The 115,343-nt window shown below is 30.0% G+C and carries 115 protein-coding genes, 1 tRNA gene and 1 pseudogene (1 of these 117 only partly in view); 76 read left to right on the top strand and 41 right to left on the bottom strand.

Annotation, left to right across the window (positions count from 1 at the left end):
• The first annotated feature begins 453 nt into the window (after positions 1-453).
• Genes ACKGJI_RS03550 through ACKGJI_RS03575 form a run of 6 tightly spaced genes read left to right on the top strand, consistent with a single transcriptional unit; the run spans position 454 to position 7,120 of the window.
• A complete protein-coding gene (locus ACKGJI_RS03550) occupies positions 454-2,340 on the top strand; it encodes a proton-conducting transporter transmembrane domain-containing protein (protein WP_458701186.1) in 1,887 nt (628 codons plus the stop codon).
• The gene (locus ACKGJI_RS03555) at positions 2,337-3,257 is read left to right on the top strand and encodes a respiratory chain complex I subunit 1 family protein (RefSeq protein ID WP_458701187.1); all 921 of its coding nucleotides are present in this window, start codon (positions 2,337-2,339) and stop codon (positions 3,255-3,257) included. The genes ACKGJI_RS03550 and ACKGJI_RS03555 overlap by 4 nt, the downstream gene beginning before the upstream one ends.
• A complete protein-coding gene (locus ACKGJI_RS03560; RefSeq protein WP_458701188.1) occupies positions 3,258-3,848 on the top strand; it encodes a hydrogenase in 591 nt (196 codons plus the stop codon).
• Complete coding sequence (locus ACKGJI_RS03565; protein WP_458701190.1) at positions 3,845-5,263, top strand: proton-conducting transporter transmembrane domain-containing protein; 1,419 nt, start codon at positions 3,845-3,847, stop codon at positions 5,261-5,263. The genes ACKGJI_RS03560 and ACKGJI_RS03565 overlap by 4 nt, the downstream gene beginning before the upstream one ends.
• The gene (locus ACKGJI_RS03570) at positions 5,256-6,614 is read left to right on the top strand and encodes a hydrogenase large subunit (protein ID WP_458701191.1); all 1,359 of its coding nucleotides are present in this window, start codon (positions 5,256-5,258) and stop codon (positions 6,612-6,614) included. The genes ACKGJI_RS03565 and ACKGJI_RS03570 overlap by 8 nt, the downstream gene beginning before the upstream one ends.
• Entirely contained in the window at positions 6,611-7,120 is a 510-nt protein-coding gene (locus tag ACKGJI_RS03575) for an NADH-quinone oxidoreductase subunit B family protein (protein ID WP_458701192.1), read from the top strand. The genes ACKGJI_RS03570 and ACKGJI_RS03575 overlap by 4 nt, the downstream gene beginning before the upstream one ends.
• Here ACKGJI_RS03575 and ACKGJI_RS03580 read toward each other — a convergent pair.
• Genes ACKGJI_RS03580 through ACKGJI_RS03590 form a run of 3 tightly spaced genes read right to left on the bottom strand, consistent with a single transcriptional unit; the run spans position 7,117 to position 10,341 of the window.
• Positions 7,117-8,559: a TrkH family potassium uptake protein gene (locus ACKGJI_RS03580; RefSeq protein ID WP_458701193.1), complete on the bottom strand. Its 1,443-nt coding sequence runs from the start codon at positions 8,557-8,559 to the stop codon at positions 7,117-7,119. The two genes, ACKGJI_RS03575 and ACKGJI_RS03580, sit on opposite strands and share 4 nt — an antisense overlap.
• Positions 8,552-9,895, bottom strand: coding sequence for an NAD-binding protein (locus ACKGJI_RS03585; protein WP_458701194.1), 1,344 nt, complete (start codon positions 9,893-9,895; stop codon positions 8,552-8,554). Before ACKGJI_RS03585 ends, ACKGJI_RS03580 begins: the two co-directional genes overlap by 8 nt.
• The gene (locus ACKGJI_RS03590; protein ID WP_458701195.1) at positions 9,892-10,341 is read right to left on the bottom strand and encodes a hypothetical protein; all 450 of its coding nucleotides are present in this window, start codon (positions 10,339-10,341) and stop codon (positions 9,892-9,894) included. Before ACKGJI_RS03590 ends, ACKGJI_RS03585 begins: the two co-directional genes overlap by 4 nt.
• 77 nt (positions 10,342-10,418) lie before the next feature.
• On the opposite strand from ACKGJI_RS03590, the gene ACKGJI_RS03595 reads away from it, so the two are divergent.
• Genes ACKGJI_RS03595 through ACKGJI_RS03605 form a run of 3 tightly spaced genes read left to right on the top strand, consistent with a single transcriptional unit; the run spans position 10,419 to position 14,617 of the window.
• Positions 10,419-11,111: an SIR2 family NAD-dependent protein deacylase gene (locus ACKGJI_RS03595; RefSeq protein ID WP_458701196.1), complete on the top strand. Its 693-nt coding sequence runs from the start codon at positions 10,419-10,421 to the stop codon at positions 11,109-11,111.
• Between the two features lie 45 nt (positions 11,112-11,156).
• Positions 11,157-13,109 carry a sensor histidine kinase gene (locus ACKGJI_RS03600; protein WP_458701197.1) on the top strand — a complete coding sequence of 651 codons (1,953 nt, stop codon included), beginning with the start codon at positions 11,157-11,159 and terminating at the stop codon, positions 13,107-13,109.
• Between the two features lie 11 nt (positions 13,110-13,120).
• Entirely contained in the window at positions 13,121-14,617 is a 1,497-nt protein-coding gene (locus ACKGJI_RS03605; RefSeq protein ID WP_458701198.1) for a GGDEF/HDGYP domain-containing response regulator, read from the top strand.
• 4 nt (positions 14,618-14,621) lie between these two features.
• Here ACKGJI_RS03605 and ACKGJI_RS03610 read toward each other — a convergent pair.
• Both ACKGJI_RS03610 and ACKGJI_RS03615 read right to left on the bottom strand, forming a co-directional pair.
• Positions 14,622-14,698 (bottom strand) — tRNA-Ile (locus tag ACKGJI_RS03610).
• 63 nt (positions 14,699-14,761) lie between these two features.
• On the bottom strand, positions 14,762-15,871 hold the full coding sequence (locus ACKGJI_RS03615) for an FtsW/RodA/SpoVE family cell cycle protein (protein ID WP_458701200.1): 1,110 nt from the start codon (positions 15,869-15,871) through the stop codon (positions 14,762-14,764).
• 49 nt (positions 15,872-15,920) lie between these two features.
• Here ACKGJI_RS03615 and ACKGJI_RS03620 point away from each other — a divergent pair, with 49 nt between their 5' ends.
• From ACKGJI_RS03620 to ACKGJI_RS03685, 14 genes are all read left to right on the top strand, one after another.
• Positions 15,921-16,880 (top strand): RluA family pseudouridine synthase, encoded by a 960-nt coding sequence (locus ACKGJI_RS03620; RefSeq protein ID WP_458701201.1) that lies wholly within the window; start codon positions 15,921-15,923, stop codon positions 16,878-16,880.
• On the top strand, positions 16,828-18,066 hold the full coding sequence (locus ACKGJI_RS03625; RefSeq protein WP_458701202.1) for a fibronectin type III domain-containing protein: 1,239 nt from the start codon (positions 16,828-16,830) through the stop codon (positions 18,064-18,066). The genes ACKGJI_RS03620 and ACKGJI_RS03625 overlap by 53 nt, the downstream gene beginning before the upstream one ends.
• An 8-nt stretch (positions 18,067-18,074) precedes the next feature.
• The gene (gene trmB, locus ACKGJI_RS03630; protein ID WP_458701203.1) at positions 18,075-19,244 is read left to right on the top strand and encodes a tRNA (guanosine(46)-N7)-methyltransferase TrmB; all 1,170 of its coding nucleotides are present in this window, start codon (positions 18,075-18,077) and stop codon (positions 19,242-19,244) included.
• Entirely contained in the window at positions 19,232-19,903 is a 672-nt protein-coding gene (locus ACKGJI_RS03635) for a cell division ATP-binding protein FtsE (protein WP_458701204.1), read from the top strand. Before trmB ends, ACKGJI_RS03635 begins: the two co-directional genes overlap by 13 nt.
• Positions 19,890-20,696: an FtsX-like permease family protein gene (locus ACKGJI_RS03640; protein ID WP_458701205.1), complete on the top strand. Its 807-nt coding sequence runs from the start codon at positions 19,890-19,892 to the stop codon at positions 20,694-20,696. The genes ACKGJI_RS03635 and ACKGJI_RS03640 overlap by 14 nt, the downstream gene beginning before the upstream one ends.
• Positions 20,696-21,919, top strand: a complete 1,224-nt coding sequence (locus ACKGJI_RS03645) for a murein hydrolase activator EnvC family protein (protein WP_458701206.1) — start codon at positions 20,696-20,698, stop codon at positions 21,917-21,919. Before ACKGJI_RS03640 ends, ACKGJI_RS03645 begins: the two co-directional genes overlap by 1 nt.
• Positions 21,920-21,972: 53 nt before the next feature.
• Positions 21,973-22,692, top strand: coding sequence for a UMP kinase (pyrH, locus tag ACKGJI_RS03650; protein ID WP_458701207.1), 720 nt, complete (start codon positions 21,973-21,975; stop codon positions 22,690-22,692).
• Positions 22,693-22,793: 101 nt separating this feature from the next.
• A complete protein-coding gene (locus ACKGJI_RS03655; RefSeq protein ID WP_458701208.1) occupies positions 22,794-23,009 on the top strand; it encodes a DNA-directed RNA polymerase subunit omega in 216 nt (71 codons plus the stop codon).
• Positions 23,009-25,162 (top strand): RelA/SpoT family protein, encoded by a 2,154-nt coding sequence (locus tag ACKGJI_RS03660; RefSeq protein ID WP_458701209.1) that lies wholly within the window; start codon positions 23,009-23,011, stop codon positions 25,160-25,162. Before ACKGJI_RS03655 ends, ACKGJI_RS03660 begins: the two co-directional genes overlap by 1 nt.
• 20 nt (positions 25,163-25,182) lie before the next feature.
• Positions 25,183-26,382, top strand: coding sequence for a tyrosine--tRNA ligase (tyrS, locus tag ACKGJI_RS03665; protein ID WP_458701210.1), 1,200 nt, complete (start codon positions 25,183-25,185; stop codon positions 26,380-26,382).
• A gap of 1 nt (position 26,383) precedes the next feature.
• Positions 26,384-27,481 (top strand): nitronate monooxygenase, encoded by a 1,098-nt coding sequence (locus tag ACKGJI_RS03670; RefSeq protein ID WP_458701211.1) that lies wholly within the window; start codon positions 26,384-26,386, stop codon positions 27,479-27,481.
• Positions 27,465-28,880, top strand: coding sequence for an N-acetylmuramoyl-L-alanine amidase family protein (locus ACKGJI_RS03675; protein ID WP_458701212.1), 1,416 nt, complete (start codon positions 27,465-27,467; stop codon positions 28,878-28,880). Before ACKGJI_RS03670 ends, ACKGJI_RS03675 begins: the two co-directional genes overlap by 17 nt.
• Before the next feature lie 192 nt (positions 28,881-29,072).
• Complete coding sequence (locus tag ACKGJI_RS03680; RefSeq protein WP_458701213.1) at positions 29,073-30,278, top strand: rhodanese-like domain-containing protein; 1,206 nt, start codon at positions 29,073-29,075, stop codon at positions 30,276-30,278.
• Positions 30,279-30,329: 51 nt separating this feature from the next.
• Positions 30,330-30,830, top strand: coding sequence for a rhodanese-like domain-containing protein (locus ACKGJI_RS03685; protein WP_458701214.1), 501 nt, complete (start codon positions 30,330-30,332; stop codon positions 30,828-30,830).
• A gap of 41 nt (positions 30,831-30,871) precedes the next feature.
• On the opposite strand, the gene ACKGJI_RS03690 is transcribed toward ACKGJI_RS03685, so the two are convergent.
• Both ACKGJI_RS03690 and aspS read right to left on the bottom strand, forming a co-directional pair.
• Positions 30,872-31,435, bottom strand: a complete 564-nt coding sequence (locus ACKGJI_RS03690; protein ID WP_458701215.1) for an adenylate kinase — start codon at positions 31,433-31,435, stop codon at positions 30,872-30,874.
• A complete protein-coding gene (gene aspS / locus ACKGJI_RS03695; protein ID WP_458701216.1) occupies positions 31,428-33,176 on the bottom strand; it encodes an aspartate--tRNA ligase in 1,749 nt (582 codons plus the stop codon). The genes ACKGJI_RS03690 and aspS overlap by 8 nt, the downstream gene beginning before the upstream one ends.
• Before the next feature lie 145 nt (positions 33,177-33,321).
• On the opposite strand from aspS, the gene ACKGJI_RS03700 reads away from it, so the two are divergent.
• From ACKGJI_RS03700 to mrdA, 15 genes are all read left to right on the top strand, one after another.
• A complete protein-coding gene (locus ACKGJI_RS03700; RefSeq protein WP_458701217.1) occupies positions 33,322-33,966 on the top strand; it encodes a c-type cytochrome in 645 nt (214 codons plus the stop codon).
• Between the two features lie 71 nt (positions 33,967-34,037).
• Positions 34,038-34,919, top strand: coding sequence for an NAD(+) kinase (locus ACKGJI_RS03705; protein ID WP_458701218.1), 882 nt, complete (start codon positions 34,038-34,040; stop codon positions 34,917-34,919).
• Positions 34,913-36,436, top strand: a complete 1,524-nt coding sequence (locus ACKGJI_RS03710; protein WP_458701219.1) for an AAA family ATPase — start codon at positions 34,913-34,915, stop codon at positions 36,434-36,436. The genes ACKGJI_RS03705 and ACKGJI_RS03710 overlap by 7 nt, the downstream gene beginning before the upstream one ends.
• Before the next feature lie 15 nt (positions 36,437-36,451).
• Positions 36,452-37,699 (top strand): GGDEF domain-containing response regulator, encoded by a 1,248-nt coding sequence (locus ACKGJI_RS03715; protein WP_458701220.1) that lies wholly within the window; start codon positions 36,452-36,454, stop codon positions 37,697-37,699.
• Complete coding sequence (locus ACKGJI_RS03720; protein WP_458701221.1) at positions 37,696-38,484, top strand: TatD family hydrolase; 789 nt, start codon at positions 37,696-37,698, stop codon at positions 38,482-38,484. Before ACKGJI_RS03715 ends, ACKGJI_RS03720 begins: the two co-directional genes overlap by 4 nt.
• Before the next feature lie 36 nt (positions 38,485-38,520).
• A complete protein-coding gene (locus ACKGJI_RS03725; protein ID WP_458701223.1) occupies positions 38,521-39,735 on the top strand; it encodes a lytic transglycosylase domain-containing protein in 1,215 nt (404 codons plus the stop codon).
• Positions 39,713-40,489 (top strand): septal ring lytic transglycosylase RlpA family protein, encoded by a 777-nt coding sequence (locus ACKGJI_RS03730; protein WP_458701224.1) that lies wholly within the window; start codon positions 39,713-39,715, stop codon positions 40,487-40,489. The genes ACKGJI_RS03725 and ACKGJI_RS03730 overlap by 23 nt, the downstream gene beginning before the upstream one ends.
• Before the next feature lie 3 nt (positions 40,490-40,492).
• Entirely contained in the window at positions 40,493-41,065 is a 573-nt protein-coding gene (gene hisB / locus ACKGJI_RS03735; protein ID WP_458701225.1) for an imidazoleglycerol-phosphate dehydratase HisB, read from the top strand.
• Positions 41,062-41,556, top strand: a complete 495-nt coding sequence (locus tag ACKGJI_RS03740; RefSeq protein WP_458701226.1) for a KdsC family phosphatase — start codon at positions 41,062-41,064, stop codon at positions 41,554-41,556. The genes hisB and ACKGJI_RS03740 overlap by 4 nt, the downstream gene beginning before the upstream one ends.
• The gene (gene lptC, locus ACKGJI_RS03745) at positions 41,547-42,074 is read left to right on the top strand and encodes an LPS export ABC transporter periplasmic protein LptC (protein WP_458701227.1); all 528 of its coding nucleotides are present in this window, start codon (positions 41,547-41,549) and stop codon (positions 42,072-42,074) included. The genes ACKGJI_RS03740 and lptC overlap by 10 nt, the downstream gene beginning before the upstream one ends.
• On the top strand, positions 42,071-42,541 hold the full coding sequence (lptA, locus tag ACKGJI_RS03750; protein WP_458701228.1) for a lipopolysaccharide transport periplasmic protein LptA: 471 nt from the start codon (positions 42,071-42,073) through the stop codon (positions 42,539-42,541). The genes lptC and lptA overlap by 4 nt, the downstream gene beginning before the upstream one ends.
• On the top strand, positions 42,541-43,143 hold the full coding sequence (gene yihA / locus ACKGJI_RS03755) for a ribosome biogenesis GTP-binding protein YihA/YsxC (protein WP_458701229.1): 603 nt from the start codon (positions 42,541-42,543) through the stop codon (positions 43,141-43,143). The genes lptA and yihA overlap by 1 nt, the downstream gene beginning before the upstream one ends.
• Positions 43,140-43,604 carry an N-acetyltransferase gene (locus ACKGJI_RS03760; RefSeq protein ID WP_458701230.1) on the top strand — a complete coding sequence of 155 codons (465 nt, stop codon included), beginning with the start codon at positions 43,140-43,142 and terminating at the stop codon, positions 43,602-43,604. Before yihA ends, ACKGJI_RS03760 begins: the two co-directional genes overlap by 4 nt.
• 44 nt (positions 43,605-43,648) lie before the next feature.
• Entirely contained in the window at positions 43,649-44,035 is a 387-nt protein-coding gene (locus tag ACKGJI_RS03765) for a hypothetical protein (RefSeq protein ID WP_458701231.1), read from the top strand.
• A complete protein-coding gene (gene mrdA / locus ACKGJI_RS03770; RefSeq protein ID WP_458701232.1) occupies positions 44,032-45,819 on the top strand; it encodes a penicillin-binding protein 2 in 1,788 nt (595 codons plus the stop codon). Before ACKGJI_RS03765 ends, mrdA begins: the two co-directional genes overlap by 4 nt.
• A 1-nt stretch (position 45,820) precedes the next feature.
• On the opposite strand, the gene ACKGJI_RS03775 is transcribed toward mrdA, so the two are convergent.
• The 7 genes from ACKGJI_RS03775 to mobB are packed head-to-tail and all read right to left on the bottom strand — an operon-like array spanning position 45,821 to position 51,625.
• Positions 45,821-46,759: a calcium/sodium antiporter gene (locus tag ACKGJI_RS03775; protein ID WP_458701233.1), complete on the bottom strand. Its 939-nt coding sequence runs from the start codon at positions 46,757-46,759 to the stop codon at positions 45,821-45,823.
• A gap of 1 nt (position 46,760) precedes the next feature.
• Entirely contained in the window at positions 46,761-47,177 is a 417-nt protein-coding gene (gene ybeY, locus ACKGJI_RS03780; RefSeq protein WP_458701234.1) for an rRNA maturation RNase YbeY, read from the bottom strand.
• A gap of 7 nt (positions 47,178-47,184) precedes the next feature.
• Positions 47,185-48,186, bottom strand: a complete 1,002-nt coding sequence (locus ACKGJI_RS03785; protein ID WP_458701235.1) for a hypothetical protein — start codon at positions 48,184-48,186, stop codon at positions 47,185-47,187.
• Positions 48,183-50,099 (bottom strand): methionine--tRNA ligase, encoded by a 1,917-nt coding sequence (gene metG, locus ACKGJI_RS03790; protein ID WP_458701236.1) that lies wholly within the window; start codon positions 50,097-50,099, stop codon positions 48,183-48,185. The genes ACKGJI_RS03785 and metG overlap by 4 nt, the downstream gene beginning before the upstream one ends.
• A gap of 13 nt (positions 50,100-50,112) precedes the next feature.
• Complete coding sequence (locus ACKGJI_RS03795) at positions 50,113-50,295, bottom strand: hypothetical protein (protein ID WP_458701237.1); 183 nt, start codon at positions 50,293-50,295, stop codon at positions 50,113-50,115.
• The gene (locus ACKGJI_RS03800) at positions 50,288-51,124 is read right to left on the bottom strand and encodes a class 1 fructose-bisphosphatase (RefSeq protein WP_458701238.1); all 837 of its coding nucleotides are present in this window, start codon (positions 51,122-51,124) and stop codon (positions 50,288-50,290) included. Before ACKGJI_RS03800 ends, ACKGJI_RS03795 begins: the two co-directional genes overlap by 8 nt.
• A 3-nt stretch (positions 51,125-51,127) precedes the next feature.
• Positions 51,128-51,625 (bottom strand): molybdopterin-guanine dinucleotide biosynthesis protein B, encoded by a 498-nt coding sequence (gene mobB, locus ACKGJI_RS03805; RefSeq protein ID WP_458701239.1) that lies wholly within the window; start codon positions 51,623-51,625, stop codon positions 51,128-51,130.
• 115 nt (positions 51,626-51,740) lie between these two features.
• Between mobB and ACKGJI_RS03810 the strand changes: the two genes are divergently transcribed.
• Positions 51,741-52,247, top strand: coding sequence for a hypothetical protein (locus ACKGJI_RS03810; protein ID WP_458701240.1), 507 nt, complete (start codon positions 51,741-51,743; stop codon positions 52,245-52,247).
• Here ACKGJI_RS03810 and ACKGJI_RS03815 read toward each other — a convergent pair.
• From ACKGJI_RS03815 to ACKGJI_RS03845, 7 genes are all read right to left on the bottom strand, one after another.
• Positions 52,237-53,868: a lytic transglycosylase domain-containing protein gene (locus tag ACKGJI_RS03815; RefSeq protein ID WP_458701241.1), complete on the bottom strand. Its 1,632-nt coding sequence runs from the start codon at positions 53,866-53,868 to the stop codon at positions 52,237-52,239. The two genes, ACKGJI_RS03810 and ACKGJI_RS03815, sit on opposite strands and share 11 nt — an antisense overlap.
• The gene (locus tag ACKGJI_RS03820) at positions 53,858-54,154 is read right to left on the bottom strand and encodes a YggT family protein (RefSeq protein ID WP_458701242.1); all 297 of its coding nucleotides are present in this window, start codon (positions 54,152-54,154) and stop codon (positions 53,858-53,860) included. Before ACKGJI_RS03820 ends, ACKGJI_RS03815 begins: the two co-directional genes overlap by 11 nt.
• Complete coding sequence (locus tag ACKGJI_RS03825) at positions 54,151-55,389, bottom strand: glutamate--tRNA ligase (RefSeq protein ID WP_458701243.1); 1,239 nt, start codon at positions 55,387-55,389, stop codon at positions 54,151-54,153. Before ACKGJI_RS03825 ends, ACKGJI_RS03820 begins: the two co-directional genes overlap by 4 nt.
• 18 nt (positions 55,390-55,407) lie before the next feature.
• Positions 55,408-55,650: a DUF2442 domain-containing protein gene (locus ACKGJI_RS03830; protein WP_458701244.1), complete on the bottom strand. Its 243-nt coding sequence runs from the start codon at positions 55,648-55,650 to the stop codon at positions 55,408-55,410.
• Positions 55,631-55,864 (bottom strand): DUF4160 domain-containing protein, encoded by a 234-nt coding sequence (locus ACKGJI_RS03835; protein WP_458701245.1) that lies wholly within the window; start codon positions 55,862-55,864, stop codon positions 55,631-55,633. The genes ACKGJI_RS03830 and ACKGJI_RS03835 overlap by 20 nt, the downstream gene beginning before the upstream one ends.
• Positions 55,865-55,878: 14 nt before the next feature.
• A complete protein-coding gene (locus ACKGJI_RS03840; RefSeq protein WP_458701246.1) occupies positions 55,879-58,137 on the bottom strand; it encodes a glutamine--tRNA ligase/YqeY domain fusion protein in 2,259 nt (752 codons plus the stop codon).
• A 69-nt stretch (positions 58,138-58,206) separates the two neighbouring features.
• The gene (locus ACKGJI_RS03845) at positions 58,207-58,620 is read right to left on the bottom strand and encodes an RrF2 family transcriptional regulator (protein WP_458701247.1); all 414 of its coding nucleotides are present in this window, start codon (positions 58,618-58,620) and stop codon (positions 58,207-58,209) included.
• 172 nt (positions 58,621-58,792) lie between these two features.
• Here ACKGJI_RS03845 and ACKGJI_RS03850 point away from each other — a divergent pair, with 172 nt between their 5' ends.
• The 16 genes and pseudogenes from ACKGJI_RS03850 to ACKGJI_RS03925 all read left to right on the top strand — a co-directional run bounded on the left by ACKGJI_RS03850 (position 58,793) and on the right by ACKGJI_RS03925 (position 79,102).
• A complete protein-coding gene (locus tag ACKGJI_RS03850; RefSeq protein ID WP_458701248.1) occupies positions 58,793-61,009 on the top strand; it encodes a cbb3-type cytochrome c oxidase subunit I in 2,217 nt (738 codons plus the stop codon).
• A 109-nt stretch (positions 61,010-61,118) separates the two neighbouring features.
• Complete coding sequence (locus ACKGJI_RS03855; RefSeq protein WP_458701249.1) at positions 61,119-61,760, top strand: Crp/Fnr family transcriptional regulator; 642 nt, start codon at positions 61,119-61,121, stop codon at positions 61,758-61,760.
• A 64-nt stretch (positions 61,761-61,824) separates the two neighbouring features.
• Positions 61,825-66,633 carry a WD40/YVTN/BNR-like repeat-containing protein gene (locus ACKGJI_RS03860; protein WP_458701250.1) on the top strand — a complete coding sequence of 1,603 codons (4,809 nt, stop codon included), beginning with the start codon at positions 61,825-61,827 and terminating at the stop codon, positions 66,631-66,633.
• 238 nt (positions 66,634-66,871) lie between these two features.
• A complete protein-coding gene (locus ACKGJI_RS03865) occupies positions 66,872-67,420 on the top strand; it encodes a cytochrome c3 family protein (RefSeq protein ID WP_458701251.1) in 549 nt (182 codons plus the stop codon).
• 27 nt (positions 67,421-67,447) lie between these two features.
• Positions 67,448-68,800 carry a multiheme c-type cytochrome gene (locus ACKGJI_RS03870; RefSeq protein WP_458701252.1) on the top strand — a complete coding sequence of 451 codons (1,353 nt, stop codon included), beginning with the start codon at positions 67,448-67,450 and terminating at the stop codon, positions 68,798-68,800.
• 81 nt (positions 68,801-68,881) lie between these two features.
• Positions 68,882-69,772 (top strand): peptidylprolyl isomerase, encoded by an 891-nt coding sequence (locus ACKGJI_RS03875; protein ID WP_458701253.1) that lies wholly within the window; start codon positions 68,882-68,884, stop codon positions 69,770-69,772.
• An 84-nt stretch (positions 69,773-69,856) separates the two neighbouring features.
• Entirely contained in the window at positions 69,857-70,513 is a 657-nt protein-coding gene (locus ACKGJI_RS03880; RefSeq protein ID WP_458701254.1) for a Crp/Fnr family transcriptional regulator, read from the top strand.
• Between the two features lie 8 nt (positions 70,514-70,521).
• On the top strand, positions 70,522-71,880 hold the full coding sequence (locus ACKGJI_RS03885) for a type IV pili methyl-accepting chemotaxis transducer N-terminal domain-containing protein (protein ID WP_458701255.1): 1,359 nt from the start codon (positions 70,522-70,524) through the stop codon (positions 71,878-71,880).
• 130 nt (positions 71,881-72,010) lie between these two features.
• Positions 72,011-74,562: pseudogene (locus ACKGJI_RS03890) on the top strand (molybdopterin-dependent oxidoreductase).
• A gap of 18 nt (positions 74,563-74,580) precedes the next feature.
• A complete protein-coding gene (napG, locus tag ACKGJI_RS03895; RefSeq protein ID WP_458701256.1) occupies positions 74,581-75,402 on the top strand; it encodes a ferredoxin-type protein NapG in 822 nt (273 codons plus the stop codon).
• Entirely contained in the window at positions 75,395-76,213 is an 819-nt protein-coding gene (gene napH, locus ACKGJI_RS03900) for a quinol dehydrogenase ferredoxin subunit NapH (RefSeq protein WP_458701258.1), read from the top strand. Before napG ends, napH begins: the two co-directional genes overlap by 8 nt.
• A gap of 10 nt (positions 76,214-76,223) precedes the next feature.
• A complete protein-coding gene (locus ACKGJI_RS03905) occupies positions 76,224-76,748 on the top strand; it encodes a nitrate reductase cytochrome c-type subunit (protein ID WP_458701259.1) in 525 nt (174 codons plus the stop codon).
• Positions 76,749-76,750: 2 nt separating this feature from the next.
• A complete protein-coding gene (locus tag ACKGJI_RS03910; RefSeq protein WP_458701260.1) occupies positions 76,751-77,239 on the top strand; it encodes a 4Fe-4S binding protein in 489 nt (162 codons plus the stop codon).
• A gap of 14 nt (positions 77,240-77,253) precedes the next feature.
• Positions 77,254-78,201 carry a WD40 repeat domain-containing protein gene (locus ACKGJI_RS03915; RefSeq protein WP_458701261.1) on the top strand — a complete coding sequence of 316 codons (948 nt, stop codon included), beginning with the start codon at positions 77,254-77,256 and terminating at the stop codon, positions 78,199-78,201.
• Positions 78,198-78,548 (top strand): chaperone NapD, encoded by a 351-nt coding sequence (locus ACKGJI_RS03920; RefSeq protein WP_458701262.1) that lies wholly within the window; start codon positions 78,198-78,200, stop codon positions 78,546-78,548. The genes ACKGJI_RS03915 and ACKGJI_RS03920 overlap by 4 nt, the downstream gene beginning before the upstream one ends.
• Before the next feature lie 17 nt (positions 78,549-78,565).
• Positions 78,566-79,102, top strand: coding sequence for a PAS domain-containing protein (locus tag ACKGJI_RS03925; protein WP_458701263.1), 537 nt, complete (start codon positions 78,566-78,568; stop codon positions 79,100-79,102).
• Between the two features lies 1 nt (position 79,103).
• On the opposite strand, the gene ACKGJI_RS03930 is transcribed toward ACKGJI_RS03925, so the two are convergent.
• Positions 79,104-80,414, bottom strand: coding sequence for a DEAD/DEAH box helicase (locus ACKGJI_RS03930; protein WP_458701264.1), 1,311 nt, complete (start codon positions 80,412-80,414; stop codon positions 79,104-79,106).
• A 62-nt stretch (positions 80,415-80,476) separates the two neighbouring features.
• On the opposite strand from ACKGJI_RS03930, the gene ACKGJI_RS03935 reads away from it, so the two are divergent.
• Positions 80,477-81,304 (top strand): phosphatidylserine decarboxylase, encoded by an 828-nt coding sequence (locus ACKGJI_RS03935; RefSeq protein WP_458701265.1) that lies wholly within the window; start codon positions 80,477-80,479, stop codon positions 81,302-81,304.
• 28 nt (positions 81,305-81,332) lie between these two features.
• Here ACKGJI_RS03935 and ACKGJI_RS03940 read toward each other — a convergent pair whose 3' ends face one another.
• The 12 genes from ACKGJI_RS03940 to folD all read right to left on the bottom strand — a co-directional run bounded on the left by ACKGJI_RS03940 (position 81,333) and on the right by folD (position 91,975).
• A complete protein-coding gene (locus tag ACKGJI_RS03940; protein ID WP_458701266.1) occupies positions 81,333-81,911 on the bottom strand; it encodes a DJ-1/PfpI family protein in 579 nt (192 codons plus the stop codon).
• A 53-nt stretch (positions 81,912-81,964) separates the two neighbouring features.
• Positions 81,965-83,020 carry an SO_0444 family Cu/Zn efflux transporter gene (locus ACKGJI_RS03945; protein ID WP_458701267.1) on the bottom strand — a complete coding sequence of 352 codons (1,056 nt, stop codon included), beginning with the start codon at positions 83,018-83,020 and terminating at the stop codon, positions 81,965-81,967.
• 52 nt (positions 83,021-83,072) lie between these two features.
• Entirely contained in the window at positions 83,073-84,404 is a 1,332-nt protein-coding gene (locus ACKGJI_RS03950) for an MATE family efflux transporter (RefSeq protein ID WP_458701268.1), read from the bottom strand.
• The gene (gene ychF, locus ACKGJI_RS03955) at positions 84,397-85,497 is read right to left on the bottom strand and encodes a redox-regulated ATPase YchF (protein ID WP_458701269.1); all 1,101 of its coding nucleotides are present in this window, start codon (positions 85,495-85,497) and stop codon (positions 84,397-84,399) included. The genes ACKGJI_RS03950 and ychF overlap by 8 nt, the downstream gene beginning before the upstream one ends.
• Complete coding sequence (locus tag ACKGJI_RS03960) at positions 85,497-86,939, bottom strand: leucyl aminopeptidase (protein WP_458701270.1); 1,443 nt, start codon at positions 86,937-86,939, stop codon at positions 85,497-85,499. Before ACKGJI_RS03960 ends, ychF begins: the two co-directional genes overlap by 1 nt.
• Positions 86,940-86,983: 44 nt before the next feature.
• Entirely contained in the window at positions 86,984-88,192 is a 1,209-nt protein-coding gene (gene trpB / locus ACKGJI_RS03965) for a tryptophan synthase subunit beta (RefSeq protein ID WP_458701271.1), read from the bottom strand.
• Positions 88,192-88,746, bottom strand: coding sequence for an adenine phosphoribosyltransferase (locus tag ACKGJI_RS03970; protein ID WP_458701272.1), 555 nt, complete (start codon positions 88,744-88,746; stop codon positions 88,192-88,194). Before ACKGJI_RS03970 ends, trpB begins: the two co-directional genes overlap by 1 nt.
• Positions 88,747-88,837: 91 nt before the next feature.
• Entirely contained in the window at positions 88,838-89,170 is a 333-nt protein-coding gene (locus tag ACKGJI_RS03975; protein ID WP_458701273.1) for a hypothetical protein, read from the bottom strand.
• A 2-nt stretch (positions 89,171-89,172) separates the two neighbouring features.
• Positions 89,173-89,604 (bottom strand): ribose 5-phosphate isomerase B, encoded by a 432-nt coding sequence (gene rpiB / locus ACKGJI_RS03980; protein ID WP_458701274.1) that lies wholly within the window; start codon positions 89,602-89,604, stop codon positions 89,173-89,175.
• Between the two features lie 49 nt (positions 89,605-89,653).
• Positions 89,654-90,307: a site-2 protease family protein gene (locus ACKGJI_RS03985; RefSeq protein WP_458701275.1), complete on the bottom strand. Its 654-nt coding sequence runs from the start codon at positions 90,305-90,307 to the stop codon at positions 89,654-89,656.
• Positions 90,297-91,133, bottom strand: coding sequence for a signal peptidase I (gene lepB / locus ACKGJI_RS03990; RefSeq protein ID WP_458701276.1), 837 nt, complete (start codon positions 91,131-91,133; stop codon positions 90,297-90,299). The genes ACKGJI_RS03985 and lepB overlap by 11 nt, the downstream gene beginning before the upstream one ends.
• Positions 91,133-91,975, bottom strand: coding sequence for a bifunctional methylenetetrahydrofolate dehydrogenase/methenyltetrahydrofolate cyclohydrolase FolD (folD, locus tag ACKGJI_RS03995; protein WP_458701277.1), 843 nt, complete (start codon positions 91,973-91,975; stop codon positions 91,133-91,135). The genes lepB and folD overlap by 1 nt, the downstream gene beginning before the upstream one ends.
• A gap of 62 nt (positions 91,976-92,037) precedes the next feature.
• Between folD and ACKGJI_RS04000 the strand changes: the two genes are divergently transcribed.
• The 4 genes from ACKGJI_RS04000 to ACKGJI_RS04015 are packed head-to-tail and all read left to right on the top strand — an operon-like array spanning position 92,038 to position 94,465.
• Positions 92,038-92,370: a cytochrome c gene (locus ACKGJI_RS04000; protein ID WP_458701278.1), complete on the top strand. Its 333-nt coding sequence runs from the start codon at positions 92,038-92,040 to the stop codon at positions 92,368-92,370.
• A 17-nt stretch (positions 92,371-92,387) separates the two neighbouring features.
• On the top strand, positions 92,388-93,677 hold the full coding sequence (gene hemL, locus ACKGJI_RS04005; protein WP_458701279.1) for a glutamate-1-semialdehyde 2,1-aminomutase: 1,290 nt from the start codon (positions 92,388-92,390) through the stop codon (positions 93,675-93,677).
• Complete coding sequence (locus ACKGJI_RS04010; RefSeq protein ID WP_458701280.1) at positions 93,670-93,951, top strand: AtpZ/AtpI family protein; 282 nt, start codon at positions 93,670-93,672, stop codon at positions 93,949-93,951. The genes hemL and ACKGJI_RS04010 overlap by 8 nt, the downstream gene beginning before the upstream one ends.
• Positions 93,938-94,465, top strand: a complete 528-nt coding sequence (locus tag ACKGJI_RS04015) for a hypothetical protein (protein ID WP_458701281.1) — start codon at positions 93,938-93,940, stop codon at positions 94,463-94,465. The genes ACKGJI_RS04010 and ACKGJI_RS04015 overlap by 14 nt, the downstream gene beginning before the upstream one ends.
• Here ACKGJI_RS04015 and ACKGJI_RS04020 read toward each other — a convergent pair.
• From ACKGJI_RS04020 to rpoD, 3 genes are read right to left on the bottom strand one after another with little or no spacing between them, the layout of a single operon-like run.
• Positions 94,428-95,006, bottom strand: coding sequence for a hypothetical protein (locus ACKGJI_RS04020; protein ID WP_458701282.1), 579 nt, complete (start codon positions 95,004-95,006; stop codon positions 94,428-94,430). The two genes, ACKGJI_RS04015 and ACKGJI_RS04020, sit on opposite strands and share 38 nt — an antisense overlap.
• Positions 95,006-95,698, bottom strand: a complete 693-nt coding sequence (locus tag ACKGJI_RS04025; protein ID WP_458701283.1) for a hypothetical protein — start codon at positions 95,696-95,698, stop codon at positions 95,006-95,008. The genes ACKGJI_RS04020 and ACKGJI_RS04025 overlap by 1 nt, the downstream gene beginning before the upstream one ends.
• A 2-nt stretch (positions 95,699-95,700) precedes the next feature.
• Positions 95,701-97,533, bottom strand: a complete 1,833-nt coding sequence (rpoD, locus tag ACKGJI_RS04030; protein WP_458701284.1) for an RNA polymerase sigma factor RpoD — start codon at positions 97,531-97,533, stop codon at positions 95,701-95,703.
• A 201-nt stretch (positions 97,534-97,734) separates the two neighbouring features.
• Between rpoD and ACKGJI_RS04035 the strand changes: the two genes are divergently transcribed.
• The 7 genes from ACKGJI_RS04035 (at position 97,735) to ACKGJI_RS04065 (ending at position 103,859) form a co-directional block, all read left to right on the top strand.
• Positions 97,735-99,630, top strand: a complete 1,896-nt coding sequence (locus tag ACKGJI_RS04035) for an oxidoreductase (protein WP_458701285.1) — start codon at positions 97,735-97,737, stop codon at positions 99,628-99,630.
• 93 nt (positions 99,631-99,723) lie between these two features.
• Positions 99,724-100,551: a flagellar hook-basal body protein gene (locus ACKGJI_RS04040; protein ID WP_458701286.1), complete on the top strand. Its 828-nt coding sequence runs from the start codon at positions 99,724-99,726 to the stop codon at positions 100,549-100,551.
• Between the two features lie 92 nt (positions 100,552-100,643).
• A complete protein-coding gene (flgG, locus tag ACKGJI_RS04045) occupies positions 100,644-101,432 on the top strand; it encodes a flagellar basal-body rod protein FlgG (RefSeq protein WP_458701287.1) in 789 nt (262 codons plus the stop codon).
• Positions 101,433-101,441: 9 nt separating this feature from the next.
• A complete protein-coding gene (locus ACKGJI_RS04050) occupies positions 101,442-101,606 on the top strand; it encodes a hypothetical protein (protein WP_458701288.1) in 165 nt (54 codons plus the stop codon).
• On the top strand, positions 101,606-102,280 hold the full coding sequence (locus ACKGJI_RS04055) for an AzlC family ABC transporter permease (protein WP_458701289.1): 675 nt from the start codon (positions 101,606-101,608) through the stop codon (positions 102,278-102,280). Before ACKGJI_RS04050 ends, ACKGJI_RS04055 begins: the two co-directional genes overlap by 1 nt.
• On the top strand, positions 102,270-102,596 hold the full coding sequence (locus tag ACKGJI_RS04060) for a branched-chain amino acid transporter permease (RefSeq protein ID WP_458701290.1): 327 nt from the start codon (positions 102,270-102,272) through the stop codon (positions 102,594-102,596). The genes ACKGJI_RS04055 and ACKGJI_RS04060 overlap by 11 nt, the downstream gene beginning before the upstream one ends.
• A 132-nt stretch (positions 102,597-102,728) precedes the next feature.
• On the top strand, positions 102,729-103,859 hold the full coding sequence (locus ACKGJI_RS04065) for a glycosyltransferase (RefSeq protein WP_458701291.1): 1,131 nt from the start codon (positions 102,729-102,731) through the stop codon (positions 103,857-103,859).
• Between the two features lie 19 nt (positions 103,860-103,878).
• Here the strand turns inward: ACKGJI_RS04065 and ACKGJI_RS04070 are convergent, their stop codons facing one another.
• Positions 103,879-104,310, bottom strand: coding sequence for a hypothetical protein (locus ACKGJI_RS04070; protein WP_458701292.1), 432 nt, complete (start codon positions 104,308-104,310; stop codon positions 103,879-103,881).
• 176 nt (positions 104,311-104,486) lie between these two features.
• On the opposite strand from ACKGJI_RS04070, the gene ACKGJI_RS04075 reads away from it, so the two are divergent.
• The 3 genes from ACKGJI_RS04075 to ACKGJI_RS04085 are packed head-to-tail and all read left to right on the top strand — an operon-like array spanning position 104,487 to position 106,149.
• Entirely contained in the window at positions 104,487-104,990 is a 504-nt protein-coding gene (locus tag ACKGJI_RS04075) for a PaaI family thioesterase (RefSeq protein ID WP_458701293.1), read from the top strand.
• Between the two features lie 8 nt (positions 104,991-104,998).
• Positions 104,999-105,829, top strand: coding sequence for a bifunctional methionine sulfoxide reductase B/A protein (locus tag ACKGJI_RS04080; protein ID WP_458701294.1), 831 nt, complete (start codon positions 104,999-105,001; stop codon positions 105,827-105,829).
• Positions 105,826-106,149, top strand: a complete 324-nt coding sequence (locus tag ACKGJI_RS04085; RefSeq protein WP_458701295.1) for an MTH1187 family thiamine-binding protein — start codon at positions 105,826-105,828, stop codon at positions 106,147-106,149. Before ACKGJI_RS04080 ends, ACKGJI_RS04085 begins: the two co-directional genes overlap by 4 nt.
• A 2-nt stretch (positions 106,150-106,151) precedes the next feature.
• Here ACKGJI_RS04085 and ACKGJI_RS04090 read toward each other — a convergent pair whose 3' ends face one another.
• The 3 genes from ACKGJI_RS04090 to ACKGJI_RS04100 are packed head-to-tail and all read right to left on the bottom strand — an operon-like array spanning position 106,152 to position 110,367.
• Positions 106,152-108,038 carry an EAL domain-containing protein gene (locus tag ACKGJI_RS04090; protein ID WP_458701296.1) on the bottom strand — a complete coding sequence of 629 codons (1,887 nt, stop codon included), beginning with the start codon at positions 108,036-108,038 and terminating at the stop codon, positions 106,152-106,154.
• Entirely contained in the window at positions 108,032-108,451 is a 420-nt protein-coding gene (locus tag ACKGJI_RS04095) for a hypothetical protein (RefSeq protein WP_458701297.1), read from the bottom strand. The genes ACKGJI_RS04090 and ACKGJI_RS04095 overlap by 7 nt, the downstream gene beginning before the upstream one ends.
• Complete coding sequence (locus ACKGJI_RS04100) at positions 108,448-110,367, bottom strand: TonB-dependent receptor plug domain-containing protein (protein WP_458701298.1); 1,920 nt, start codon at positions 110,365-110,367, stop codon at positions 108,448-108,450. Before ACKGJI_RS04100 ends, ACKGJI_RS04095 begins: the two co-directional genes overlap by 4 nt.
• A 158-nt stretch (positions 110,368-110,525) precedes the next feature.
• Between ACKGJI_RS04100 and ACKGJI_RS04105 the strand changes: the two genes are divergently transcribed.
• From ACKGJI_RS04105 to aspA, 6 genes are all read left to right on the top strand, one after another.
• Entirely contained in the window at positions 110,526-111,014 is a 489-nt protein-coding gene (locus ACKGJI_RS04105; RefSeq protein ID WP_458701299.1) for a 3-isopropylmalate dehydratase small subunit, read from the top strand.
• Positions 111,015-111,028: 14 nt separating this feature from the next.
• Positions 111,029-112,099 (top strand): 3-isopropylmalate dehydrogenase, encoded by a 1,071-nt coding sequence (gene leuB / locus ACKGJI_RS04110; protein WP_458701301.1) that lies wholly within the window; start codon positions 111,029-111,031, stop codon positions 112,097-112,099.
• 15 nt (positions 112,100-112,114) lie between these two features.
• Positions 112,115-112,357, top strand: coding sequence for a tetratricopeptide repeat protein (locus tag ACKGJI_RS04115; protein WP_458701302.1), 243 nt, complete (start codon positions 112,115-112,117; stop codon positions 112,355-112,357).
• A gap of 13 nt (positions 112,358-112,370) precedes the next feature.
• Positions 112,371-112,736, top strand: a complete 366-nt coding sequence (locus ACKGJI_RS04120) for a CiaD-like domain-containing protein (RefSeq protein ID WP_458701303.1) — start codon at positions 112,371-112,373, stop codon at positions 112,734-112,736.
• Positions 112,737-113,843, top strand: a complete 1,107-nt coding sequence (locus ACKGJI_RS04125; protein WP_458701304.1) for a tRNA nucleotidyltransferase/poly(A) polymerase family protein — start codon at positions 112,737-112,739, stop codon at positions 113,841-113,843.
• A 105-nt stretch (positions 113,844-113,948) separates the two neighbouring features.
• Positions 113,949-115,343: the 5' portion of an aspartate ammonia-lyase gene (gene aspA / locus ACKGJI_RS04130; RefSeq protein ID WP_458701305.1), read on the top strand. Its footprint extends 6 nt past the window's final position; only the first 1,395 of its 1,401 coding nucleotides appear in the window; its start codon is at positions 113,949-113,951; its stop codon lies beyond the right edge, outside the window.

Raw genomic sequence — 115,343 nt, forward strand, 5'->3', positions numbered from 1 at the left:
AAGTGCTTTAAAAAGAGCCCGTCCTCTTAGTTGTGAAATATTTTCTTTTTCGTATATAGTGTAATTTTTCCTATCACCAATTGCTAAGCGAGTAAGGATTGAGTTTAAATCTTCTTGGAATTTTTCATCATCATCATATTTAAAATAAACTTTTAATTCTTCAATCCTATCTATTATATTTATTTTTATACATGTAAATAAATCATCATCAAGTTTTAAATACTCTAAAAAAGGATGCCCAAAAAAAACAGAGTAAAATTCTATAGTTTCTTGAATATTAAAATAGTTAAATTGTTTGTGAAACTTACTAAAATTGTTTATTAGACTTCTCCTTGGGTAGTTTTTTAATTATAACATATTTTAAGTATTTTTGCAGTATAATCCCCCGACTTCGAGATTTCTCCCAGCCATAATTATTTTAACTTATCTTTGTTTTTAAAGGAATTTGTGGATATGTTTGTATTTGACAATTTAAGTCTACTCTTTGTAGGGCTTATTTTGTTAGGAACTATCCCGAATCTATTTTATATGTTTGGGTATCTAACACATATAAAAAGAAAAGGGTATTTCTTAACACACTATTTTGCTTTTATAGCTTCTATGATAGGAGTGGTGATAGCTAACAATGTTATTGTTTTTTTGCTTTTTTGGGAACTTATGAGTTTAACTTCATGGCAACTTTTACTTACTGATTCAAAACAGAAAAATATCGGTAAAATTGCTCAGTTTTATTTTATTATGACTCATTTGGGATTTGTATTTATCTTACTTTTTTTCTTAATCAGTACAAACGGAAGTCTAGAAAATGCTACATTTGAGCTTTTAAAAGAGGGCGCTTTAACTTTTGCATATCCAACTATGTTATTTATCTTTATTTGTTTGGGATTTTTGAGCAAAGCTGGAGTTGTTCCACTTCATGTTTGGTTGCCATATGCTCATCCAAAAGCTCCAAGTCCAGTTTCAGCTCTCATGAGTGGAGTTATGCTAAAAGTAGCTATTTATGCAATGATAAGATTTTTATTTGATGTTCTTTATCCTTGGCCATTGGAGTGGGGTATCACTATACTCATACTAGGTTCAATCTCCTCTTTGGTTGGGGTTTTATATGCTTTAAGCGAACACGATATAAAAGCACTTTTAGCAAATCACTCTATTGAAAATATAGGAATTATACTTATTGGTTTTGGTATGGGTATGATATTTGATACTTTGGGGCTTAAAGAGTTAAGCTCTTTTGCTTTTATAGCAAGTTTATTTCATACATTTAATCATATGAGTTTTAAATCACTACTCTTTATGGGTGCTGGAAGTGTACTTTTTTCAACCCATACAAAAAATATGGAAAAATTTGGAGGACTTATAAAAGCTATGCCTCTAACTGCTTGGAGTTTTTTACTGGCTTCGATTAGTATTTCAGCACTTCCTCCAACAAATGGATTTTTAAGTGAATGGATGATATTTCAATCTTTACTAAACTCAGATGTTATAAATCATCTTGAATTAAAACTCTCAATTCCTTTTGCTATTTTTTCATTAGCTCTTACTGGAGGTTTGGCAATCGCTTGTTTTGTAAAAGCTTATGGAATTACATTTTTGGGGCTTCATAGAAGTACAAATGCTAAACATGCAAAAGAGGTAAATACTCTTATGAGTTTTGGTACTGTTTTAATGAGTTTGGTTGTTTTATCTCTTATGATTTTTGCTCCTTTTTATATAAAATATTTTGATAAAGCAGTAATGGATTTTAATCACATTAGTGTATATAATGATATTTTTCAAACTCACATATATAGTATTCATGCACTTGGAAGTCATGGTGGTGTAGTTTCGCCTCTTATTTTAGTAGCGATGCTGATTTTTATAACAACTTTGATATATCTATCAGGGAAACTTTTGAAAGTAAAAACAAGAGTACATCACAGTTGGGCATGTGGATATAGAACAAATCAATCTACTCAATATAGTGCAACAGGTTTTGCAGGTCCAATTAGAAGACTCTTTATGTGGCTTTACAAACCAGATATTAAGCTTAAAAAGGTAAATTTATTAAGAGAAGAGACTACTTTTGATGAGTCATTTTTTGAGGTACATGTAAAACCTCTTTTTCAAAGAACTTTTTATGATGGAACTGCTAGTTTAGTAAATAAAATCAGTTATTTTGTATATAGATTTGCTCACTTTGAACAAACAAGATATAGCGCTATGATTTTAAGTCTTTTGGTATCTGTACTTTTTAGTTATAGATTGTTTATTGGTGAGTTTAGTTGGCTTTCACTATTTTTTGAATTTGTGATGGTGAGTTTTATCTTTAAGGTATTGATAGTAGGAGAGAAAAGATGATTTTATATATATTTAGCATACTATTTTTGCTTCTTATCTCGCCATTGATGCTAGGAATCATGAAGTCATTTAAAATGTTTTTACTCTATAAAAAGCCAGTATCTATTTTACAGCCTTATTATATGTTCTCAAAACTTCTTATAAAAGAAAATGTCATATCACAAGAGAGTTCAAGTATAACAAGGGTTGCTCCATACTTGGTTTTATCTCCTTTGTTAATGGTAATGTTTTTTTTGCCTCCTATCTTTAATGGTGCTTTTTATGTTGGTTTTGTAGATGCTTTTACGATAATAGGACTTATTTCTTTATCAACATTTTTTCTTATGCTTTTAGGACTTGATAGTGGAAATAGTTTTGGAGGAATTGGAAGTAGTAGAGAAGCTTTTATATCAAGTTTGGTTGAGCCTGCTATGGTTTTGACAATTTTTAGTATAGGTCTTATGGCTAAAGATTTGGGAGTTGCAAATGCAAGTGTAAATTTGAGTGAGCATTTTCCAAAAGAACATATGGCAAGTTTTTTATTTAGTGGTATTAGTTTTTTTATACTACTACTAGCAGAAAATGGAAGATTACCAGTTGATAATCCTGAAACTCACTTAGAGCTTACTATGGTTCATGAAGCTATGATTTTAGATTTGAGTGGTTTTTATCTTCTTTTGATTGAAATGGCAAGTAGTGTTAAGTTCATCATTTTTGCATCTTTGTTTGCATCTTTGTTTATTCCTTTTGGATTGAATTTTTCTCCTTTTATTGCATTTTTAGTTTTTGTAGGAAAGATTATATTTTTAGCTCTAATTGTAGCGATTATTGAAGTAAACGGTGCGAAATTAAGACTTTTTAAAGTGCCAAATCTTTTGGGTATTTCTATCGTTTTAGCATTTTTGTCTTTGATTAGTTTTTATGTGTTAGGAAATTAGATGGTAAGTTTTAGTATAGGTATATTTTTAGCAACTTTTATTGTGGCTATTTTTGCAACTAGATTTTTTAAATTGATTTTTTGGTATGGTATAAACTCTTTTATTTTAGGAGTTTTGGCTATTTTGATGGGCTTGCATGATAAAGACCAAGCAATGATTATAAGTGGAATTGTAACTATCTTTTTAAAAGCTTTAACAATCCCTTATATTTTAAAACTCATATCAAAAGAGTTTAATATTCAAAGAGATATTGAGCCAAATATCAAAGTTCATTTTAATGTTATTTTGATTCCAACTATCATAGTTTTTACATTTTATCTTGTGGGACCATTTGCTCATAGTCTGGGTGCGCATGCAAATTATGTTGCTATATCAATATCTGCTTTGTTTTTATCTTTGATTTTGATGATAGAACACTCAAGTGTCGCTCCAAAAATAATAGGTTTTTTGATGATGGAAAATTCACTGTTTTTACTAGGAGTTACATCTACAGGTGGAATGCCAATGTTTATAGAGATCGGTGTATTTTTTGATTTGATGATTGCCATTGTTGTTATCAACCTTCTTTTTAAAGAGGAGGTCGCAAGATGACTTTTTATTATTTGATAACTCCAGCAATCATCATGTTTATAACATCTTTTTTACATGTAAAAGTAGCAAAACGACTTTTACCTACTGTTTCTTTTTTAGTTCTTTTACCAATAATATATTTATTTATGATGCAAAAACCATATAATTTAATGGGTGAGTATTTGATTGCTACAAAGCTAAATACTTATATATTATTAGTTTCTTCAATAGTAGCAATTGGAGTAACATTGGCTCTTATTACATTAGATAAACATGTAAAAATTACACATGATAATTATGTTAAATTTTATCGTTTCTTTGCGGTTTTTTGGATTGGACTTATTGTATCTATTCTTTCAAATAATATGGGGCTTTATTGGATTGGATTAGAGTTAGCTACACTAAGTACAGTTTATATGATAAAGACAAATATTTCAAAGCATTCAGTCACTGAAGCTTGGAATTATATGATAGTTGGTACTATCGCTATCTCTCTTATTTTATTTGGAATTATATTGATTTATTCTAGTGCTAAGCCAATACTTGGTGAAGAAGCAATGAATTTTAGATTGCTGATTGAAAATATTGAGCAAATTAAAAATAAATTTCTTTTTGAGATAGGATTTATCATTGTATCAATCGGAATGTTTATAAAAATGGGATTTTTCCCTATGAGTTTATGGCTTGCAAATATTGAAAGAGCTTCTTTTTATCCAGTTGCAGCACTTTTTAGTGGTATTTTAGAGAGTGCAATTATCGCAGGATTTTTTAAATTTTCTCAAATTGCGATGAAAGTAAACTATTCGCATGTTTTTTCATTTGTTTTTCTTTATACTTTCTTGACACTTTTTATAGTTAGTTTTTTGATATTTAGAGCAAAAGATTTTATAAGACTTTTTAGTTTAAGTGGGATTGAGCATATGGCTTTGATAGTTTTGTTTTGGGTAAGTGGTGGTTATTTTGCAGCACTTTTACATTTTGGAGCTCATGCCTTTTTAAAACCAGCACTATTTCTAAGTACAGGAGTTTTAGAATCTCAAGGCAAATACAAAATTGCAGGTGCTCTTAGAGGATACAAAGGTTTTAAAGGTATAGTTTTTTGGTATTTAGTAGGAATGTTTTTATTAGCGATAGTTTCGCTTCCTCCTAGTCCTATGTTTTTTAGTGAGATTTATGGTTTTAAAGCTATGATTGATATGGCAAAACAGAGTCATCATTTGATACTTATGATTGTAACGATTGTGTTTTTACTACTGTTTTTATCTTTAGTATTTATGAAATTTATTCAAATATATCAATCAATGAAATATGAAGGTAAAGAGACAAAAAAAGAAGTTTATACAAGTGAAATACTAGCTTTTATTATTTTTGCTATAGCATCAGTAGTTTTACTTTTACCATCATCATTTGAATATTTAAGGGCTATTTATGGATAGATTAATTGCAAGATTCGTTCAATATAATGATAATGATTTAGAATTAGTTGATGTTTTTGAAAATGAAGTTAAAAAAGAGTTAATAAAAGATAATCAAATAGAAACTATTTCAAAGATTTATCCAACTGCTAGATGGTTTGAAAGAAAGATAAAAGATGATTTTGGTGTACAAATTAACAATGCATACGATAATAGAGTCTTAGTCCATCATGAAAGATTTCCTGCTGCATATCCTATGAAAAAAGATTTTAATCTCAAAGAAGAGTTAAAAGAGGTGGATTTTCTTCCTTATCATTATGAAGTAGTAGGAGGAGATGGGGTTTTTAATGTTTCTGTTGGACCAATTCACGCTGGTATCATAGAGCCTGGACATTTTCATTTTTCTCAAGCTGGAGAGCAGATATTGCATCTTGAAGTGAGACACTTTTATAAATATCGTGGAATTGAGAAGATGTCTGAAGGAAAAACTCTTAAAAATATACAAAAGATAGTCTCTAGGATTAGCGGAAATGAATCTATCGCATATCAAAGTGCATTACAAAATATAGTAGGAATGTCAAAAAATCATAAATTACAAAATGCTATTTTATTAGAGTTAGAGAGATTGGTACATCATTTTACTGATATAGGTTTTATCCCAAATGATGCTGGTTTTGGAGCAGCACTTGCACTTGGTAGCAAATATGCTGAAGATACAAAAAGGATTTTAAACCTCATAAGTGGTAGCCGTTTTGGTTTTGATAGTGTATATAAATCTTTACATGTAGAAAAATATAAGCAAGACATTGAAGATTATATCGCTAGAATGAGTGAAGAGATAGAGTGGTTTGAAAAGTGGATAAATGATATTCCATCTTTATGGGATAGAATGGATACAACAGGAATTATTACAAAAGAAGAAGCACTTAATTATGGCTGTGTTGGTGTAGTTGCAAGGTGTTGTGGGATAAGCGAGGATGTAAGAAGCAAGGATGAATTTTACAAAAAATTTGGTTTTGAAATAGCATTAGAGCAAAGTGGAGATGTATCTGCTCGATTTAAGATAAGGCTTTTTGAGATAAAAAACTCACTTTTGATGATAAAAAATATGTTAAATGATTTAGAAAGTTTTGAGATTGAAAAAAGCTTTACATGTAAAGATGGAGAGTATAGTAGTTTTGTTGAAAGTAGTATCGGAGAGCTTTACATGTATATAAAACTAAAAGATGGTTTGATTGAAAGATTTTATGTAAGAGATCCTAGTTTTATAAATTGGCAAGCACTTCATCTTATGATGCCACGAGATATAATTGCTGATTTTCCACTTATTAATAAGAGTTGTGATTTGAGTTATGCAGGGAGTGATTTATGATTGGTTATTGGAAAAAAAGGTTTGAATCTTCAACATTAACAGACAATTTAGAATTTGATAAAGAATTAAGTGAAGTAAAAAAAGAGTTAAAATCTTTAGTATCTAAGAAATTTGCAAAATCTCTTAGTATTCGTATGGTTGATTGTGGAAGTTGTAATGCTTGTGAGAGTGAATGTAACGCCTTGTCTAATCCATACTATAATTTAGATAGACTAGGTATATCTTTTGTAGCAAGTCCTAGACATGCAGATATTTTACTTGTAAGTGGAGTCAATACTTTCAATATGAACCATCACCTCATAGATGCTTATGCTCAAATGCCAGAGCCAAAGTATGTTGTAACTATTGGGGATTGTACTAAGCTAGAAGATAGTGTATTTGAAAAGAATTTTGCAATTGTTGGAGATATTGATAAAAAGATACCAGTTGATTATCATATACAAGGTTGTCCTCCAAGCCCAAACGAGATTATTAGAGGACTATTTGAGTTTTTAAAATCAATTTAAAACCTCTTCCAAAAAGAGCGTGAAAGAACTATAAAGACTGTATAACATTCAAGTCTTCCAATTATCATAGCTACACTTAAAAAGATTTTATCATACCAACTAAAAAAAGCATAATTTTGAGCAGGTCCAGTGAGGCCAAAACCTGGGCCAATATTGCCTACTGTGGCAATTGCTGTTGAGATTGAACTCATCTCATCATATCCTCTTGCATAAAGATAAGCCATGGTTACAAATATAGTCATTGCAAATAGAGATAAAAATCCAAAAACTGAACGAATTGTTGGGTTTTTGATTTCTTTATTGTCTATGAATATTGAAGAAATTGTATCAGGGTTTAGCGCTTTTTTGATTTCAAATGAGATGTTTTTTAAAAATATAATGTGTCTTATGCTTTTTATTCCACCAGCAGTTGAACCAGTATTTCCACCTAAAAGCATTGCAAAAAACAGTATCATGACAGATAAATGTCCCCATTTTTCATAGTCTAGTGTTGCAAAACCTGTTGTAGTAGCAAGTGAGACAACATTGAAAGCAGAGTGTGTAATAGAATTTAAAAAATCAACATCGCTACTTTTATAATGAATGATACCTAAAAGCAACGAGAGTAAAATAAGCATAATACTTAGCCATCTAAACTCTTCGTGGTTATATGCTTTTTTATCCCCATAAAAGAATTTAATGTGAGAGATAAAGTTGACACTAGAAAAATACATAAAAAATGTTGTTGTCCATATGATGCCATAATTACTATAATATCCAAGAGAGCTGTTTTTTGTAGAAAATCCTCCTGTTGAAATTGTAGAAAATGCATGATTGATTGCATCAAACCAATTCATTCCAAAGACCATTAAAAATAAAAAATCTGCAAAAGTAAATAAACAATATATTATCCAAAGTTTCATGGCAGTATCTTTGATTTTTGGTGAAATTTTATCTACTGAAATCCCTGTTGATTCAGCTTTAAAAAGTGATAGTGAGCCATTTGGATTTAAAAGAGGAAGCAGTCCAACTCCTAAAACAATAATTCCCATACCACCTAACCAATGGGTTAGACTTCTGTGAAACAGTATGCTATAAGGTAGGGCTTCAATGTTGGTAAATATAGTAGCTCCTGTGGTTGTAAAACCACTAATCGATTCAAAAAAAGCATCACTGAAACTTGTGTTTAGTTGAACTACAAAAGGTATTGCACCACCAATTCCTAGTAATAACCATACAAGGTTAACACAAATAATGCTTTCTTTTATATTTAGTTGAATTTGATGTTCTTTTAGTGTATAAAAAACAAGAAAGTTTAAAACTAAAAGTGAAAATATAATGGATATATAAATCTTTACATCTTCCCCATAAATCAAACCTATCAAAGGAGGAATTAGAAGCATAAAAAATACAACAATTCCAACAGTTGAAGTAAATTTTAATATATTTTTGCTATTCATATGTACCTTTTTTTAGCCAATTTGATATCTCTTTTGCATCTTTTGTTTTAGATAGACATATGATAATATCACCTTCTTGAAGACTTTCTATGTCTTTATATGCAAAAAACTTTTTATCCCTCTGGATATAAAATTTACCTTTTTCTTTAATTTTATCATCAAGTTCGATCTTCTTACCAATCAAATGTGAATCCATGAAAATTTTTGCTAGATTGATAGTTCCTTCTCCACCACAAAAAAGGCGACTTGAGATGATATTTGATGATCTAATTTTTTCAAGTACAGTATAATAAGCATTCATTTTTTCACCTCTTATAACTTCAATCCCAAGTTTTCTCATCAAAGAGGCGTATTGTCTGTTGTTGTGAATTCCTATGACTTTTTCAATTCCTTTTTGTTTTGCTTCAATACACTTTGTTATATTAAATTCATCGTTTATAGTTGCTGCTATAAATACATTTGCATTTGCTGTGTGATTATCTAGTAAAAAATCTAAATTGTAATTACTTTTTATAACTTCTACACTATTTTTCAAAATTGTATTTGCATTCATACAATCTTCTAAATTTTTGTCAATTAGCTTTATATTTAGCCCTTTTTTTGCTAAAACTTTTGCTATTTCAATACCAAGTTGATTTGCACCATAAATGATACAGTTTTGCACATCTTGTTTATTCCATTTATTGCAAACTTGTACTCTAAGCTCTCCCATTAGTGCTGGAAATGTAAAAAAGTAAACTAAATCATTTGGCATTAACATATCCAAATCACTCGGTACAAAAAATTTATCACCCCTTTCAATTCCAGCTACTATTAGCTTTTGGTCTAAATTTTCTTTAAAAGTTGAAATCAAAGTAGGTTCATACTCTTCGTGTGTTCTAATAGAAAGTAAAAGAGCTTTTGTATAATCAAATGTTTTTATGTTGTTTGCATGAGGAAAATCAACCAAGTAGTTAAAAGTATTAGCTACAGTTATCGCAGGAGTAATGATATCTGTAATTCCTAGTCTATTTTTTATCTTTTCACTCATGAAAAAGTTGTTTTTCAATCTAACTATTTTTTCTTCTACATGTACAATATTGTCAATAATCAATGATGAGAGTAAATTTACTTCATCTGAATCAGTAACAGCAATAAAAAGATCAATATCTTTTTGTATATTTCTATATGTTCTAGGATCTTCTACATTCCCATGTATGCTTAGTACATCTAGTGTTTCTTCTATGTTTTGTATAGTTTTTTCATTTTGATCGATAAGTGTTACTTCGTTGTCTTCCATGAGCTCTTTAGCTAGAAAATAACCAACTTTCCCAGCTCCAGCTATGACAACGTTCACTCTTTATAACCTTGCATTGTATCATAATATATATTGGTTAAATGCTCTATATACAATTTTCTTCTCCTGTTATCAATGATGTCTATAAAAGGATGTACTCCATATTTATCATTTAAAGTATAGTATTTATAGGTTATTTTATCATCTTTTTGTGAACTTTTTATAATAGCATTAAAAAATGCTTCATGTTTTTCATTGAAAATAGAGAGTTCAATCTCAATTTTAAAAACCTTGCCTTCATGATCTAAAAAAACTTTTACTACTTTTACAGATGTATCCATGATTTTATCATCATATATGTTTTTTTCACTTGCAATACATATATTGTCATTGCATCTAAAGTTATGTTTAAACAGATAGTTTTTATCTTGACTTAAGAGATGCTCAAATATACCTGCATATGAAAGTGTTACAAAAAATAATAAAATTAATAGTATTTTCTTCATCTAATCTCCTTGAATTAGTTATTCTACTCCAAAAAACAATAAATTTAGATAAAATCTTTTATATGGAAGGAGTTTTTATGTCAAAAATAGTTATATTTAGTGGAGCAGGCATTAGTGCACCAAGTGGAATTTCAACATTTAGAGACAGTGATGGATTGTGGGAGAAATATGACATTAAAGATATTTGTATGGCTGGATGTCTTGATTGGAACTATGATGAAACTGTTGAATTTTATGATAAAAGAAGAGAAGAGCTTAAATCAAAAAAGCCAAATATAGCCCATAAAATAATTGCAAAATTAAAAAATGAATATCCTAATTTAATCTCAGTTATAACCCAAAATGTAGATGATATGTTTGAAAGAGCTGGGTGCAAAGAGGTTTTGCATATTCACGGATTTTTAAAAGAGATTAGATGTATGAAATGTGACAAAATAAAAGACATAGGATACCAAAAGCAAAATAAAGAGCTTTTATGCTCTACATGTAGATCAAAATTTAGACCAAATATAGTTTTTTTTGGTGAAGCTGCTCCAATGTATGAAAAACTATATAAAGAGTTAGAAAATTGTAAAGTTTTAGTAGTCATTGGAACTAGTGGAGCAGTAATAAACGTAGATATGCTAAGTCAATGGGCTGAATATAAGATTTTAAACAATTTAGAAGAGAGTAATCTAATCAATGAAGAGTATTTTGATGAAGTTTACTATGAGAGTGTAGAGAGTGCTATAATAAAGATTGAAAAATCATTGAAGTTGTCATTTTTATGATATAATACTAGTGTTATGAAATTAAAAAACAAAATAATTTTAATAATGTCTTTATTGGCAGTGTCGATTTTAGTTCTTGCTTCTTCAATATATAGTTATTGGATTTATGAGAATAAACTAGAAGATATAAAGGGCTCGCTTTTAAAACTAGCAAGATATAGTGATTTTGATATATCTAGACAGTTTGAATATGAAATAGGTGTTGCAAAATCGTTTGTTGTTAATAGTGACTTAATTGAAACTCTTCAAAAAACAAATCAAAACTTATCTAATCTTTCAAATCAAGAATTAAAAGATTTTAAAAAAACTTACAATGCAAAATGGATGAACTCAAAAAGTAAAGATGATGAGTTTGTAAAACCATATTTAAACAATGACATTGCAAATTATTTTAAAAAGCAGCAAAAATTGTTTAAAAATCACTATGGAGAGATTTTTCTTACAAATAAACATGGTGTATTAGTAGCTTCAACTGGAAAATTAACAACTTTTATCCACGCTAATAAATATTGGTGGGAAAATGCTTATGAGAATAAAAAAGTTTTTATTGATGATAGAGGATATGATGATAGTGTAGGGGACTATGTCATTGGCATAGTTGTTCCAATAATTAAAGATAAAGAAGTTATTGGTGTACTTAAATGCAACGTAATGATTAAAAAGTATTTAAAAGACTTGATTGAAAAGATTAATAATATCCATAATATTGATTTAAAAATAGTAAGAACCAAAGGTTTAATTGTTTTAGAAAAAGCAAAAGAACCACTTAGTAGTAAAATATATCCCGAAATTTTAGATGATTTGAAACATAAAAAAACAGGCATTAAGTTTATAGATGATGACAAGTTAGTAGCTTTTGGTCCTATTGATTTATCAAAAGATATTCTTTTTGGTGGAAAACCAAACAGTATCGACCATAAACTAGGAAATGAAAATGAAATTTGGCATGTAGTATTAGAAAAAGACAATATAACGATGTCTTCAATCAATAAAGATACTAACTTGTTTCTTTTGTATATGGTTTTATTTACAACAATTTTACTTGTCTTTTTATCTGTATTATTAGGGGATTATATAATTGAACCCATAAAAGAACTTTCAAATAAAGTTAAAAGTATTCATAAAGGTACATTAAATATAGATATACAATCAAGTAGAAAAGATGAACTAGGTATTCTTGCTAACTCTTTCCATGATTTATTGGAAAATTTAAAAGTTACAACAACCTCAAGAGATAAATTACAAGAAGAGATAGAAAAAAGGGAGAAAATACAAAGAGAGTTAGACAGTAAAAAAGAGTTACTAATAGCACAATCAAGGCATGCAGCAATGGGCGAGATGATTAGTATGATAGCTCACCAGTGGAGACAGCCTTTGAGTATTGTTGCAATGGAATCAAATAACTTATTGATTGATTTAGAATTAGATGAAAACATCAAGAAAGAAGACATTGAAGCTTATATAAAAGGGATATTAAAAGAGATACAGTATCTTTCTGATACTATTGATGATTTTAGGAACTTTTTTATGCCAAATAACAAAACAAGCCATGAGAGGCTTGTAGATATTTTTAATGAAACACAAAAAATAATAGGAAAAAGCTTAGAAGCACATGATGTAAGATTAGATGTGAATTGTTCCAAAGATATAATCATAAATACCTACAAAAATGATTTAATTCAAGTTTTTATAAATATCATCAATAATGCAAAAGAAGCATACATACAAAATAAGCTTGAAAATAAAACTATAAGAATAGATACAAAAACTTTACAAAATGATGTAGAGATAAAGATTTGTGATGATGCTGGTGGAATAAAAAGTGATATAATACAAAAGATTTTTGATCCATATTTTTCTACTAAAAATAAAAAAACAGGAACAGGTCTTGGTCTTTATATGTGTAAGATAATCGTTGAACAGCATTTAAAAGGAACTATTAGGGTAGAAAACAGGCAAAATGGAGCTTGTTTTGTTATACTTATACCTAAGAGTTAAAAGGAAGTAATTTGTTAAGTGATATAGAAAAAATTAAAATTTTGGGAAAATATTTTAAAGTTTTATATGTTGAAGACGAAGAAAAACTAAATGAGTCTATGACTAAATATTTAAAAAAATTTTTCAAAGAGGTACATAGTGTAAGAAATGGTCATGATGCACTAGACTTATTTAAACAAAACAATTATGACATAATCATAACCGATATCATTATGCCTGAAATGAATGGCATAGAAATGATTAGTGAAATAAAAAAGATAAACAAAGCTCAAGAGATTGTCATAGTTTCTGCATCAAATGAAGTTAAGTATTTTGTTGAAGCTATCAAATTAGGAATTGATGGTTATATTTTAAAACCAATTGATTATAATCAAATGAACGAAGTTTTATATAAAGTTATTTATAAACTAAATGAATTTAGAAGAAATGAGTTATATAAACTTCATTTAAAAGAGTTAGTTGAGGAAAAAACAAAAGAAGCCCTACTTTTAGAAGAAGAAAAATCTGAAACATACAAGAAAACTCTTTTTGCATTAGTAGAAATCATAGAGCAAAGAGATACATACACAGGCGGACACTCACAAAGAGTTGCAAAGTATTCAAAAATGATAGCTGAACATATGGGGCTCAATAAACAAGAGTGTGAAGATTTATATAAAGCTGGTGTATTGCATGACATAGGAAAAGTTTCAATTCCTGATTCAATTTTACTAAAGCCTGGCTTTTTAAATGATGTAGAGTACAGACTCATACAAGAACATGTAAACCTAGGATATAAAATCCTCTCAAAAATTCCTCTATTTAAAGATATGTCAAAAATCGTAAGAGCTCATCATGAAAAATATGATGGCACAGGATATCCAAGAGGTTTAAAAGGAGAAGAAATACCACTTTGTGCTAGAATCATGGTAGTTGCTGATGCTTTTGATGCTATGACTACAAGCAGGGTGTATAAAGCAAAAAAGACAGTAAGAGAAGCTTTAAAAGAGATTGAAGATTTAAAGGGTAAGCATTTTTGTCCTAAAGTAGCCGAAGTTGCCTTAAAAGTTTTAAAAGATGTTAAAATCATAGAAGAAGCCACACAATTACCACATAATGATTTAGAAAAAGAGAGGTTTTCTTACTTTTATAGGGATCAACTAACTCAAGTTTATAATACACACTATCTTGATTTTATGTTAGCTCAAAACTATAGATATAAAAAATATGGCAGTATTAATCTACTATATTTAAAAGAGTTTTATAAATTTAACAAAAAATATGGTTGGAGTGAAGGTGATAAAATTTTAAAAGAAGTAGCTAGCAAATTAAAAAAATATTTCAAAGACTCTTTTGTATTTAGAATTCATGGAGATGATTTTGCGATACTTAGTAGTACGACACTGGCATTTAAACCGATTATTGAAGAGTTTAAAGAGAAAGATTTGAAAATAAAACATGAAATTATAAGTTTACTTGATAAAAGAATTGAATCATTTGAAGATTTGAAAAAATACATTGAAGGATAAGAGGTGGTGGGTTCTACTGGATTCGAACCAGTGACCGCCCGGTTATGAGCCGGGAGCTCTAACCAACTGAGCTAAGAACCCTCCGTTTTTGGAAGTGACATTTTACCTACTATATGTTTAAAGTAAGCTAAAATTTTTGACAAACTATGTAACTCTGTATTTTACTGACTTATAAGTTCTATCAAACCTAAATGTTATTAAGTTTTCTAATATACCAAAAAATACCATAAATGTAATAAAACTACTTCCTCCATAGCTAAAAAATGGCAGAGGAACACCTACAACTGGTGCAAAACCAATAGTCATAGATATATTTACACCCATATATACAAATATAAGCAAAGCTAAGCCAGTAGTTACAACTCTGGCAAAATAATCATCATTAAATTTTATATTTAGAGTAATTAAGTGAAGGATTAATAAAATATATCCTGCTATTAAAGCCAAAGCTCCAAAAAAACCAAATCTTTCAACATGATAAGCAAAGATAAAATCACTCGTTGAAATTGGTAAGAATTTAAAATGAGTTTGGGTTGCTTCATCTTTTTCTTTTCCGTACAATCCTCCACTACCAATAGCAATGATTGATTGTTGGACATGGTAACTTGGTTTTTCTGATACAAAATCAAGTATTCTTTTTTTCTGGTAATCATGAAGAGAGTTATAAAGAAATGGCCCACTGATACTAAGAGCAATAATGAGTGTTATCCAAATCTTTTTATTTACTCCAATAACAAATAAAGTTCCATATCCAACCAATAAAAGAACCATTGCAGTTCCTAAATCAGGCTCTTTTGCTATGAGGATAAATGGAAGTAGAATATAAAAGCTAAGTTTAAAAAAATCTTTCCAGCCGTACCCATCTTCATCTGGAGGATCGTCTTTTATAAGATAAGCTAGCATTAAAACAAAAGCTGGCTTAATTATCTCAGAAGGTTGGATTGTAAAATGGACAAATGGAATCTCTAGCCATCTTCTAGCACCTAGTTTTGCTACTCCGAAAAAATCAACACTTATAAGAAGAATGATAGTTATCCAAAAGAAAAAAGGAATTAGCCACGCAATTTTTCTAAGTGGGATGAGAAAAAAAGTTAGAAAAGCTAGAAAGCCTATTGTAAAGTATACTAATTGTTTATTTGCTAATGTTGTGTTTGCTTCGCTTATGAGATAATATGAAACAAAAATGATTGGTATAACTAAAATAGGAATTAAAAAGTCAAAATGTGTTAATATTCGTCTATCAAGTTGTAACAAATGCAATCCTAAAAAGTTGTGTGAGAAATTATACTAAAAAGAGTGTTAAATGACCTTTACATGTAAAAAAAGTGGTAGATTAGATGCAATACTATCTTTAGAGTTATCCTTGCCTAGAAATCAGGTAGAACAATTGATTAAAAAAGTAGGTGTTAAGGTTGATGGCAAGGTTATCAATAAAACCGGTTTTAAACTAAAAGGGGAAGAAATCATAGAATATGATTTTATGGAGGCAGAAAAAACAAAAGAGGAGTATGAAGTTGATTTTGATGTAGATATTTTGTATGAAGATGAAGATATCTTAGTAGTCAATAAACCTCCTTTTTTAACAGTTCATCCAGCTCCTAGCGTAAAAGAAGCAACATTAGTTGATTGGCTTAAAAAAAGAGGAATGAGCCTCTCTACAATTAGTGGAGAAGAAAGACATGGTATTGTTCACAGAATTGATAAAGAAACAAGTGGGGCTTTGGTTGTAGCTAAAAACAATGAATCTCATGTTGCCTTAGCAAAACAGTTAGAAGATAAAAGTATGGGAAGGTATTATCTTGCGTTGATTGATCTTCCTTTAAAAGAAGATACTATAATCCAAGCACCAATTGGTAGAAATCAAAAAAACAGATTAAAAATGGATGTTGTTGAAAATGGACGAGATGCAAAGAGTGCATTTGCAAAATTGGCTATGAGTAATGATGGTAAAAACGAATTAATTTTAGCAAAACTTTTTACAGGAAGAACTCACCAAATTAGAGTTCATTTAAAATCTCTATCTAGGCATATACTAGGAGATAGTTTATACGGTTTTAAGAGCCAAAATAGTAAAATAGCAAGAGTTATGTTACACGCATATATATTGTATTTGAAACATCCAAGAAGTGGTAAAGACTTGCAAATAGTTGCTCCACTTTTTGAAGATTTTAAAGCTCTACTTGATAAACATTTTAATAAGGAAGAATTAAATGAAAAAATTAATAGCAATTATATCATTGAGTATTTTGACAATTTTTATTAGCGGATGTCAGCCAACACCCAAAGCTCCTAAAAAACCAGTTATTGATAGTTCTTTACCAGTTTTACAAGATATAAAGTTTTTAACTGATGTAACAGAAGTTGGGTTTGAGTGGAAGCCTGTTTTAAATGAAAATATAGGTGGATATTATATTTACAGGATGGAAGCAAGCAATGAGGCAAGTGGGAAACTGCAAAGAGTAGCTAAAATTGAAGATAGATATGCTTCTCATTATGTTGATACAAAATTAAAACCAAATACTGAATATTATTATAGATTTTCACTCTTTTCAAATGAAAAAAGAGAATCAATTCCAAGTAAAGTTGTAAAAGTAAAGACAAATCCTTTAATCGAATCAGTTCCATTTGTAAAAGCGATTAGTGGACTACCACACAGAGTAAAGCTAATCTGGAGACCTCATCCATCTAGTAGAGTTGAATCTTACATAATTGAGAGAAATGAATTTAGTTCAACCAAGTGGGAACAAATCGCAAAAATTGATGGAAGATTAAATGCTGAATATATAGACAAAGATTTAAAAGACAATAAAGTATTTAGATATAGAGTAAAGGTAAAAACTTATGATGGTTTAATTTCACTTCCAAGTAAAATTGTAGAAGCTGGAACAAAACCTTTGCCTTTGGTTATCAAAGGTTTAAAAGCTACAACAAGTGAGCCTAAAAAGATAATTGTTAGCTGGGAAGCTACAAATGATAAGGATTTTGCATACTATAAAGTTTATAGAGCCATCAATCCTTTGTTGTTTTATAACTATGTTGCAAAAACAAAAGAAACAAAATTTGAAGATTTGATAAACGACAATGGCGCAACATATTACTACTTTGTAACTATGGTTGATAAAGATGGATTGGAATCTCCAAGGCAAGAAACTTCTGTTATGGGAGCAACACTAGGAGTTCCTAAAACTGTTTATATAACATCATCAACTCAAGATGGAAGAAACATCAATATAGCTTGGAAGCCACAAGATGATAGAGCTGTTAAGTACAATGTAATAAAAGAGTATAAAGATCAAAAAAAGATATATACAAACATTACTCAAACAAGTTTTACAGATAACGATGTAGCACCAGGAATTGAATATACTTACAAAGTTATAGCAATTGATAAGTATGGTTTAGCATCAAAAGAATCAGAAAGCGTTATCATTGAAATTCCAAAGGAATAAATAGTTATATGCCAAATTTTCATACAAAAGAGTTTAAATCTCCTAGTTATCCAAATAGCTATGGAAAGAGTAGTTTTGAGTTTGAAGCTATCTCAACAAGAGGGGAGAAATTAGTTTTTAGCAGATGTGAAGGAAATGAGCTTTTAATCAAAATCAATAAAAATAAAAATGGCTATTTGATAAAAGGTGATAAGATTACAAGACCTTCTCAAGTAGTGATTTTACAGCAAGTTTTAAAAGATTTTAGAGATTTAACTAAAAGTGTTTCAACTAATTCTAATATCGATTATAAAAGACAAAAGAGTTTAAAAGTATCACTATATCTAAAAGATATGTCATATTTTGCAAATAGTTTTGAAACTAAAAGAGATATTTTAGTAGAAGTTGGTTTTGGTAGTGGAAGGCATCTACTCTATCAAGCCAAAAAAAATCCTGATAAAATTATAATTGGTTTAGAGATTCATAAACCTTCAATCGAACAGGTATTAAAACAGTGCGAGCTTCAAGGTATAAAAAATGTTTTAGTAGTTGATTATGATGCTAGAACTTTTTTAGAATTTTTACAATCAAACAGCGTTTTAAAGATTTTTGTTCATTTTCCAGTACCTTGGGATAAAAAACCTCATAGAAGGGTTATTAGTGAAGCTTTTATAAATGAATCAAAAAGAGTGTTGAAAATTGGTGGAAGTTTAGAGCTAAGAACAGATAGTGATAATTACTTCGAATACTCATTTAGTGAATTTTTAAAACAAAAAAAAGTTACTCTACATGTAAATAAAAACAGAGATTTAGAAGTTTCAAGTAAATATGAAGATAGATGGAAAAAACAAGAAAAAGATATTTATGATGTAGTAATGATAAATGATGAAAATTCAGATGAAGTTGATAAAATTGGTACGCTAAAATTTGATGAAAAACTGGATTTTAAAACTATAAAGAAAAATTTTCAAGAGATTACTTTAAGAGGTGATGGTTTTTTTGCTCATCTAGAAGAAATTTTTGAAATAAATGAAGATGAAGGTTTAGTTCGAGTTTCTTTTGGAAGTTCTAGTAGAAATGAACATAATTATATATTTATCACCAAAGAAAAAGTGTCATATTTACCAGATAATGTACTTGCAACAAAAGATAATCAAAATGCACATAAACTAATAAAAGAGCAACTGTGGAACATGTAATTGATGCACAAAACCTAACAATAGGTTATGGAAGAGATGAGCCTGTTATAGTAGATGCAAATTTTAAAGTAAAAGCAAATGACTTTGTTTTTATTACAGGTAAGAGTGGTAGTGGAAAATCAACTATACTAAAATCTATGTATGGTGAGTTGATGCCTAAAAAAGGAGATTTGAGTATTTGTGGAGTTAATATAAAAGGCATAAATACTTCCAAATTAAATCTTTTAAGAAGGTATCTAGGCATTGTTTTTCAAGATTACAGACTCATAAATGAGTGGAGCGTAGAAAAAAATGTCATGTTACCTCTGATGATAGGTGGATTTTCAAAAGGAGTTTGTGTTAAACAGGCTCATAAACTTCTAAAACATGTTAAACTATTGCACAAAGCAGACAAGTATCCACTAGAGCTTAGCGGTGGAGAGCAACAAAGAGTTGCTATGGCTAGGGCATTAGCGCATAATCCAGTTATGATTTTAGCAGATGAACCAACAGGTAACTTAGATGAGTATTCAAGTGAAGTTATTTGGGATTTACTCAAAAATGCAAAAGAACATTTAGGAACTACAATTGTAGTTGTAACACACCATATACCAGCTACAATAGGGATTGATTATAAGCATTTGTTTTTAGAAAGCGGAGCAGTATATGAAGTCTCTTAAAAACCATTTATCTGTAATTTTCCCTCTATTTGTTCTTCTTTTTTCACTTCAATTTTCTTTGATGAGTGATAAAATAGTTAAAAATTTTGCCTATAAATTAAATAATGAATACAACATCATAATAGTATCCTCAAAAAAAATTGATGAAGCTGTATTGATGAGCAAGGTAAGAAGCATAAAATCAATAGAAGAAATTAGTTCTAAAAAGATATTAGATAGACTAAAAGGAAATATATCAAGTAAGAATATCTCTTTATTAAAGGTAACTCTTCCTAAGTTTTATTCTATTAAGTTAAAGTCTTTTCCTAATGTAAAAGAGTTAGAAAATATAAAAAGAAAACTATTAGAGACGAAGCTAATAACAAAAGTTGAAACTTTTTCTAAAACTTATTCTAAAATTTATAAAACTCTTGTACTTTTAAAAAGTATATCGTTTTTATTTTCTTCATTTATCATTATAGTGTCTGTTCTTTTGATGTTTAAACAGATGAGAATTTGGCTTCTTGAACATAAGGAGCGCATGAGTATCATGAGTCTTTTTGGAGCTCCATTTTGGATGAAAAGTGCAGTTTTATACCGATTGGCGATAGTAGATAGTTTTATAAGTGCCATCCTAGTAAGTCTTGTTTTTATATTTTTACCAAATATCGAGTATGTACAAAAATTATCGACTGATTTAGAGATTGAATTGCCAAAATTTGATTTATTGCATGATAGTGGAATTTTACTTGGGGTTTCATTGGTTTTTTCTGTTTTAATTGTGTCATTAGTAATTAGAAAGATGAAGTTATAATGAGAATTTTACTTGTTTTTGCTTTTTTACATGTAGCACTTTTTGGTGCTACCTCAACTTATGATAAAAAGATAGTTGCTAGTAAAAATGAGTTAAAAACTAAATCAACATTAGAAAGAAAGATAAGCAGAAGACTAAAAGATATTGCTAAAGATATAACAACTGAACAAAAAAGACTTAACAAAATAAAAAACGAAATTGAATCTCTTAGCAAAAATATAGCATCAAGTGAAAATGTAGTAAATGCAAAAGAGACAAATTTGGTTTATCTTACAAAACAAAACTTAGAACTTATTAACAAAAAAAAAGAGTTAGAAGAAAAGATAGTAAAGCTTATCGCTGAAGATTTTTCATTTTATATTATCTCAGATAAGGATTATATAGATTCAAAAGAGAGTATCATAGCTGATGAAGTGATCGATAAGATTGGTGTTATAGTAAAAAAAGAGATTTCAAATTTAACATATGAATATGAAAAAATAAATAAACGAATAGAACTTCAAAGTTCTCAAATAAAAAATATAAAAAAAGAGATAGAAGATTTAAAAAAGAAAAAATCTAAACTATCTAGTTTAAAAAAGAGTAAAGAAAAAAGTATCAAAAAACTAGCAATTCAAAAAAAAGAGTATAAAAATAGACTCTATAAGATAGAAAAAGAGAGAGATTCACTAAGAGCAACTCTAAATAAACTAAAGATTTTAAAAGAAAAAGAGAGTGAAGCTGAAAGAAAAAAAAGATTAGCAGATTTAAAAGAGGCAACTAAAGATATCAATATAAATGATAAAATGACAGTTAGGCAAATTGGCTCATCCTATCAAAGAAGTAGAATTAAAAAATATCGTGGTGCAAAAACAATTGCTCCTTTGGATAGTTTTATTGTAAAAAGAAAGTTTGGAAGTTATGTTGATCCTATATATAAGATAAAGATTTTTAATGAGGCTGTTATTCTTCAATCAAAACAAAAAAATGCAAAAGTAAAAAATGTATTGGATGGGAAAGTTGTATATGCTAAAAATACTGCTGTTTTAGATAATGTTGTTATTGTTGAAAACAGTAGAGGAATTCATACTATATATGCACATTTAAACAAAATTGCACCAACCATCAAAGTTGGAAAAAAGATTAGAAAAGGCTATGTAATAGGGAGAGTTGATGAGGAATTGTCTTTTGAAGTAACTCAAAAGAGTTATCATATCAATCCTTTAGAATTGATTAGGTATTAAGGACAATTTGGGTATAATCGGCCAATTTTTGGCTTAAGTGAAAAGGTAAATTTATGAAAAATAAAAGAGTACTGGTTAAATTTTCTGGCGAAGCATTAGCAGGAGAAAATGGCTTTGGTATAGATACTTCTATCCTAAAGTTTATTGCAGAAGAGATAAAAACTCTAGTTAACAGTGGTATAGAAGTAGGAATAGTAATTGGTGGGGGTAATATCATTAGAGGAGTGAGTGCTGCTAAAGATGGTATTATCAAAAGAACAAGTGGGGATTATATGGGAATGCTAGCAACTGTTATCAATTCAGTTGCTATGCAAGAAGCACTAGAGCATGTTGGTATGGAAGTTAGAGTTCAAAGTGCTATTAAGATGGAAGCTATTAGTGAAACTTTTATTGTTAGGCGTGCTCAAAGACATCTTCAAAAAGGAAGAATTGTTATATTTGCAGCAGGAACAGGAAATCCATTTTTTACAACAGATACTGCAGCAACTCTAAGAGCGATTGAGATTGGTGCTGATATGATTATAAAAGCAACAAAAGTTGATGGAGTTTATGATAAAGACCCAAGTAAATTTTTAGATGCTCAAAAACTAAATGAACTTTCTTATGAAAGAGCTATGGAAGATAGTATTAAAGTTATGGATGATACTTCAGTAGCACTTGCAAAAGATAATAATTTGCCGATTGTTGTATGTAATATGTTTGTTAAAAACAATTTACTTGAAATAATCAATGGCGATTATTCTAAGTGTTCAATAGTAAAAAAATTAAATTAATAAATAAAAAAGTACAGAAACTCAGTTTCGTGCTTCAGTGAGATGAATTTAACTTGGACTTGTTCAAGTTAAAGAAGAAAATTAAATAAAAAGGATAATAAATGAGAATAGAAAAAATAACAGCAAAAGCATTAGAAAGAATGGGAGATGATAGATATAAATTATCTCTTTTAGTTTCAAAAAGAGCTGAGCAACTTTCAAATGGAGCAGAGCCATTAGTTAAAGTAGAAAGCAGTGATGCAAAATTTACTGATATTGCTCTTTTAGAAGTAGCTGAAGGAAAAATTTCAATAGAGTCTTTATCGAATATTGATTAATGCAAAGATTAATAGAACGCGTCCAAGCTTGCACTAATGTAAATGAAGCTATAGAGCTTTTATATGAATATGTTCCTAAAAGTGAAAATATAAAAAAAGCTATTAGTTTTACACGAAATAAGCATGAAGGACAATTAAGAAAAAGCGGCCAGCCATATGCAATTCACCCAATTTTAGTTTCAGTATTTGTAGCATATCTTGGCGGTGGTGAAGATATGATTATCGCTGGTCTCTTACATGATGTTATTGAAGATACTTGTTGTACATCTCAAGAGGTAAAAGACGAGTTCAATGAAGAAGTGGCTCATTTGGTTGATGGATTAACTAAAATCATGGAGATTAGAGGCGAAGAGTTGGTTCCATCAACTTCAAATGAAAAACTAATTTCTTCTGCCCTTAGTTTTAGAAAAATGCTTCTTGCTTCAATTAGTGATGTTAGAGTTTTGGTTATAAAATTATGTGATAGATTACATAATATGCTAACATTAGAGCATTTGAGTAAAGCAAAACAAAAGCGTATTGGCGAGGAAACTATCGTTGTTTATGGTCCAATTGCTCATAGGTTGGGTATGTCTACTATCAAAAATCTTTTAGAAGATTTGAGTTTTAAGTATGTTTTACCACAAGAATACAATAAAATTGATGTTTATATAAAAGAGCATCAACAACAATTGCAATTAAGATTGAATCATTTTACATCAAAAACTAAATCTTTGATGCTAAAAAATGGATTTAGCGAAGATAGTTTTGAGATAGAAAGAAGAGTTAAGCACTACTATTCAATATACTTAAAGATGCAAAGAAAAGGTATATCTATGGAAGAAGTTCTAGATATGCTTGCAATTAGAATTATAGTTCAAAAGCCACTTGATTGCTATTTGGCTTTAGGGATTATTCATCAAAATTTTAATCCTTTAATTTCTAGATTTAAAGATTACATTGCAATTCCAAAAGAAAATGGATATCAAACAATTCATACTACGGTATTTGATGATAAGTCCATAATAGAATCACAAATTAGAACAATTGATATGCATAAAACTGCAGAGTTTGGAGTAGCAGCTCATTGGAAATATAAAAGTGGAGGCTTAAACCCAAATTTAGAGTGGTTAAATGATTTTAAAGCTCAAGATGATACTGCTGAAAATATAGAAGAATTCTACGAGATTGCAAAAGATAATTTATATAGTGAAGATATTGCAGTTTTTTCACCAAAAGGTGATATTTTTACACTTCCAAGAGGAGCTACGGTTTTAGATTTTGCATATGCAGTTCATACTGAGGTTGGAACACATGCAAAAGAAGCTTATGTAAATAAACAAAAAACCCCGTTTTTAACAGAACTTAAAAATGGCGATATTATTAGGATTATTACATCAAAAGAACCTTTATATAGATGTAGTTGGGTAAATAGTGTAAAAACTGGAAAAGCAAGAAATGCAATAGCATCTCATTGTAGAGCCAAGATGAGAGAAATTGATTATAAGGTTGCAATAGACCTATTAATATCTGTTTTTAATGTAAGAGAAAAAAAGATAAAAATATGGCTTGAAAAAGAAAATCTTTTAGAAAAAGTTTATAAAATTGCAACTGATTCTGTTTATTTCAAAGATGTAGTAAATGCACTTAAAAAATATCCTAAAAGTGATAAGCTTATCTTCCCATTATTAAAAATTGATAGATATCAGATTAAAAAACAAAAATTTGAGAATATTGTAATTTATTCAAACCAAAATATTACAAATGTGCTCTTTGATTATTGTTGTCATCCAAAAAGAGGGGATGCTATAATTGGTTTTAAAAGAGGATCAGATGTTATAGTTCATCATAAACTTTGTGCAAGAGCAGCATCCTTAATGGCAAGAAAAGAGCAGATGGTTTTTGTAAAATGGACAAGAGAAGCACCTGATAGATATAAACTTATAGTCAGTCTGGAAAACAAAAGGGGCTCTTTAGCAACTTTTTTACAATATTTAGCTAAAATGCAAATCAATCTTGTAACTATAGAGTTAGGTAAATCAGAAGAGGGACATGCAGACTTTTTTGAAATGATCTTGGAATTGCCTGATAAAAATATGGAATTAGCAAGAGAAAAAATAAAAGCAAGATACAAAGTAATAGAGTTTGTATCTGTTCATGATGCGTATAAATAAAAAATTAAGAGAGAGTTAGAATGGTACAAAAAGCACTAAATGAGATAAAGCGTGGAGTTTCAGAAATAATTGATTTTGAAAGAATTGAAAAGTTGGTTAATGATTATTTTGAGAATGGAACTAACTATTATGTAAAAGCTGGTTTTGATCCGACTGCTCCTGATTTACACTTTGGTCATACAGTTTTGCTTCAAAAAATGGCAGTTTTACAAAGATATGGAGCTATTGTACAGTTTTTGATAGGTGATTTTACAGGGATGATAGGTGATCCAACAGGTAAAAATGAAACAAGAAAAAAATTAGATAGGCAAACTGTTGCTAAAAATGCACAAAGTTATAAAGAGCAAGTGTTTAAAATATTAGATCCTGATAAAACAGAAGTTATGTTTAACTCAAAATGGCTTGATGCTCTTGGAGCTAGTGGAATCATAGAACTTACTACAACATTTAATGTAGCAAGAATGTTAGAGAGAGAAGATTTTGAAAAAAGATATAAGTCACAAACACCAATTTCAATAAGTGAATTTTTATATCCACTTTTACAAGGTTATGATAGTGTTGCTATGAAGTGTGATATTGAGATGGGTGGAACTGATCAAAAATTTAATCTTCTTATGGGAAGACATCTGCAAAGAGTTTATAATGTTGGAAAAGAACAAGCAGTTGTTATGATGCCTCTTTTAGAAGGTTTAGATGGCGTCAATAAGATGAGCAAATCTTTAGGCAATTATATTGGTGTTACTGATAAGCCAAGTGATATGTTTGGAAAGATTTTAAGTATTTCAGATGATTTGATGTGGAGATACTATGAACTTTTAAGCTCAGCTAGTTTAGAAGAGATAGAAACTAAAAAAGAGCAGGTAAAAAGTGGAAAACTTCATCCTAAAGTTGCTAAAGAGCAATTAGCTATGGAATTGACAAAGAGATATCATTCAGAAGAAGAAGCACTAAAAGCTAAAGAAGAATTTGATAATATACATAAAAAAAATGAGCTTCCAAGTGATATAAAATCTTTTGAAATTGAGGGTGAAGTTTGGATTGCAAAAGCTTTGGTAGAGTGTAAAATATCTCCATCTACTTCTCAAGCAAGAAGAGATATAAAACAAGGTGGAGTAAAAGTAAATCAAGAAAAAATAAGTGATGAACAGCTACAATTAGTCAGTGGTGAGTATATACTCCAAGTGGGAAAGAGAAAATTTGCTAAGCTAAAGGTAGTTTAAAATGACATTTAAGCCGTTAAAAATTGGAAAATACACAATAGAAAAACCCATCGTTCAAGGTGGTATGGGACTTGGTATTAGTTGGGATAGACTAGCTGGTAATGTTAGTAAAGAAGGAGGTCTTGGAGTTATAAGTTCAGTTGGAACTGGATATTATAATGATAACAAATATAGCGCAAAAGACATAAATCAAAGACCTTTGAACTCAACAAACTTTTACTCAAAAGATGGATTAAAAGCTATTGTTAAAAATGCTAGAAAAATAGCTGGCGATAAGCCATTAGCGGCAAATATTTTATATGCTAGTAATGATTATGATAGGATTGCAAAAGACGCTTGTGAAGCTGGCATAAATATCATAATAACCGGAGCTGGACTTCCAACAAATATGCCAGAATTTACACAAGATTATCCTGATGTTGCTTTGGTTCCAATTGTTAGCTCTGCTAAAGCTCTTAAGATTATTTGTAAAAGATGGACAAAACGATATAATAGACTTCCTGATGCAGTTGTTGTTGAAGGCCCTCTTAGTGGTGGACATCAAGGTTTTACTTATGAGCAGTGCAAGATGGAAGAGTATCAACTAGAAAATTTAATAAAACCAGTAAAAGAAGAGATAAAAGAGTGGGGTGATTTTCCACTAATTGCAGCTGGAGGAATTTGGGATAAAACTGACATAGAGCGTATGATGGAACTTGGTGCCGATGGTGTACAAATGGGAACTAGATTTATAGGAACACATGAGTGTGACGCCAGTGATAATTTTAAAGAAGTTCTTTTAGCTTCAAAAGAAGAAGACATTCAGCTTCTAAAATCTCCAGTTGGTTATCCTGCTAGGGGTATTAGAACAAATCTTATAGAGATGGTAGAAAAAAGAGAAGGGCCTGCTATTAAATGTATTAGTAATTGTGTTGCTCCTTGTCATAGAGGTGTTGAGGCAAAAGCTGTTGGGTATTGTATCGCTGATAGATTAAGTGATGCCTTTATGGGCAAAAAAGAGACAGGTTTGTTTTTTACTGGTGCTAATGGGTATAAATTGCAAGAGATTATTAGCGTAAAGGAATTACTTCATAAGTTGACTCATGGTGAAAATAGTTAAGTTACTATTTTTAGTACTTCTGATTGCTAGCGCCACTTTTGGTGCTACAAATTATATAAATCAACTTAAAGAGTATGATAGGTTGATACCAATAGTAAGTGATGATGAACTTTTAAGGGTTCATCATGGACTTAAAAAAATTTATATATATTCTATTGTAGAAAATAATGAGAATATAAAAAAAGAAACTCTTAAGCGTTTAATTAAAACATCTCATATTTTAAAACTTGATGCAAGTGGTTATGAAAAAGAGTTTAGTACAATCCAAAAGAATGTGACAAGTAAACCTAAAGTTACTAAAAAAATTACACCAAAAACAAGCGACAATAAAAAAAATATAAAAGTTGGAAATTTAACTACGAAAAGTAAAACTATTTCAAATTTGAATAATATAACAATAGTTGGAAACAAACTTGAACTAGTTTTTGATAAGCCATTAAATAAAAAAGATGTAAAAAGATTTTTCTTAAAAAGTAAGTCAAGTAGTAGAGAGGTTTTTGATATAAAAGCAGTTTTGTATAAAACGCCAAAATTACAGATTCCTGAGAGTTTAAGTGATTTGAGGATTGCTCAGTATAAAAAAAATATATTAAGAATTGTGCTTGAGAGAAAAAAAGAGTTTAAATCAACATACAATATATATGGAAATAGGCTAGATATATTTTTTAAAACAAAGAAAAAAACAAAAATTAAGCCAAATATACTAAGCAATAAACTTATAAAAACAAATAAAACTATTGTAATAGATGCTGGCCATGGAGGACATGACTCAGGAGCAATAGGAAGTAAAAGAGAGTATGAAAAAAATGCAGTTCTTCAAATTGCTCTTAGAGCAGGAAAAGTTCTCAAAAAAAGAGGATACAGAGTATATTTTACAAGAACAAGAGATAAATTTATAAAATTAAGAGATAGAACTTCATACGCTAACAAAAAAAATGCTGATCTTTTTTTAAGTATTCATGCAAATGCATCAAAAAAGAAATCCCTTCATGGTGTAGAAACATTTTTTCTCTCTCCTGCTAGGAGTGATAGAAGTAAAAATGTTGCAGCTTTAGAAAATAAAAGTGATTTGGAAGAGATGAATTATTTTTCTAAACAAACATTTTTAAGTGTATTTAATAGAGAAAAAATCATTCAAGCAAATAAACTAGCCTTAGATGTTCAACAAGGTATGCTAAATCGTCTTAGAAGCAAATATAGTAATGTAAGAGATGGTGGAGTTAGAGAAGCTCCATTTTGGGTATTAGTAGGAGCTCAAATGCCAGCAATTCTAATTGAAGTAGGATATATCTCAAACACTATGGAGAGAAAAAGAATTTTTAATTCACACTATCAAGATTTACTCGTAAAAGGCATTGCTGATGGAATTGATAGTTATTTTTTAAAAAATGAATTTTAAATATCAATAATTAATAACAGATATAAAGTACTACATATAGTTCATAACGCCAAATAATCTAATTATAAATTTAATATAAGATAAATATAATATAAAATTAAGTTAACTAATTATATACTAACGTTAAATATTTATTACAAATATTCATTTGTAGTAAAAATTATTTTAAGTAAATTCTTTAAAGGGGATGTTATGAAAAAGAAAATATTTGGGGCGTTAGTTGTATCAGCTATGCTTTTAATGAGTGGTTGTAGTACAAGTTATTCTACAGCACCTGTGCAAAAAAAAGAGTTGCATAAGCCAACTGCAAAAGTTGCGAAATTAATAAAAAAATATAATTTAGAAATTGTTGATTTTGATTATACAAAAAAAGCTATTGGAAATGGTACAAGAAAAGGTGCAAAAGCACTTTTAATTGATGCTAGACCTTCTAAAATGTATTTAAAAAGTACAATTCCTTCAAGTATCAATATCCCAGATACTGAGTTTGATAAGTATTTCGGTCAGTTAAAAGATGTAAAAAAAGATAGAGAGATTTTAGTATTTTGTGGTGGATGGCACTGTGGTAAAAGTCCAAAAGTTGCAGGAATGTTAAAAGCAAAAGGCTTTAGCAATGTAAAATTATACCAAGCAGGAGAGCCTGAGTGGGCAAAAAAATATTATGTTGAAGTAGCTACTCCAGTTGTAAGTAGTGCTATGAAAAAAAATAGTGCAGTTATAATTGATGCTAGACCACATAAGATGTTCTTAGGTGCAACAATTCCAGGTGCAATTTCAATTCCAGATACAAAAGTAGAAGAACTTCAAGGAAGATTTCCGGCAGATAAAAATACACCTATTATAACTTTTTGCGGAGGATATCACTGTGGAAAGTCTCATGTTATAGCTAGAAAACTTTTATCATTAGGATATAAAAATGTAAAAGTATATGCAGGTGGAATGCCAGCTTGGAAAAAATCAGGACTACCAACTACAGGTGGAAAAGCTAAAAAACCAGTAGCAAAAAAAGAAAATTTGGCTCCTGTTAAAATGATTGCAGGTGTAAAGCCAGGAGAAGATGAGGGTACAGTAGATGGAGAATGGTTTAAAGCAAACTATAAAAATCTTAAAAATGTACAAATAGTAGATGTTAGAAGTCCTGATGAATTTAAAGAAGGTCACCTAGTAGGTGCTATTAACATAGAAGCAGAAAAAATAAAAAGTCCAAAAGAATTTGTTTCTAAATTGCCAAAAGGTAAAACTATAGTATTTAACTGTTCAGCAGGAGCAAGAAGTCTTGAGGCTTGGAATAAAGCTCAAGAAGGTGGAGCTGATATGAGTAAAGTTTACTACTTTGATGCAAATATTGAGTGTAAAGGTAATGATTGCAAAATTGAGGTTAATGAGCCTCTAGGTTAATATGGTTTGAGATTAATAATTTAAATAAAAAAATTTTATAAAGGAGTTAATGTGAAGTTTTTTAAACTTTTAATGTTAGTGTGTGTTGCTGTTCCATTATCGTTGAATGCAGCTGATGTTAGTAGTGCTGATAAAGCGCTAAAGAAAGAGTTAATGGGGCAATGGAAAGCTTATGCTAAAGCTGCTCAAAAAGAAGCTGCAGGAATCAGTGCAAAAGAATTAGCTAAATGGATGGATGAAGATAAAGACTTTGTTCTAGTTGATGTAAGAGAGCCAAAGGAAGTTGCTGCTGGAGTAATTATGGCTATGGAATGGAAAGCAATTCCAAGAGGTATGGTAGCTCCTGCTGTTGGTAAGGCAATGGCATTAAAACCTTCTCAAACTGTTGTGATTTATTGTAAATTAGGTGCGAGAAGTGCAATGGCTGCAAATGAACTAAAAAAAGTTTATGGTTTTAAAAACGTATACTATTTAAAAGGTGGTATCATGGGTTGGATTAAAGATGGATATGAAATTCACAATATGATGGGTGAGTTTAAAGTTTCAAAATAAAAATACTAAGCTACATGTAGAGAAGTTCTACATGTAGCTTTTTATAAAATGATTTTATTTATCTCTTCAACGACACTTTTTATATCTTGATTTCCATTTACTTTAAATAACAAATTTTGTTTCTTATAGAAATTTTCTATATCTTTTAGAGGTTCTTTGTAAACTTTCATTCTGTGTTCAAAAACTTTCATATCATCATCAATTCCACGATTTCTGCCAAGAACTCTATCTTGAGCAACCTCATCGCTAACTACTACTTCAATGACACCTTTTAGAGTTATATCATTTTCTGATTTTAGTTTGTTATTTAATCCAATCATTTGCTCAATACTTCTAGGATAGCCATCTATGAGAATAGTTTTACATGTAGTAGATTTTATAGCTTTGATTATAGCTTCAAGTGCAATTTCAACTGGAACTATGTTTCCTTTGTTTATGAAAGATTCTATGGTTTTTCCTAAACTACTTTTAGTTTTAATCTCAGCTCTTAATAGCTCACCTGTTGAAAAGTGAGCTATGTTTTCATCATCTTTAGCAATAATCTGGGCATCTGTAGTTTTTCCACTACCTGGTGCTCCAATTATCAGAAAAAGAGATTTAGACACTCTTTTTCTCTCTTAGTCTAATTCCAAGCTCTCTTAATTGATCGTTATCAACGCTACTTGGAGCTGAAGTTAGAAGACATTGAGCTCTTTGAGTTTTTGGAAATGCTATGACATCTCTAATGCTTTCTGAGTTAGTAAGAAGCATTATAAGTCTATCTAATCCCATAGCAAGTCCACCATGTGGAGGTGCTCCAAATTTTAGTGCATCTAGTAAGAATTCAAATTTTGCGTTTGCTTCTTCTTCGCTGATTCCAAGAAGTTCAAAAACTTTTTCTTGAATTTCTTTTTTATGTATCCTCATACTTCCACCACCAAGTTCAACACCATTTAGTACAATATCATATGCTATACTTTCCATCTCATCAATAGGAGCATTGATATCTTTTGGCATTGTAAATGGGTGATGAAGTGCTTTTACTTTTCCTTCTTCTACTTCAAACATGTCAAAATCAACTACCCAAACAAACTCAAAAACATCACTTGGAATTATATCCATAAGCTCAGCTAAGTAGATTCTAAATCTTCCCATATAATCTAAAACTGTTGATTTTGCACCAGCCCCAAAAAATACAACATCACCAACTTTTAAATCAGTTACTTTTATGATTTCATTTAAATCATCTTCACTAAAAAATTTAGTAAGAGGACCTTTTAGACCATCTTCTTTCATTTGAAAATATCCAAGTCCAGCAGCACCAAACTTTCTTACATAATCTTCAAAACCTTTCATCTGTCTTTTTGAAAATATATTGTCACCATTTGGCACTTTTAAAGCTTTTATACGATTTTTCTTTTTGTCTTTTGCAATATTTGCAAATATTTCATTTGTGCTTCTTGCAAATATATCAATAACATCAACCATACTCAAATCATATCTCAAATCAGGCTTGTCTGAACCGTACTTTTCCATAGCATCTTTATATCTGATTCTGTTAAATGGAGTTTGAATTTCATGTCCACAAGCAGTAAAAATATCTTTTAAAAGTGCTTCAGTAACTTCAATCACATCTTCTTGGTCACAAAAACTCATCTCTAAATCTATCTGAGTAAATTCTGGTTGACGATCAGCTCTTAAATCTTCATCTCTAAAACATTTTGCAATTTGGAAGTATCTATCAAAACCTGAACACATTAAAAGTTGCTTGAAAAGTTGTGGAGATTGAGGAAGAGCAAAAAATTCTCCATTGTGTACTCTACTTGGTACAAGATAATCTCTAGCACCTTCAGGAGTTGATTTTGTTAAAATTGGAGTTTCAACTTCTAAAAATCCTCTACTATCAAGCAAGTTTCTAGCAGCAATACTAGCTTTACTTCTTAGCTTGAAAGTTTCATAAGATTTTTGGTTTCTTAAATCCAAATATCTATACTTTAATCTAGTCTCTTCTCCAACACTATTATCTCCAATTACAAATGGTACAGGCTCACTCGCATTTTCAATAATCAGTTTTTCTACTACAATTTCAATTTTGCCAGTTTTTAATTTTGGATTTTCAAGACCTTCGCCTCTAGCTCTTACTTTTCCTTTTGCTCTTAGAACATACTCATCTCTAACACTATTTGCTATTTCCCAAGCTTCTTTGCTATCAGCTGGGTCACAAACAAGCTGTACTAAGCCACTTTTATCTCTAAGGTCAATAAAAATAACCCCACCATGGTCACGGTTGTTATTGCTCCAACCACATACCTCTACAATTTCACCTATATTATTTTCGTTTAAATCTGTACAATAATGACTTCTCAAGATAATTTTCCTCAAAATTTAATAAGCTATTATTTTATCTAAAAGTTCTATAATAGATACTTAATATATAATTTTATTTCAAGTAAATTATTTTATTTAGAAAATTATTGCTATAATAGATACATAAAATTAAAAGGAGAGAATGATGAGAGTTTTATTATCTGTGATTATTTTTTTAGCTTTAGTTGGTTGTTCTGATCAATCAAAAAAAGAGGTAAAAGAAGTTACTAAAAAGGTAGAAAATATTGATGTGCAAAAAGTTGTACAAAAAAGTAAAGAAAAGGCTAGTGAAGTAGGTGATGCGATTAAAGACGTAAAGGTAGAAAAAGTAGTTGAAGAAACAAGCAAAAAAGTAGAAGAGATATCAAAAGAAGTTGTAAAAAAAGCAGAAGTGATTAATGCCAAAGTTGCAAAAAAAACTGAAGAAATAACAAAAGATGTTGCTAAAACAGTAAATGAAGCACTAGATAGTGTTCAAAAAACATCTTCAATGCCACAAATTCCAACAATACCAAGTATGCAAAAAGATAGTGGTGATAAAAATTTGGTTAATGGTGAGAAATTGTTTTCTTCAAAATGTGCAACTTGCCATGGAGTAAATGCTGAAAAAAAAGCTCTAAATACTTCAAAAGTAATTGCAGGTTGGGATGAAAATAAAGTTCTTTTGGCTTTAAAAGGATATAAAGATGGAAGTTATGGTGGAGCTATGAAATCAATTATGAAAGGTCAAATTATAACTTTGAGCGATGAAGAGATACAAGCATTAGCAAAAACTATATCTGAAAAATAACCTCATTATGCTCGCAAAATAAATTTGTGGGCATAATCACTACTTAATCAAATTAATTGTAAAATCATTACATGAAAATAACAGATAAAAATGAAAAATTAAAACAGATAAAATGCGTAGGCCTTGTTAGTAAACCAAAGGATACAACTCTTGGAGATTACTATCACAAAATAAAAAATGCATTTGCAAAATACAATGTAGAAATACTCGTTGAAGAACAAAGTGCAAAGCTTCTACATGTACAAGGTGTAAGCTTTGAAGAGATGTGCAATCAAAGTGATCTTCTTATCTCTTTAGGAGGAGATGGAACGCTTATATCACTTTGTAGAAGAAGTTTTTTATATGAAAAACCAATTTTGGGTATTTATGCAGGACAACTAGGTTTTTTAACTGATTTAAAATGTGAAGAAATAGATACTTTCATTGATAAAATTTTTAGAGGTGAGTATAGAATTGATACTAGAATGATGCTAGAGGTTTCTTTACATGTAGAGGGTAAAATAGAAAAACTGGTAGCCTTTAATGATGTTGTATTTTCAAGGACGAAGCTTTCAGGAATGGCTACGATTGATGCATATATTGATGGTTTTATGATAAACTCATATTATGGAGATGGGTTGATTGTATCAACTCCAACTGGCTCTACTGCATATAATATATCTGCAGGCGGTCCAGTTGTTTATCCTTTAACTGAAGCTCTTATCTTAACTCCAGTTTGCCCTCATTCACTTACTCAAAGGCCATTAGTGTTACCTGTTAATTTTGAAGTGGATTTTAAGACTACAAAAGAAGAAACTGTCATCATAGTTGATGGACAAGATACATATGATATGAGCAAAATAGATAAAGTTAGTATAAAAATAGCAAGTAGTGGTGCAAAATTGATTCATAGAATTGATAGAAATTATTTTGAAGTATTGCAAGAAAAACTTCATTGGGGAGCGAAATGTTAGAGAGATTGTATCTAAAAGATCAATTATCTTTTAAAGAGTGCGATTTAGAATTTGGTAAAGGATTGATTGCTTTTAGCGGACCAAGTGGCGCTGGAAAATCAGTTTTTATGCAAGGCATACTCTCTTTATTTGGACAATCTGAAGCAAATGCTAGCATGATTGAAGCTACAATTAGTGGTAAGTTAGATTTAGAAGAGTATGGTATAGAAAGTGAAGATATAAATATATTTAAATATACTAAAACTAAAAGCGTAAGATACTTTATAAATGCAAACAGTGTATCTAAAAAGATGATGAATAGCATTTCAAAAAGCTTTATAAACTATCTTAGTATAAAAGAAGTCAGCGAGTTTGAAAATGAAAATCTTATAAATCTTTTAGATGCTATTATCGCAAAAGATAATCCTTTACATGTAGAAGAAGTTACAAAATATAAAAATGATTTTAAAGAGTATATTGAATTAAAAAATAAGCTTGATGAAATCGAAAGTAAAGAGAAAAAAATTGAAGAATTAAAAGAGTTTGCAAGGTTTGAAATCTCAAAAATAGATGAAATTTCTCCAAAAATTGGAGAAGATGAAGAGTTGATGAATCTCAAAAAAGAGTTATCAAGAAAAGAAAAAATTTCAGAAGCGCTAGAGAGTGCCAATGCTATCTTTGAGTGTGAAAGTAGTGTTAATGAGTTTTTATCACTGATAGATAAAGATAGTAGTTTTTTTGATGAAACACTGAATGAACTTAGAGTTATATTAGAAGATGAAAGAGCAAGGCTGGAAGATTTAGATGATGTTGATGTAGAGAGCCTTTTAGATAGGATAGAAAAAATTTCATCACTGAAATCTAGATATGGTTCAATCGAAGAAGTTTTAGAGTATAGAGATAAAAAACAAAAAGAGTTAGAAGAATACGAAAATATTAGTTTTAAAAAGAGTAGTTTGCAAAAAGAGTGTGCAACTCGTTTAAGTGAGTTAGAAAATTTAGCAGATGAAATATCAAAAAATAGAGAGCAATACTTAAGTAAGATAAATGAAAAAATAAATAGTTACTTAGATATGCTTTATATGCCAAAAGTAAATGTGATTAATAAACAAGTAGAACTTTATGAGTTGGGAAAAAATGAACTAGAAGTTGAGCTTGGAAATGTAAATATTAAAAAAATTAGTTCAGGTGAGTTTAATAGATTAAGACTTGCTTTTATTGCAACTTCTAGTGAGTATTTGATGGATAAAAGAGGGATTTTAATACTTGATGAAATTGATGCAAACTTAAGTGGAAAAGAGTCAATGAGTGTTGCTAATGTATTAAAAAAACTTTCAGACAAATATCAAATTTTTGCAATATCTCATCAACCTCAGCTCTCTAGTGTTGCTGATTTTCATTTTTTAATTACAAAAGAAAATGGGCAAAGTAGTGTTAAAGAGTTAAAAGATAAAGAAAGAGTAGAAGAGTTAGCAAGAATGATAAGTGGTGAAAACATAAGTCAAGAAGCGCTAGAATTTGCTAAAAAATTACTTTGAGAAAGGGAGTAAGGTATGGAAAGAATATTAGTAGTAGAAGACAATAAAGCATTATCAAAGTTGATTGCAAAAAAGATTGCACAAAATATTGAGTTTGAAGTTGATATTGCACATTCTTTGAAAGAAGCAGAGGTTTTATTATCTAAAAACAATGATTATTTTGTTTCTCTTTTAGACTTGAACCTTCCAGATGCTCCTAATGGTGAAGTAGTTGATTATATGATATCAAAAAAAATACCTGCTATTGTGTTAACTGCAAATGTTGATAAAAAAACAAGGGAGGAAATTTTAAAAAAAGATATAATTGATTATGTTTTTAAAGGCAATATGGATGATGTAAATTATATTTTTGCTCTTATTGAAAGATTGTACAAGAATAAAAATTATAAAGTTATGGTAGTTGATGACTCTATAACTATAAGAAATGAGATAAAAAGAACCCTAGAAGCCCAAATGTATAAGGTTTTAAGTGCAGCTCACGGAGAAGAAGCACTTAGTTATTTAGAAGATAACAAAGATATAAAGCTTGTTTTAACAGATTATAATATGCCAGTAATTGATGGATTTGAACTTACTAAAAAAATCAGAGAAGAATACTCCAAAGTGGAGTTAAGTATATTAGCAATTACTGCAAATGACGATCCCATGATAAGTGCTAAGTTTTTAAAAGTAGGAGCAAATGATTTTATACATAAACCTTTTACAAAAGAAGAATTAGTTTGTAGAGTAAATAATGCAATAGAATCTTTAGAGTATATTGAAACTATTAGTGATATGGCAAATACTGATTTTTTAACAGGTGCTATGAATAGAAGAAGCTTTTTTAAAGAAGCAGAAAATTACATAAGTGAAGCAAGGCAAAATGGTGAGCCATTTGCTATTGGTATGTTAGATATTGATAAATTTAAAGATATAAACGATACCTATGGGCATGATGTTGGTGATAGGGCGATAAAAGAGCTAGTTGAAGTTGTAAAAGATAATATAAAAGGCTCAGATATTATTGCTAGATTTGGTGGCGAAGAGTTTTGTGTACTTTTAAAAGATATAGATAAAAATAGTGCTGTAGAATTTTTTGTAAAATTGAGGCTCAAAATTGCTAAAAACCAATTTTTTGTAGGTGATGAAAATATAAGTTATACTGTGTCAATTGGTGTTTCTTTTGACAATGAAGAAGATATTGATGAGATTATAAACCAAGCAGATATGGCACTTTACAATGCAAAAAATTCAGGTAGAAATAGAGTGGAGATAAATGAATGATAATAGATACTCATGCACATTTGGATGATGAAAGATATTTTGAGGATTTAGATGAGGTTATTTTAAATGCTTATAATAACGGAGTTAAAGGTGTTTTAATTCCAGGAGCTGATATTAACGACTTGCAAAGAGCAAAAAAGATAGCTAGTAAAAATGAAAATATATTTTATGCAGCTGGAGTTCATCCTTATCATCATGAGCAATATGATGAAGAGATTTTAAGAGAGTATTTAAAAGATGAAAAGTGTATAGCTGTTGGTGAGTGTGGACTTGATTATTTTAGGCTTCCTGATGATGAAGATGAAAAACAATTAGAAAAAGAGGCTCAACAAAATGTTTTTAAAGCTCATATTGAGCTAGCAAAAAGTGTCAATAAGCCCTTAATTGTTCACATAAGAGATGCAAATGACGATAGTAAAAGAGTTTTACTTGAAAATGAGGCTAATAAGGTTGGTGGGGTATTGCACTGTTACAATGCAAGTCCTCATTTATTGTCATTGAGTGGTGAGGGATTTTATTTTGGAATTGGAGGAGTTTTGACTTTTAAAAATGCTAAAAATTTAGTTGAAATTTTACCTAAAATTCCACTTGAAAAACTTTTGATTGAAACAGATGCTCCTTATCTAACACCACATCCTCATAGAGGAAAAAGAAACGAACCAGCTTATACTAGGTTGGTTGTAGAAAAAGTAGCAGATTTACTCAATTTGAGTGTAAAAGAGGTTGAAGATATAACAACAAGTAACGCGAAAAGGTTATTTAAAGCATTTGCAAAGACAAATTAAGATAATATAATTGTTTATATTCAGCAGGATAGGTATATGTTTAAATTTTTATTTTCTTTTTTACTATTAGTTCAAAGTGGTTTTGCATTTTTAAGTACGCAAAATGATTATCAAGAGCAGGCAAAAGTTTTAAAAAGTCTAGATATAAGCCCAACTTTTATGACTGACCTTGTTTTTATGAAGATGAAAGATGATGCTGATAGATACAGAACTAAACACTTTTTAAAAGTTTTAGAAAATGGAAATAGATTTATACCAGTTTTGCAAAATATGCTTCATGAAGCTGGGATTCCAGAAGCATTTTTATACCTTGCAATGGCTGAATCTAATTTTGTAGCAAGTGCTTACTCAAGAGCTAGAGCTGTTGGAATTTGGCAATTTATGCCTTATACTGCTAGAAAATTTGGACTTAAAATTGATCTTTATGTTGATGAAAGAAGAGATCCCATTAAATCAACACAAGCTGCAATAAAATACCTTAAATACTTACATAAAAGATTTGGTAAGTGGTATTTGGCTGCAATAGCTTATAATTGTGGTGAAGGAAGGGTTGATAGGGCTATCAAAAGAGCAAAAAGTGATGATTTAAGAGTACTACTTAATGCAAGAAAAAAATATATTCCAAGAGAGAGTAGACTTTATATAAGAAAAATCATGATGATGCAGTATATATCAAATAGTACTGATTTTATTGTAGGGCATGATGCAAGTTATCTTATGAATAGAGGAACTTCACATACTTTTACAAAAGTCTATGTAAAATCAGGAGCAACACTAAGCGCAATAGCAGATAGTATTGGAATGTCATATAAAGAGTTAAAATCATATAATCCACATTTAAGATATGGATTTACTCCTCCAACAAGTAAAAAATATCATATTTATATTCCATATGGTAAGGAAAGTATTTTTAAAGCAAATTATGATCCTAAAAAAGATAGTGGTCGTTTTTATGTTCATAGGATAAAAAGAGGAGATTCTTTATACTCAATAGGTAAAAGATATGGAGTTTCATATAAGCTTATAAAAGATTTTAACAAACTTCACTCAAATATACTAAGGGTAAATAAAACTTTGATTATACCAGTTTTAAAGCCTAAAACTAGAAATTATATTATCAAAAATGGAGATACAATCGGAGCAATTTCTAGAAAGTTTAATGTAGCTATTAGTGATATACTTAAACTTAATAATAAAAAAAATTCTATGATAAGAGTTGGAGAAAAAATTGTTATACCGAATATCTATTAGGCTTGTACTCCTTTTTGTAATTTCATTTGTTTTTTTAGGATGTTCTACTAGAAGTTATGTTTATACAGGAAATCAAAGTTATACTCCTAGAACAAACACGATAAATAATTCAAAAAATATGCACAGAGCCACTATGAGGCCATATACTGTTTTAGGTAAGACTTATTATCCTACAAAAGTAAGTATTGGTGATTCTTTTAGTGGGATTGCTAGTTGGTATGGACCAAATTTTCACAATAAACTAACTTCAAATGGTGAATACTATAATATGTATGCGATGACTGCAGCTCATAAAACTTTACCTATGAATACAATGCTAAAAGTTACAAATTTAGAAAATGGAAAAGTTGCAATTGTAAGAATAAATGATAGGGGACCTTTTGTAAAAAATAGAATTATTGATTTATCAAATGAAGCTGCTCATAAGATTGATATGGTAAAGAAAGGAACAGCTCCAGTTAGAATAGAAGTAATCGGTTTTGACGGAGTAATAGGCCAATATAGTAAAACAAAAAGTATAGTAATGGATAATTATTTTGTGCAAATTGGTGCATTTAGAAATAAAGATGGAGCAAGAAGATATGCTTCAAAGTATAAGTTGGTTGATGATAGATACACAAGTGGTATAAAAGAAGGTGTAAAAGATGGAGTGACTCTTTATAGAGTTTATTTAAAAGGGTTTAAAAGCGAAAATGAGGCAAGAGATTTTATTGCGCTTGGCAAATTTGCTGGTGCTTATATATTAAGAGAGTAAAAGATGACAGATATAAATAGAAAAACAAAAGAGACTGATATAAGCATTTCTTTAGAATTAAGAGGAAGTGGTAAAGCAAAAATTTCAACTGGTATTGGTTTTTTTGACCATATGTTAGAAGCATTTACTAAACACTCTTTGATAGATTTAAGTGTTACATGTAAGGGTGATTTACAAGTTGATGCTCACCACAGTGTTGAAGATATTGGAATTGTTATAGGACAAGCTTTAAAAAAAGAAATTTTTCCTATTGATAAAGTTGAGAGGTATTCAAACGCTGTAGTAGTAATGGATGAAGCTGCAGTTGAGTGTTGTTTGGATTTATCAAATCGTCCTTTTTTAGTTTATGATGTAAGTCTTGATGGAAAAGTTGGAGAGTTTGATGTAGAGCTTGTAGAAGAGTTTTTTAGAGCAGTAGTATTTAATGCTGGTTTAACTCTACATGTAGAGCAAAAAAGAGGAAAAAACAAGCATCATATAATTGAAGCTGCTTTTAAAGCATTTGCTGTTGCTCTTAGAAGGTCTATTGCAATTAATGAGAGAATTGGAATTCCAAGTACAAAAGGTGTTTTATGATAAAACTTTTAGTATTTGATGTAGATGGATGTTTAACTGACGGAAGCATAATCTATGGCTCAAGCAATGATGAATACAAATCTTTTAATGTAAAAGATGGTTTAGCAATAGCTTCTTGGAGCAGACTAGGGCTAAAAAGCGCTATTCTTACTGGAAGAAGTTCTAAAGTAGTAGAAAGAAGAGCTAAGGAGTTAAAAATTACTCATCTTCATCAAGGGATTAAAGATAAAAAAGCTTTATTGGAAGAAATTTTAAAATCTGAAGGCTTGAGTTGGGATGAAGTAGCAGCAATTGGTGATGATTTAAATGATTATGGTATGCTTAAATCAGTAGGATGGTCATTTACACCTAAAAATGGAGTAGTTGATATAAAAGAGATAGTAGATACTGTTTTAAATTTTAATGGCGGAGATGGTGCAGTAAGGGAGATGATAGACCTTATAATAGAGAAAAATGGACTTAAAAAGGAATTTTTAGAGCTTTGGCAGTAAAACTTTTATATTATTTTGTTTTTATTTTTGTCGGTATATTATTGTTTTTGCTATATCAAAAACCATATTTCATACCTACTAATCCTAATCGAGGGCATATCGCTAGTTTAGAAGCATATGATGTTGTAAATTATTCTATAAATCAAAATGGGATATATTCTCTTGCAAAATCATCAAAAATATTTAGATTTAATGACCATGATGAGTTTTATGATATAGATGTAATAAGAAAAAAAGATGATGGAGTCATTGATAATTTAAAAGCAAGAAAAGGTATTTTAAAGCAAAATGATTTGAATGTTATTGGGGATGTGAGATACCAAGATTCAAATGGAGTAAAGTTTTCTTCAGACGAAGCAAAATATAATCTAAAATCAAAAATATTTAAAAGTGATACCAACTTTATTTTAAAAAATAATTCTACTATTATTTATGGTAATTCATTAGTCTATCAGTCTAAAGATGGCAAAATATATGCTAAAAATATAAAATCAATTTCAGAGGTAAATAAAAAGTGAAATTATTGTGGGCACTGCTAATAACAGCAGTTTGTTTAAGTGCAGAAGAAGTTCAAGTTGTAGCGGATAAGTTTTTTGCTGATGAAAAGCAACAAATAACAGTTTTTAGTGGTAATGTTATTGTAACAAAAGGACAAGACAAATTAGTTGCAAATAAAGTTATAATAGATTTTGACAAAAAAAAGCAACCTTTAAAATATACTGCTATTGGAAATGCTCAAATCAATATGATTTTAAATGATAAAAATTATTTTGGAAAAGCTGGTACTATGATTTATGATCCTATTAAGAGTCAATATACCCTCTTAGATAAAGCTTTTTTGCATGAAAAAGTAACTGATAAAAAGGTGTATGGTGATAGGATATGGGTAGATCAAATCAGTGGTAGATATGAAGTAGATAGTAGTGGTAGCAAGCCTGTTAAGTTTATTTTTAAAGTTGAAGAAAAAAAGAAAGAGAAAAAATAGTGGTAAAAATCAAAGATGCAGTTTTTGTAAAATCTGCCCCTTCTATGCAAGAAACAGTTGCTGAAGGAGTTAGTGAAATAGCTTTTATAGGTAGAAGTAATGTAGGTAAAAGTTCTATCATAAACGCTTTAACAAATAAAAAAGGTTTGGCAAAAAGCTCATCTACACCAGGAAAAACAAGACTAATAAACTTTTTTGATATTAAATTTACTGATGGAGAAAATGATTTTTTAGCAAGATTGGTTGATCTTCCAGGTTTTGGATATGCGAAAGTTTCAAAATCAATGAAGCATGAATGGCAAAAAAACTTAACGGAGTTTATAAAAAAAAGAAGTTCGATTAGACTTTTTATTCATTTGATAGATTCAAGACATCCCTCTTTGGATATTGATAGAGATGTACAAGATTATTTGCAAGAAATAAAAAAAGCAGATCAAGAGATTTTATTAGTTTTTACTAAAGCAGATAAATTAAAACAAAAAGATGTAAGTTCTTTACGAAAAATTTATCCCAATGCTTTGATGGTTTCTAGTACAAATAAAAAAGGTATCGAAAAATTAACACAAGTAATTTTTACATCTTTATTTGGAGAAAATTCTTGATAGAATATGTTAAACCTAAATTAAGTGATATTGCTCAAATGCAAGAGTTAGTAAAAGAAGAAGTTGAAAAAGGAATTATTCTTTTTAGAAGTAGCGATGAGATGGCTACTAATATAAGATCTTATATTGTTGCAAAAGAGGATGAAGCAATTTTAGGTTTTGGAGCTTTACATTTACATGCTTATGATTTAGCGGAAATTAGAAGTTTAGTTGTTTCTAAAACATGTAGAGGAAGAGGTATTGGAAAAAGTATGGTTTTAGAACTTTTAAAAGAGGCAAAAGCATTAGGTGTAAAAAAAGTATTTACACTAACATACGAAGCAGATTTTTTTAAATCTATAAATTTTAAAGAAATCCCAAAAGAATCACTTCCAGCTCATAAAATTTGGGCTGATTGTATAAAATGTAAACATTTTCCAGTATGCGACGAAGTAGCACTAATACAAACAATACAAGGATAATAATTCTTTTTATTGCTTTGATATTTTATCAAGTAATGAGTTCTTTGTATCTTTTTTTACCTTTGTTCTTTGGGTTGTTTTTTGTATATCTTATCTTAAATTATGAAGATGAAGATAAAAATATATTTATTTATCTTAGCTTTATTTATCTTAGTATATATGATATCAATAAGGGATTTTATCTCTTTTCATCTATAATCTTTTTTCTAATATTTTATAACCTTTTTGTTGAAAAGATAAAAAATACAATTACATGTAAAAGCTGTATTCTGATAATTTATATTTTCTTTGCTTACATTGGACATTATTTATTGAATGTTTTAATTTCATATATACTAAATCAAGCTTCGCCAGTTTTTAGTGCAGATTATTTTTATTATATAATTGTAGATTTTTTAATAGCACTTGTTATATTTAAAGGTAAGTTATGAGAATAAAGATTTTATTGTATGCCTTTTTTTTATTTTGGTTGATTATTCTTGTTCGAATTTACTATATAAGTATAAAATCAAATACATATTATGAAGAAATTGCAAAACAAAATGCTATCAAAGTAGAAGAATTAGCACCATTTAGAGGCTCGATTTTAGATATCAACAAAAAACCCCTTTCTGTAAACAAATTAGGTTTTAGTATAGGTATTAAACCACATTTAAGCTCGAAAAGAAAGAGAAGAATATTAGAAGATGAGATTGATTTTATTAGTTATAATATTGAAGGTTTTGATAAAGAAAAACTTTTAAAAAAATATTTAAAAAGAGATTCTCCTTACTCTCATGATTATGTTAAAGTTATCGATTTTATCAGCTATGATGATTTTACAGATAAATTTCCTAAATTTAATCTCAGAAAAAATTTAAAAATTTCAATTGCCTCTATGAGATATTATCCATACAAAGATTTAGCCTCTCATGTAATAGGCTATGTGGCTAAAGCCAATGAAAAAGATATTAAAAATGATGAAGTGGCAAGATTAGTTGGTTTTATTGGAAAAACAGGGATAGAGAAGTATTACAACTCCATACTTGAAGGTCAAAAAGGCGAAAAGAAAACAAAAGTAACTGCATTTAACGAAGAAATTGAAGAAATTGATAAAAAATTTCCAACAAGCAGTGATATAAGATTGAGTCTTGATTTAGAGCTACAAAAGTATATATCAGAACTTTTTGAAGGTAAAAGTGGTGCAGTGATAGTTATGAATGCTAAAAATGGCAAAATTTTATCTGCTGGGAGTTACCCCGAGTATGATTTGAACCAATTTGTAAGTGGCATTAGTCAAAAAGAGTGGGAAAAGCTTGCAAATGATTTTAATCATCCATTTACGAATAAACTTATAAATGGTTTATATCCACCAGGTTCAGTTATCAAAATGGGTGTTGGTTTGGCTTTTATGGAATCTGGACTTATGACACCTTATACCAATTTTTATTGTACTGGCTCTTTTGAATTAGGTGGAAGAAATTTTAGATGCTGGAAAGATAAAGGTCATGGTAAAACAAATTTGATAAAAGCAATTAGAGAGAGTTGTGATGATTATTTTTACAAAGGAAGTTTAAAAGTAGGGATTGATAAAATTTCACCGGTATTGGAAAGAATTGGTTTTGCAAACAAAACTGGAGTTGATCTTCCTTATGAATTTATAGGTTCAGTTCCAGGAAGAATGTGGAAAATGCAAAAGTATCAAAAACCATGGTATCAAGGAGAAACGCTAATTACCTCAATTGGGCAAGGATATTTTTTAGTAACGCCTATGCAAGTAGCAAAATATACTGCACTTTTAGCAACTGGATATAGTGTAACACCTCATTTTTTAGATAGCATTGGTAATGTTAAGATAAATTATGAAAAAGAAGATATTTTAACGCCATTAGATAAAAAACACTTGGGTATTATAAGAAAAGGTATGAGAGAAGTTGTATCAAATCCACACGGAACTGGTCATAGACATATAAATACAAAAGTTAAAATTGCAGGAAAAACAGGAACTGCTCAAGTTGTAGGAATTCCGCAGAGCGAAAAAAAGCGTATGAAAGAGCATGAATTAGAATATTATCATCGTTCACATGCTTGGTTTAGTACTTATGGCCCATACAAAGATCCTCAATATGTAGTAACTGTTATGGTTGAGCATGGGGGACATGGAGGAGCTGCAAGTGGAGAGATTATATCTAAGATTTATGATAAACTTTTAGAATTAGGCTACATAAAGCAGTAGCCTATAAAAACTGTTTTAAACTATTGTGAAGCATTAGGGCTATTATAACTAAAAGTCCAATTCCTGCTGATTTATTATATAATTTGTTTGCAGTTATGAAAACTAGCATCACTGAAGCTGTTCCTGCGCAAAGGATATCATAGCCATATTTTGCAAAATCAATATTTAGAGGATTTACAATTGCCGCACTTCCTAATACAATTGTAAAATTTGCAACATTACTTCCTATGATATTTCCAATAATCATATCAGCATTTCCTTTTTTAGCAGCTACAACACTGACAACAAGTTCAGGAAGACTTGTTCCAAATGCAATTAGCAACAGTGAAATCACCCACTCACTAACTCCTAAACTTCTAGCAATCATTGAAGCACTATCTATTGTATAATTGGCTCCTCCTATTACTAAGACAAAACCTATTGCTAAAAAAATAAGGCTTTTTGTCCATTTAAATGGTTCTTTTTTTATCAAATCATCACTAACTTCAGCTTCAATAGCTTTTGCATCTTTACTTAAAAAGATTAAATAACCAAACATTAAAAGTAAAAATAAAAAGCCCTCAAATGCACCAATATTACCATCATATGCCATTATGAAAAATACCATCAGAGGAAATAGGCTCCAAGCGCTATCATTTCTAAATAAGTCTCTTTTTGGATTTATATCTTTTGCAATTAAAAATATAACACCAAGTACCAATGATATATTAAAAGTCACACTTCCTAGAACATTTGCAACTGCCATTTCTGATTTACCCTCCGCACTAGCTGCAACACTAGCAGCCATTTCAGGAAGACTTGTTCCAACTGCTATGAGAGTGGCTCCTATTACAAAAGAAGATATATTAAAATGAAGTGCAATTCTTTCAGATTCTACGATGATATAATTAGCCCCGTATATTAAAGCACTCATTGAAATTAAAAATATTATATAATCCATCTTATGTATTCCTTATGATTAAACTTTTTGGTAAGTTAAATTGATTTATAAGTTCTTCTTCTTTTTTTCTCATTTGTCCATTATCAATTTCATGATCATATCCTATTAAATGAAGCAATCCATGTATAAAAAGAAGTGCAATTTCTTCATTTGTATCATGTTTTAATTCTTTTGCTTTGGTTTGAACTAAATTTGCATTGATTACGATTGAACCTAGTGGAAAATGAGGAATATCTTCTAAGGGAAAGCTTAAAACATCCGTTGTTTTATCTACTCCTCTTTGCTCTAAATTTATCTCATGCATTTGTTTTGAATCTACTATTAGTAATTCTACTTCTTTATTGGTTAAAGTGCTTGAAATCTTCTCTAATAGTTCTAAATTTACATGTAAATCAGTTTGATTATCTAGTGTTATCATTTTTATCCTAAAATAGTGACATTTGTTTTATTTCTTGTTTTGCAAAGATTTGCTCATAATCATCTGTATTTGAGTATGCTAAGAGATATCTAAAATTTATATCTTTTAACTTTTTAATCTCATTTAAATTTGAATATGTGATTGTAATTATATCCAATTTAAACTCATGTAAAATTTTTGATGGAATAAAAATAATAAATGAATCTAAATTAACTCTTGAGCTGATAAATTCAATCTCTTTTTTAAATAGCTCTATATCACTTTCTACTATTATGGCTTTGTTGGTTGATCCAAACTCTTTTTTTTCTAAATTTTTATTTACAAAAAAAGTATGAAAATGTTTAAAATCACTAAAATTATCAATTTTAAATTCTAAGTTTTCTTTTTGAAAAAAATCTATCAGTGAACAAAGAAATGGCACAAATAGTGATGGTAGTCTAATATCTTTTATATACAAATCATTATATATAAATGAGCTGTAAAAAAGTCCTTTTTCTATTATCTTATCAGGATAGATTTTTTCTTTTGGCTTTTTTACAGTGGGATCAATCTTATCGATAAAAGAATTATCCATAATAAAAAACAATGAATCATCTTTTGCATTTATAATTTGCAAAAGTGCAACTGCTGGATTATTTGAAAGCGTTAAGATGTTTTCTTTTACATGTAGATATTTTGCCAAGTTGTATTTGATTTTACAAAGCGGAATAAATTTAAAATTCTTATCAGATGCATAATATCTTGCAAGTTTTATAATAGCAAGTTCAAGATTTTCAACATTAATCCAAGCAATTTCATCATCAGTTATTTTTATAATATTACTTGTAAGTATACAGTATGCACCATTTGATATAGCAACTTGCATATCTTCTTGTGAGTTGTTTAAATCTATAAAAAGTGAGCCTGAATTAACCTTTGAAGAATCAATTTCTATTTTATTTATACTATTAACTGATGGAGTATTTAAAAGTACTCCACCAGTAATTCTTGCCAAGCTTTCAATTTTCATCCAACAGATGAGCCATTCTCTCTTGGAGTTTCTGGACGCATAAGGCTTAGTCCATTTTTATCTTTTGCAGCTAAAAGCATACCTTCGCTTTTTAAGCCCATTATTTTTGCAGGTTTTAGGTTTGCTACTACACAAATTTGAGTATTTATGAGTTGCTCTGGCGAATAGTACTCTTTGATACCAGCAACAATTTGTCTAGGATTTTGCTCACCTAAATCAACTTGTAGTTTTATTAGTTTTTTACTTTTAGGAACTTCTTCGGCTTCTAAAATAGTCCCAATTTTTAGAGAAGTTTGGAAAAACTGATCAATGCTTATAATTCCTTCTTCTTTTTTCTCTTCTTTTTTAGGTTCTTCTTTTTTTACAACAGGATCAGGAGTATTTAAAAGCTCTTCTTCAATCTTAGGAAATAAAGGAGGAATTTTTTCAATCACAAAGTCATCTAACAACTCTTTATTCACTATTAGTTTATTGTACGCTTCATTTGATATTTCAAATTTCATAGCACTTGCAATTTTAGCTGCAGTTTTAGGCATAACAGGGCTAACTAAGATTGTAACTCTAGCTAAAATATTAGCAACTAACCCAACAACTGCTAATGCTCCATCAATATCTCCATTTTTTATTTTAACCCAAGGCTCATGAGCAGTAATCGCTCCATTTGCAATAGCTAAAACTTTCCATAAATCTTCTAAAAATCTATTTGTTTGAAGCTCATTCAATCTATCTTCAACACTATCTAATATAGCTTCTATCTCATTTAATTCTTTTACATGTAGAGCTTTTACATCTTTTGAAGTTATTTTAAATTCGCTATATTTTCCACTCATTCCGATTATTCTGTTTAAAAGATTTCCAAACTCATTTCCCAAATCGGAATTTATTCTATCAATAAGTGCTTTTTGGCTAAAGTCTCCATCTTGTCCAAAAGGAACTTCTCTAAGCATAAAATATCTAAAATTCTCTAAACCATAAGCATCAGCAACTTCTTTAGGATTTACTACATTTCCTTTGCTTTTACTCATTTTTTCACCATTTCTAGTCCACCAGCCATGAGCTGCTATATGCTTTGGAAGAGGCAAGCCCAAGCTCATTAAAAATGCAGGCCAGTAAATTGCGTGAAAACGAAGTATATCTTTTCCTACAAGTTGAACTGTTGCTGGCCAAAACTCTATTTTTTCTTCATCTTTTCCATATCCAAGAGCTGTAATATAGTTTAAAAGTGCATCAAGCCAAACATACATAACATGTTTTGGATCATTGATAGATTCAGGAAGTTTTATACCCCAATCAAAACTAGTTCTAGTGATTGATAAATCTCTAAGACCTTGTTTTACAAAACTAATAACTTCATTTTTTTTACCTTTTGGTAAAACACATTGCTCATCGTCACTATACCATTTTAAAAGTTTCTCTTGATATTTTGAAAGTTTAAAAAAGTAACTCTCTTCTTTTACAAGGTTAGTTGGTTTTCCACAATCAGGACATCCTTCGCCATCAATTAGTTGAGTTTCTGTAAAAAAAGTTTCACAGCTTACACAGTAATGTCCTTCATATTCACCTTTGTAAATATCACCATTATTAAACATAACTTCAAATGCTTTTTGAACACCAATTTTGTGTTCTTCATCTGTAGTTCTTATAAATTTGTCATAACTTATCTCAAATTCATCCCAAAGTGTGCGAAATTTACCGCTAATTTCATCAGCATACTCTTTTGGTGTTCTTCCTCTACTTAGTGCTGCTTGTTCTATCTTTTGTCCATGCTCATCAGTACCGGTTAAAAAGAAAGTTTTATAACCTTTTAATCTATAATACCTTGCCATAGTATCAGCTATAATTGTTGTGTAAGCATGTCCTATGTGAGGAACATCATTTACATAATATATCGGCGTTGTAACATATCTTGTCATTTTATCTTTTCCTTTAAAATTCAAATCCACCACTTTGTCCTTTAGACATACTATCAAAGGCGGCTTTTACATATTCATCTCTAATAGTACACTCAAGTACTTTTTCACATTTTAAACAACTGTCTAAATTTTTACTTTTTTGGCACTCTTTTAACTCTTTTGTTTTTTCTTCGAGTGCTTTTTCAAATTTATCCATATACTTTTTGAACCCTTTTTATCTCATCATTTGAGCCAAAAAAACAAGGTGTAGTATCATGTGGGTGAGATGGTGTTAACTCTAGCAATCTTTTTTTACCATCAATTGCTCCACCACCAGCTTTTTCAAATATATAAGCATATGGAAATACTTCAAATATCATTCTAAGTTTACCTTTTGGTAAATCACTTGTGCTTGGGTAAGAAAACAATCCACCACCTTTTAGTAAGATGTGATGTAAATCTACAACCATTCCTCCAGCATATCTCAATCTATAACCATCATTAAAAATATCATCAATTAATTGTTTATGCTTCTTAGGCCAGCACATTTGAGTTGAGCCAGGCGCATTTAGTTTGCCTTTTTCATTTAATTTCAAATCTTTGTAAAAATAAAACTCATTTAATTTATTCAATCTATACATACGAACTTTATCTGTAGCAATTACTAATTCAACTCTTGGACCATAAATCACATATACACTTGCAATTAAATTTTTACCGCTGTAATCATTCTCATAAATTCCAAATATTGAGCCTACGCTTTGATTTACATCTAGTAAGCTAGAACCATCAAGTGGGTCATATCCTATGAGATAGTGACCATATGCATGAACTGGAGTTTTGTTTTCTTTTTCTTCACTTACTATTTCTTTAATCGAAGTGACTTTTTTAAACTCTTCTTCGATGATTAAATCACTTTTTATGTCAAGTTTTAACTGCGTATCACCAGTTGCGTTCTGATCTTCAGAGTATCCAGTATCATCAAACTCAATACACTCCTTAATCCTAATTGCTGATTTTTTAATCGCTTCAAATATTTCTTGCATGTTTTATCTCACTTTTTTTGCATTTTTTAAAATCCATTCAACGATGGATTTTGTATCATTTAAATCTAAAATTTCAAGATGTTTTGGTAGATTATATTTACTTAAATCTACACTATCATCAATTGCCAAGGCATTTGATACATCAAAATAACTTTCATCAAGTTCATTTCTAAACACTGATAGTCTTGGAAGAGGTAGTGTTTTTAATCCTTCAACTAAAAGTATATCAAACTCTCCAATCATGTTTATAATCTCATCAATACTTTTTTGCCTTTTTGAAAAGTAAGTTGTTCTTGTAGGACTTGCAACTACTACTTCTGCCCCAGTTTGTGAAAATTTCCAACTATCTTTTCCTTCTTTGTCAAAAACTGCTTTATCGCTTGGATCGTGCTTTACGATTGCCAAGGTGTATTTATCTTTTAAAGCTTCTGCAACTTTAACAATAAGAGTTGTTTTCCCACTATTAGATGGTCCACTAAAGGCAATAGCCAAAGATTTCATAATTTTTTTACCTTTTTCCTAAATATTTTGCGATTATATCTAAAAAGTGCTTGATTTTTGATGAGATAAATTTTTTTTATGTTAGAATATCATCATATTTTTATGAGGAAAATAAATGTATAAATTTTTAGCCACTTTTATGATACTTATATCTTTAACAGCTTGTTCAACTACAATAAATCCATATGAAAAACCAACAGATACTATCCATGAACAAGCTTTAAGTGCAAGTCAAAAAGTTGTTTTAAAAAAAGATGGGATTATAAAAGCATACATAACTGTTACTCACTTAAATGAGATTAAAAATGATATGATAAAAAACAGTGATGAGAATGAAGTCTTTTTAGTAGGAGTTTATTTTACTAAAGAGCAAGTTAAAAACGCAAAAAATGAAGTAAAAATTGAAATAAACAGTGATAAAAACACTAAAAATCAAACTTTAAAAGAGACAGATAAACTAATAGGACTGATACCATTTAAAAACAAATGGACACATTATTTTTTAGTTAGCACTCAAAAAAATAGAGAAAAAAGAGGCAATTCCATAGAAATCACCATAAAAGATATTGGCAGTAAAAAGTTATTTTTCTACGATGATTACGGTAATTTAGCTACTTCCTAAACTCATCACTTTTTTGTGGGTACATTGTATCTTCAACTAAATCATAAATAGATACATCTTGATGTAAAATATGCATGTAAGTTACATAGTTTGCTACTACTTTTTTAGCATATTTTCTACTCTCATCATATGGAACTAGCTCAATACTTAAAAACGGTTCATACTTTCCTTTTAAAAAAAGTCCAGATTTAAGCATTCTTTTTGTAAATCCAATCCCTCCATTGTAGGCATAAGCAATAAAAAATGGATTATGAAGATATTTTTCCAAATAATCAAGGTGAGTATTTGCAAAATCTAATGCGATTTTTGGTTTGAACATATCATCTAAATCAAAGTTTTTTAAGTTCTTTTGTTTCGCAATTGCTTTGGCTAAAAAAGGCATAAATTGCATCATTCCAAGTGCATATGAGTGACTGATAGCTGAAGGAACTAAACGGCTCTCTTGCCTTGCAATTGCATAAATGAGTGCAATTCTTTTTTTATCCACACCTTTTAAATATTTACTATAAGGCATTGGAAAATAATGATCTTTATATCCGCTTGCTTTTTCCATCAAAAAACTAAAATGAGGAAGTGTGCTTCCATAAAGATATTCATTGGCTAAATTTTCTAGTTCTGTTTGATTTTTGTCTTTAGCTTCTAAAAGTAATTTCGTCCAATTAAAAGGATCACTTATGTTGTAGTTTGGTTTTTCTTCCCAAGCTTTTGCTATCATGATTCTTTTATTTTTAACTCCAGCTAAAAGCGTATATATATTTAAATCAAAACTGTTTTGTAACTCTTTTTTGTATTTTTTATCATTAGATACTAAAAATTGCCAAAATAGAACTTTATCCTTATCTAGCTGGTAATATGCCTTTTTGTAAGCTTCTTCAAAAAAAGCCATAGCAAGATTATTGTATCCAAATTTAAGTGCATTTAAACCTAAAAAAAACAGGCTTTTATGAGATAAAATCTCTTGAAACCTATCTACATGTATAAGTGATTTATTTATATTTTTTAGCTTTGTATCGGTGATTATCAGTTTGATTGTTGTATTTATTTGCCAGCTATTTTCTAGCTTTTTTAATGTTTCTTTATCTATCTCTTCATCAAAATATTTTTCTCTAAATTTACTTCCAATATTATTGAAAACTTCAAAAAAATCATTTTTATCAAGTTTTAAAAGCTCTTTAAATGGATCTTTTGCATATATTACATGTAGAAGCTTTGAAATGTCATATTGATTTAATTTTGTCTCTATATCTTTTAATGTTTTTTTATCCAATTTAGTTGCATCATAAAGACTTAATCCAATAGCAAGACACTCATCATCAGATTTTAAAAGCTTATCTAGTTTCATTTTCATGCACTTTGAAGCTTTCTTAAAATTTGGCTCATCTATCTTTGAAGCAAATGCATGAAATAACTTTGTACTCATACGGCTAGTCATCTCAAGAAGTTTTAATGCTTCAGTTGAAGTTGTAGAATCCTTTTTTAAATATCTGTATATATAATAATCTTTTGCTATGCTTTTTGGTTTATCTTCAAAAAAAGATAAATCTTTTGGAGTTTGTGCTAAAAGTAGGATCGGAAATAAGCAGAGTATAGTTATTACCCTGCTTTTTAGCTTAAAGTGCATTAACAAGAGCAAATAGTAGTTTTACAGCAAATAAATCTAAAAATTGAAGAGCTAAAATAATGATAATTGGAGCTAAATCAACCCCACCTATAATAGTTGGTATATATCTTCTTATAGAAGCATAAACAGGCTCGGTTAGTCTTCTTAAAACTTGTACAATTGGATTGTATGGATCAGGTCTTACCCAAGTTATAAGAGCAGAAATGATGACAACCCAGATATATATATTTATAACCATGTGTAGTATTTGAGCTAAAGCTTCAATTAGTGTTTGTAGTATTATCATCTTGCAATCTCCATTAAATAATTTTTGATAAAAGGATATATCTTCTCTAGATTTATTGAACTCTTATCTTTTAAAATAAGAAATTCAAGAATTTCTAGTAAGTCTTTGTCACTTAATTCAGTTTTTTCTTTAAGATATTTAAAAAAATCATCAAAATTTTCAAAATATGGTGCGTTTTTTATAATATCTTTTAAATCTTTCAAATCATCTTCAAATTTAAATGAAGATTTTTGAGAAAAGATTTTATCAATTTTTAACTTAATTTCAAGTGTAGTGCTACACTCTTTAGTAAATAACTTAGCTAAAGCTCCAAGAGTAGCACAAGAATATCCAATGATTTTAGAAAGCTCAATATCACTTAAACGTTTTATATGCTCTTTATTTATATCTTTTAGCTTTTCTATATCAAACTCTTTTTTAGAAGATGTTAATTTTTTGATATCAAAAAACTTAAAAGTATCGCTTAAGCTAAATATTTTTTTTGGAGTATCCATCTCTAAAAGTATAAGATAGTTTGTAATGGCTTCAGGTAAAAATCCTTCATCTAGAAGTGATTTTACGCTTATATTATCACAGTTTAAAAGAGCTGGAATGTGGGTATAATTTATTGGTTCATGATATCCTAAAGCTCTTCTGATATGTTCTTGCTTAGGGGTGTTTTTTATGTGATTTTCTTCTCTTATGACATATTTGATTCCTTGAATCATATCATCAGTTGCACATGCAAAATTGTATGTTGGATACTTCTCTTTTGTCATGATAATAAAGCTATCAACTTCATTTGAATCAAATGTTAATTTCCCTTTTATACTATCTTCAAAACTAATTGATCCATCAGGTTTTTTAATACGAATTGTAAAAGGCAGATTATTGTTTAAAATTTCTTCTTGAGTTATATTCAAGCATTTGCCATTGTAAGTTGGCGATTTTTCTAACTCTTCATCGGTACAAAAACACGCAAATGCTTTTTTCTTATCCATAAGAGATGAAGCAAACTGTAAGTGATATTTTACATTTTCACTTTGATAATAAAGTCCGTCATACTTTATACCAAAAATTTCTAATATTTCTAATATCTCTTTATCTTTTTCTTCGCTACTTTTATCTTGGTTTGTATTTTCAAATCTAAAGATAAATTGTTCACCATTTTGACTTGCACAAATATAGTTAAAAAGAGCAATTCGTAGTTTGTTTATAGTTAATTCACTTGTTATATAAGGAGCAAATCTATACATCAAAAACCTTTAATTATTTTAAGAAGCTTGTAGCTCATTATTGAGCTTATAAGATATTATTCCACTAAGAGATATATCTTCATCAATTTTTTCAAAATGCACACCAATTCCACCACCAATAAGCCTATAGTTTAAAAGGTCTTCTTTTTGTGCATTTTGAATTTTTTTTGTATATGTATAAGGGATTGTTAGGATATCACCACTTTGAAGATATACATAAATTTTATCTCCAAAATCAAGTCTATTGATTAAAGTACTCATACCATGCTCCTATAAGTTCTTTTTGATGATTTTTTACAATTGTTATAATTTTCTTTTCATCGTTTTTAGTAAAATTTTTCTTGTTTGTTATCTTTAATGTCTCTAGCTCAACTCTCATATATCCATCTCCTTTTTCAACATGTATATGAACAGGAGAGTGCTCATCACTAAAAAAGAAAAATCTAAAACCATTTACTTTTAGTACCGTAGGCAAGCTTTTCCCCTTAATTATAGCATATCTAGTTTTTTTGCTACAAGTTCATTTACAATTTTTGGATTTGCTTGTCCATTTGTCATCTTTAAAACTTGTCCTATAAAAAATCCAAAAAGCTTATTGTTTCCAGCTTTGAATTTTTCAACATTTTCTGGATTTTTACTTATAACTTCATCAATGATAGGCTCAATCACACTAGGATCACTAATTTGAACAAGACCTTTTGCTTTTACAATTTCTTCAGGGGTTTCTCCGTTTTTTAGCATCTCTTCAAAAACTTGTTTTGAAATTTTACTCGAGATTATTTCTTCATCAATCATTCTAGCAAGACTTGCTATTTTTTTGGTATCAAATTTTAACTCGTTTAACTCTTTTTCTTTTAATTCTCTTGCAACTTCATTTGCAACTATGTTTGCAACACTAACATAACCATCGTAAAAAGAGATAGCTTCGTTAAAAAAAGCAGATAATTTTTCATCTCTTGCAAGAGTATTTGCAATTTCACTATTTAGGCCAAACTCTTTTTTATATTTATCAAAAAGCTCTTGTTCACTTTTGCTCATAGGTGCAACTTTACCCTCTACATGTACAGGTTTATTTTCTTTTTTAACAGGCTCTTTTTTTGGTTTTGATTTTTTATTCCATGAGTCTTTTAATCCTACAATTTTATTAAATACTGGATTTTCATCACTATAATCAATCGGATCAGCATAAAAATAACCTTGTCTTTCAAACTGAAATCTCTCATCAGCTTTTTGCTCTATCACAGCTGGTTCAACAAACGCGTTTTTAATGATTTTTAGTGAGTTTGGATTTAAGTCATCTAATCCTTCAGGATTTTCATTTTTAAACAATCTATCATACAATCTTACTTCAACTTTTTTAGCATGCTTTGCACTTACCCAATGAATTGCACTTTTTACCTTTATGCCACTAGTATCTTGACCACTTTTTGAATCTGGATGGTAATTAACTCTTAATTCAATTATATTTCCATTTTTATCTTTTATAGCTTCTTTAAAAGTTATAATATATCCATGTTTTAGTCTAACAGGTTGATTTGGAGTAAGTCTGAAGTATCCTTTTGGAGGGTTTTCTTCAAAATCATCTCTTTCAATGTAAATTTCACGAGAAAATGGAACTTTTCTTGTGCCCTTTTTGTTTACATCAGGTGGATAGTATGAAACATCAATCTCTTCTTCACTTAAATCATAATTTTCTATAACCACTTTTAAAGGATCAATTACACACATTACCCTTGGAACTTTTTTATTTAAATCATCTCTTATGCAAAATTCAAGTTGAGAAACATCAACCATAGAGTTTGCTTTTGCAACTCCTATTTGCTCACAAAAGTTTAAAATTGCTTCTGGTGTATATCCTCTTCTTTTATATCCTGCAATCGTAGGAAGTCTAGGATCATCCCAGCCACTAACCAAGTTGTTATTTACTAACTCTAAAAGCTTTCTTTTGCTCATAACAGTATAATTTACATTTAATCTAGCAAATTCATGCTGATAAGGTCTTGGAGGCTCAAGCTTTAAAGTATCAAGTACCCAATCATAAATCTCTCTATTGTTTTCAAATTCTAAAGTACAGATTGAGTGAGTAACTCCTTCTATGTAATCTGATAAACAATGCGCAAAATCATACATTGGATATATGCACCATTCATCTTTTGTTCTAAAATGATGAGCATGTCTTATACGGTACAAAAGAGGGTCTCTCATTTTCATATTGGCTGAACTCATATCGATTTTTGCTCTTAAGACATGTTCTCCATTTTTAAATTCGCCATTTTTCATTCTCTCAAAAAGATCCAAGTTTTCTTCGATACTTCTATTTGCATATTTGCTTCTTTTTCCAGCCTCTTTAACAGTTCCTCTATACTCTTTCATCTCTTCTTCGCTGATACTATCAACATAGGCTTTGCCCATTTTAATCAATTCTTTTGCATATTCGTATAGTTTAGGAAAATAATCAGATGTAAATTTAACATTTCCTTCCCATTTAAAACCAAGCCATTGTACAGCATCTTTTAGAGCTTCAACATATTTTGTATCTTCAGTTGTTGGGTTAGTATCATCCATCCTTAAATTACAATGCCCATTGTAATCTTTTGCAATTCCAAAATTTATATAAATCGATTTTGCATGACCAATATGTGGAAATCCATTTGGTTCGGGAGGAAACCTTGTAACAATTTCGTTGTATTTTCCTGATTTTAAATCTTCTTCAACAATATTTCTTAAAAAATCTTTATTTTTATTCAAAGCACATACCTTTTTGTTTAAAACTTTACATGTAGAATTCACAATTATATCTTGTTTTAGGTAAATAAATTATAATTTAGTGTCTTTATTGGCTATTTCTTCTAGTGTAGTATCCTCAAACATCTTCTTTATTTGAGTCTTAGGTTTTATCCATTGATCATGAAGTGCACATTTGTTATTTGTATCACAAAATCCAATTCCCAAAAGACATTTTTTTTGGTTTAAAGAATCGTTAAAGATATTTAAAATTTTAGAGATATTTATTTTTGAAGCTGGTGTTTTAAGTTTATATCCTCCTTCTCTACCTCTAATTGATATAATAAGTTCAGCTTTAGTTAACTCAGTCATTATTTTTGTTAAAAATTTATATGGTATATTTAATTTTTCTGCAATTTCTTTGGCACTTAATAAAGAATTATTTTGCTCTTTTGCCAAATAGGTTAATATTCTAATTGCATATTGTGTAGTATTGTTTAGTTGCATTAAAAGCCCTTTTTACTGCAAAATAGTCTTTGCTTTTTAAGATTTGTCAAATAAATCCAACCTATATTATATCAGAAATATTTAATTCTACCTTTAAGTAGTAATTAATAAAAAAATATGTATTATTTCAAAATTACTACTTAAAGGTAGAATTTAAAAAAAAGGATTAATGATGTCTATTCTGGATAGAATAATGACTAAAAAAGGTCTTTATGCAAGTTTTTGGATAATAGGTATATTTATGGTTTCAATACTTATATACTTTACTGCAAACCTTGCTAAAGAGGTACCTCCAATTCCACAAAAAGTTGTTTCAAAACAGGGCGAAGTCCTATACACTTATGATGATGTTGTCAAAGGTAAAGGATATTTTCAGGAGTTTGATTTAATGGACTATGGAACACTGCTTGGAATGGGAGCATATCTAGGGCCTGATTTTACAACAGAATTTTTGCATAAAAGAGTAGAGTTTCTAAATGACGCTTATGCACAAGAATTTTATGGTAAATCCTGGAAAGATTTATCCAAGATGGAGCAAGGTGCGATAAAAGAAAAAACAAAAGAAGATGTAAGATCAACAAAATTAGTTGAGGGAACTACGGTATATACTGATAAATCAGCAGATGCTTACAAAAGTAATTTAGAATATCTTATAAATTTTTTGGTTAATGGAGATCATGAAAGAGCTTGGAGAGGTGGTGTAATAAGACCTGAAGAAGCTAAAAAGATTGCAGCATTTATTGATTGGTCACAGCTAGTTGCATCAACTCTAAGACCAGAGACAAATAGAACTTGGTCAAATAACTGGCCATCTGAGCCTTTGATAGATCAAGATGTTAATTTTAATGCTCACTATGTTTCTCTTTGGGAGTTTTTATTATTATGGACTTTTACTATAGGTGTTGTTTATTTAGCATATGAAAAGTTATTTAATAAAGAGCACGAAGATGGAGAATTAGCTGAGCCTTTAAAAATTACTAAAATTTTTCCATCACAAGAAAAACTTTTAAAGTACGTTCCTATTGTAGCACTATTTATATTTTTACAAATGGTGCTTGGTGGTTATTTAGCTCATATTTATGCAGATCCAATTAATAACTTTTTGATCTCACAAGATATTATTCCATTTAATGTCATGAGAGCACTTCATACAAATTTAGCTATTGTTTGGGTTGCTGTTGGTTGGCTTGTAGGCGGACTTTTAATTGCTCCTATTGTTGCTGGTAGAGATTTAAAGTTTCCAAGATTAGTTGATATCCTTTGGGTTGCACTTCTAGTTGTTGGTGGTGGCGGACTTATTGGTATCTATTTCGGTGCTATGGGAGATCTAAGAGATACATGGTTTTGGCTTGGGAATGAAGGAAGAGAGCTTTTAAATCTTGGTAGAGTTTGGGATATTGGACTTGTAGTAGGACTAGTACTTTGGTTTGGAATGGTTTATTCAACTATTAGAAATGCAAAAGGAAATAAGCTTCTTATAGGTACTATTATCTGGTCAGCTTTTGGAATAGCAACACTTTATATAGCAGGTATGATGCCAATACATAAAGTAATGCCAAACTTTACTGTTGATGATTATTATAGATGGTGGGTTGTTCATCTTTGGGTTGAACTTACATTTGAGTTATTTGCAGCTGGTGTAATTGCGTATCTTTCTGTGGCACTTGGACTTGTAAGAGAAAAAACTGCTGAAAAAGTAATGTTGTTTGAGCTTTTCTTGATTATGGCTTCTGGAACACTTGGAGTTGGGCATCATTACTTCTGGCAAGGGCTTGATGAGTACTGGATTGCAATAGGTGGAATATTCTCTGCTCTAGAGCCACTACCTCTAGCTTTACTTATGATTGAAGCGATTAAAGAGCAAAATCACATTAAGGCTGAAGGTAAAAAATTTGATTTTAATATACCATTTTTATGGTTAGCAGGAAGTGCGTTTTTAAATTGGTTTGGAGCAGGTTTTTTGGGTATGGTTATAAATACACCAACAATTAGTTATTACTCTCATGGTACATATCTTATTATGCCTCATGGACATGTTGCATTACTTGGAGCATTTGGTTACATTGCAATTGCATTTATCTATATGACTGCACGTGCAAATTCATTGGCAAAAGGACTTGCTTGGAGTGAGGGCATGAGTAAAGCTGCTTTTTGGCTTATAACTTTAGGGGTAATATTATATGCTCTTCCAACTATTATCATTGGTTTTGAACAAACTGCTGTTGCTCATGAATATGGATATTACACAGCTAGATTGAGAGAAACACTTTATAGTGTGATGGATTGGATGTGGTATAGAATTTTACCTGATGGTATGATGATATTAGGTTCAGCATTACTTCTTTTTGATACAACCAAGAAGGTATATTTTTCTAGAAAAAATAAATAATTATTCTAAACTTATTCTAAAAAATCTACATGTAAGGAAATTTCCTTACATGTAGACTCTCAAAATATAGATTTTTATGCTATCATAAAAAGAAAAATTTGGGAAAATAATGAATAGAATTAAAGAGATACCATTTTTTTCAGAATTATCTAGCAAAGATTTAGAAAAACTCAAAAAGATTTCAACTATCAAAAAATACAATGCAAAAGAGATTGTATTTTACGAGGGTGATGAGCCAAAATATCTACATGTACTTTTAGATGGCATCCTAAGACTTTATAAGACAAATTATAAGGGAAATCAGATATTCTTACATCAGTTTTTACCCGTTTCTTTAGTTGCCGAACTTGCAAATTTTGAATCAATCGCTTATCCTGCTAGTGCTGAGTTTGTTACAAAAGGTGAAATTTTACTTATTGATTATGAAAGATTAGAAAGTGATTTTTTTAAAAATCCTGACTTATCACTAAAAATCATACGTTCACTCGCTGGAAAGCTAAAAATTATGAGTGAAGTTGTTACAAATGAAGTTGTCTTAAATAGTGAAGCAAAAATTGCTAAGTTTATAGTAGAAAACAAAGAGCTATTTGAAAAATTAAAAAACACCCAAATTGCTTCAATTCTAAATATTACCCCAGAAACTCTCTCAAGAACCCTTACAAAATTTAAATCAAAAGATATAATATTAGAAGATGATAAACATAAAATTATTATAAAAAATGAAGAAGAACTACTAAAACTTTATATATAAAAAAAGTTGTTGTAAAAAAACAAATAGTTAAAATGGAAAAAAATAGTTACTAAAGGGGGATGTTATGTTGAGGTTTTTTATTCTTTTGATTTTTACTGTTACGATACACGCTTCACAAAGTTTTTTACTTAAAGAGGGGTGGAATCTTTTGGGAAGTAATTATAATAATGTCTCTCCAAGGGATTATTTTTATGATGCAAAATTGATGTGGAAGTATGATAATAGTAAAAAAACATGGTCGATACTATCTCCAAATCATACTTTAGACAATGAAATAGAGCAGGAACTTTCTACGTTAAATATAGGTGTTTTTGATACTTTAAATGCAGGAGATGGTTTTTGGGTATATAATGATATAGATCAAACACTTAATGTTAATGGCAATATTCCTTTTGATAGTAATGTTACTTTAAGTTATGGTTGGAATCTTATCTCTTCTAAATCTTTTAAAGATATATCAACAAAAGACCTCATTAATACTTCTTGCATAGAAGCTATTTGGAGTTATCATGATGATCAATGGTATGCTTATTCAGCACAAGAAACCATAAATGAATCACTTCAAAAAGCCAATATCCCCATACTTGATACTATTTCAAAAGATATGGGTTTTTGGGTATTAACAGGAAAAGATTGTCAGCTTGATACTGATATTAAGCTTCTTCCTCTTAAAACAAAATTTGATTCAGTTTGTATAAATAAAAGTATACAAATTGAGCTTCAAGATTTGGTTGAATTTGATAGCTATGAGTGGAATACTTCAACAGGAGAACTCTCTAGTAATAAAAAACAAGCTAGTTATAAAGCGCCAAGTACTGTACCAGAACTTGGAACTGTAAAGATAAACCTTGATACTACATTAGGTACTAAACATTATCATGGAGCAAAAGAGCTTTTAATTATCAATCCACAAAATGAGCAAGGTTGGCATAAAACAATGGGACCTTTTGGTGGAAGAACAAATGATATCGCAGTAGATGCTAGTAATCATAGTGTCATGTATCTTGCTGGAAATGGAGGAAAGATTTTCAAATCTGTCGATGGTGGTAAAACATGGCAAATAATTTATGATTTTAAAATGGATGCACCAATACATAATATCGTTATGGGAGATTCCAATACACTTTATACATTTACTGATAAACTTCAAGTAAGTCATGATGGAGGATCAAGTTTTAGCGAATTTGAGGGTATAATTGATCCATCCATTCTTATAAAAGACAGCAGTTCAAGAGTTATTGTCGGGACTCATTTATCAAAAGTCTATGAGATACAAGACAACAACCTTTCAAACATAAAAGAATATAATCTAACTTCTCAAGGAAGAGTAAAAGCTATTGCTTCAAGTGGAGATATTCGTTATATCATAACAACACTAGATAGTGTATCTACGACAAAACTTTATAAAAGTATTGATAATGGGCAAACATTCACTGAAATTACAAATATACCAAATAATAAATCTAAAACGATTCCAAATAGTGTCTACATAGATCCTTCAAACCCTCAAAATGTTTATGTTGGTATGTTAGATAATGAAAATGAAGTTTTTACACAAAATGATGAAAAGTATCTTTTTAAAACAACTGATGGTGGTGCTACTTGGCAATCGCTCACCCTTCCATGGACAGATTCTTCAATAAATCTTGTAGGTATTCATCCACATAACCATAAAATGTATGTAACATCTGGAAGCTCTTTATTTAGTAGTAGTGATGATATAAATTGGGTTAATGAATCACCAATAAACAGACTTCTTGCAGATTCTCCAAAAGTTTGGATGGACACTAACTCAGATAGGATTGTTTTTACAGCTATTAGTGGAGTAGTGCAAGGCAGTGATCAAAATTGGACAAATTATATTGAAGGTATTGCTAATGTTGGGGTATCGCTTATTAGTGTTTCAGATAATAAAAATATTTATGCCTCTTCTCCAGGTGGAGAAGGGTTATTTAAAAGTGAAAACTATGGTTATTCTTGGCAAAGTATAACAGCAAATGGCATCACTCATCCTTGGATGGATGAGTTAGCAGTAAATCCTCATAATAAAGATGAAATTTGGGCAATAGCTGATGTTGGTATTGGATTTATAAGTCACAATAATGGAAACAGTTGGTCTGAAGAGATTAACTCTTATCATGGTTCATTTAGATATGGTTCTATTTATGCCATGGATATTGCTTTTGATGGTAGTATATATGCACTTAAAAATGGTTTTGGAGTCTTCAAATCAAATACCCCGTCTAATTGGTATGAGTATGATTGGACATTTTTAAATGATACTCAAGTGGATTACTCCTATACAATAAAGAGTGATAAAAATGATGCAAATACACTCTATGTAGGCTCTATTCCAAAACCATTTCAGCACAATGCTTTTATCACAAAAAGTACTGATGCTGGAGAGAGTTGGACAAAAATTTTAGACATTAATGGTTCAAAAGGTATATCTTCCATAGATATTGATCCAACAAACTCATCAATACTATATGCAGCAAGTGTTGGAGACAAAGGAGAGTTATATGTTTCTACAAATGCTGGTTCAAATTGGGATAAATTAAATGAAACTCTTAATTTTAGTAATTTTCATTTTGTAAGTACTAGCCCAGCAAATCCTGATGTAGCTTATGGTGCTGCTTGGGGTGGAGGAGTTTATAAAACACAAGATCATGGTGATTCATGGCAACAAATGCAAAATATTCCAACTTTTTCGGCTGAATCAATTTATGAAGATCCAAACAATCCTGATATCCTTTATCTCTCAGATAGAACAGCACCAATTATTTATAAAAGTAGTGATGGTGGAAAAAGATGGAGTGAATATTTTCATGCGCCTGAAAATTACTATCGTGTTTTAGCACTTACAGTCTCAAAAAGTGATAATGGTGTTATTTATACATCTATATTTGATAAAACTTCTCCTTTTAAAGGTGGGCTTTTTAGAGTTGAAAATGGTGTTGCTACACTTTTAGATACAGGATTTGATTTCAATGTATTACGTATAAAAACAGACAATAACAACCCAAATATACTTTATGCGATTACTCACTCTGAGGGAGTTTATAAATCAACAGACAAAGGTGTAACATGGAGTGAACTCTCTTTTAATACGCCAAAGATAGGTTTTAATAACATTGTAGTTGATACCAATAATTCAAATATTCTTTATCTTCTGGGTGGTTCTGATGTTTATTTTGATAATGGAATAAAACACAAAGGTATTGCAAATGATAAACTATTAACAGTATATAAATCCCAAGATGGTGGTGAAACTTGGACAAATATGAATGTTAACAGTATAATTGGAAATGTAAAAGGACTTGTAAGTATCAATTCAAATATTTTATATATAACAGGCGCAAAGGGTATGGCAATAAGTCGTGATGCAGGAATTAATTGGTCGCTTATAAAAGATGCACCTGCTACACAAAACTTTACATCTTTATCAATTTCATCAGATAAAACTGCTTTGTATGTTTCAAGTGCAACAGGAGGTATATTTAAAGCTACTTTGGATACAAACTATAACATTAGCTTATGGGATAGTAAGAGTAAAACTCAACTGCCAATTGATCATATCTTAGTAAAGGTTGATCCAAATAATTCAAATACGCTTTATGCAACAGCATATCCAGGTGGAAATTTTAAAAGTGAGGATGCAGGTCTTACTTGGTCTGAGAAAAACTTTGGTATGCCAAATTTCCAAGTAGAAGACCCTACAAAACAAGGGTATTATGCACTTGATATTGCACAAACAGATTCAAAAACTCTTTTTTTAGGGCTTTTTGGAAGAGGTGTTTATAAATCAACTGATGGTGGAGATACATGGCTTCCTTTAAATGGAGTGGATCGTATTCTTTCAAATGCAAAGATATTTGATATTAAAATAGATCCATCAAATGCTTTACATGTAGTGACTTCTTCTACAAAAGGAGTTTATGAGACAACTGATGGTGGGCTAAATTGGCATGAATTTAATACTGGTATTGAAAGAACACAAGTTAAACTTCTTAGATTTACTCAAAATGGTGAACTTTTTGCTGGTACTTTGGGTAATGAAATGTATAAATATGAAAAAAATGAAAACAGGTGGTATCAACTAAATGGCTTTGGGCAGTTTGGTAATTACTGGTCAATGTGGGATAGACCACTGTATCAATACACTACTATAGCATTTGACCCTACTGATGTTAATACTATGTTTATTGGTACTTTCCCATCAGGAATATATAAAACAACTGATAGAGGCTTTACTTGGAAAGAGAGCAATATTGGTTGGAGCAATGATGGAGTATTTTCATTTAAATTTCACCCTGATAACCCAAATATCCTTTATAGTGGAACATACAACGGAATTAATCGCTCTTTAGACAAGGGAGAACACTGGAGTATGTTAGATAACGGTTGGCCAAGTGAACAGTGGATATTTTCCATAGATTTTGATCATAATAACTCTGATATAATGTATGCGTGTTCTAAAAATGGACAAAATTTAGGTCGTGGAGTTGAAGAATTTCACGGTACAGTTATGAAAAGTACTGATGGAGGGGAACATTGGTTTGAAATTACAAATGGTCTAAATAAAGATCAAGAGTTTTATAAAATTATTACTGATAAATTTGATTCAAATATTTTATATCTTGCTACCCAGCATGAAGGAATTTTCATATCACTTGATGCAGGAGTAAGTTGGAAACCTTGGAACGAAGGGCTTGAAGGAGAAGTTGCAGGAACAAATGGAAACAATGTTACTGATGTACTAAAAATTTCACAAGATGGTTTACATCTTTTCTTTGGAACAGCCGCATCTGGTGTTTATAGAAGATTGACATATAAAGCATTAGAGCAGTTAGGATGTCAAATCATAGAGTAAATACTTAAATCTACATCACCAATCCTGAAAAATTAGTATTTTTCAGGATTGAGCATATAATAATCATTAGTAAAAATTATAATTCATTCTTAAAATATAAAAAAACATGACTTAAATCAATGAATTAAATTCCAAAAAGATATAAACTTTTGATAAAGTTAAAATAATTTTAGCTTTTGTCTTGGCAAGGAGGTTTGAGTGATATACGACTCTTCAATATACATAATAGGAGTTTTTTATGTCCTATAATATGGAAAAAAAATCAAAAAGTCCTATATGGTTTATCCTACTACTCTTGGTACTTGGAGGCACTTTAGGCATGTTGGTTTCATTTGGTGTGGCAGTTGGTGTTCATAAAACTTCTGATGATAAGTTTTGTACATCTTGTCACACAATGCAACCAATGGCTGATTCATACCTGATGGATACGCACGGAGGAAATAATTCTTTGGGCTTAAAAGTCAAGTGTGTAGAGTGCCATCTTCCACATGATAGCCTTGCAAATTATCTATTTGCTAAAGCTAAAACTGGTCTTCATGATTTTAAAGTTCAAAATTTTGGGGATTTAAAATCAATTGACTGGGAAGCGAAGAGAAAACATGCAAAACATTTTGTCTATGACTCTGGATGTATGAGTTGCCATACAAATCTTCGAGATGCTACTATGTCTGATCCAAAGGCATTTATAGCTCATAAGGAGTATTTTGAAAAGAGAACAGACAAAAAATGTGTTGAGTGTCATAAAAATGTAGGTCACCATATACTTGGTGATTATCTTAAGAAATAGATTCAATCTATAACAGGGAGTTATAAAATGCTTAAGAGATTATTAATTGCTCTTGCAGTAGTTGCGTCGGGCGCAATAGCTGCAAGCGTAGGAGACGTTAGTGCTGTTAAAACTTTAAAAGTTGAAAGAGGGCTAACTGACGCGGGAAAAAGTTGTGTAGAGTGTCACGCAAAAGAGACACCAGGTCACGTAAATGATTGGAAAGAGAGTCGCCATGGTCATGTTGGTGTAAGCTGTATTGATTGTCATAGTGTTAAAAAAGACAATCCAATGGCTGCGCAAAATTGTCCAGGTGTAAAAGGAACAGATATTTATGTTTCAGTTTTAGTAAGTCCTAAAACATGTGAGAGATGTCATCCAAATGAGGTTCAAGAATTCCAACACAGTGGACATGCACGTGGTGCATTGCAAGTTCGCTCAAAAGCAGGTATGCAAGCGCTAATGCATAAATTCGAAGGAAGAAATCATCCAGATTTAAAAGATTCTCCAGAAGCAACTGGTTGTATGCAATGTCATGGATCTATTATAGAACTTGATAAAGATAAAAGACCAACTGCTGAGACTTGGCCAAACTATGGTATTGGAAATGTATATCCAGATGGTGGTGTAGGTAACTGTAAATCTTGTCACTCAGGACATAAATTTTCTATTGAAGAAGCTAGAAAACCTGCAGCTTGTGCTAGTTGTCACTTAGGACCAGATCATCCAGATATCGAGATTTATAACAACTCTATGCATGGACATATTTTCAATGCTGAAGGAAGTACTTGGAAATACGATAGTGCGCCAGATGCTTGGGAACCAGGTGATTATAGAGCTCCAACTTGTGCTACATGTCACATGAGTGGAATAGGAAATCTTAAAACTACTCACAATGTTAGTAGAAGACTAAAGTGGAATATTTGGGCACCAATTTCTAAAACAAGAGATGGTGGATATGAAACTGCAGCTACTGAATTTATGAAGTCTGGAAAAATTACTAAAGGTAATCCATTAGCTGGACATCCTAAAGGAAGTAAAGCAGGTCGTGCTGAGATGGAACAAGTTTGTAAAGCTTGCCATACAACACTTCATACTAAGAATTTCTTTAAAATGGCAGATAAGCATGTTGAACTATACAATACTTATGCAACAGATGCTAAGAAAATGATAGATGAACTTGCTAAAAAAGGTCTTATGAAAAAAGACAAATGGGCTGATGAAGCATTTAGAATTTATTATCATATTTGGCATCATCAAGGAAGACGTATGCGTCAAGGTGCATTAATGGCTGGACCTGATTATGCTCACTGGCATGGTGTGTTTGAACTTCAACAAGATATTAGAAAACTGGAATCAGTTTATAATAGTAGAATGAAAACAGGAAAAATAGAGGAGTAGTTTCTTCAATCTTCCAAGCCAAAGACACAAACTAGAAGGAGGGGAGAAATCCCCTTCTTCTAAATTTTATTAAGGAATAACATGAAAAGATTTTTATTTGTATCGATATTTTTAGTTATAAGTGCAGTATTTAGCTATGCTTCAGATGTTTTAGCTGTTGTTAATGGAGAAAATATTACAACTGAAGTTGCTCCTAAAGATTTTAAGACATTAGATAAAAAAACTCAAAAACTAATTGTTAAAAGATTAATTGAAAAAAGATTAGCTAGTGATTATGCTCTAAAAAGTGATGTGGTTAAAACAGATGAGTTTAAAAAAGTTTTAAAACATGTTTTTCAGATGAGTGAAAAATCAAATAAGTCAAGTGATGCTTTAGCAAATTTATTAAAAAAAGATGCAAGTATAGAGGGTTATACTAAAGAGCAGTTACATAGTAAAAAAGGTCTTTTGGCATTTGATTTCATACTAAATCAAAAAGCTGAAGAGTTTGCTAAAAATGAAAAAGAGATTAAAAAATATTATCAAAACAACAAGTATAAATATTATACTCCAGCGATGATTGAACTTTTGAGTATTGTAGTAAATGATAAAAAAACCGCAGATAAAATATATAATCAATTAAAAAACTCAAAAAATAGTATAAAAGATTTTGAAGAATTGGCAAAAAAATACTCATTGGCTCCTTCTAAGGATGATGGAGGCTATTTTGGTAAGTTGCCTGTTGCCTCTTTAAATGATATTATAAAGCCTTTTTTAAAAGATTTAAAAAGAGGAGATTTTACAAAACCAATAAAAACAGAATTTGGATATCAAATTTTTTATGTACTAAATCAAATACCAGAATTTAAAAGTACATACTCTACAGTAAAATCACAAGTTACAGATGATTATGTAAGGCAAGAAGTTAAAAATTGGGCCATGGATAAAATCAAAGAGTTAAAAAATAGCGCAAAAATTGAAGTAAAAATCTAAAATTAAATCCTTCTACATGTAAGAGTTTAATTCTTACATGTAGATATTATGTTACAATAGCATAAAAAAATTAGGGATTTCATTTTGCTAGATATAAGCTTTTTAAAAACAATTCCATTTTTTTCTACATTAGATACTAAAACTCTAATTGCTTTAACAAAAATTGCTAAATTAAAAAAATTTGCTTCTGGTGATATACTATTTTATGAAAAAGATCAGCAAAATGAAATTTTTTACCTATATAGAGGCTCAATAAAATTTTATAAAGTAGATAGATTTGATAATGAGATATTTTTATATAAAATTTTATCAGATTCAATAGTTTTTGATATATCAAAGTTTTGCGATCATCATATACTAAGTTGTTATTCTAACGCAGAATTTTTAGAAGATAGTGAAGTAATAATCTTTGATAATGAAGAGTTTAAAAACTTAATACAAGAAGATCAGTTATTTATGAATGCAGTTTTACAAGAATCTTTTAGGATGATTCAACAACTTCAATGTATTATAAGTAGAGACGTAGTTTTTGATGGAACTGCAAAAGTTGCTCATATGTTAGTAAACGACCTTAAAAATTTTAATTCTCTAAAAAAACATGAAATTGCTTATATGTTTCATATTCAGCCTGAAACACTCTCTAGAATATTAAAAAAACTGACAAGAAATGGAATTATTGAAATAGAAAAAAATAGTGTAAAAATTTTAAATATTGAAGAGTTAAAAGAAATTTATGATTAGGATTTGTTATGTTTAAACCAAAAGGGATAAATAAAAAATTACATTTAGCAGGAAGTGCATTGTCTTTTATCATTATATTTGTTATTTCTTTAACAGTGTATATGAATGAAAAAAGTAAAAAAGATTCACTGATTATTAATATAGCAGGTAAACAAAGAATGCTTACTCAAAAAATGAGTAAAGAGCTTTTTTATATAAAATATAATGAAATAACAGATTTTAGAGAATTAAACAGTGCTATGGATTTATTTGAAAATAATTTAAATGATTTAATAAATGGAAACAGCGCAAAAGGTATCTATCCTCCTCAAAATAGCCTCATTAAATCTAAACTAGATGAAGTTCATTCTATCTGGGTACCATTTAAAAAAGAAATTTTAAATGTAAAGAGTTTAATGAAAAAAGTTAAACCAGATATAGAAAGTCTAGTTACTCATATAAATTCATTATTAAAAGAGTCTGATAAGATTGTAAAAGTTATGGTAAAACATAAGATGGAGGGAGTTTTTATAGATTTATCTGGTAGACAAAGAATGCTTTCTCAAAGAATGGGATTGTTTTTAGAGAGATATTTAAGAACAGATAATGAAGAAGATTATTTGCAATTTTTAAAAGCGAAAAATTTATATAATGAAACTATAGAATCATTTCTCTCTAATGAAAAGGTAAAAGCAATACCTCAGGTAAGTACAATTGTAAATGAAACATATAATTATTGGCAAAAGCATATATTGTTTATCAAAAATATATTAAAAATTGAAAATGAAATTAATGATTCAATTGCCTATGTTTATGAAAAAAATGTAAAACTATTAAATACTATGGATGAAGCTGTTTGGTTATATACAAATTATAGTGAAGAAAAGAATGATTTATTTATTAAATTTCAGTATATGTCACTTATCGTAGCACTTATTATAATTATTTTTGCGTACATTTTATCTAGAGAAATTGTTGAACATATTAATGATTTTGTAAATAAAACAAAAGCATTGCAAGCTGAAGATTTAAATAGTCTAAACCATAAAAATTTAAAAGTAGATGAAGAGAGTGAAAATGAACTTATTGAAGCATCTAGTTACATCTCTAGCTTTGTAAAAAAAGTAAATGTAGCTATGAGGCATTCTGATGATGCAATTAAGCAAGCAGAATCTGCAATTGCAGAATTACAAAATTTAACAGAAAACGTTGAAGTTGTTTTAAATGATTTAAATATTGATGATAATGAAAAAAATAAATTTGATAAAAAAGTTAATGCTACTGAAGATATTGCAATTGAATCAGCAGAAAATCTTATACATGTAAGAAAAATGCTTGAAAAACTTCAAAATAGCCTAAATGATATGGTAAAACAATCTAACTCATAAATTAAGACTAAAAGACTCTTTTAGTCTTAATTTAAACTTTCAAAAAAAAATTAATACTTGACTTAGGTCATAGAATTCACATTGGACATAGTGATACAATTTGGAGTAACTCAAATCAGGAGGTATCTATATGTCGCTTTCAAGAAGAGACTTTCTTAAGACAACAGCAGCCGCGAGTGCAGCTGCGTGCGTGGGAATAACAGTACCACAAGAAGTCCAAGCAGCAGCTAAGCAAGCTGAAGCTGGTTGGAGATGGGATAAGGCCGCATGTCGTTTTTGTGGTACCGGTTGTGGTATCATGCTTGCGACTAAAAATGGCAAAATAGTTGCAGTAAAAGGTGACCCTGCAGCCCCAGTTAATAGGGGATTGAACTGTATTAAAGGTTATTTTAATGCTAAAATTATGTATGGAGCTGATAGATTAAAGCAACCACTTTTACGCGTTAATGATAAAGGTGAGTTTGACAAAAAAGGTATGTTTAAACCAGTTAGCTGGAAAAGAGCTTTTGATGAGATGGAAAAACATATCAAAATAGCTTTAAAGAAAAGTGGACCAGAAGGTGTTGGAGTATTTGCTTCTGGACAGTATACTGTTATGGAAGGTTATGCTGCTCAAAAGATGATGAAGGGTGGATTTCGTTCAAACGCAATCGATCCAAATGCAAGACACTGTATGGCTAGTGCGGTTGTAGGTTTTTATCAAACATTTGGTATAGATGAGCCAAGTGGATGTTATGATGATATCGAGTTAACTGATACAATTGTAACTTGGGGAGCAAATATGGCTGAAATGCACCCAATTTTATGGTCTCGTGTTAGTGATAGAAAACTTACAAATCCAGATCGTGTAAAAGTTGTTAATATTTCAACTTATAGACATAGATGTTCTGACCTTGCAGATATTGAAATTATTTTTTCTCCAAGTACTGACCTAGCACTTTGGAATTATCTTGCAAGAGAAATTGTTTATAATTATCCTGAAGCAATCGATTGGGATTTTGTAAAAGAGCATATTGTATTTGCTTCTCAGCCTGTAAATATAGGTTATGGAATGAGAAGAGCTGGTGAAAAATCACTTCTTCCTGTTAGAGCAGATGGTAGTGCTGGTAAGTACTCAGCTCTTGAAATGGAAACAATTAAGCATGAAATGAGCAAAGTTGTATCAGAAAAAGAAGGTCCTGCACTAGAGCCATTTGGATATAAAGCAGGTGATACAATGAAAATGAAGCCTGCTGGACTTAAACACTGGGAAATCTCTTTTGAGGAGTATAAAAAATTCCTAGAGCCATATACTTTGGATTATGTAGCAAAAATTGCTAAAGGTGATCCAAACGAGCCAATTGAAGATTTCAAGAAAAAATTGAAAATGTTTGGAAAATTCCAAATGGAACTCTAAACCCAGTTGGAAATCAGCACATCATGAAAATCCATAGAGATATAGAAGATGGTGTTATAAAATTTGCATGGGTAAATGTTTGTAACCCTTACCAAGATAGTGCTAGCGCAAAACACTGGATAAAAGCAGCAAGAGAAATGGATAACTTTATAGTATGTTCAGATGGATATCCTGGAATTTCTGCAAAAGTGGCTGACCTTATTTTACCAAGTGCAATGATTTATGAAAAATGGGGAGCTTATGGTAATGCTGAGCGTCGTACACAGCACTGGAGACAACAAGTTCTTCCAGTAGGTGAAGCTATGAGTGATACTTGGCAATGGGTTGAGCTTTCAAAAAGATTTACAGTTAAAGATCTTTGGGGTGAGTATACACTAAGAAATGGTAAAAAACTTCCAAATGTAATAAATCAAGCTAAGAAGATGGGATATAGTGAAGATACTACAATGTTTGATATCCTTTTTGCAAACGATAGAGCAAAATCTTACAAGATAGATTTAGAATCATTCCCTCAAAAAGGTTTTGATAATACTGAATGTCTTGGTGATAGCAGAAATGTTGTTGGAAGTGATGGAAAAGTATTTAAAGGTTATGGCTTTATGATCCATGAGTATCTATTTGAAGAGTATGCTTCATTTGGACGTGGACATGCACATGACTTGGCTCCATTTAAAACTTACCATAAAGTAAGAGGTCTTAAGTGGCCAGTAGTTGATGGTAAAGAAACTCAATGGAGATTTAACACTAAGTACGATCCATATGCTAAAAAAGCTAATCCAAATAGTGATTTTGCATTTTACGGACCATTGGCTAAAGCTTTAGCTCAAGGTGACTTGACTGGTATAAGAGATAAAACTAAAAAATCATTAAAAAATAAAGCTAAAATATTTGCTAGACCATATATGGATCCTCCAGAAATGCCAGATAGCAAATATGATACATGGTTATGTACAGGACGTGTTTTAGAGCATTGGCACAGTGGAACTATGACAATGAGAGTACCTGAGCTTTATCGTGCTGTACCTGAAGCACTTTGTTATATGAATCCTAAAGATGCAAAAGCTAAAGGGTTTAAACAAGGTCAACTTATTTGGGTAGAATCACGTCGTGGTAGAGTAAAAGCGAGAGTTGAGACAAGAGGAAGAAATAGAACTCCACAAGGTTTAGTATTTGTTCCATGGTTTGATGAGAAAGTTCTTATCAATAAAGTATGTTTAGATGCAACTTGTCCTATGTCAAAACAGACAGACTATAAAAAGTGTGCTGTTAAACTTTATAAAGCATAATAAAAGAAAGGGATTGTTTTGAGCAATCTTAAATCAAATAAACCAGTCATTACTGAGAGAAGAAAATTTATCTCTTTAATGGCTCAAAGTATTGGATTGTCGGCATTAGGTGGAATGATTTGGACTGGCTACATAGAGGAAGCAAAAGCAGCGCCGCTGATTTTGCGTCCTCCTGGTGCAAAGAATGAGCCTGATTTTTTAAGAATGTGTATAAAGTGTGGTCAGTGTGCGATTGCATGTCCATACGATACACTGCACATTGCAAAACCTGGGGACTCTAAGCCACTTGGTACGCCATTTTTTATTCCAAGGGAGGTACCGTGTTATATGTGTACTGATATACCTTGTGTTCCTGTATGTCCTACTGGAGCTTTAGATATCGATAGTGTATCAAATGTTGTAGAAGGCAAAAAAGTTTTAGACGTTAATAAATCTAAAATGGGATTAGCTGTGGTAGATGAAAGTTCTTGTATAGCCTTTTGGGGTATACAGTGTGATGCGTGTTATAGAGCATGTCCATTATTGGATAAGGCAATAAATCTTGAGTATAAAAGAAACTCAAGGACGGGTAAGCACGCATATTTGATACCAAAAGTTGATAGTGAGTTTTGTACAGGATGTGGTTTATGTGAGCACGCTTGTGTAACGAAAAAACCGGCTATTTTTGTATTACCAAAAGAGATTGCACAAGGTGAACTTGGTGATCACTACATAAAAGGCTGGGATAAAAAAGATGAAAATCGTTTAAAAAATGTTAGTGAAAATGTAACAACCAAAGATAAAAGAAGTGAACTTGCTCCACAAGATTATTTAAATAGTGGAGGGTTGTTAGATGATTAGATTTTTAAAAAAACATAGATTTTTATTGTTACGAAGAGTTTCACAATTGTCATTGTTAATTTTATATTTTAGTGCTAATGCATATGGACTTAAGGTTTTAAGTGGAAATCTAAGTTCATCATTGTTATTCAATACGGTTCCTTTAGCAGATCCATTTGCTGTACTGCAAATGTTTGCGGCTGGAGCAGTTTTGAGTATGGATGTAATTATTGGTGCTTTAATCATACTTGTTTTTTATATGACAATTGGAGGACGTGCTTTTTGTGCCTGGGTATGCCCAATCAATATGGTAACAGATTTGGCAAATTGGTTAAGAAGAGTTTTATTGTTAGATAAGACTGAGAAAAAAGTTTGGCTTGGAAGAGGTACAAGGTATTGGATTTTAGGTCTAACTTTAATATTATCAGCAATAACTGGACTTGCTGCATTTGAGCTAGTATCTCCAATTTCTATGCTACATCGTGGTATAGTCTTTGGAATGGGTATGGGCTTTGCAGCTGTTTTGTCAATCTTTTTATTTGATTTATTTGCTGTAAAAAATGGTTGGTGTGGTCATATATGTCCACTTGGTGCATTTTACTCTACTACATCAAAATTTAGTATGATTAGAGTGAAACACAATCAACCAAATTGTACACTTTGCATGAAATGTAAAGATGTATGTCCTGAAAAGCAAATTCTCTCTTTGATTGGAAAAAGAAGTGGAGATGTGGTTTCAGGAGAATGTACCACTTGTGGAAGATGCGTTGAAGTCTGTGACGATGATGCATTGTCATTTGGTATAAGAAATTATATAAATAAAAATGGATAGGAGACAGATAATGTTTAGTAAGAAGACACTAATCGCTGCTGCTGCATTAACAGCTGTAATTGCGACTGGATGTGCTGTTTCAAATACTGTAAGTGAAGAATCTTTGGGACTTAGAAAGACTGATCTTTATAGTGAAGATAAAGTTGTTCCTGATGCAACATCTTATAATAAAGCAGCTCCTGGTGAAGCACAAGTTTATGAAAGAGCATTTGAAAATGCACCACCAATGATACCTCATGATGTTGAAGGAATGTTGCCAATAACTAAGGACAACAATGCATGCTTGGGATGTCATACTCCTGCTGTTGCGCCTTCAGTTGGAGCTACGCCAGTGCCTAAATCTCATCTTTTTGATATGAGAAGTCAAACTGTATTAGCAACAGTTTCCAATGCAAGATTTAATTGTTCTCAGTGCCATGCACCTCAATCAAATATTAAGCCATTGGTTAAAAATGAATTTCAACCAGAGTTTCGTTCAAAAGATGGTATGAAGCGCTCTAATTTACTTGATAACTTAAATGAAGGTGTTGAGTAAAAATGTCAGCTAACGCTAAAAGGGAAGCTTTTGCTTCCCTTTCCAAAAGATTTAAAAAGAAAGAATCAAATAAAATAACACGACCACCATATAATGATGATATAACTCTTTTTGACAAATACTGTCCAACTTGTGAAGATACACCTTGTGTTAGTATTTGCCAAGAAGATATAATCAAAATATATGAAGATAAAACAGTATATATTGATTTTAAAGAGGGTGGATGTACCTTTTGTGAAGAATGTGCTAAAGCATGTCCAAATGGAGTTTTAAATTTAGAAAACTCTGAGAGTATAGAAGCAAAATTTAGCATTAATGTAAATTCTTGTTTAGCTTGGCAAAACGTTGTTTGTAGTAGTTGTAGGGATGTTTGCTATGATGATGCTATTGAATTTTTTGGACTTTTTAGACCTATTATTAACTTAGAAAAATGTACTTCATGTGGATTTTGCTATAATGTTTGTCCACCTTATTCCATAATGATTGATTAAAAGGAGAAGATAAGATGAAATTGATAATTGGATTTGTATTGGTTATAAGTTCTTTATTCTCTCAAGTTATTTCACCAGTTGCTACTATTGAGTCTGGTGGATATGTTGCAGATATTGTTTTAAAAAACGATGACATTATAGTTGGAACAAGTGCTGGAACTGTTGAAGTATATGACTATGCTTCAAGAAAATTAAAATCCAAATTTGAATTCGAAAAAATTAAAGATTTTATGGGTGATGAGATTTCTCCAAAAGTATTTTCAGTTGATTATTTAAATGGGGCATATCTAGCTGTTGTTCAATCATCAAATGGCGCTAGAAGATTGTTTAAAATTGAAAATGGTAAAAAAAATGAACTTATTAGTGATAAAGAAGGGCTTTTTATTTCAAAAGCAAAATTTATAGATAAAAATAGAGTTATTTATGCTCTTTTGGGAAATGATATAGTTCTTTTTGATATTGCTAAGAAAAAAGAAATATATCATCTACATGTAAATTATTCTCATTTTTCTGATTTTAAATTGAATGAAGATAAAAGCTTACTTGCAAGTAGCTGTGAATCTGGTGAAATTTCTATCATTAATGTTGAAAAAGGTACTATTTATAAAGTTTTAAAAGGCGCTAATGTTGATAATGTTTATAAGGTTGATTTCAAAAATGATAAGGTATTAGCTGCAGGTCAAGATAGAAGAGGTATAGTGTATGATGTTGACATGGGAAGCTATGATAGATTTGATGCAGATTTTTTAATTTACGCAGGAGCATTAAGCCCAAAGGCTAAAAAAGCTGCTTTTGCATTTACTGAGGATAATGATATAGTTATATTTGATCTGTTTAGAAAAAAAAGAGTTTTTACACTTAGAGGACAAAAAAGTACTTTAAATACTATTGTTTTTAAAAATGAGAAAGAATTGATAAGTGGAAGTGACGATAAATTTATAATGATATGGAGATTACCGTGAATATTTCAAGTATAGTAGTACAAGCAAGAAATGAATATGTTGAAGAGTTAGTTGAAAAATTAAAAGAGGCTGATTTTTGTGATTATCATTTTCATGATGCTTCAATAGGGAAGATAATTGTTACAGTTGAGGGTGAAGGCATTGAAGAGGAGATGAAAAAAGTAAAAGAGATTGAATCATTACCTCATGTTGTAAGTGCTGAAATGATGATGTCTTATAGTGAAGATGAACTAGACCAAGAAAGAGATAAGCTAGTAAAAACTGATTCTGTGCCAGATATATTAAAAGATGACAATGTTAGGGTTGAAGATATTGTTTATCATGGTGATTTGAAAAAGAAATTATAAAGTGTGAGGATAAAATGATGGATTGTTCTTATAAATATTTTGAAGAAACAGATGTCCCTGAAGGTGAATTGATAATTTCAAGAACTGATTTAAATGGCAATATTACATATGCTAATGATATTTTTGCAAATATATCAGGATACAAAGCAGAAGAACTAGTTGGAAAACCTCATTCAATTGTAAGGCATCCAGATATGCCAAGTTCAATTTTTAAAGATTTATGGTCTACCATCAGAAGTGGGAAGATGTGGAAAGGTTATGTTAAAAATCTTAGGAAAGACGGAGGCTATTACTGGGTATATGCCGAGATTTCTGGGGTTTATAAAGATGATGAATTGATAGAGTTTAAATCAATTAGAAGCCCAATTAGTGACGATGAAAAAAAGATTTATCAAGATAGATATGATACTTTGAGAAAAAATGAAGAAAATAGATGTAGATTGGTTAGTAATATCTCTGTAGAAAATGTAGAAAAACTAAAAAAACTCGCAAAAGAAGAGGGTATAAGTGAAGATAAAATTTTAGATTTTGTTTTAAATAATAACTTATTATAGGCTACAATTTCCATAGCCTATAATTTCTTTTTTTAATTTTGATGTGTTCAGTGATTTTAGCAGAAAAATCTTTTTTGATAGATATGTAAGAATATGTTGGATTTATTGTAATCTTGCCAATCATGTCTAAAGAAAGTTTTTTTTCATTGATAAAAGAGCCTAAAATATCAGCCTTTCTTAATTTTTGTTTTTTCCCACCACTTATACAAAATGTTACAAATTTTGATGCATATGGCTTTTGTGCATTTTTTATAAAATTAAAATTTTCATCAATGTTATCAAAGTATTCTTCATCTTCACTTTTTACAAAAGAAATCGCAACTCCTTTTTTATCCATCCTAGCACTTCGTCCAACTCTGTGAGTGTAAACTTCTTTTGTTCTTGGTAAATCATAGTTTATTATCAAATCAACATCATCAATATCAAGGCCACGAGAGGCAATATCAGTTGCAATTAAAAAGTTTATACTTTGGTGAATAAATTCAATAAGAGTTTCATCTCTTTGAAATTGCTCTAAATCACTATGAATGCTAAGTGCATCAAACCCAAGTGAGATTAAGTAATCTTCTATTTCTTGGCATTTTAGTTTAGTGTTGCAAAAAATGATTGCTTTTGTAGGTTTAAAGTGTAAAATTGTTCTAAGTAGATTCTCATTGTCAAATGGTATAAATATTTCTTTTATATTTGGCTTTTCATCTTCTAGTTTAATTACTTCTCTATCTTGTTGAATCGATTTACTTAGGTTTAAAATTTCTTCACTAAAAGTTGCTGAAAACAAAAGAGTTTGCTTCTTTCTTGGTGTGAAATTTAGTATTTTTTCAATATCTTCTAAAAAACCCATATCTAACATTCTATCTGCTTCATCAAGTACAATAGTTTTTATTTTTTCAAGATTTAAATTGGATTCTTTTAGATGAGCTAGTATTCTTCCTGGTGTTGCTATGATGATATTTGCTCCGTGTCTTAAAGAGTTAGCTTGAACTCTCATAGGAGAGCCACCTGTTAGTGTAAGGATTTTAATATTTGGTTTAAATTTAGCCAGTTTTTTAAGTTCATTTGCGATTTGATTAGCAAGTTCTCTAGTAGGAGCAATTATCAGTGAAGAGATTTCTTTTTTTGAATCTAAATCAATCAATAATGGAATACCAAAAGAAAATGTTTTCCCACTTCCTGTTTTGGCTAAAGCTAGTAAATCTTTTTTTTGAAGTATGATAGGTATCGCCTCTTTTTGGATTGTTGTAGGGTTTTTAAATCCTAAATTTTTAAGATTTTCAATCATAGCTTTATTGTTTATTAATTGTTCAAAAGTCACTCTAATTTTCCTTTACATGTAAAGATGATATTATATCAACTATATTATAAAGAAAGGGATATATGGGTAGTAATTTTAAAAGTTCTTGTGCTTCAAGAATATTTGGGAAATTTGCATCTACAAAATTTCCAAGTTTTATGCAATTTACAATCAACAAAGCATATGTAAAGCTAATGAAAGTTGATATGAGTGATTTTTTGGATATAAAGAGTTATAAAAGTTTAAATGAATTATTTACAAGAAAACTACAAGTAAAAAGAAAAATATCTAATAATGAAGATGAATTTATCTCTCCTTGTGATGCTTATATAAGCGAATGTGGTGATATAAAAGAACAAAAGGCTCTGCAAATAAAAGGGCACTCTTATAGGGTTAGAGAGTTGCTTAGTAATTTTATCTCAAAAGCTACAAAAGATAGGTTGATTGATGGTAAATATATAAATTTTTATCTATCTCCAAAAGATTATCATAGATATCATGTACCAATTGATATGCAGATAAAAAAGGCCATTCATATACCTGGTAAATTATTTCCTGTAAACCTAAAATGGTTAAAAAAAGTACCTGAGCTGTTCATAGAAAATGAAAGAGTAGTTTTAGAGTGCTATACAAAAGATAAGAAGCTATTTTTTATGGTATTTGTAGGTGCATTAAATGTTGGAAAGATGAAATTTGTTTTTGATGATACTATCAATACAAATGCGAAATTGGGCAATGAAAAGCTCTACATGTACGATAATTTATGGATGAAAAAAGGCGAAGAATTAGGCAACTTTGAAATGGGCTCAACCATTGTAATGCTTTTTGAAAAAGATAGTGTTGAGCTTACATGTAAAAGAAATACTACAATAAGATTTACAGATTTGATTGCGAAGATAAAGGGGGAATAAATCTATCCCCCCTCACATTTTTTTCTTTTTATAACTCTATTTTAGTTCCAAGAAGTTTTAAAAACTGTGAAATCCAAGCAGGATGAGCTGGCCAAGCAGGAGCAGTTACTAAATTACCTTCGCTAAATGCATCAGTTACTTCAATAGCTTTATACTCTCCACCAGCTTTTGTTACTTCAGGTGCACATGCAGGGTATGCTGAACAACTTCTGTTTGTTAAAACATCAGCAGCACTTAAAAGTTGAGCACCATGACAAATAGCCGCTATTGGTTTATTTGCATTTGCAAAGTGTCTTACAACATCCAATACTTTTTCATTTAATCTCAGATACTCAGGAGCTCTTCCTCCAGGTATTACTAAAGCATCAAACTCTGATGGATTAATTTCATCAAAGCTTCCATTTAAAGTAAAATTATGACCAGGCTTCTCTGTGTAAGTTTGGTCTCCTTCAAAATCATGCACAGCAGTTTTTATGCTATCACCTGCTTTTTTATCTGGACAGATTGCAACTACTTCATGTCCAACTGCAGCTAATGCTTGAAATGGAACCATGATTTCGTAATCTTCTACAAAATCACCTACTATAAACAATATTTTCTTGCTCATAATTTCTCCTTTAAAATTTTTTGTATTATATTATACATTAAAATTATAACTATTTAGTTACAACAAGAAGATTTTTTCTTTTTAGGTATGATGTATTTGTAAAATAGTAAAAACATTATAATAGTAGAAGTTGCCTCAAGAAGATTTGCACTTTCATTTTTTTCTACAATTTTTTTAACGCTATTAATTGTATCAGCAAATATTGTATCCATGATGTAAGCAAATATCATTGTTCCTAAAATAACTGATATTAGATATATAAACATAGATTTTGAGCCTAAAATTTTTTTGACAACAGAAATAGTAACCATATTAGTTGCAGGTCCAGCTGTTAAAAATACAAAAGCAGCTCCAGGAGAAAATCCTGTTAAAATAAGAGTAATTCCTATCGGTATTGAGGTAATTGCACAAACATAAAGAGGTATTGAAATAACTAAAACAAAAATATAGCTCAACAAGATGTTATCACTTATAAAAGATGTCATATCAGCTGGTATGATTGAGCTAATTAATGCTCCAAGTGTTATACCTATCAAAAGTGGTTTTGCAATATCAGAAAATAACTGATTAAATGAATAATCAAATACTCTTGTTATAAAAGGAGATTTATTTTTTACATGTAAAGATATGATTGGTTTAGAATCTTTTGATTGAAATGTATTCCATTTTGTATTGGGGCTATTTTCTTTTTTATCTTCTTTTACAAAAATCATGGATAAAAAACCAGCCAATATAGATATAAATACTGAAGTAATAAGTCTATATATCGTAAAAAACCAACCAAACGCACCATAAGTTGCCATGATTGAATCTACACCAGTTATTGGAGTTGAGATTAAAAATGTTTGTAGTGCGCTTTTGCTAGCACCACTTTTTTTCAAAGAAGTAGCAAATGGTATAACACTGCATGAACAAAGAGGAAGTGGAGTACCTAGTGCTGCAGCTTTGAAGATTGAGCTTATATTGTTTGAACCCATATGTTTTTGTATGAAATTATCAGGAATTATTTGTTTGATTATACCTGCTATTAGGACACCAAAAATAATATAAAAAGAAATCAGAGAAGAGAAATGCCAAAAATTATAAATAAACATTTCAAAAAATTCCAAGCTAAGTCCTTTAAATTGATAATCATTATTATACTTATAAAGTCTTAGCTGGTTATAAAGCGTTCAAATTAGTCTTAATCTCTAGTTGTTTCTTTGCATAAATAATTATAAATATAGCCGATAGCCAAATGATTGCTACTAATCCAAACCAGTAGCACCAAAGAGCTAGATCTAATTGTCTAAAAATTTCAAAAACAATAGCAGGTACAATTAACTGCCTTGCTATGCTTAAGTAAATTATCCCTTTTGGCTCTTTTATGCCTTGAAGCAGTGATACATTAAAAAATACTAGCATATAAGCATATAATGAGCTTGCAGCTGCATATAAATATCCAATTCCAGCATCTATTACTTTACTATCATCACTAAAAATAGCCAATAAATCTTTTCCAAATAACAATAAAAAAACAATTCCCAACACCCATAAAATAAATCCAACTTTATAAGCATAAAAGATTATTTCTTTAACTCTTTTAAATAGTTTTGCTCCATTGTTTTGAGAAATTAAAGATAATACAGCTACATTAATCCCTAAACTTGGAAGAAGTATGATTTGTTCAATTCGTATTGCAATTCCATATGCCGCAACTGCATGTTTTCCAAATGGTGCTATATAATAAGTGATTATAAACATTCCAAGAGCCATCAAAGACATATTTAGAGTTGGAGGAATTCCTTGTTTAAAAAATGATAAAAATATCTCTTTGTCAAACTCAAATTCTGGCATATTATCTATGAGATGACTTTTTTTAAGCTCAAACATCAGATAAAACATACCACAGGCTTCAACTATGATTGTTGCATAAGCAATTCCAGCAATTCCAAAGTTAAACTTAGCGACAAAAAGATAATCTAAAATGATATTTAAAAAAAAGCCTCCTATTAGGAAGTTTCTAAAGGCTTTTGTATTTCCTATGGAATTTAGCATTGCATTTGCAAAAAATACACCTACAAAAAATACCGAACCATATAAGATTACATTTACATAAGAGAGTGCTTCACCTAGATAATCATCTTTTGCACCAAGTAGTTTAAGTAAAAATGGAGATATCGATAAACCAAATATCGTTAAGAAAAAAGTTAAAAATACTGCTAATAAACCTGCATGATAAATTATTGACTTTGTACTTTTATTATTTTTTTCTCCAATCGCATTTCCTAAAAGCGCTGTTGTTGCTTGGCTCATACCTCCAGCTATTGCAATGATTATAAAAAAGATAGAAAAGGTTAATGACAATGAAGCAACTGCTTGCGTTGAAATTACACCTGCAAAATAAGTATCAGTAACATTAAACATTGTGTGAAAGAGATATCCAACACTAGAAGGTATTGCAATATCTCTTAAATGTTTTTTTATATCACCAGTTGTTAAATCATCAGACATTAAATCTAAAATGCATTACATCTCCATCTTGAACAATGTAATCTTTTCCCTCAAGTCTCATTTTACCAGCTTCTTTTGCTCCATTTTCACCACCATGAGCTACAAAGTCCTCATATGAAATAACTTCAGCCCTGATAAAGCCTTTTTCAAAATCATTATGAATCACTGAAGCTGCTTTTGGAGCCTTCCAGCCTCTTTTAATTGTCCAAGCTCTAACTTCTTTAACTCCAGCAGTAAAATAACTAATGAGATTTAATTTCTCAAATGCAATATGAATTATCTTTGTAAGGCCTGATTCTTCTATACCAAGATCAGCTAAAAATTCATTCGCTTCTTCATCACTTAGCCCACATAACTCTTCTTCTATTTTTGCACAAAGTACTATTACTTCTGCTCCAACTTCTTTAGCATGTTTTTTCAAAGCTAGTACATGTTCATTTTCTTCTAACAAAGAATCTTCATCAACATTAGCCCCATAAATGATACTTTTATTTGATAAGAATCTAAGTTCTTTATTTAGTTCAATAAAAATTGGATCATCTTTTTTACTAAAAGTACTAACTGGTTTTAATTCATCCAAGTGATTTTTTAATTCAATCGCTAAATCAAGCGCACCTCTAGCACTTTTATCAGCCTTTGCTGTTCTTGTTAATTTTTCGATCTTTTTTTCAAGTTGAGTGATATCTGCAAATATAAGTTCACTCTCAATTATTTCAATGTCTCTTAGAGGGTTAATCTCTCCTTCAACATGAGTTATGTTTTCATCTTCAAAACATCTAACCATATGTAAGATTACTTCAACTTCACGAATATTTGATAAAAACTGATTTCCTAAGCCTTCACCCTTACTAGCACCTTTTACAAGACCAGCAATATCTACAAAATCAACAGTTGAATACTGTATACGCTCAGGGTTTACGATTTTAGCAAGCTCAGCCAATCTACTATCAGGAACAGGAACTACAGCTTTGTTTGGCTCGATAGTACAAAAAGGGTAGTTTGCACTCTCTGCATTTTGAGCTTTTGTTAAAGCATTAAATGTTGTTGATTTTCCAATATTTGGAAGTCCTACTATACCTACTCCTAATCCCATTATGCATCCTCATTTTTTGCTTTTTCTATCATCCAGTATAGATTCATTCTAACTCCAGCCCCACTTGCACCACACTGATTATATCCCCAATCTTTTTCTACAAAAGCAGGTCCAGCGATATCTAGATGAAGCCATTTGTCTTTATACTCATCTTCAACAAAATTATCTAAAAATAATCCAGCAGTTATAGCTCCTCCATATCTACTAGAGCCAATATTGCAAATATCAGCAACAGAGCTTTTTAATAGTTTTTTTAAGTATTTATTAAATGGCAGGATTCCAGTAAGCTCACCACTAGATTTTGCAGCATTTGAAATTGTATTTTTAAGTTCATCTGAGTGTCCCATAACACCTGTTGTGTACTCTCCAAGTGCAACAACACAAGCACCAGTTAGTGTAGCCATATCTATTAAATAATCAGGTTTTTGTTCACAAGCATAACATAAGCAATCAGCTAAAACCAATCTTCCTTCAGCATCAGTATTTCTAACTTCTATAGTTTTACCATTCTTTGCTTTTAATACATCATCAGGTTTATAAGCTTCAGGTCCAATTGCATTTTCAGTTGCTCCAACAATCGCATGTATTTCATAAGGAAGTTTAAGCTCACTTGCACCCTTTATGATTCCTAAAACCGCAGCAGCTCCACTCATGTCTGATTTCATTGTTACCATAAAATCACCAGGTTTTAAACTAAGGCCACCTGTATCATAAGTTAAGCCTTTTCCGACATAAACAAATCTCTCTTTTGCATTTTGTGGTTTATAAACTACATGTATTAATCTTGGAGGTATATGACTAGCTCTGTTTACTGCTAAAAATGCACCCATGCCTTGTTCTTCTAAAAACTCTTTTCCATAAGCTTTACATGTAACATTTTCAATCTTTTCTAGTGACTTTGCAATCTCTTCAAGTTTTAATGAGTTCATTTCATATGGAATTGTATTTACTAGATTTTTTGAAAAATTTGTAGCATTGGCAATATTTTGTCCAACTTTTACTGATTGTTTTGCAAAATCTTCTGAAATTTCTTCTTCACTGTAATCTTCTAGAGAAAATAAAATTTCTTCAACATGAAGAGGATTCTTTTTAGATTTGTACTCTTCAAAACTATAACTTCCAAGCTCAAATGCTTCAGTCATAGCTTGAATATTTTCACCTTTGTAGGTTCCGATTTTTAAAGTTTTTGCTTTTGTTTTTCTGACAGCTTTTATTGCAGTTGCGCTTGCTAGTCTTATGTCATCAGCTTCAAAATTTTCACATCCTACATAAAGCGTTTTACCTACTAATGTACACTCTTGCTCTTCTGCTTTAAAACCTAAAAATTCTAATTGCTCTTTATCTTCAACCCATTTGTGATCAAAGTTTTTATTGATTATAAAAACTATATTTATATCAGCGTCTATTTCATTTAGTTTTTTATTTATTATGTTTATATTCATTTTTTTCCTTATTTGTTATTGAACACTTTATAGAGTGTTTAAAGTTAGTTATTAAAATCCAATAACTCTTTTGCTTGAATCATATCTTTATCGCCTCTACCACTTAAATTTACAATTATAAGTGAATTTTTTATTTTTTCTTTTGGCATTTTTTTAAGATATGCTACAGCATGAGCACTTTCAAACGCGGGGATTAATCCCTCTTTTTGGCTTAGCCAAACAAATGCATCAAGTGCTTCTTTGTCTGTTACATTATCATATTTTACAATTCCACCATCTTTTAAGTATGCATGTTCAGGTCCAATTCCTGGATAATCAAGTCCAGCGCTTATGGAGTAAGCTTCTAAGATTTGACCATCATTATCTTGGAGAAGATAGCTCATTTGCCCATGCAGAACTCCAGGAGCTCCTTTTTCTAAGCTAGCTCCGTGCTTGTTAGTTTCTACTCCAAGACCTCCAGCTTCAATTCCTACGCAAGTAACACCTTCATCTTCCAAGAAGTGACTAAAAGCTCCAATTGCATTACTTCCACCTCCTATGCATGCTATTACATAATCAGGCAGTCTATTTTCTTTTGCTAATATTTGAGCTTTTGCTTCATATCCAATAATCGCTTGAAAATCTCTTACCATCGTAGGATATGGGTGAGGGCCAGCTACTGTTCCAATTATATAAAAGGTATCTCTAGCATTTGTTACCCAGTATCTAATAGCTTCATTCATGGCATCTTTTAGAGTTCTACTACCACTTTTAACCGAGTGTACTTTTGCTCCTAAAAGCTTCATGCGAAAAACATTTAACTCTTGTCTTTGCACATCTTTTTCACCCATAAAAATTTCACACTCTAATCCTAAAAGAGCAGCTATAGTAGCAGTAGCAACTCCATGTTGACCAGCTCCAGTTTCAGCTATAACCTTTTTTTTGCCCATTCTCTTAGCAATCAAACCTTGGGCAATAGTATTGTTTACTTTATGAGCTCCAGTGTGATTTAAATCTTCTCTTTTAAAATAGATTTTTGCATCTAATTCTTTGGATAAATTTTTAGCAAAATAAAGAGGTGATGGACGACCTACATAATCTTTTAAATATCCATCTATTTCGCTCCAAAATTCTTTATCAAATCTTATGGTTTTATAGTATTCATCAAGTTCTAGAAGAATGGGCATCAGTGTTTCAGGAACATACCTTCCTCCAAATTTACCAAAATGACCATTTTCATTGGGATCGAATTTTGAAGCTTTTGGAATATACATTAATCTATCTCCAATACAGAATAAACATTAGTTGATTTTTTTATCTCTTCATCACCATTTAAAAAAGTAAGATTGATTATAAAGCAAGCCTCAATACACTTTGCACCAGTTTTATTTATAAGATTAACTGCAGCAGTTGCTGTTCCTCCAGTTGCTATTAAATCATCAATCAAAAGTACTTTTGGTGTTACCTTTGCAGATTTAAATGCATCTATATGGATTTCAACTTCATCAACACCATACTCTAGTGAGTATTTTTCACTTATAGTAGTATATGGGAGTTTTCCAGGTTTTCTAATAGGTACAAATCCTTTACCTATTTTTGCTGCTAGTGCTGCTCCAAAGATAAAACCACGACTTTCAATTCCTGCAATAAAGTCTATATCACTATCTTTGTATCTATCTGCTAAATGATCCATTAGAAAATTAAAAGCTTTTGCATCATTTAAAAGAGTAGTAATGTCTTTAAAAAGAATTCCAGGTTTTGGAAAATCTTTTACATCTCTTATTGTTTTTAAAATATAATCTTTATCTACATCACTTAATTTGTTCATTTTTTATCCTATTTGAAAATTATATATTTAAAATACAAAGCAAGCAGTAAGAAGATAGCAAATGCACTGTATGATATCGTTGCTACATCCATTATAGTAGTGCCTCTATCTTTCCTTGAAGTTCTTTTATCTGCTGTCTTAACTTATCACTTTCCATTCTATATTGAGAATTTCTAGCTCTAAGTGATTTTAAATCATTTTTTACTTTTGTAAGCTCATCACTTAAAATATCAATATTTCCCAAAGCTCTTTGAAGTTGCACTTGATATTTTCTTATAACTACTTCTGCATCACCTAAAGTGTTTTTAACAACAGCACTCCCTAATTTTTCCTTTTTTAATAGTGTTTTATAATAAAATACCATGATAGTAAGATACACACACAAAGAAACCAAAATTGTTGTTAAAATCCACTCGTTAAACATGATTAAACTTCTTCTATTTTTTGAACTCTAGTAGCATGTCTTCCACCTTCAAAAGATGAATTGCACCATGCATCTATAATTGATTCAGCAACTCCAAGTCCTACTATTCGCTCTCCAAAACATAAGACATTTGCATCATTATGTGCTCTTGCCATAGAAGCAGTATATGCATCATGACAAAGTGCTGCTCTTATGCCTTTATGTTTGTTTGCAGCTAGGCTCATACCTATGCCAGAGCCACAAATCAAAATACCTTGAGAGTTTTTATCTTTTAAAACTTCTTTACATAATTTGTGAGCAAAATCAGGATAATCAACTCTATCATTGTTTTCAGGTCCCAAATCAACTACTTCATGCCCTTTTTTTACAAGCATCTCTATTATATTTGGCTTGATATTTACCCCTGCATGGTCAGTTGCAATAAAAAATTTCACAATCAAATCCTTTTATTTTAATTAAGTTTATTATAACACAAGTGTACTTTTAAGGCCCTAAAAAGTTCAGTATGTACCTAATAGGGTAAAAAACTACTTTAGATAATGGCGTAGCCATTATAAGTACTAAAATAATCATTCCATATCTTTCAATATAGTTATAAAAATCAACTATTTTATCCCATCCATTCCAAGCACTAAAATACGATATGGCATGTGAACCATCAAGTGGAGGAATTGGTAGCAAGTTGAAAAATCCTAAAACCACATTATAAACTAAAGTTTGGATAACAAAATAAACAATAAATAGTTCAAAATATGATTCAACACTATCTAAATTCATAAAACGAAGTAAAATAGAAGCAATGATAGCTAAAGTGAAATTATAATAAATCCCAGCAAGTGAGACATTAATAGCTCCTTTATAACCACCATTTCTAATTACTTCTCTTATATAAATTGGAACAGGTTTTGCCCATCCAAACAAAAATGGAGCACCACTAAAAAACAAAAGTGCTGGAACTATAATGGTTCCAACTGGGTCTACATGTACTAAAGGATTTATGCTTAATCTCCCAGCACTCTTAGCAGTTGAATCACCATAAAAATATGCCATTCTTCCATGCATTATTTCATGACCTATTATAGCAACAGCTAAAGCTAATATAGAAGCTGAAATTTGGATTATTTCGCTATTTGCCATCTAAAAAGCTCTTATCATACTGTAAATCATCAATAAATCTTCCAACTCTATTCCATCTAACTTTATAATCATCATCTATACTAAAGTAGATAAACCAAGGTTTTCCAACAATCAAAGAGTAAGGAACACTGCCCCAAAATCTACTATCATTTGAGTGGTCTCTATTGTCACCAATCATATAAAATTCACCCTCAGGAACTTTTTTATAAAAGGCATTGTATGGAGTATTGAAATTTTTAGGTAATTCTTCTACATTTGCAGGTTGCATATCTAAATCATTTGCACTTAAAAACATGTTCATTTGAGAAAAAAGATTTACCTCTTGGTCATAATGAATTCCAGGAAATTTGTCCATATAAGGATTTAGTACCCAAAGTTTTCCAGCAATTACATGTAGTTTTTCTTTTGGAAAGTTTTTTTTCATATATTCATTTCCCTCACGAAAACTGATGTAAAGGTTTTTATCTTGAAATAAAATTTCATCTCCACCAAGAGCAACACATCTTTTTACATAATGAACTTTTGTATTTCTTGGATATCTAAAAACAACTATATCACCTCTTTTTGGTCTATCACCCTCAATCAAGTGACCATTACCAAAAAAATCAGGAAGTACTTGAAGTTCAATCCATGGTATATGAGGAGTAGGAACTCCATAGCTAAATTTTTTAACGAAAAGATGATCTCCAATCAGAAGAGTTTTTTTCATACTTCCACTTGGAATTACAAAGGCTTGAGCTATAAAAAATATTACAAGTAAAACTATAACAAAAGTTCCAGTCCATGAATTTGACCATTTTAAAAATTTGTTAAAAAAATCTTTCATTATTTACTCATCTTTGCAGCAATTAAAGTATTTTGAAGTAGCATGGCAATTGTCATAGGCCCAACTCCTCCAGGAACAGGAGTAATATAAGAGCATTTTGAAGAAACATCTTCAAAATCAACATCGCCAGTTAGTTTTCCATTTTCTAATCTATTTATCCCAACATCTATTACAATTGCACCATCTTTTACCATATCTGCTTTTATCATATTTGCTCTTCCAATTCCAACAACTAGTAAATCAGCATTTTTTGTATGATGTTTTAAATCTTTTGTCCTAGAATGACACACTGTAACCGTAGCTCCAGCATTTATTAAAAGATTCATCATAGGTTTTCCTACGATATTGCTTCTTCCTATAACACATGCATCTAAGCCTTCTGGATTTATGTTGTATTCTTCTAAAATTCTCATAACTCCAAGAGGTGTACATGGTATCAATGAAGCATCATTTGTAACTAATTTTCCAACATTATATGCATGAAAGCCATCAACATCTTTGTTTGGTAGAATTTTTTCTAAAACTTTTGTTTCATCTATGCAAGATGGCAAAGGAAGTTGCACTAAAATTCCATGAATTTTATCATCATTATTTAGCTCATCAATTTTATTTAATAATTCCTCTTCACTTGTATTTTCATCCATTTCAATTTTTAATGAATGAAAACCTACATATTCGCATGCTTTTTCTTTTGAGTTTACATAAGTTTTACTAGCAGGATCATTTCCTACTAAAATAACAGCTAATCCAGGAACTAAACCAGTAGTTTTTAGTTTTTCTACTTCACCTTTTATCTCTTCTTTTACTTTATTTGAAAGTGTTTTTCCATCTAAAAGAGTCATCTTTTATTACCCTTAAATAATTTTTTAGATATTATATCCTTTTTCAATTAAAGAGAGGATAAATGAGAATTGTTCTTTTGCTAGGTCTTAGTTTTTTTACCCTGTTTGCTGAAGATTTCATCACTGAAATGGAGTATGCAAAAATGTTATATTCAAATCCAAGAGGGATTGGATGTAATCTTTGTCATGGTCCAAAAGGTGAAGGCTCAATCATAGCAACTTATAAACACAAGGGCAAGAAAAAAACTCTAAAAGCACCAGCTATTAATGAGCTGTCGAAAAAGAGATTTTTTAAAGCTTTAGAAGAGCCAAAATCAGTTATGCCGAAATATTTCTTAACAAAAAAAGAGATGGAGGTTTTATACCTCTATGTAACTAGAGAAGTAAATCAATAAGTAAGATAAGGAAGAAAATGAATATACAAAATAGTCAAACTGCTTTTAAAGAAGCAAGCAAAGTAATTCCTGGTGGAGTTGATAGTCCAGTTAGAGCTTTTAAAAGTGTTGGAGGAACTCCGTTGTTTATAAGTAGAGGTGAGGGTGCTTATATATATGATATAGATGGTAATTCTTATGTTGATTTTGTACAAAGTTGGGGACCTCTTATTTTTGGGCATAGAGATAGTGATATTGAATTTGCTGTTATGGATGCAGTTACAAAAGGTCTTAGTTTTGGAGCACCAACAGTTGTTGAAACTAAATTAGCAAATAAGATTTGTGATTTATTTGATAGCATAGACAAGGTTAGATTTGTAAGCAGTGGAACTGAAGCAGTAATGAGTGCAATAAGACTTGCAAGAGGTTTTACAAATCGTGATGATATTGTAAAATTTGAGGGATGTTATCATGGACATAGTGATTCTTTGCTTGTACAAGCAGGAAGTGGAGCAGTTACTTTTGGAACACCTTCAAGCCCAGGAGTGCCAGCTGATTTGACTAAACATACACTTTTAGCAAAGTATAATGATATTGAAAGTGTTAAAAAATGTTTTGAAAATTCTAGTGATATAGCTTGTGTTATACTCGAGCCAATCGCTGGTAATATGGGACTAGTTCCAGCAGATGAAGAATTTTTACAAGAGCTAAGAGAGTTATGTGATGAGCATGGTGCCTTATTGATTTTTGATGAGGTTATGAGTGGATTTAGAGCTTCACTTAAAGGTGCTCAAGGCATTAGCAGTGTAAAACCAGATATTGTAACTTTTGGAAAAGTAATCGGCGGAGGAATGCCAGTTGGTGCTTTTGGAGGAAAGTGTGAAATTATGGATAAATTAAGTCCAGGTGGTCCAGTTTATCAAGCAGGAACGCTTAGTGGTAATCCAGTTGCTATGAGTGCAGGACTTGCAAGTTTAGAAAAAATACAATCTGATGAAACACTATATGATAGATTTGAAGCAAAAGCTAAAAAATTAATGAATGGTTTTAAAGAAGCAGCATTAGAAAATAATATACCTTTGCAAACTGATGTTAGAGGAAGTATGTTTGGGTTTTTCTTTAATGAAAAAGAAGTTAAAAATTTTGATGATGCATTAAAAAGTGATACAAAGATGTTTGCAAAATTTCATCAAGCAATGCTAAATGAGGGATATTATTTTGCATGTAGCCAGTTTGAGACTGGATTTATTTGTGATGCAATTAGTGATGAAATGATTGATGGATGTATAGATGCAGCTAAAAAAGTTATGAGAGAAATAAATGAGTGATGAGCCAAAGTTAAAAAAACTTGTAGAAGGTGCAGATAGTTTATCTCTTGGCATTTCAATCGTTGTTGCGGTTTTGATTGGTGTAGGCATAGGGATGTTTTTAAAAAATACATTTGGGTATGCTTGGCTTTTGTGGTTAGGTGTTTTTTGGGGAGTAGCTGGGGCTATTTTAAATGTATATAAAGCTTATAAAAAGCAAGTTAAAGAGTACGAAGAGTTTAAAGAAGAAAATAGATATAAAAAATATTTAGATGATGAAGATGATGAAGACTAAAGCAGCATATATTTATATTATTGCTGATTTAATTTTAATTTTGTTTTCAATCATTATGGGCGGCTTGTGGCTTATAAATACACAAGTTGCCTTTATTTCATCTATGCTTGTCATTTTTGCTTCATTTTTTTCATATAAAGGAATGGTTGAAAAAAGACTAGAAGAGGGCGACATACCAAAAGAAAGGGAATTGTTAGATAAAATTGATGATAAGTATGAACTTTTTGAAGATGAAGAAGAACTTCAAAAACAAGAATTATCACAAAAAGAGTTTGTAAAGCTATATAAAGAAGAGAGAAAAAAAAGTGGTGGTATGAAATTGACTTTAAATAATCTTTTTAAAAGTAAAAGAGGGCTATTTAATCCTATAAGACTTCTAGCTTATGCTTTTTTGGTAGTAGCAATGTTTGTTTTAATTCGTAATGAAGCCTTTGATGCAATTGCATTTTTAGTTGGGATTAGTGCAATTCCAATATCTAGTTTAGCCCTTGGATACATTTTAAAAAATTATTAACTTCATGTGTATTGTTTATCATATGAAAATTAAGAGTGGATTTTTTGATTTTAAGTTGATTGTCCTTATTTCCATACATGTAAAGATTTAGTGTTATAAAAAAATTATCTACATGTAGCTTTATATCTTCAGGTTGCATGATGGCTTCATATTGGTCTTCATTCCAATCAAGCCATAGATGGTCTAAATCATCATTAATTTCATTTGACATACTTTCATTATCGTTTTGATAGTTCAAAACTTTTGCAAACCAAATCTCATCAATTAAGTTGTTTTTATCAATATGAAGTTTCCAGATACCGCTTTTTATAGGATATATGTAGTCTTTATGTATTTTGTATGAATTTTTTTTATAGTAGTTGTTTTTTATTTTGATAAAATCTTTGCTAACTTTTTTATCAAACCATTTATCAAATTTAACTTCAACAATATCTGAGAAATTTTCTGGAGATGTTAAATATTTTTTATTACTATATTCATCGTTACAATTTTGGGCAAATAAATTAATAAATATAACAAATAAAGCAAAAATTATTTTCATCAGTTAGTTACCATAGCGGTACTGATGATAGTTGAATCCTTGGCAAATCTAACAACTGCGTTAGAATTTGCTGAAATGTTTTCTATCTCTTTTTCGTAAGATTTATCTCTTTTCTCTCCTACTATTTTGATAGAAAAGATAGGGTATTTTTTTTCTTGAAATTTAACATACTCTCCAGTTTGTAAAGCTAGAGTTGTTGTTATTTGATTTGATTTTACATAACTTTGGTATATCTTATCAAGTAATTTAGTAAAATTTTCTATTTTTAAACGAATTTCAGGAAATGCAGGATCAAATTCTTTTAAAAATACAGCAGAACTTCTAGTTGATGCTGCACTTATGCATAAGTCAAGAAGTGTATATAAGTTCACTGATTCACCATATTCTTTAATATCAGTGAATTTTTTGGCTGCAACTTTATATAATTTTATACCGATTTCTTTTTCATCATGATAACCAACAGTAATGGCATAAAATTTAAATGAACCGTAGAAAAGTTCAATTGCAGTTGTTTTAAAACCATATGAATGGCTTGCATAGTTTTTAGCTAGTTCAAATATCTCCTTTTTATCCACTTCGCCTAAAAGATATTGCGCTTCTTGATTAAGGGATTTTACCCTTCCTTCTTCTAAAAATAAGATAAAAGGGTTGTAGTCATTTTCTAGCCAAGCTTCACATGTATGAAAGTCCATTGTTAGCTTTCTATATAATTTTTAAGCTTTCTTCCTACTTTTGGGTGCTTGAGTTTTTTAATAGCACTACTTTCTATTTGTCTAACTCTTTCTCTAGTTACATTTAGCTCTTTCCCAATCTCTTCAAGAGTTCTATCACTTTCATCATTCATTAGCCCAAATCTCATGCGAATTACAGCTTTTTCTCTATCATTTAGTTGATCTAAAACTTCATCTATTTGGTCTTTTAAATCATTTTTAAGCATATATTCGATTGGTGATACTGAATTTTTATCTTCAACAAAGTCACCAAATTTTCCATCATCTTCATTTCCAATAGGAGCTTCTAAACTGATTGGCTCTTTTGTAATTTTGATAACATTTTTAACTTTATCAACACTAAGGCCAACTTCTTTTGCAATTGTCTCGATATCAGGTTCTTTTCCCTCCTCTTGAAGGTGTTTTCTAATTATTTTATTGATTCTGTTGATTGTTTCAATCATATGAATTGGTATACGAATTGTTCTTGCTTGATCAGCAATGGCACGAGAAATTGCCTGTCTTATCCACCATGTTGCATATGTTGAAAATTTGTAACCTTTTTTATACTCAAACTTATCAACAGCTTTCATAAGTCCGATGTTACCTTCTTGGATAAGATCTAAAAATGGTAATCCCCTATTTGTATATCTTTTTGCTATTGACACAACTAGTCTAAGGTTGGATTTTGCCATTCTTGTTTTTGCTTCATCAGCTATTTTTTTACCTCTTTTTATTTGTTCAATTATCTCTTTTAATGTATCAGGATCCAAATCGAAGCTTTGTTTACTCGCTTCTTTTGTTTGAAATAATTTTTTTATCTCAACATATGTTGAAACCATAGTAGCTTCAGGTACCATGGCTGTTATTTCTTCTTTGCTCAAATCAGTAATTTTACTTAATATTTTTTGATGATTTTTTCTTAGAGTATCATTGAAAAGTGGTAGTCTGTATTCTAGTCTTTTTAATTCTTTGTCAAATTCATCATCACTTTTTAAAGAAGTTTCCATTGATTTAACTAGTTCATTGATAAGCTTACTAGTAGGGCCAAGCTCCATTAGTTTTTCTTTTAGTATCTTCTTTTTATAAGCAACAGTGATATCATATATCATTTGTGCTTCTTTATCATTTGGATCTTCTGGAGTTTTAGCCATAGCTTTCATCCAGTCTTTTTTAGCTTTTTCTAGAGCCTTGAAACTTTCTATAACTTTTTTAGTTCTTGTATCATCTTTTTTAGTTGATTTTTTGCTGTTGCTATCATCATCACTATCATCATCATCGCCGTCATCATCATCTTCAAAACTTCTAAAAAGTTCTTTTACTCTTCTTTCGCGATTTATAAGAGCTTCTTTGTAGTCAATGATAAAATCAATCAAGTATGGAACAGAACAAAAAGCATCAATGATAATGTCTTCTCCAAATTCTATCCTCTTTGAAATATCAATTTCTTCTTCTTTTGTTAGTAGTGATATTAAGCCCATCTCTCTTAAGTACATTCTTACAGGGCTATCACTTCTACTCCATTCTAATAATTCTTTTTCATTTGCTAAGTCAAACTCTTGTTCTAAGGCTTCATCTTGAAGTTTTTGAGCCTCTTCAGCTCTTTTTTTCGCCTCTTCTAAATTTTTTATTTTTGCAATTTCAGCTGATGTTATAAGAGATATTTGATATTTATCCATAAGTTGCATCATCTTTTTTATATTTGATGCAGTTGGTTGTTTTGGAAATAGTGCCATAACTTCTTCATAAGTTACGTGGCTTTTTTCATTCTCTTTAAATAGTTCTTCTAAATTTGCATATAATTCTTTTGTGGACATTAAAAATTGCTCCTTGGCGAAATTGAAAAAGGTATACATTATACCCAAAATTATTTAAATATCTATTAATTTTAAGTAAAAAAGTATAGAATATTTTGATTTTTTACCTAATTTAAATCTTTTAAAAAGTCTAACTGAAAATATGCTATAATAATCTATAAAAATAAATATTATAAAAATAAATTATAAATAGGGGGATTTATGATATTTGACACTTCTTGTAATATTAAGGGAAAAGTTTTAAAAAATCGTTATGTAGTAGCTCCAGTAAAAACTGCATATGCGACTTTAGATGGTTTAGTTAATGATAGGCATTTGAGATATTATGAAAATATCGCAAGTGGTGGAGCTGGAATGATTATAATTGAGCCAGTTTCAGTGTCACTTAGTGGGAAAGAGCATCCAAAACAGTTAAATATACATGTAGACAACAGTGTTGAGAGTTTAGGAAAATTAGTAACTGTTATAAAAAAACATGGTGCAGTTCCTGCTATTAATTTAAATCATGCAGGAAGAGGTGCAAATAAAATGGCAACTAAGATGGATCCATTAGCACCAAGTCCAATTCTTTGTCCTATGAGTGGGCTTATGCCAAAAGAGATTACAAAAGAAGAAATAAAAGAAATTTTAAATGACTACAAAAATGCCATAAAAAAGGCTTTAAAAGCTGGTTTTGAGGCTATTGAACTTCAATGTGGACATGGTGGCTTAATCCATCAATTTTTATCTGCAAGACTAAATAAAAGAGAAGATGAGTATGGCAAAGATAGAACTTTATTTCTAAAAGAAGTTTTAGAATTTTTTAAAAATATTGATAATGTTATAAAGATTGTTCGTATTAGTGGAAGTGAGTTTGTTGAAGATGGTTGGAAGCCACAAGATAATAAAGTTGTTATTGATTTAGTAAAAGAGTATGGTTTTGATATGGTTCATTGTGGTTTTGGAAATGCATGTGATACTCCACCTTGGTATTATTCTCATATGGCACTTCCTGAAGACAAACCACTAGAAGTGTTAAAAGCTATTAAGTCTATGAGTGATTTACCAGTTATTGCAGTTGGACGTATGGGAAGTGTAGAAAAAATTGAAAAATTAGAAAAAGAAAACCTCGCTGATTTTGTAGCTTTTGGTAGACCAATTGTAGCAGATAGCGAGCTTGTAAATAAATTAGTAGAAAAAAAATATGAAGAAATTGATTATTGTGGATACTGTTTACAAGGTTGCTTGTATAATGTAAAAAAAGGTGTAGGTTTGGGATGTATCATAAATCCTGAGGTTGATAAAGAAAAAAGCTATACATGTAAAGAAAGTAAAAAGATAGCTGTAATTGGTGCAGGACCAGCAGGACTTACTTCAGCTATAACTTTAAAAAATATTGGGCATAAAGTTACTCTTTTTGAAAAAGAGAGTTATCTTGGAGGTAATTTTGTAACAGCACCTAAGGCCATAGGTAAAGAGAGTATGAAAAGACCATTGGAATCTTTAGTAAATAAAGCAAAAAGAGTACTTGATGATATAAGATTAAATACTGATGTAAAAGATGGTAATGATTTAGATTTTGATTATTTTATCGTTGCTAGTGGCTCAACTCAAAAATATCCAGATATAAAAGGGTTGGATACTCAAAATGTGATTAGTTCACTTGATTATTTTCATAATAAAAAAGTTGTAAAGGGAAAAAGAGTACTTATTTTAGGAGCTGGAATGGTAGGAATTGAAGCTGCTGAAAATCTTTTTAAAGCTGGATTTGATGTAACTATCACTAAAAGAGGTGAAGAAGTAGGTAATGATATGGAGCCAATAACTAAAAAGCTTATGATGATGAGATTGGAAAAAAGTACAATTAACATTATGACAAAAACTAGTATATTAGCTTTTGAAAAAGATAAAGTCCTTTATGAAAAAGATGGCATTCAAAATCAAATGAAGAGTTTTGATACAGTAATCGTAGCAACTGGCTTAGAAAAAGAAAATAGTGTAGAAGAATTTTTGAAATCAATTGGTAAAAACTTTAGTGTAATTGGAGATGCAAAAGAAGTAGCAAATATTTATGAAGCTACAAAATCGGGATATGAAGAAGCTATGAAATTTGCTTGATAATTAACCTTACAACTATCCCTTTGAAGGGATAGTTGTATAACTTGGAACATAACTTGCTTATTATATGAAAAATCATCATATAGGATAGTTATGCAAAACGGATACTATACAACTACAGGAGCTATGGTAACACAGTTTAATAGGCTTGATGTTATCTCAAACAACTTAGCAAATGTAAATACTGCTGGATTTAAAAGAGATGATGTAGTTATAGGTGATTTTAAAAGAATTTTTGATGAATTTCAAGAAGATATGCCTATAAAAGATCATACAAAACAAGCTGCAAGATATCTAAATGCTTCAATAGATAGAGTTCCTCAAGTTAGTGAGCAATATATTGAATTTAGACAAGGTGGACTAAAAAGTACTGGAAATAGTTTAGATTTTGCATTAAAAAGAGAAGATACTTTTTTTATGGTTGAAACTCCAAATGGTTTAGCCCTAACAAAAGATGGATCATTTAAATTAAATGATGCTGGAGTTTTAACTACAAAAGATGGGTATCCAGTAATTCCTGCAACATACTTTCAAAATAAACAATATATTCAAGTGGAGCCAAGCAGCACATTTAGTGTTGATAAAAGTGGAAATATATTCTCAGCCAATATTGCAAATGATTTAGCTGAAGGAGAAAATCCAAACGGAAGATTTTTTATGGCACAACCTGAAGATATTAAATCACTAGAAAAGATAGGAAATAATTTATATAAATTTGATGTAAACAAAGTAAAAGATTTACAAGATGCAGATGTTGTAGCACAAGGTTTTTTAGAAACTAGCAATATAAATCCAGTTAGTGAAATGACAGGACTTATTGAAGCTCAACGAATGGTAGAAATGTATCAAAAAGTAATGACATCACATATGAATGATGTAAATAACGACGCTATAAATAAATTAGCAACAACAAGAGCATAAGGACAATAAAATGATAAATACAGAAGTTTACTTCGTGCTTCAGTCGCGAGGAATTTTTGCTGGATTTGGTTCAGAAAAAAGGGGAAAATAAAATGATAAGATCGCTTTACACAGCAGCTACAGGAATGATAGCTCAACAAACTCAGATTGATGTAACTTCAAATAATATTTCAAATGTAAATACAATAGGCTATAAAAAACAAAGAGCAGAATTTGCTGATTTGATGTATCAAACTATGGAGTATGCTGGAACTTCTACAAGCAGTACTACAAAATCTCCAACAGGTATAGAAATTGGACTTGGAGCAAGACCAACTGCTGTTGCAAAACAGTTTTCTCAAGGGAATTTTAAAGAGACTGGAAATGATTTAGATATGGCAATTACAGGAAATGGTTTTTTTCAGATACAACTTCCTGATGGTACTACTGCTTATACTAGAAATGGCTCATTTAAAGTTGATGCAGATGGAGCTATTGTAAACTCTGATGGATATAAGCTTTTACCAGAGGTTACAATTCCTGCTGATGCTACTCAAATCTCTATTGGAACTGATGGTACGATTTCAGTTTTACAAGCTGGACAAACAACAATGACAGAAATTGGACAAATTGAACTTGCAAACTTTATAAATCCAGCTGGACTTCACTCTCTAGGAGATAACAATTACCTAAATACTGATGCTTCAGGAGAAGTGATTACAGGAACTCCAGGACTTGATGGATTAGGACAAACTAGACAAAGATTTGTAGAGATGAGTAATGTTCAGTTAGTTGAAGAAATGACAGATTTGATTACAGGTCAAAGGGCATATGAAGCAAACTCTAAAGCAATTACAACAAGTGATGAAATGCTTCAAACTGTAAACCAACTAAAAAGGTAATTAGTTAGAATGCTTATACTAATACCTTTTATTATCATTATTTTGATTATTTTTACAATAGATAAAATTTATTATAGTGATGTAAAACCAGTTGAGGAAAAACCAAAAGTTGTAAAAGAAAAAAAGATTGAAGATAATAGAAAAAATTATATAGATAAATATTTAAAAAAGTAATGAGTTTTTTTGAAATTTTTAAGCTAACTATTCCAGTTCTAATGGGCTACATTCCACTTGGAATGGCCTTTGGACTGTTGCTTGCAAAGCTTTTGATTCCTTGGTATTATGCTTTTTTTATGTCAGTATTTATTTTTGCTGGTAGTGGACAATTTTTAGCTCTTACTTTGTTTGCTTCTCAAGCTACTATTTTAGAAATTGGTGTTGCTACTTTTTTATTGAATCTTAGGCATACTTTTTATGGATTATCTATGATAAGTAGTTTTAAAGATTTTTCTTGGAAAAAATATTATCTTATTTTTGGTCTTACTGATGAAACTTTTGCTCTTTTAAAAACAAAAGAAGTTGATGAAAAAGAGAGAGAAAAAGTTTATCTTTTGATTACGGCTTTAAATCAGAGTTATTGGATAATAGGAAGTGTTATAGGGGCTCTTTTAGGAAATATATTGCCATTTAATTACAAAGGAATAGAGTTTTCATTAACTGCTCTTTTTGTTGTTTTATCAATAGAACTTTACAATAAAAGTAAACAACATAAACCATTTTTGATTGCATTGGCTATAGGTTTTATTGGAATGCTAAGTTTACCTAGCGATAAGATGCTTATAGTCTCTCTTTCTTTGTGTGCTGTTATTCTTATACTTTTTAAAGGATATTTAGAAGATGCAAGATAGTTATCTAATAGCAGGTATTTTTATAGCTTCAATTATGACTTTTTTAACAAGATTGATTCCGTTTTTGTTTTTTAATAAAAAAGAGCCAAGCAAGTTAATTAAATATATTGAATGGAATATGCCAGTTATGATAATGGTAGTTCTTGTATTTTACGCTCTAAAGGATGTAAACTGGTATGCTTATCCTTATGGTATAGCAGAAATCATATCTGTACTTCTTACCATCTTTTTACATGTAAAGTTTAAAAATGCACTTTTGAGTATTTTTGTAGCAACGATTGTATATATGCTTTTGGTTCAAAAAATTTTTGTATAGCTAAATTTTAATATAACTTTCATTATTGTTTCAATTAGTTACCATAGTTACTAATATCTTTGTTACAATTAAAATATAAAATAAGTTTTTATATTTTTTTGATACAATGAGTAACCAACATAGGAGAGATATATGAAAAAATTTTTGTATATAACAGATAGAGAAGAGTATAGTGAGCATAATTTTATAGGTCCACTTTTTGAAAAGTATTTACCTGAATATATGGATGTAAATATTGTTTATTTTTCAAAATATAAAAGCTATTTTGAAAATAAAAATGGTAAGTTTATAGTTCCACTACATGAGAAAAATGATATATTAAAATACTTGTCTCAAAATGGTGTAAAAGTTTTTGAATATGACTATGTTGTTGTAAGAAATATGCATGAGATTTTAGATAGAATTTTAGAGCATAAAGATATATATGGTATAAAAGTAGGATTTAGATTATCTTTTCCAAAAATTACAGCAAAACTAGAGCGTGCAAAAGCTGAAAATAGATCTTCTTTGATAAAAGAGATAGATACAAAACTAAAGACATCTGCAAAAGCAAAATTAATTAATAGATGTGATATATTTTTACCTACTTCAAGAAGAATGCAAAAGATTTATTATCCAAATATTACCACAAAAATACATGTAATTCCTTCGGCAATTGATCCAGATAGAATTCATTCAAAAGTACAAAGAGAAGATGAAAATATTTTGTTTTCATATCAAGGTACACTTAGTAAATTAAGAAATTTTGAGTTAGTTTTAGAGGCCTTTAGCCGAGTTTCATCGAAAAATTGGGAATTGATTATTTCAACACCTGATATTGACTATGCAAAACAAATGGTATCTAGTAAAAATGATATTAAAGATAATATAAAAATTATAAAGATTGATTCAAAAGTTGATTTATTAGATGAGTTATCAAAAAGTGACGTTGGTCTAGCTTTACTTCCAGATTTAAACATTTATAGTACTTCAGTTCCTCTAAAAGTTATCGATTATTACACAGGTGCAATACCAACTTTAATGACTAATAATGAATTGAATACAACAATTTTTGAAGATGGAGAAAATGCTTGGCTTAGCAAGTTTGAGGTGAAAGATATACATGATAAGTTAGAAGAAATCATAAAGACACCAAAAGAAAAAATCACACAAATGGGAAAAGCTGGTCAAGAAAAACTTTTAAAAACAAGGAATTATAAAGATATTGCAAAAGAATTAGCGAGCGCAATGGAGTCTATCAAAGATCCTCTACCTGCTATTTAATAAAGTAGAGTTTTAAACTCTACTTTAATGTGTAAACTATGTATGAAGCAATAAACCCTAATGCTGAAGAAGCGATGAGAGGGGCACCATACAAAAATGCTGCAAACACTTTTATAAGTATACTTTTTTGAAATTTTAGTACAAAAATAGTAGTAGAGCCTATAAAGGTTGTTGAGAAGATATACAAAAATACATCAATTAAACTTAATTCTTTTTGAAAAAATTCTGTATAACTAAGGCCGAGTGTAAACAAAAACATTATAATGAAATATAACAAAACATTTTTTTCTGTGTTATATCTTCTAAAATTTTCAGGAAGTGAAATGTTAGAATTATCTAAGCCATTTTTTTCACTCTGTCTTTTTGCCTCTATTGCTTGCTTCTCAAAAAATAAAAATACAGCAAGACTTACAATAGTCCCCATACCTATCGGTACTAAAATAGTTTGCATATAAACTCCTTATGTAATATATTTTATTTTAAAAAAAAGACGATTAAATAAAAATTAATTTATAAATAATTGTAAAAAAACTTGTTTATTTTGGTAAAAAGTTTTAAAAGTAGACGAAAAATTATTTAAAAACTCAAATTATGCTAAAATAGAGCACTTTTATCTAGGAGAAAAAATTGAAATTTAATATTGTAAATAAACAAAATATATCAAAAAATTGTTTGGTTTGCGGGATAGAAAATGATTTTGGTTTAAAAACCAAGTTCTATGAGAGTGATAATGAGGAAGTTATAGGAATTTTTACTCCTCATGAGAAACTTCAAAGTTATCCAGGTATATTACATGGCGGCATAAGTGCTACAATACTTGATGAGACTATTGGAAGAGCTATTATGGCAAAATATGGACAAAATAGTTTTGGTATGACGATAGAACTTAATATAAAATATAAAAAGCCAGTTCCTTTAGATACAGAATTAAAAGTAGTAGGTCGCATTGTAAATGATAGAGGAAGGATTTATGAGGGAAGTGGAGAGTTGTTACTTCCTAATGGAGAAGTTGCAGTTAGTGCAACAGGAAAATATATGAAAAGAGATTTAGAAAAAATTGTAAAAAAAGAATTTCTTGTCGAAGAATGGTTTGAAAGTGATGCAAAAGATTTAAAAGTAATTGAGATATAGGAAATAAAATGAAAGAATTAAGTACTGAAGAAAAGTATGTGATTGAGCAAAAAGGAACTGAAAGGCCATATAGTGGTAAATATAATGATTTTTATGAAGAAGGAGTTTACACATGTAAAAAATGTGGAGTACCTTTGTATAAATCAGCTGATAAATTTAAATCAGGTTGTGGCTGGCCAAGTTTTGATGATGAGATTGAAGGAGCTATTCAAAGAACAATAGATGAAGATGGAAGAAGAGTTGAGATTACATGTAAAAATTGTGGTGGACATTTGGGACATGTTTTTGAAGGAGAAGGCTTTACTCCAAAAAATACTCGCCATTGTGTTAATTCAATAAGTCTAGATTTTGTACCTTTTAAATATGCTTATTTTGCTGGAGGATGTTTTTGGGGTGTTGAGTACTATTTTAATAAAACAAAAGGTGTTATTGATGCTAAAAGTGGCTACATGGGAGGAGAGCTTGAAAATCCTACTTATGAAGATGTTTGTTCAAAAAAAAGTGGACACTTAGAAGTAGTTAGAGTTAAGTACGACCCAAGTGTAACTAGTTATGAAGATTTAGCTAAATTATTTTTTGAGATACACGATCCTACACAAGAAAATGGACAAGGCCCAGACATTGGCCCTCAGTATATTTCTGCAGTATTTGTAAATAATGAAGAAGAAAAAGAAGTTATAAAAAAGCTTATAAATGAGCTAAAAGAAAATGGCTATAATGTTGTTACAAAAATACTTGAGATGAGTAAGTTTTATGAAGCAGAAAGTTACCACCAATACTATTATCAAAGACATGGAAAATTACCATATTGTCACAGTTTTGTAAGGAGATTTAAATGAGTGTACTTTTAGAATTTGCTATGTTTCCAACAAGTGATAATTGCCGTGATGGCTCTTCTGTATCAAAACATGTTTCAAAAATCATTAAAGCGATTGATGAGAGTGGAGCTAGTTATAAATTAACTCCTATGGGAACGGTAGTTGAAACTGAAACCATGAAAGAGGCTTTAGCTATAATTGAGCTTGCATATGAGCAATTAAAAGATTGTGATAGAGTTTATAGCTCTTTAAAATTTGACATAAGAAAAGGCAAAAGCGCTAGACTTAAAAGCAAGATTGATTCAATAGAAAAAAATCTTGGAAGAAGTGTACAAAAATAATATCAACAAGATAATGGACCAGGTTTTCCTAGATAAAATCCCTGTAAGTAATCAAAATCCATTTTTCTTATAGTATCATAGATATCTTTTGAAGATACATATTCTGCAGTTATTTTGATGTTGTTTTGTTTAGCAAAAACAGATAAAGATTTAAGTAATGAAAATGATTTTTTATTTTTATTTATATTCTCGACTATCATTCCATCAATTTTTAATTCATCAATATCTAATCTCTCCAAGATTGAAAAATTTGCATGTCCTGACCCAAAATCATCTAGTATGATTGAAATACCTAAATCCTTTAATTGATTAATAATATTTTTTAATCTATTGATATTTTCAAATCTATCATATTCTAGTATTTCTATACCCATCTTTTTTATGCTATCAGGTTCTTTTACTGCTATTTCTTTGATTATTGATAATATTTTTTCATCTAATATATCTTGCAAGCTCAAATTAATGCTAAAATTTTCTTCTTTTTCTCTTAAAATATTGATACCTTTTTCAATAACTTGTTTCGTCATTTTGTTATATACATTTGTTTTCCAAATAATAGGTAAAAATGATGCAGGCATTATGAGTTTGCCATCTTTATCTCTTAATCTTACTAATATTTCATATTTTGCAATTTTATTAGTATTGTTATGATAGAGTGGCTGAAAATAGCATTCTACTTTATTTTCATCTATAAGATTTTTTATTTCTAAAAAATTATATTCTGAAGAATTGTTATTTATGTTACTCTCTTTTGCTTCAACTATGCAGTTCCTACCAGATTTTTTTGCTTCATAAAGTGCAATATCAGCATTTTTTAAAGCATGTTCCATATTTATCTTTAGTCTATTTTTAGTCACTATTCCTATAGATGTTTTGATATATATACTACCATATAAACTATTTTGGAGTGGATTAGTAGATAAATGTTTTCTAATATCTTCAGTAATTTTGAAGATACTATTTGAAACATGGACAAACAATACAAATTCTTCACCTCCATACCTAATTAGTATGTCTTTTTTACCAATATGTTTTTTTATAATAGATACTGCATATACTAAAGAATCATCTCCTACTTGGTGCCCATATGTATCATTTATTTTTTTGAAATGATCTAAATCAATCATAGCAATATTGTAATTAGTTAATTTTATTTTTTTTGATAATACTTCTAGATATCTTCTATTGTGGATTTTTGTTAAAGGATCGATATAGTTTCTTTTCCCTACAATAAAAAGGTATAAAAATTGGATTAGTATTGTAATGGAAAGAATAATTACAGATATGTATATTGCGGATATCATTTTTTCAAACGGCTCAATAGTTTTATTGATATGAGAAGGTAACTCAACTGAGTAATCAACTACTAAAATAGCTTCTGTATTATTCTTAAAAACAATAGGGTATAAAAATGTTTTCCATAATCCTTCGTATTTTGTTTGATCAATAGAAGCAAAAGCTTTATTTTTATATATTTTTTTCCATAAATTTAAATTTCCTGGATCAAATTTCGAAAAAAAGTTACTTTTTTCTTGTGAGCCATCACAAAGAAATCTAAATTTATTTTTACCATCAAACCACAAAATATAGACATATGGGACATCTTTGCTTCTAATTAATTCTAACCTTTTGTTGTACTCGTCTATTTTTGATGGATTTTTTTGTAAAAAATTAACTAAAGTAGTATTTGAATTTGTAAGTTCTTTATTGATTTGTAAATTTAAACTTTTGGCATGTTGTAATATATTTGTCTCTATACTGTAAGAAATTGAGTTTTTTAATTCATATTTAGCTTTTTTAATAGCACTATTAAGTTCTATTAGAACTAAGATAGAGACAATTAAAATAATTGTTATGATATATTTGAAATCTAATTCTTTTTTTACCATACGTTATTTTCAATATACCTTTCATATTCTTTAGGTAATTTAATACCTTTTTTCTTTAATCTATTAGCTATGAAGGTTATATTTGGTCTTCCCTTTTGCCAATAAAATGCACCAAGGGCATTTTTGTCTTTTTTTAGCAAAGAATAATCAAGAGCAACAATAGGTACATTTTTACATTTGACAGATTTTTTTGCGAGCAATGCCATATCAGCATTATTACAAGTATTTGTAAATTTGATTTTTAAATTTTTAAATTTTTTATTGTTATATAATTTTGAGTCAGTATATATATTAACGATATTTTTTTTAATTATAGCGTGAGATATATTTTCTATTATTTTATATTCTAATTGGTTATGTGATTTTGACAGCAAACAAATAGGTATTAATATCAAGAAAATAAAATGCTTCAAAAGAAATACTCCATTTGAAATAAAACTCTTTTTTGTTCAGAAGGCACAGCACCGATTCCTAATAACGGTGTTTTAGAAGCCTTGTTGAAAATATTTTCTCCTTTTAAAGATAAAGTTAAAGCATGATTATATTTATATTTTATACTAGCAGTATAATCAAAACCATTTTCAATATTTATATCACTTAAAAAAGCAACAGGAGATTTGTAAGTATAGCCTTGCCTATAAATCAATTCATTATATATGTCAAATTTGCCAAAACTGTTATAAAACTTTAAAGAGGCACCTAAAGTTGGACTATAAGCAGTTATATTGTTGTTTATAAATTTTGTTTTATAAATTTCAAATTGTACTTTATTTTCATAATTAAAATTATGTGTAAAGTCTAAAAAAGTTTTAAATGATCTAATATTTTGGTTGCTATTTATAAATTTTCTACTTATTGTATCAACTACAATTTCGTCTGATTGTTTGATATATGATAAGCCAATTTTTATATTATTTTTTTTCTTTTTATATTTTAATACCGATGTAATTGATGTAAAATATTCTGGTTCTAAATTTGGATTTGAGAATATATTATTTGGAAATGTACTCGTATATGAAAAACTAGGGTATAAATAATTTTTTGATATAAAATTTTTTAGAGTTAAGTTTTCATTAAATAAATGAATATATCCAACTCTAGCCATCATTTCCCAACTATTCTTTTTATTATAATTATCACTATAATTATCTAACTTTACAGTTCCAATCAATAGGTTGTTTTTGTTTATGTTATAGCTTTCTTCACTGTAAATTGAAAAAATATTTAATTTTGATGGTCCAGTTATTGTGTTTGTGATTTTATCATCCATTTTCATATAATCAATGTCATAATTTTTTTGGATAAACTCTATGCCACTTTTGAAAGTACCATTTTTATGTTCTTTTTTATGTTTTAGTTTTAATTTATAAATAGTTTCATTGAACTTTCCATTAAACTCATAAAAAGGAGAAGTATTTTGTGTTATATATATTTGATTTGAATCACTAAATTTTTGAACATTTGTTGCTTTGTCTATGGAAGAAATTAAAGTAAATGAGTATGGAAGGTTAAAATAAAAGTTAATAAAATCATAATTCCTACTTTTTTCATTTGGATTGTAAGGAGTAGCTCTCATACCAACACCAGCAAAAGCATCTTGTTCTTTTTCAAAATGGCCTATACTAACATATCCCATATCTTTGTAATCATATTTTAAATAAATTTCATTTGAGTTTTGATTTTTTGAGTAGTAACTGTTGTTATTGTATACATAATCTCTTTTTGTATTGTTTAACGTTAACGATGAGATCAAAAAACTGTTATTTTCAAAAGTTTTTGTAAGGCACATACTAGTATCAAAGGATTTTTTATCATCACTTCTTACTGATATAGAAGTACCTCTTTCTCTATTTGGATGTTTTGAATAAAGCCTTATTGTAATTATACCAGCTTCATCTCCAAATGAGATGGCATTACCTCCCATATATATCTCTATGTGATCAACAAAGCCAATATCCATATTGGCAAAGTGCAATATAGCACTACCATAAATTGCTGATGTAACTTCATGATCATCTATGTATAGTCTAAACATTGGAGAAAATGGAGTTTTACTACCATCTGAGAGTAGATAAGTGTCTCCTGTTCTACCTTCTGATAGTGTAAAAAACTTCAAACTTTTCAAGATGTCTTTTAATTTATGAGCTTGCATTCTATCAAGATCTGATCTTTTATATAGAGTTAATATACCAGCACTTTCAACTTTGGTTTTGTGATATAATGCTTTTTCTTCATTCAATTTTTGAACTAATTCAGAAATATCTTGTGCATATAAGCTCATATATGATAGTGAAAAAAATACACAACTTTTTAATAATTTTTTCGTCAAATCAATAAACCTTCGGTTTTTTATTAATAATTAATCATGTATTTTATAACAAATTTAATGAAATTAAAATGAATTTTATTTTTCATTTTAGGTTTAATCTTTTTTATACTCCACTTTAGATAAAATATCTTTCACTTATAATAATCAAGGATAACCATATGAATACAATAGAAGGAAAAGTTTGGACTTTTGACGATAATATTGATACAGATTTGATAATTGCAGCAAGATATTTAAACACTTCGGACCCAAAAGCTTTAGCATCTCATGTTATGGAAGATGCTGATCCTGAGTTTGTTAATAAAATCAGTGAAGGTGACATAATAGTAGCTGGAGAAAATTTTGGATGTGGCTCATCAAGAGAGCATGCTCCAATCGCTTTAAAAGCTGCAGGAATTAGTGCAGTAGTTGCTAAAAGTTTTGCAAGAATATTTTATCGAAATTCTTTTAATATGGGATTGCCTATTTTTGAGCTTAATGAAACAGATGAGATTAAAGAGGGCGATGAGATAAAAATAGACCTTGATAAAGGAGAAGTGATAAATAAATCAAATGATAAGGTTTATAAATTTACTCCAATTCCTCCATTTATGCAAGAATTAGTTGCAAGTGGTGGTTTAATGAATTATGCTAAGAAGAAAAGATAAAAAGGAAAAAACAGATGAAGTCATATAAAATTGCAGTGATAAAGGGTGATGGAATTGGTCCAGAAATTGTAGATGAAGCTATTAAAGTGCTTGATTCTGTTAGTGCAAATGAAGATTTTGAATTAAATTATGAAGATTATTTGATGGGTGGTTGCGCTTATGATGTTATGGGTGAGCCTCTTCCTAAAGAGACAATTGACGGATGCAAAAATTCTGATGCAATTTTATTTGGTGCAATTGGTGGAGAAAAGTGGGATACACTAGAAAGACACCTAAGACCAGAGAGTGGACTTTTAAGACTTAGAAGTGAACTTGGTGTTTTTGCAAATCTAAGACCAGTAAAAGTTTTTGATGAACTTTTAGATGCTAGTACACTAAAACCTGAGGTTTTACAAGGTGTTGATCTTTTTGTAGTAAGAGAGTTAACTGGTGGAATTTATTTTGGACAGCCAAGAGAAAAAACTGATGAAAAAGCTTATAATACTATGGTTTATAGTAAAGATGAGATTAAAAGGATAGCTAAAATTGCATTTGAAAGTGCGATGAAAAGAAGAAAAGAGGTTTGCTCTGTTGATAAGGCTAATGTGCTTGAAGTTAGTCAGCTTTGGAGAGATACAGTAGAAGAAGTAGCAAAAGATTATCCTGAAGTTAGTTTAACTCATATGTATGTAGATAATGCTGCAATGCAGTTAGTTAGAAATCCTAAACAATTTGATGTAATTTTAACAGGTAATATTTTTGGCGATATATTAAGTGATGAAGCAAGTATGATTAGTGGTTCGATTGGGCTTTTACCTTCAGCTTCAGTTGGTGGAGAAGTTGGATTGTTTGAGCCAATCCATGGAAGTGCACCTGATATTGCAGGACAGGGAATAGCAAATCCAATAGCAACGATTTTAAGTGCTAGTATGATGCTTAGATTTGCTCTTGGTGAAGAAAAAGCGGCAGATAGAATTGAAAAAGCAGTTGTAAATGTACTAAAAGAGGGATATAGAACAAAAGATTTAAGTAATTATGGAGCAAAAGAGGTTTGCTCAACTAGCGAAATTGGCTCAATAATTGCTGATTATGTATCTAATATCTAATTATTTAAGGTAAAAATGAAAACATTAACACTAGCATCAATATATGAACTCCAAGGTTTGAAAAAAGAAGCTTTGGAGATATATCGTGATATTTTAAAAGATGATCCAAATAATAAAGAAGCAAAGATTGCTATAAAAAGGCTTTCAGGGATACGAAAAAAGTATTTGGGTGTCAATGAAGAGATGAAAAAGTTTTTTGTAAATATGGATAGTGATGTAGAGTTTGCAGAATTTGAAAGATGGCTTGTTAAATTGTAAGGGATATATGGATATGGAATTAAAAGATATGATACTTTCTACTTTAGCTGAATTAGAAGAAGACGTTGAAGTAAAAGAAGAATTAACTAAAAAAAGTGAAATAACAAAAGAAAATACTACTGAAAAAAAAGAAGTTGAAGCTAACATTGAAGTGCAAGATAATTCTAATGAAGAAGAGGAAGATGTTCCAAATAAGTACATTTTAGAAGATGAAAGAGCATTTTGTGAAAGTGTTAGAGAGAGGGTTTTAGTTCTTTTTGAAGGATTTCAATCTCCAAACAACAAATCAATAGAAGCAAAAGTTGATTTAACTCTAAACTTTTTAGAATATCTTTTAGCCGTAATTGATGAAAGATTAGAAAAATTAGATAAAAAGTAGATGAACTATTTATCTAATTTTCCTCTACATGTACAAACTCAAATAAATAAAATCAAAGATATATTATCTCCCCATACAAAACGAGCATATCTAGTAGGTGGATGTGTTAGAGATTTGTTTTTAAAAAATCCTATAAAAGATTTAGATATTGAAGTTTACGATATAGCTCCAGATAATTTTGACTCTTTGATGAGAAAAATTGGGGCAAATGGAGTAGGAAAAAGTTTTTTTGTTTATAAATTTGAAGATATTGACTTAGCGCTTCCTAGAATTGAAAGGAAGGTAGGAGTTGGGCATAAGGCTTATGAAGTTGATGTGGTTAATGATGAAAAAATAGCATCAAAAAGAAGAGATTTTTCTATGAATGCTATGATGATAGATATCTTTAGTGGAGAGCTTTTAGATTTTTGGGGTGGATTTGAAGCAATTAAGAAAAAAGAGTTAAGCTTGATTGATGAAACTAGTTTTAAAGAAGATAGCCTTAGAGTATTAAGAGCAGTTCAATTTAGTGCTAGATTTAATCTACATGTAGAGAAAAATACTCTCCATGTAATGAAAAATATAGATTTAAATGATTTGAGTAAAACGAGGATATTTTGGGAGTTAGAGAAACTATTTAATGCAAAATATCTAGATGTTGGTTTTTTTTATATGTATGAGCTTGGATTGTTTGAAAAGATATTTGGAATCTCTCTAGATAAATCTATAAAAAATAATTTAAAAGATATAAGTGATGGATTTGAAGAAGATTTAAGGGCTTATTATTTTTTGTATCTTGTTGCAAATTTATCTAATAAAAATCCATTAGATTTAGCAAAAAAAATCAAAGCACCAAATCACTATTTAAGAGTTTATAAATATCAGCCATTTTTTAAAAATATTCCGAGCAATTATGAGCTTTTAGAGGTAGCAATAGAATTGCCAATCAAAAACTGGCTTGGTAATTACAAAGAAGAGATAAAAATAAATGCAAAAAAACTTGATATTTGGGATAAAAAATATACCGGAGGCATTAACATCCAAGATGTTATCAAAGATGGTTTTAGTAAAGAAAATATAAAAAAAGAGTACAAGAGAAGAGTACTTTTTACAATACTAAAAAAATAATCTATTTTTTAGAAAAAGTCACTTTCAGGTCATCTAAAAGTTGTAAGCTTTCGCAAAAATAATTTGGATTTCAATATTGTTAGAAATCCTGCGAAAGGAGATTTTGTGAAATATAGAATTGAACATGATTTGATAGGTGATAAAGAGATTCCTGTTGATGCTTATTATGGAGTACAAACATTAAGAGCAAAAGAAAACTTTAACATAACAGGAGTTAGTCTTTCTGGTTTTTCTACTTTTATCATTTCATTGGCAAAAGTCAAAAAAGCTGCTGCTTTAGCTAATTATGAGTTAGGGCTTTTAGAAGAAAAAAAGAAAAATGCGATAGTAGAAGCTTGCAATGAAATTATAGCGGGTAAATATCATGATCAGTTTATCGTTGATATGATTCAAGGTGGTGCTGGTACTTCTACTAATATGAATGCTAACGAAGTAATAGCAAATAGAGCTTTAGAAATACTAGGATACCAAAAAGGTGAATACAAACATTTACATCCAAATAATGATGTAAATCTTTCTCAATCAACAAATGATGCTTATCCAACAGCACTTCGTATTACACTATATGAAAAATTATACGAATTAGTTGATTCAATGCAAATTTTAAAAGATTGTTTTGCTAAAAAAGCTGAAGAGTTTAAAGATGTAATTAAAATGGGAAGAACTCAACTTCAAGATGCAGTACCTATGACATTGGGACAAGAGTTTCACACTTATGAAACTATGATTGAAGAAGATATGCAACGCTTAATAGAAGCTCAACAATTAGTTAGAGAGATGAATTTAGGTGCTACTGCTATTGGTACTGGTATAAATTCACATCCACAATATTCACAGCTTGTGGAGAAAAAACTACAAGAGGTAACAGGAAGGCCATTTGTAACAGCAAAAGATTTAGTAGAAGCTACACAAGATACAGGTGCTTATGTCCAAATATCTGGGGTTTTAAAAAGAGTGGCGACAAAAATCTCTAAAATATGTAATGACTTAAGACTACTAAGCTCAGGTCCTAGAACAGGATTTAATGAGATAAATCTACCACCAATGCAACCTGGAAGTTCAATAATGCCAGGAAAAGTAAATCCTGTTATACCTGAAGTTGTAAACCAAGTAGCATTTCAAGTTATAGGCTCAGATATCACTGTAACAATGGCAAGTGAAGGAGGACAACTTCAATTAAATGTTTTTGAACCAGTAATCGCATATAACATTTTTAATTCAATAAACATGATGAAAAATGCTTTTGAAACTTTAGCATATAAATGTGTATGTCACATAACTGCAAATAAAGATAGATGTTATGAATTGGTTGTTAATAGTATCGGTTTGGTAACTGCACTTAACCCAACTATTGGTTATGAAAATTCAACTATGGTTGCAAAAGAAGCATTAGCTAGTGGAAAATCTGTTTATGATATTGTTCTTGAGAAAGGGTTATTAAGTCAAGAAGAGTTAGATGATATTATAAAACCAGAAAATATGATAAAGCCTAGATTGAAA

The organism is Sulfurospirillum sp. 1307 (assembly GCF_054408545.1).

Excerpts from the sequence above, each read along its gene's own strand:
- ACKGJI_RS04080 (WP_458701294.1), top strand. The coding sequence starts at position 104,999 with ATGAAAGAATTAAGTACTGAAGAAAAGTATGTGATTGAGCAAAAAGGA.
- ACKGJI_RS03705 (WP_458701218.1), top strand. The coding sequence starts at position 34,038 with ATGAAAATAACAGATAAAAATGAAAAATTAAAACAGATAAAATGCGTA.
- ACKGJI_RS03915 (WP_458701261.1), top strand. The coding sequence starts at position 77,254 with ATGAAATTGATAATTGGATTTGTATTGGTTATAAGTTCTTTATTCTCT.
- ACKGJI_RS04010 (WP_458701280.1), top strand. The coding sequence starts at position 93,670 with ATGAGTGATGAGCCAAAGTTAAAAAAACTTGTAGAAGGTGCAGATAGT.
- ACKGJI_RS03855 (WP_458701249.1), top strand. The coding sequence starts at position 61,119 with ATGAATAGAATTAAAGAGATACCATTTTTTTCAGAATTATCTAGCAAA.
- ACKGJI_RS03620 (WP_458701201.1), top strand. The coding sequence starts at position 15,921 with ATGACCTTTACATGTAAAAAAAGTGGTAGATTAGATGCAATACTATCT.
- flgG (WP_458701287.1), top strand. The coding sequence starts at position 100,644 with ATGATAAGATCGCTTTACACAGCAGCTACAGGAATGATAGCTCAACAA.
- ACKGJI_RS03960 (WP_458701270.1), bottom strand. The coding sequence starts at position 86,939 with ATGAATATAAACATAATAAATAAAAAACTAAATGAAATAGACGCTGAT.
- ACKGJI_RS03580 (WP_458701193.1), bottom strand. The coding sequence starts at position 8,559 with ATGAATAGCAAAAATATATTAAAATTTACTTCAACTGTTGGAATTGTT.
- ACKGJI_RS03870 (WP_458701252.1), top strand. The coding sequence starts at position 67,448 with ATGCTTAAGAGATTATTAATTGCTCTTGCAGTAGTTGCGTCGGGCGCA.
- ACKGJI_RS04070 (WP_458701292.1), bottom strand. The coding sequence starts at position 104,310 with ATGCAAACTATTTTAGTACCGATAGGTATGGGGACTATTGTAAGTCTT.
- ACKGJI_RS04120 (WP_458701303.1), top strand. The coding sequence starts at position 112,371 with ATGGAATTAAAAGATATGATACTTTCTACTTTAGCTGAATTAGAAGAA.
- mrdA (WP_458701232.1), top strand. The coding sequence starts at position 44,032 with ATGAGAATAAAGATTTTATTGTATGCCTTTTTTTTATTTTGGTTGATT.
- ACKGJI_RS03555 (WP_458701187.1), top strand. The coding sequence starts at position 2,337 with ATGATTTTATATATATTTAGCATACTATTTTTGCTTCTTATCTCGCCA.
- ACKGJI_RS03875 (WP_458701253.1), top strand. The coding sequence starts at position 68,882 with ATGAAAAGATTTTTATTTGTATCGATATTTTTAGTTATAAGTGCAGTA.
- ACKGJI_RS03575 (WP_458701192.1), top strand. The coding sequence starts at position 6,611 with ATGATTGGTTATTGGAAAAAAAGGTTTGAATCTTCAACATTAACAGAC.
- ACKGJI_RS03720 (WP_458701221.1), top strand. The coding sequence starts at position 37,696 with ATGATAATAGATACTCATGCACATTTGGATGATGAAAGATATTTTGAG.
- ACKGJI_RS03985 (WP_458701275.1), bottom strand. The coding sequence starts at position 90,307 with ATGGCAAATAGCGAAATAATCCAAATTTCAGCTTCTATATTAGCTTTA.
- leuB (WP_458701301.1), top strand. The coding sequence starts at position 111,029 with ATGAAGTCATATAAAATTGCAGTGATAAAGGGTGATGGAATTGGTCCA.
- ACKGJI_RS03905 (WP_458701259.1), top strand. The coding sequence starts at position 76,224 with ATGTTTAGTAAGAAGACACTAATCGCTGCTGCTGCATTAACAGCTGTA.
- ACKGJI_RS03925 (WP_458701263.1), top strand. The coding sequence starts at position 78,566 with ATGGATTGTTCTTATAAATATTTTGAAGAAACAGATGTCCCTGAAGGT.
- pyrH (WP_458701207.1), top strand. The coding sequence starts at position 21,973 with ATGAAAAATAAAAGAGTACTGGTTAAATTTTCTGGCGAAGCATTAGCA.
- ACKGJI_RS03810 (WP_458701240.1), top strand. The coding sequence starts at position 51,741 with ATGTATAAATTTTTAGCCACTTTTATGATACTTATATCTTTAACAGCT.
- mobB (WP_458701239.1), bottom strand. The coding sequence starts at position 51,625 with ATGAAATCTTTGGCTATTGCCTTTAGTGGACCATCTAATAGTGGGAAA.
- ACKGJI_RS04050 (WP_458701288.1), top strand. The coding sequence starts at position 101,442 with ATGCTTATACTAATACCTTTTATTATCATTATTTTGATTATTTTTACA.
- ACKGJI_RS03560 (WP_458701188.1), top strand. The coding sequence starts at position 3,258 with ATGGTAAGTTTTAGTATAGGTATATTTTTAGCAACTTTTATTGTGGCT.
- napH (WP_458701258.1), top strand. The coding sequence starts at position 75,395 with ATGATTAGATTTTTAAAAAAACATAGATTTTTATTGTTACGAAGAGTT.
- ACKGJI_RS03710 (WP_458701219.1), top strand. The coding sequence starts at position 34,913 with ATGTTAGAGAGATTGTATCTAAAAGATCAATTATCTTTTAAAGAGTGC.
- ACKGJI_RS04065 (WP_458701291.1), top strand. The coding sequence starts at position 102,729 with ATGAAAAAATTTTTGTATATAACAGATAGAGAAGAGTATAGTGAGCAT.
- ACKGJI_RS03935 (WP_458701265.1), top strand. The coding sequence starts at position 80,477 with ATGGGTAGTAATTTTAAAAGTTCTTGTGCTTCAAGAATATTTGGGAAA.
- ACKGJI_RS04115 (WP_458701302.1), top strand. The coding sequence starts at position 112,115 with ATGAAAACATTAACACTAGCATCAATATATGAACTCCAAGGTTTGAAA.
- folD (WP_458701277.1), bottom strand. The coding sequence starts at position 91,975 with ATGACTCTTTTAGATGGAAAAACACTTTCAAATAAAGTAAAAGAAGAG.
- ACKGJI_RS03660 (WP_458701209.1), top strand. The coding sequence starts at position 23,009 with ATGCAAAGATTAATAGAACGCGTCCAAGCTTGCACTAATGTAAATGAA.
- ACKGJI_RS04085 (WP_458701295.1), top strand. The coding sequence starts at position 105,826 with ATGAGTGTACTTTTAGAATTTGCTATGTTTCCAACAAGTGATAATTGC.
- ACKGJI_RS03590 (WP_458701195.1), bottom strand. The coding sequence starts at position 10,341 with ATGAAGAAAATACTATTAATTTTATTATTTTTTGTAACACTTTCATAT.
- ACKGJI_RS03725 (WP_458701223.1), top strand. The coding sequence starts at position 38,521 with ATGTTTAAATTTTTATTTTCTTTTTTACTATTAGTTCAAAGTGGTTTT.
- ACKGJI_RS04055 (WP_458701289.1), top strand. The coding sequence starts at position 101,606 with ATGAGTTTTTTTGAAATTTTTAAGCTAACTATTCCAGTTCTAATGGGC.
- ACKGJI_RS03675 (WP_458701212.1), top strand. The coding sequence starts at position 27,465 with ATGGTGAAAATAGTTAAGTTACTATTTTTAGTACTTCTGATTGCTAGC.
- ACKGJI_RS03815 (WP_458701241.1), bottom strand. The coding sequence starts at position 53,868 with ATGCACTTTAAGCTAAAAAGCAGGGTAATAACTATACTCTGCTTATTT.
- ACKGJI_RS04040 (WP_458701286.1), top strand. The coding sequence starts at position 99,724 with ATGCAAAACGGATACTATACAACTACAGGAGCTATGGTAACACAGTTT.
- rpoD (WP_458701284.1), bottom strand. The coding sequence starts at position 97,533 with ATGTCCACAAAAGAATTATATGCAAATTTAGAAGAACTATTTAAAGAG.
- ACKGJI_RS03975 (WP_458701273.1), bottom strand. The coding sequence starts at position 89,170 with ATGTTTAACGAGTGGATTTTAACAACAATTTTGGTTTCTTTGTGTGTG.
- ACKGJI_RS03795 (WP_458701237.1), bottom strand. The coding sequence starts at position 50,295 with ATGGATAAATTTGAAAAAGCACTCGAAGAAAAAACAAAAGAGTTAAAA.
- ACKGJI_RS03970 (WP_458701272.1), bottom strand. The coding sequence starts at position 88,746 with ATGAACAAATTAAGTGATGTAGATAAAGATTATATTTTAAAAACAATA.
- ACKGJI_RS04060 (WP_458701290.1), top strand. The coding sequence starts at position 102,270 with ATGCAAGATAGTTATCTAATAGCAGGTATTTTTATAGCTTCAATTATG.
- ACKGJI_RS03740 (WP_458701226.1), top strand. The coding sequence starts at position 41,062 with ATGATAAAACTTTTAGTATTTGATGTAGATGGATGTTTAACTGACGGA.
- hemL (WP_458701279.1), top strand. The coding sequence starts at position 92,388 with ATGAATATACAAAATAGTCAAACTGCTTTTAAAGAAGCAAGCAAAGTA.
- ACKGJI_RS04000 (WP_458701278.1), top strand. The coding sequence starts at position 92,038 with ATGAGAATTGTTCTTTTGCTAGGTCTTAGTTTTTTTACCCTGTTTGCT.
- ACKGJI_RS03775 (WP_458701233.1), bottom strand. The coding sequence starts at position 46,759 with ATGGATTATATAATATTTTTAATTTCAATGAGTGCTTTAATATACGGG.
- ACKGJI_RS03625 (WP_458701202.1), top strand. The coding sequence starts at position 16,828 with ATGAAAAAATTAATAGCAATTATATCATTGAGTATTTTGACAATTTTT.
- ACKGJI_RS03860 (WP_458701250.1), top strand. The coding sequence starts at position 61,825 with ATGTTGAGGTTTTTTATTCTTTTGATTTTTACTGTTACGATACACGCT.
- ACKGJI_RS03670 (WP_458701211.1), top strand. The coding sequence starts at position 26,384 with ATGACATTTAAGCCGTTAAAAATTGGAAAATACACAATAGAAAAACCC.
- ACKGJI_RS03565 (WP_458701190.1), top strand. The coding sequence starts at position 3,845 with ATGACTTTTTATTATTTGATAACTCCAGCAATCATCATGTTTATAACA.
- ACKGJI_RS03785 (WP_458701235.1), bottom strand. The coding sequence starts at position 48,186 with ATGAAAATTGAAAGCTTGGCAAGAATTACTGGTGGAGTACTTTTAAAT.
- ACKGJI_RS04090 (WP_458701296.1), bottom strand. The coding sequence starts at position 108,038 with ATGGTAAAAAAAGAATTAGATTTCAAATATATCATAACAATTATTTTA.
- ACKGJI_RS03885 (WP_458701255.1), top strand. The coding sequence starts at position 70,522 with ATGTTTAAACCAAAAGGGATAAATAAAAAATTACATTTAGCAGGAAGT.
- trmB (WP_458701203.1), top strand. The coding sequence starts at position 18,075 with ATGCCAAATTTTCATACAAAAGAGTTTAAATCTCCTAGTTATCCAAAT.
- ACKGJI_RS04105 (WP_458701299.1), top strand. The coding sequence starts at position 110,526 with ATGAATACAATAGAAGGAAAAGTTTGGACTTTTGACGATAATATTGAT.
- ACKGJI_RS03570 (WP_458701191.1), top strand. The coding sequence starts at position 5,256 with ATGGATAGATTAATTGCAAGATTCGTTCAATATAATGATAATGATTTA.
- ACKGJI_RS03910 (WP_458701260.1), top strand. The coding sequence starts at position 76,751 with ATGTCAGCTAACGCTAAAAGGGAAGCTTTTGCTTCCCTTTCCAAAAGA.
- tyrS (WP_458701210.1), top strand. The coding sequence starts at position 25,183 with ATGGTACAAAAAGCACTAAATGAGATAAAGCGTGGAGTTTCAGAAATA.
- ACKGJI_RS03700 (WP_458701217.1), top strand. The coding sequence starts at position 33,322 with ATGAGAGTTTTATTATCTGTGATTATTTTTTTAGCTTTAGTTGGTTGT.
- ACKGJI_RS03645 (WP_458701206.1), top strand. The coding sequence starts at position 20,696 with ATGAGAATTTTACTTGTTTTTGCTTTTTTACATGTAGCACTTTTTGGT.
- ACKGJI_RS03715 (WP_458701220.1), top strand. The coding sequence starts at position 36,452 with ATGGAAAGAATATTAGTAGTAGAAGACAATAAAGCATTATCAAAGTTG.
- ACKGJI_RS03940 (WP_458701266.1), bottom strand. The coding sequence starts at position 81,911 with ATGAGCAAGAAAATATTGTTTATAGTAGGTGATTTTGTAGAAGATTAC.
- hisB (WP_458701225.1), top strand. The coding sequence starts at position 40,493 with ATGACAGATATAAATAGAAAAACAAAAGAGACTGATATAAGCATTTCT.
- ACKGJI_RS03820 (WP_458701242.1), bottom strand. The coding sequence starts at position 54,154 with ATGATAATACTACAAACACTAATTGAAGCTTTAGCTCAAATACTACAC.
- ACKGJI_RS03600 (WP_458701197.1), top strand. The coding sequence starts at position 11,157 with ATGTCTTTATTGGCAGTGTCGATTTTAGTTCTTGCTTCTTCAATATAT.
- ACKGJI_RS03640 (WP_458701205.1), top strand. The coding sequence starts at position 19,890 with ATGAAGTCTCTTAAAAACCATTTATCTGTAATTTTCCCTCTATTTGTT.
- trpB (WP_458701271.1), bottom strand. The coding sequence starts at position 88,192 with ATGTATATTCCAAAAGCTTCAAAATTCGATCCCAATGAAAATGGTCAT.
- ACKGJI_RS04015 (WP_458701281.1), top strand. The coding sequence starts at position 93,938 with ATGATGAAGACTAAAGCAGCATATATTTATATTATTGCTGATTTAATT.
- ACKGJI_RS03800 (WP_458701238.1), bottom strand. The coding sequence starts at position 51,124 with ATGCAAGAAATATTTGAAGCGATTAAAAAATCAGCAATTAGGATTAAG.
- lepB (WP_458701276.1), bottom strand. The coding sequence starts at position 91,133 with ATGAAAGATTTTTTTAACAAATTTTTAAAATGGTCAAATTCATGGACT.
- ACKGJI_RS04125 (WP_458701304.1), top strand. The coding sequence starts at position 112,737 with ATGAACTATTTATCTAATTTTCCTCTACATGTACAAACTCAAATAAAT.
- ACKGJI_RS03850 (WP_458701248.1), top strand. The coding sequence starts at position 58,793 with ATGTCTATTCTGGATAGAATAATGACTAAAAAAGGTCTTTATGCAAGT.
- ACKGJI_RS03845 (WP_458701247.1), bottom strand. The coding sequence starts at position 58,620 with ATGCAACTAAACAATACTACACAATATGCAATTAGAATATTAACCTAT.
- ybeY (WP_458701234.1), bottom strand. The coding sequence starts at position 47,177 with ATGATAACACTAGATAATCAAACTGATTTACATGTAAATTTAGAACTA.
- ACKGJI_RS04025 (WP_458701283.1), bottom strand. The coding sequence starts at position 95,698 with ATGGACTTTCATACATGTGAAGCTTGGCTAGAAAATGACTACAACCCT.
- ychF (WP_458701269.1), bottom strand. The coding sequence starts at position 85,497 with ATGGGATTAGGAGTAGGTATAGTAGGACTTCCAAATATTGGAAAATCA.
- ACKGJI_RS04020 (WP_458701282.1), bottom strand. The coding sequence starts at position 95,006 with ATGAAAATAATTTTTGCTTTATTTGTTATATTTATTAATTTATTTGCC.
- ACKGJI_RS03550 (WP_458701186.1), top strand. The coding sequence starts at position 454 with ATGTTTGTATTTGACAATTTAAGTCTACTCTTTGTAGGGCTTATTTTG.
- metG (WP_458701236.1), bottom strand. The coding sequence starts at position 50,099 with ATGACAAGATATGTTACAACGCCGATATATTATGTAAATGATGTTCCT.
- ACKGJI_RS03680 (WP_458701213.1), top strand. The coding sequence starts at position 29,073 with ATGAAAAAGAAAATATTTGGGGCGTTAGTTGTATCAGCTATGCTTTTA.
- ACKGJI_RS03865 (WP_458701251.1), top strand. The coding sequence starts at position 66,872 with ATGTCCTATAATATGGAAAAAAAATCAAAAAGTCCTATATGGTTTATC.
- ACKGJI_RS03595 (WP_458701196.1), top strand. The coding sequence starts at position 10,419 with ATGTCAAAAATAGTTATATTTAGTGGAGCAGGCATTAGTGCACCAAGT.
- ACKGJI_RS03825 (WP_458701243.1), bottom strand. The coding sequence starts at position 55,389 with ATGTATAGATTTGCTCCTTATATAACAAGTGAATTAACTATAAACAAA.
- ACKGJI_RS03830 (WP_458701244.1), bottom strand. The coding sequence starts at position 55,650 with ATGAGTACTTTAATCAATAGACTTGATTTTGGAGATAAAATTTATGTA.
- ACKGJI_RS03655 (WP_458701208.1), top strand. The coding sequence starts at position 22,794 with ATGAGAATAGAAAAAATAACAGCAAAAGCATTAGAAAGAATGGGAGAT.
- ACKGJI_RS04035 (WP_458701285.1), top strand. The coding sequence starts at position 97,735 with ATGATATTTGACACTTCTTGTAATATTAAGGGAAAAGTTTTAAAAAAT.
- ACKGJI_RS03950 (WP_458701268.1), bottom strand. The coding sequence starts at position 84,404 with ATGTCTGATGATTTAACAACTGGTGATATAAAAAAACATTTAAGAGAT.